105 protein-coding genes, 2 tRNA genes, 1 other RNA gene and 2 pseudogenes (1 of these 110 cut by a window edge) are annotated in these 115,343 nt (G+C 61.4%); 79 read left to right on the top strand and 31 right to left on the bottom strand.

Annotated features, from left to right (window positions below):
• The first annotated feature begins 286 nt into the window (after positions 1-286).
• The 19 genes from E0E00_RS06940 (at position 287) to E0E00_RS07030 (ending at position 20,202) form a co-directional block, all read left to right on the top strand.
• A complete protein-coding gene (locus E0E00_RS06940; protein ID WP_130811821.1) occupies positions 287-721 on the top strand; it encodes a division/cell wall cluster transcriptional repressor MraZ in 435 nt (144 codons plus the stop codon).
• 20 nt (positions 722-741) lie between these two features.
• Positions 742-1,746 (top strand): 16S rRNA (cytosine(1402)-N(4))-methyltransferase RsmH, encoded by a 1,005-nt coding sequence (gene rsmH / locus E0E00_RS06945; RefSeq protein WP_130811822.1) that lies wholly within the window; start codon positions 742-744, stop codon positions 1,744-1,746.
• 145 nt (positions 1,747-1,891) lie between these two features.
• Positions 1,892-2,404: a cell division protein FtsL gene (ftsL, locus tag E0E00_RS06950; protein ID WP_242622178.1), complete on the top strand. Its 513-nt coding sequence runs from the start codon at positions 1,892-1,894 to the stop codon at positions 2,402-2,404.
• Between the two features lie 23 nt (positions 2,405-2,427).
• A complete protein-coding gene (locus E0E00_RS06955) occupies positions 2,428-4,233 on the top strand; it encodes a penicillin-binding protein 2 (protein ID WP_130811824.1) in 1,806 nt (601 codons plus the stop codon).
• A gap of 13 nt (positions 4,234-4,246) precedes the next feature.
• On the top strand, positions 4,247-5,686 hold the full coding sequence (gene murF, locus E0E00_RS06960) for a UDP-N-acetylmuramoyl-tripeptide--D-alanyl-D-alanine ligase (protein WP_130811825.1): 1,440 nt from the start codon (positions 4,247-4,249) through the stop codon (positions 5,684-5,686).
• 5 nt (positions 5,687-5,691) lie between these two features.
• Positions 5,692-6,711 carry a phospho-N-acetylmuramoyl-pentapeptide-transferase gene (gene mraY / locus E0E00_RS06965; protein WP_130812628.1) on the top strand — a complete coding sequence of 340 codons (1,020 nt, stop codon included), beginning with the start codon at positions 5,692-5,694 and terminating at the stop codon, positions 6,709-6,711.
• 10 nt (positions 6,712-6,721) lie between these two features.
• Positions 6,722-8,143 carry a UDP-N-acetylmuramoyl-L-alanine--D-glutamate ligase gene (gene murD, locus E0E00_RS06970; RefSeq protein WP_130811826.1) on the top strand — a complete coding sequence of 474 codons (1,422 nt, stop codon included), beginning with the start codon at positions 6,722-6,724 and terminating at the stop codon, positions 8,141-8,143.
• Complete coding sequence (gene ftsW, locus E0E00_RS06975) at positions 8,143-9,696, top strand: putative lipid II flippase FtsW (RefSeq protein WP_242622179.1); 1,554 nt, start codon at positions 8,143-8,145, stop codon at positions 9,694-9,696. Before murD ends, ftsW begins: the two co-directional genes overlap by 1 nt.
• Positions 9,683-10,810, top strand: a complete 1,128-nt coding sequence (locus E0E00_RS06980) for a glycosyltransferase (protein WP_371683381.1) — start codon at positions 9,683-9,685, stop codon at positions 10,808-10,810. Before ftsW ends, E0E00_RS06980 begins: the two co-directional genes overlap by 14 nt.
• A 166-nt stretch (positions 10,811-10,976) precedes the next feature.
• On the top strand, positions 10,977-12,431 hold the full coding sequence (murC, locus tag E0E00_RS06985; protein ID WP_130811828.1) for a UDP-N-acetylmuramate--L-alanine ligase: 1,455 nt from the start codon (positions 10,977-10,979) through the stop codon (positions 12,429-12,431).
• A 5-nt stretch (positions 12,432-12,436) separates the two neighbouring features.
• On the top strand, positions 12,437-13,351 hold the full coding sequence (gene murB, locus E0E00_RS06990) for a UDP-N-acetylmuramate dehydrogenase (protein WP_130811829.1): 915 nt from the start codon (positions 12,437-12,439) through the stop codon (positions 13,349-13,351).
• Positions 13,352-13,654: 303 nt separating this feature from the next.
• Positions 13,655-14,596 (top strand): cell division protein FtsQ/DivIB, encoded by a 942-nt coding sequence (locus tag E0E00_RS06995; protein ID WP_165443599.1) that lies wholly within the window; start codon positions 13,655-13,657, stop codon positions 14,594-14,596.
• A gap of 276 nt (positions 14,597-14,872) precedes the next feature.
• Complete coding sequence (ftsZ, locus tag E0E00_RS07000; RefSeq protein ID WP_130811831.1) at positions 14,873-16,000, top strand: cell division protein FtsZ; 1,128 nt, start codon at positions 14,873-14,875, stop codon at positions 15,998-16,000.
• Positions 16,001-16,004: 4 nt separating this feature from the next.
• Complete coding sequence (locus E0E00_RS07005; protein ID WP_130811832.1) at positions 16,005-16,811, top strand: polyphenol oxidase family protein; 807 nt, start codon at positions 16,005-16,007, stop codon at positions 16,809-16,811.
• 58 nt (positions 16,812-16,869) lie between these two features.
• A complete protein-coding gene (locus E0E00_RS07010; RefSeq protein ID WP_130811833.1) occupies positions 16,870-17,601 on the top strand; it encodes a YggS family pyridoxal phosphate-dependent enzyme in 732 nt (243 codons plus the stop codon).
• A 49-nt stretch (positions 17,602-17,650) separates the two neighbouring features.
• Positions 17,651-18,322 carry a cell division protein SepF gene (gene sepF, locus E0E00_RS07015; protein WP_130811834.1) on the top strand — a complete coding sequence of 224 codons (672 nt, stop codon included), beginning with the start codon at positions 17,651-17,653 and terminating at the stop codon, positions 18,320-18,322.
• Between the two features lie 7 nt (positions 18,323-18,329).
• A complete protein-coding gene (gene proC, locus E0E00_RS07020) occupies positions 18,330-19,169 on the top strand; it encodes a pyrroline-5-carboxylate reductase (protein ID WP_130811835.1) in 840 nt (279 codons plus the stop codon).
• Between the two features lie 13 nt (positions 19,170-19,182).
• Positions 19,183-19,446, top strand: a complete 264-nt coding sequence (locus tag E0E00_RS07025) for a YggT family protein (protein WP_242622180.1) — start codon at positions 19,183-19,185, stop codon at positions 19,444-19,446.
• Positions 19,447-19,506: 60 nt separating this feature from the next.
• Positions 19,507-20,202, top strand: a complete 696-nt coding sequence (locus tag E0E00_RS07030; RefSeq protein ID WP_130811837.1) for a DivIVA domain-containing protein — start codon at positions 19,507-19,509, stop codon at positions 20,200-20,202.
• Positions 20,203-22,067: 1,865 nt separating this feature from the next.
• On the opposite strand, the gene E0E00_RS15370 is transcribed toward E0E00_RS07030, so the two are convergent.
• A complete protein-coding gene (locus tag E0E00_RS15370) occupies positions 22,068-22,550 on the bottom strand; it encodes a transposase (protein ID WP_371683382.1) in 483 nt (160 codons plus the stop codon).
• 242 nt (positions 22,551-22,792) lie between these two features.
• Here E0E00_RS15370 and E0E00_RS15375 point away from each other — a divergent pair, with 242 nt between their 5' ends.
• The 5 genes from E0E00_RS15375 to E0E00_RS07055 all read left to right on the top strand — a co-directional run bounded on the left by E0E00_RS15375 (position 22,793) and on the right by E0E00_RS07055 (position 26,892).
• A complete protein-coding gene (locus E0E00_RS15375; RefSeq protein WP_371683383.1) occupies positions 22,793-23,089 on the top strand; it encodes a hypothetical protein in 297 nt (98 codons plus the stop codon).
• A 353-nt stretch (positions 23,090-23,442) separates the two neighbouring features.
• Entirely contained in the window at positions 23,443-24,246 is an 804-nt protein-coding gene (locus E0E00_RS07040) for a transposase (RefSeq protein WP_130811838.1), read from the top strand.
• Positions 24,247-24,389: 143 nt separating this feature from the next.
• The gene (locus E0E00_RS07045; RefSeq protein WP_130811839.1) at positions 24,390-25,628 is read left to right on the top strand and encodes an IS21 family transposase; all 1,239 of its coding nucleotides are present in this window, start codon (positions 24,390-24,392) and stop codon (positions 25,626-25,628) included.
• Positions 25,625-26,425 (top strand): IS21-like element helper ATPase IstB, encoded by an 801-nt coding sequence (gene istB / locus E0E00_RS07050; RefSeq protein ID WP_242622182.1) that lies wholly within the window; start codon positions 25,625-25,627, stop codon positions 26,423-26,425. The genes E0E00_RS07045 and istB (E0E00_RS07050) overlap by 4 nt, the downstream gene beginning before the upstream one ends.
• A gap of 98 nt (positions 26,426-26,523) precedes the next feature.
• A complete protein-coding gene (locus E0E00_RS07055; protein ID WP_130811840.1) occupies positions 26,524-26,892 on the top strand; it encodes an integrase core domain-containing protein in 369 nt (122 codons plus the stop codon).
• Between the two features lie 89 nt (positions 26,893-26,981).
• Here E0E00_RS07055 and E0E00_RS07060 read toward each other — a convergent pair whose 3' ends face one another.
• The 6 genes and pseudogenes from E0E00_RS07060 to E0E00_RS15385 all read right to left on the bottom strand — a co-directional run.
• Positions 26,982-27,290 carry a hypothetical protein gene (locus E0E00_RS07060; protein ID WP_130811841.1) on the bottom strand — a complete coding sequence of 103 codons (309 nt, stop codon included), beginning with the start codon at positions 27,288-27,290 and terminating at the stop codon, positions 26,982-26,984.
• A gap of 299 nt (positions 27,291-27,589) precedes the next feature.
• Positions 27,590-28,525 carry a nucleotidyl transferase AbiEii/AbiGii toxin family protein gene (locus tag E0E00_RS07065; RefSeq protein WP_165443600.1) on the bottom strand — a complete coding sequence of 312 codons (936 nt, stop codon included), beginning with the start codon at positions 28,523-28,525 and terminating at the stop codon, positions 27,590-27,592.
• Positions 28,525-29,052: a type IV toxin-antitoxin system AbiEi family antitoxin gene (gene abiEi / locus E0E00_RS07070; protein ID WP_165443601.1), complete on the bottom strand. Its 528-nt coding sequence runs from the start codon at positions 29,050-29,052 to the stop codon at positions 28,525-28,527. Before abiEi ends, E0E00_RS07065 begins: the two co-directional genes overlap by 1 nt.
• Before the next feature lie 148 nt (positions 29,053-29,200).
• The gene (locus tag E0E00_RS07075) at positions 29,201-29,530 is read right to left on the bottom strand and encodes a hypothetical protein (RefSeq protein ID WP_130811844.1); all 330 of its coding nucleotides are present in this window, start codon (positions 29,528-29,530) and stop codon (positions 29,201-29,203) included.
• A gap of 414 nt (positions 29,531-29,944) precedes the next feature.
• Positions 29,945-30,487 carry a VaFE repeat-containing surface-anchored protein gene (locus E0E00_RS15380; RefSeq protein WP_242622250.1) on the bottom strand — a complete coding sequence of 181 codons (543 nt, stop codon included), beginning with the start codon at positions 30,485-30,487 and terminating at the stop codon, positions 29,945-29,947.
• A pseudogene (locus E0E00_RS15385) lies at positions 30,473-30,922 on the bottom strand (VaFE repeat-containing surface-anchored protein); the annotation flags it as partial. The pseudogene E0E00_RS15385 and the gene E0E00_RS15380, both read right to left, overlap by 15 nt.
• Before the next feature lie 896 nt (positions 30,923-31,818).
• Here E0E00_RS15385 and E0E00_RS07090 point away from each other — a divergent pair.
• Both E0E00_RS07090 and E0E00_RS07095 read left to right on the top strand, forming a co-directional pair.
• Positions 31,819-32,019: a hypothetical protein gene (locus E0E00_RS07090; protein WP_130811847.1), complete on the top strand. Its 201-nt coding sequence runs from the start codon at positions 31,819-31,821 to the stop codon at positions 32,017-32,019.
• The gene (locus tag E0E00_RS07095; protein ID WP_130811848.1) at positions 32,016-32,303 is read left to right on the top strand and encodes a hypothetical protein; all 288 of its coding nucleotides are present in this window, start codon (positions 32,016-32,018) and stop codon (positions 32,301-32,303) included. The genes E0E00_RS07090 and E0E00_RS07095 overlap by 4 nt, the downstream gene beginning before the upstream one ends.
• Before the next feature lie 274 nt (positions 32,304-32,577).
• On the opposite strand, the gene E0E00_RS07100 is transcribed toward E0E00_RS07095, so the two are convergent.
• Complete coding sequence (locus E0E00_RS07100; RefSeq protein ID WP_130811849.1) at positions 32,578-33,528, bottom strand: TIGR03915 family putative DNA repair protein; 951 nt, start codon at positions 33,526-33,528, stop codon at positions 32,578-32,580.
• Positions 33,464-34,849, bottom strand: a complete 1,386-nt coding sequence (locus E0E00_RS07105; RefSeq protein WP_130811850.1) for a putative DNA modification/repair radical SAM protein — start codon at positions 34,847-34,849, stop codon at positions 33,464-33,466. Before E0E00_RS07105 ends, E0E00_RS07100 begins: the two co-directional genes overlap by 65 nt.
• A gap of 330 nt (positions 34,850-35,179) precedes the next feature.
• Here E0E00_RS07105 and E0E00_RS15190 point away from each other — a divergent pair.
• The 3 genes and pseudogenes from E0E00_RS15190 to E0E00_RS07115 form a co-directional block, all read left to right on the top strand.
• Positions 35,180-35,296 (top strand): annotated as a pseudogene (locus E0E00_RS15190) (hypothetical protein); the annotation flags it as partial.
• Positions 35,297-35,532: 236 nt separating this feature from the next.
• A complete protein-coding gene (locus tag E0E00_RS07110; protein WP_371683384.1) occupies positions 35,533-36,366 on the top strand; it encodes an ammonium transporter in 834 nt (277 codons plus the stop codon).
• 9 nt (positions 36,367-36,375) lie between these two features.
• On the top strand, positions 36,376-36,630 hold the full coding sequence (locus tag E0E00_RS07115; protein ID WP_130811851.1) for a P-II family nitrogen regulator: 255 nt from the start codon (positions 36,376-36,378) through the stop codon (positions 36,628-36,630).
• Here E0E00_RS07115 and rnpB read toward each other — a convergent pair.
• Positions 36,631-36,992: RNase P RNA component class A (gene rnpB, locus E0E00_RS07120), an RNA gene on the bottom strand.
• A 612-nt stretch (positions 36,993-37,604) separates the two neighbouring features.
• Here rnpB and E0E00_RS07125 point away from each other — a divergent pair.
• Together E0E00_RS07125 and E0E00_RS07130 are read left to right on the top strand one after the other, a co-directional pair.
• Complete coding sequence (locus E0E00_RS07125; RefSeq protein ID WP_165443603.1) at positions 37,605-38,144, top strand: PTS glucose transporter subunit IIA; 540 nt, start codon at positions 37,605-37,607, stop codon at positions 38,142-38,144.
• Positions 38,144-38,797, top strand: a complete 654-nt coding sequence (locus tag E0E00_RS07130) for a YigZ family protein (protein ID WP_130811853.1) — start codon at positions 38,144-38,146, stop codon at positions 38,795-38,797. The genes E0E00_RS07125 and E0E00_RS07130 overlap by 1 nt, the downstream gene beginning before the upstream one ends.
• An 88-nt stretch (positions 38,798-38,885) precedes the next feature.
• Here the strand turns inward: E0E00_RS07130 and E0E00_RS07135 are convergent, their stop codons facing one another.
• From E0E00_RS07135 to E0E00_RS07145, 3 genes are read right to left on the bottom strand one after another with little or no spacing between them, the layout of a single operon-like run.
• The gene (locus E0E00_RS07135; RefSeq protein ID WP_130811854.1) at positions 38,886-39,533 is read right to left on the bottom strand and encodes an HAD family phosphatase; all 648 of its coding nucleotides are present in this window, start codon (positions 39,531-39,533) and stop codon (positions 38,886-38,888) included.
• 8 nt (positions 39,534-39,541) lie between these two features.
• Positions 39,542-41,017 (bottom strand): aminopeptidase C, encoded by a 1,476-nt coding sequence (locus E0E00_RS07140; RefSeq protein ID WP_130811855.1) that lies wholly within the window; start codon positions 41,015-41,017, stop codon positions 39,542-39,544.
• Between the two features lie 14 nt (positions 41,018-41,031).
• Complete coding sequence (locus E0E00_RS07145) at positions 41,032-42,381, bottom strand: aminopeptidase C (RefSeq protein ID WP_130811856.1); 1,350 nt, start codon at positions 42,379-42,381, stop codon at positions 41,032-41,034.
• Between the two features lie 162 nt (positions 42,382-42,543).
• On the opposite strand from E0E00_RS07145, the gene E0E00_RS07150 reads away from it, so the two are divergent.
• From E0E00_RS07150 to E0E00_RS07160, 3 genes are all read left to right on the top strand, one after another.
• The gene (locus E0E00_RS07150) at positions 42,544-43,977 is read left to right on the top strand and encodes a CCA tRNA nucleotidyltransferase (protein WP_130811857.1); all 1,434 of its coding nucleotides are present in this window, start codon (positions 42,544-42,546) and stop codon (positions 43,975-43,977) included.
• Between the two features lie 79 nt (positions 43,978-44,056).
• A tRNA-Gln gene (locus E0E00_RS07155) sits at positions 44,057-44,130 on the top strand.
• A gap of 22 nt (positions 44,131-44,152) precedes the next feature.
• Positions 44,153-44,229: transfer RNA gene (locus E0E00_RS07160), tRNA-Glu, on the top strand.
• A gap of 63 nt (positions 44,230-44,292) precedes the next feature.
• Here E0E00_RS07160 and sdaAA read toward each other — a convergent pair.
• The 4 genes from sdaAA to E0E00_RS07180 all read right to left on the bottom strand — a co-directional run bounded on the left by sdaAA (position 44,293) and on the right by E0E00_RS07180 (position 52,758).
• Positions 44,293-45,930 (bottom strand): L-serine ammonia-lyase, iron-sulfur-dependent, subunit alpha, encoded by a 1,638-nt coding sequence (gene sdaAA, locus E0E00_RS07165; RefSeq protein WP_130811858.1) that lies wholly within the window; start codon positions 45,928-45,930, stop codon positions 44,293-44,295.
• A 106-nt stretch (positions 45,931-46,036) separates the two neighbouring features.
• Positions 46,037-47,530, bottom strand: coding sequence for a glutamate--tRNA ligase (gltX, locus tag E0E00_RS07170; RefSeq protein WP_242622183.1), 1,494 nt, complete (start codon positions 47,528-47,530; stop codon positions 46,037-46,039).
• Positions 47,531-47,608: 78 nt separating this feature from the next.
• Complete coding sequence (locus E0E00_RS07175) at positions 47,609-49,789, bottom strand: YhgE/Pip domain-containing protein (RefSeq protein ID WP_165443604.1); 2,181 nt, start codon at positions 49,787-49,789, stop codon at positions 47,609-47,611.
• Positions 49,786-52,758 (bottom strand): YhgE/Pip domain-containing protein, encoded by a 2,973-nt coding sequence (locus E0E00_RS07180; RefSeq protein WP_130811861.1) that lies wholly within the window; start codon positions 52,756-52,758, stop codon positions 49,786-49,788. Before E0E00_RS07180 ends, E0E00_RS07175 begins: the two co-directional genes overlap by 4 nt.
• A 202-nt stretch (positions 52,759-52,960) precedes the next feature.
• Between E0E00_RS07180 and E0E00_RS07185 the strand changes: the two genes are divergently transcribed.
• From E0E00_RS07185 to E0E00_RS07235, 11 genes are all read left to right on the top strand, one after another.
• Positions 52,961-53,773, top strand: coding sequence for a TetR/AcrR family transcriptional regulator (locus E0E00_RS07185; protein WP_165443605.1), 813 nt, complete (start codon positions 52,961-52,963; stop codon positions 53,771-53,773).
• A gap of 140 nt (positions 53,774-53,913) precedes the next feature.
• Complete coding sequence (metK, locus tag E0E00_RS07190) at positions 53,914-55,167, top strand: methionine adenosyltransferase (protein WP_130811863.1); 1,254 nt, start codon at positions 53,914-53,916, stop codon at positions 55,165-55,167.
• 477 nt (positions 55,168-55,644) lie between these two features.
• On the top strand, positions 55,645-57,747 hold the full coding sequence (locus tag E0E00_RS07195) for a BglG family transcription antiterminator (protein WP_165443606.1): 2,103 nt from the start codon (positions 55,645-55,647) through the stop codon (positions 57,745-57,747).
• A 286-nt stretch (positions 57,748-58,033) separates the two neighbouring features.
• Positions 58,034-58,507, top strand: coding sequence for a PTS sugar transporter subunit IIA (locus E0E00_RS07200; RefSeq protein ID WP_130811865.1), 474 nt, complete (start codon positions 58,034-58,036; stop codon positions 58,505-58,507).
• Positions 58,508-58,566: 59 nt separating this feature from the next.
• A complete protein-coding gene (locus E0E00_RS07205) occupies positions 58,567-58,857 on the top strand; it encodes a PTS sugar transporter subunit IIB (protein WP_130811866.1) in 291 nt (96 codons plus the stop codon).
• 74 nt (positions 58,858-58,931) lie between these two features.
• Positions 58,932-60,338, top strand: coding sequence for a PTS galactitol transporter subunit IIC (locus E0E00_RS07210; protein ID WP_130811867.1), 1,407 nt, complete (start codon positions 58,932-58,934; stop codon positions 60,336-60,338).
• A 102-nt stretch (positions 60,339-60,440) separates the two neighbouring features.
• The gene (locus tag E0E00_RS07215; protein ID WP_130811868.1) at positions 60,441-61,112 is read left to right on the top strand and encodes a class II aldolase/adducin family protein; all 672 of its coding nucleotides are present in this window, start codon (positions 60,441-60,443) and stop codon (positions 61,110-61,112) included.
• 108 nt (positions 61,113-61,220) lie between these two features.
• On the top strand, positions 61,221-61,823 hold the full coding sequence (locus E0E00_RS07220; protein WP_130811869.1) for a hypothetical protein: 603 nt from the start codon (positions 61,221-61,223) through the stop codon (positions 61,821-61,823).
• Positions 61,824-61,834: 11 nt separating this feature from the next.
• On the top strand, positions 61,835-62,827 hold the full coding sequence (locus E0E00_RS07225) for a dihydroxyacetone kinase subunit DhaK (RefSeq protein ID WP_130811870.1): 993 nt from the start codon (positions 61,835-61,837) through the stop codon (positions 62,825-62,827).
• A 37-nt stretch (positions 62,828-62,864) separates the two neighbouring features.
• Complete coding sequence (locus E0E00_RS07230) at positions 62,865-63,515, top strand: dihydroxyacetone kinase subunit L (protein ID WP_130811871.1); 651 nt, start codon at positions 62,865-62,867, stop codon at positions 63,513-63,515.
• A gap of 98 nt (positions 63,516-63,613) precedes the next feature.
• The gene (locus tag E0E00_RS07235; protein WP_130812631.1) at positions 63,614-65,317 is read left to right on the top strand and encodes a dihydroxyacetone kinase family protein; all 1,704 of its coding nucleotides are present in this window, start codon (positions 63,614-63,616) and stop codon (positions 65,315-65,317) included.
• Between the two features lie 236 nt (positions 65,318-65,553).
• Here the strand turns inward: E0E00_RS07235 and E0E00_RS07240 are convergent, their stop codons facing one another.
• Positions 65,554-66,408: an alpha/beta fold hydrolase gene (locus tag E0E00_RS07240; RefSeq protein WP_165443607.1), complete on the bottom strand. Its 855-nt coding sequence runs from the start codon at positions 66,406-66,408 to the stop codon at positions 65,554-65,556.
• A gap of 164 nt (positions 66,409-66,572) precedes the next feature.
• Between E0E00_RS07240 and E0E00_RS07245 the strand changes: the two genes are divergently transcribed.
• The 8 genes from E0E00_RS07245 to E0E00_RS07275 all read left to right on the top strand — a co-directional run bounded on the left by E0E00_RS07245 (position 66,573) and on the right by E0E00_RS07275 (position 74,064).
• Entirely contained in the window at positions 66,573-67,484 is a 912-nt protein-coding gene (locus tag E0E00_RS07245; RefSeq protein ID WP_130812632.1) for an ABC transporter substrate-binding protein, read from the top strand.
• 2 nt (positions 67,485-67,486) lie between these two features.
• Positions 67,487-68,548, top strand: a complete 1,062-nt coding sequence (locus tag E0E00_RS07250) for an iron ABC transporter permease (protein WP_165443608.1) — start codon at positions 67,487-67,489, stop codon at positions 68,546-68,548.
• A complete protein-coding gene (locus E0E00_RS07255; protein ID WP_130811874.1) occupies positions 68,545-69,306 on the top strand; it encodes an ABC transporter ATP-binding protein in 762 nt (253 codons plus the stop codon). The genes E0E00_RS07250 and E0E00_RS07255 overlap by 4 nt, the downstream gene beginning before the upstream one ends.
• Positions 69,307-69,366: 60 nt before the next feature.
• Positions 69,367-70,443, top strand: coding sequence for an anaerobic sulfite reductase subunit AsrA (gene asrA / locus E0E00_RS07260; RefSeq protein WP_130811875.1), 1,077 nt, complete (start codon positions 69,367-69,369; stop codon positions 70,441-70,443).
• Positions 70,436-71,233 carry an anaerobic sulfite reductase subunit AsrB gene (gene asrB, locus E0E00_RS07265; protein ID WP_130811876.1) on the top strand — a complete coding sequence of 266 codons (798 nt, stop codon included), beginning with the start codon at positions 70,436-70,438 and terminating at the stop codon, positions 71,231-71,233. The genes asrA and asrB overlap by 8 nt, the downstream gene beginning before the upstream one ends.
• A 9-nt stretch (positions 71,234-71,242) precedes the next feature.
• Positions 71,243-72,232, top strand: coding sequence for a sulfite reductase subunit C (asrC, locus tag E0E00_RS07270; RefSeq protein WP_130811877.1), 990 nt, complete (start codon positions 71,243-71,245; stop codon positions 72,230-72,232).
• Between the two features lie 448 nt (positions 72,233-72,680).
• The gene (locus E0E00_RS14360; protein ID WP_165443609.1) at positions 72,681-73,394 is read left to right on the top strand and encodes a hypothetical protein; all 714 of its coding nucleotides are present in this window, start codon (positions 72,681-72,683) and stop codon (positions 73,392-73,394) included.
• A 40-nt stretch (positions 73,395-73,434) separates the two neighbouring features.
• Complete coding sequence (locus E0E00_RS07275; protein ID WP_165443610.1) at positions 73,435-74,064, top strand: PRD domain-containing protein; 630 nt, start codon at positions 73,435-73,437, stop codon at positions 74,062-74,064.
• A 72-nt stretch (positions 74,065-74,136) separates the two neighbouring features.
• On the opposite strand, the gene E0E00_RS07280 is transcribed toward E0E00_RS07275, so the two are convergent.
• Positions 74,137-75,645, bottom strand: coding sequence for a carboxylesterase family protein (locus E0E00_RS07280; protein ID WP_130811879.1), 1,509 nt, complete (start codon positions 75,643-75,645; stop codon positions 74,137-74,139).
• 277 nt (positions 75,646-75,922) lie between these two features.
• Between E0E00_RS07280 and E0E00_RS07285 the strand changes: the two genes are divergently transcribed.
• The 6 genes from E0E00_RS07285 to E0E00_RS07310 are packed head-to-tail and all read left to right on the top strand — an operon-like array spanning position 75,923 to position 83,190.
• Positions 75,923-76,513: an MptD family putative ECF transporter S component gene (locus tag E0E00_RS07285; protein ID WP_130811880.1), complete on the top strand. Its 591-nt coding sequence runs from the start codon at positions 75,923-75,925 to the stop codon at positions 76,511-76,513.
• Complete coding sequence (locus tag E0E00_RS07290; protein ID WP_130811881.1) at positions 76,514-77,260, top strand: energy-coupling factor transporter transmembrane component T; 747 nt, start codon at positions 76,514-76,516, stop codon at positions 77,258-77,260.
• Positions 77,257-78,768 (top strand): ABC transporter ATP-binding protein, encoded by a 1,512-nt coding sequence (locus E0E00_RS07295; RefSeq protein ID WP_207302697.1) that lies wholly within the window; start codon positions 77,257-77,259, stop codon positions 78,766-78,768. Before E0E00_RS07290 ends, E0E00_RS07295 begins: the two co-directional genes overlap by 4 nt.
• A gap of 26 nt (positions 78,769-78,794) precedes the next feature.
• Positions 78,795-79,796, top strand: a complete 1,002-nt coding sequence (locus tag E0E00_RS07300) for an AraC family transcriptional regulator (RefSeq protein WP_130811883.1) — start codon at positions 78,795-78,797, stop codon at positions 79,794-79,796.
• 53 nt (positions 79,797-79,849) lie between these two features.
• Positions 79,850-81,625 (top strand): ABC transporter ATP-binding protein, encoded by a 1,776-nt coding sequence (locus E0E00_RS07305; protein WP_130811884.1) that lies wholly within the window; start codon positions 79,850-79,852, stop codon positions 81,623-81,625.
• On the top strand, positions 81,622-83,190 hold the full coding sequence (locus tag E0E00_RS07310) for an ABC transporter ATP-binding protein (RefSeq protein ID WP_207302698.1): 1,569 nt from the start codon (positions 81,622-81,624) through the stop codon (positions 83,188-83,190). Before E0E00_RS07305 ends, E0E00_RS07310 begins: the two co-directional genes overlap by 4 nt.
• 308 nt (positions 83,191-83,498) lie before the next feature.
• On the opposite strand, the gene E0E00_RS07315 is transcribed toward E0E00_RS07310, so the two are convergent.
• Both E0E00_RS07315 and E0E00_RS07320 read right to left on the bottom strand, forming a co-directional pair.
• Entirely contained in the window at positions 83,499-84,248 is a 750-nt protein-coding gene (locus E0E00_RS07315) for an alpha/beta hydrolase (RefSeq protein WP_130811885.1), read from the bottom strand.
• 178 nt (positions 84,249-84,426) lie between these two features.
• Positions 84,427-84,999, bottom strand: coding sequence for a class I SAM-dependent methyltransferase (locus tag E0E00_RS07320; RefSeq protein ID WP_371683399.1), 573 nt, complete (start codon positions 84,997-84,999; stop codon positions 84,427-84,429).
• Between the two features lie 47 nt (positions 85,000-85,046).
• On the opposite strand from E0E00_RS07320, the gene E0E00_RS07325 reads away from it, so the two are divergent.
• The 4 genes from E0E00_RS07325 to E0E00_RS07340 all read left to right on the top strand — a co-directional run bounded on the left by E0E00_RS07325 (position 85,047) and on the right by E0E00_RS07340 (position 88,988).
• Positions 85,047-86,252, top strand: coding sequence for an ISL3 family transposase (locus tag E0E00_RS07325; protein WP_130811887.1), 1,206 nt, complete (start codon positions 85,047-85,049; stop codon positions 86,250-86,252).
• A gap of 144 nt (positions 86,253-86,396) precedes the next feature.
• Positions 86,397-87,905, top strand: a complete 1,509-nt coding sequence (istA, locus tag E0E00_RS07330; protein ID WP_207302699.1) for an IS21 family transposase — start codon at positions 86,397-86,399, stop codon at positions 87,903-87,905.
• Positions 87,895-88,665 (top strand): IS21-like element helper ATPase IstB, encoded by a 771-nt coding sequence (istB, locus tag E0E00_RS07335; RefSeq protein ID WP_130811889.1) that lies wholly within the window; start codon positions 87,895-87,897, stop codon positions 88,663-88,665. Before istA ends, istB (E0E00_RS07335) begins: the two co-directional genes overlap by 11 nt.
• Positions 88,662-88,988 (top strand): hypothetical protein, encoded by a 327-nt coding sequence (locus E0E00_RS07340; RefSeq protein ID WP_130811890.1) that lies wholly within the window; start codon positions 88,662-88,664, stop codon positions 88,986-88,988. Before istB (E0E00_RS07335) ends, E0E00_RS07340 begins: the two co-directional genes overlap by 4 nt.
• 325 nt (positions 88,989-89,313) lie before the next feature.
• Here the strand turns inward: E0E00_RS07340 and E0E00_RS14690 are convergent, their stop codons facing one another.
• The 8 genes from E0E00_RS14690 to E0E00_RS07380 all read right to left on the bottom strand — a co-directional run bounded on the left by E0E00_RS14690 (position 89,314) and on the right by E0E00_RS07380 (position 94,746).
• Positions 89,314-89,499, bottom strand: a complete 186-nt coding sequence (locus E0E00_RS14690; RefSeq protein WP_207302700.1) for a hypothetical protein — start codon at positions 89,497-89,499, stop codon at positions 89,314-89,316.
• 232 nt (positions 89,500-89,731) lie between these two features.
• The gene (locus E0E00_RS07350; RefSeq protein ID WP_130811891.1) at positions 89,732-90,493 is read right to left on the bottom strand and encodes a class I SAM-dependent methyltransferase; all 762 of its coding nucleotides are present in this window, start codon (positions 90,491-90,493) and stop codon (positions 89,732-89,734) included.
• A 98-nt stretch (positions 90,494-90,591) separates the two neighbouring features.
• A complete protein-coding gene (locus E0E00_RS07355) occupies positions 90,592-91,359 on the bottom strand; it encodes an alpha/beta fold hydrolase (protein ID WP_130811892.1) in 768 nt (255 codons plus the stop codon).
• A gap of 55 nt (positions 91,360-91,414) precedes the next feature.
• Complete coding sequence (locus E0E00_RS07360) at positions 91,415-92,251, bottom strand: acyl-CoA thioester hydrolase/BAAT C-terminal domain-containing protein (RefSeq protein WP_130811893.1); 837 nt, start codon at positions 92,249-92,251, stop codon at positions 91,415-91,417.
• A gap of 188 nt (positions 92,252-92,439) precedes the next feature.
• Positions 92,440-92,919 carry a hypothetical protein gene (locus E0E00_RS07365; RefSeq protein ID WP_130811894.1) on the bottom strand — a complete coding sequence of 160 codons (480 nt, stop codon included), beginning with the start codon at positions 92,917-92,919 and terminating at the stop codon, positions 92,440-92,442.
• 13 nt (positions 92,920-92,932) lie between these two features.
• Positions 92,933-93,478: an SRPBCC family protein gene (locus tag E0E00_RS07370; RefSeq protein WP_130811895.1), complete on the bottom strand. Its 546-nt coding sequence runs from the start codon at positions 93,476-93,478 to the stop codon at positions 92,933-92,935.
• Positions 93,475-94,365: an MBL fold metallo-hydrolase gene (locus E0E00_RS07375; protein WP_130811896.1), complete on the bottom strand. Its 891-nt coding sequence runs from the start codon at positions 94,363-94,365 to the stop codon at positions 93,475-93,477. Before E0E00_RS07375 ends, E0E00_RS07370 begins: the two co-directional genes overlap by 4 nt.
• 9 nt (positions 94,366-94,374) lie before the next feature.
• Entirely contained in the window at positions 94,375-94,746 is a 372-nt protein-coding gene (locus E0E00_RS07380; protein ID WP_371683385.1) for an L-2-amino-thiazoline-4-carboxylic acid hydrolase, read from the bottom strand.
• Positions 94,747-94,868: 122 nt separating this feature from the next.
• On the opposite strand from E0E00_RS07380, the gene E0E00_RS07385 reads away from it, so the two are divergent.
• The 5 genes from E0E00_RS07385 to E0E00_RS07405 are packed head-to-tail and all read left to right on the top strand — an operon-like array spanning position 94,869 to position 98,181.
• Positions 94,869-95,300, top strand: a complete 432-nt coding sequence (locus E0E00_RS07385; protein ID WP_165443611.1) for a PTS sugar transporter subunit IIA — start codon at positions 94,869-94,871, stop codon at positions 95,298-95,300.
• Between the two features lie 32 nt (positions 95,301-95,332).
• Positions 95,333-95,782, top strand: a complete 450-nt coding sequence (locus E0E00_RS15390; RefSeq protein ID WP_130811899.1) for a PTS sugar transporter subunit IIA — start codon at positions 95,333-95,335, stop codon at positions 95,780-95,782.
• A gap of 48 nt (positions 95,783-95,830) precedes the next feature.
• The gene (locus E0E00_RS07395; RefSeq protein WP_207302701.1) at positions 95,831-96,133 is read left to right on the top strand and encodes a PTS sugar transporter subunit IIB; all 303 of its coding nucleotides are present in this window, start codon (positions 95,831-95,833) and stop codon (positions 96,131-96,133) included.
• Between the two features lie 2 nt (positions 96,134-96,135).
• Positions 96,136-97,410: a PTS ascorbate transporter subunit IIC gene (locus tag E0E00_RS07400; protein WP_130811900.1), complete on the top strand. Its 1,275-nt coding sequence runs from the start codon at positions 96,136-96,138 to the stop codon at positions 97,408-97,410.
• Between the two features lie 27 nt (positions 97,411-97,437).
• Positions 97,438-98,181: an SIS domain-containing protein gene (locus E0E00_RS07405; protein ID WP_130811901.1), complete on the top strand. Its 744-nt coding sequence runs from the start codon at positions 97,438-97,440 to the stop codon at positions 98,179-98,181.
• Between the two features lie 130 nt (positions 98,182-98,311).
• Here the strand turns inward: E0E00_RS07405 and E0E00_RS07410 are convergent, their stop codons facing one another.
• Positions 98,312-100,357: a methionine--tRNA ligase gene (locus tag E0E00_RS07410; protein ID WP_130811902.1), complete on the bottom strand. Its 2,046-nt coding sequence runs from the start codon at positions 100,355-100,357 to the stop codon at positions 98,312-98,314.
• Between the two features lie 197 nt (positions 100,358-100,554).
• Here E0E00_RS07410 and E0E00_RS07415 point away from each other — a divergent pair, with 197 nt between their 5' ends.
• From E0E00_RS07415 to queA, 5 genes are all read left to right on the top strand, one after another.
• A complete protein-coding gene (locus E0E00_RS07415) occupies positions 100,555-101,331 on the top strand; it encodes a YwaF family protein (RefSeq protein WP_130811903.1) in 777 nt (258 codons plus the stop codon).
• Positions 101,328-101,879: a DUF3267 domain-containing protein gene (locus E0E00_RS07420; RefSeq protein WP_130811904.1), complete on the top strand. Its 552-nt coding sequence runs from the start codon at positions 101,328-101,330 to the stop codon at positions 101,877-101,879. Before E0E00_RS07415 ends, E0E00_RS07420 begins: the two co-directional genes overlap by 4 nt.
• A 61-nt stretch (positions 101,880-101,940) precedes the next feature.
• Positions 101,941-102,813, top strand: coding sequence for a PHP domain-containing protein (locus tag E0E00_RS07425; RefSeq protein ID WP_242622184.1), 873 nt, complete (start codon positions 101,941-101,943; stop codon positions 102,811-102,813).
• A 231-nt stretch (positions 102,814-103,044) separates the two neighbouring features.
• A complete protein-coding gene (locus E0E00_RS07430) occupies positions 103,045-103,758 on the top strand; it encodes an epoxyqueuosine reductase QueH (RefSeq protein ID WP_130811905.1) in 714 nt (237 codons plus the stop codon).
• Positions 103,759-103,772: 14 nt separating this feature from the next.
• On the top strand, positions 103,773-104,939 hold the full coding sequence (gene queA, locus E0E00_RS07435; protein WP_130811906.1) for a tRNA preQ1(34) S-adenosylmethionine ribosyltransferase-isomerase QueA: 1,167 nt from the start codon (positions 103,773-103,775) through the stop codon (positions 104,937-104,939).
• A 46-nt stretch (positions 104,940-104,985) separates the two neighbouring features.
• Here the strand turns inward: queA and E0E00_RS07440 are convergent, their stop codons facing one another.
• Positions 104,986-106,251, bottom strand: a complete 1,266-nt coding sequence (locus tag E0E00_RS07440) for a hypothetical protein (RefSeq protein WP_165443612.1) — start codon at positions 106,249-106,251, stop codon at positions 104,986-104,988.
• 257 nt (positions 106,252-106,508) lie between these two features.
• Here E0E00_RS07440 and E0E00_RS07450 point away from each other — a divergent pair, with 257 nt between their 5' ends.
• The 6 genes from E0E00_RS07450 to E0E00_RS07475 form a co-directional block, all read left to right on the top strand.
• Positions 106,509-106,781 carry an HPr family phosphocarrier protein gene (locus tag E0E00_RS07450; protein ID WP_130811909.1) on the top strand — a complete coding sequence of 91 codons (273 nt, stop codon included), beginning with the start codon at positions 106,509-106,511 and terminating at the stop codon, positions 106,779-106,781.
• A gap of 156 nt (positions 106,782-106,937) precedes the next feature.
• A complete protein-coding gene (tgt, locus tag E0E00_RS07455) occupies positions 106,938-108,077 on the top strand; it encodes a tRNA guanosine(34) transglycosylase Tgt (RefSeq protein WP_130811910.1) in 1,140 nt (379 codons plus the stop codon).
• A gap of 540 nt (positions 108,078-108,617) precedes the next feature.
• Positions 108,618-110,153, top strand: coding sequence for a protein translocase subunit SecD (secD, locus tag E0E00_RS07460; RefSeq protein ID WP_130811911.1), 1,536 nt, complete (start codon positions 108,618-108,620; stop codon positions 110,151-110,153).
• Complete coding sequence (secF, locus tag E0E00_RS07465) at positions 110,146-111,135, top strand: protein translocase subunit SecF (RefSeq protein ID WP_130811912.1); 990 nt, start codon at positions 110,146-110,148, stop codon at positions 111,133-111,135. Before secD ends, secF begins: the two co-directional genes overlap by 8 nt.
• Before the next feature lies 1 nt (position 111,136).
• On the top strand, positions 111,137-114,472 hold the full coding sequence (recJ, locus tag E0E00_RS07470) for a single-stranded-DNA-specific exonuclease RecJ (RefSeq protein WP_242622185.1): 3,336 nt from the start codon (positions 111,137-111,139) through the stop codon (positions 114,470-114,472).
• Between the two features lie 158 nt (positions 114,473-114,630).
• On the top strand, positions 114,631-115,343 hold the beginning of the coding sequence (locus tag E0E00_RS07475) for a bifunctional (p)ppGpp synthetase/guanosine-3',5'-bis(diphosphate) 3'-pyrophosphohydrolase (protein ID WP_130812635.1). 1,612 nt of this gene lie beyond the right edge of the window; 713 of the gene's 2,325 nt are visible here — the first part of the coding sequence; it begins with the start codon at positions 114,631-114,633; its stop codon lies off the right edge, out of view.

The following is a 115,343-nucleotide window of genomic DNA, read 5'->3' on the forward strand; positions in this document are numbered from 1 at the left end:
CACCCCCACACTTTGCCCCACCGCCCTCTACACCTCACCGACACAATTCGTTTCTCGGTGTTCGTGTCCCTTGTGCATTGCGTTGTGGTTGCGGTGTCCGCTACCACAACATCTGGGGTCGCTTGAGCCCTTCTCTGCTCGCCACCAGTCGCTCGGATAACCGCCTGGGGTAAAAAATCGTCCATGTGTGTCGCAAAGTGTTTTTAGGTGTGGCTTAGTGTCGATTTTGGGCTATAGTTTGTTCACGTTCAAACGTGGGTGTGGGCGGCAATGAGAGGAGGACGACATGCTGACTGGCCAGTACCAGCGCAGCCTCGACTCCAAGTCTCGTGTCACCCTCCCGGCCATCCTGCGCAAGCAGTTTGGCGAGTTCGTGCAGCTCATCCCGCGCAAGGACGCGCTCTTTGGCTACACCCCCGAGGCATTCGAAGCTTGGGTCAACAGCCTGAACCTCGATTCCAGGAGCCGCAACGACGCAGAGACCCTGCTTCGTCTCAATGCCATGGCCACCACGGTGGAGATCGATTCTGCCGGCCGTGTGGCCCTCGGCAAGATCGACGAGACGACCCGCGGTCAGCGCCAGCGCCTGGGCCTCAGCGGCGACCTCATGATCGTCGGTGCGGGTGACCACTTCGAGATATGGAACGCCGATCGTTGGAACGACAAGTTCGCCTCCGACGGCGCGGTCGACCGTCTCGAGTCGCTTCTCTTTGGCGAGTAGGCAAGGGGGAGAGGAGCGCCTTGACATCCGAATATCGGCACGTACCCGTGATGCTCGACGAAGTCCTTGCCGAGCTCGACCCCAAGCCGGGAGAGGTGGTCTGCGACTGCACTCTCGGCGGGGCCGGACACTCCATCGCGCTCGCGCAGAGGATTGCCCCTGACGGCCTCTCCATTGGAATCGACCAAGACGATATGGCCCTCTCGGCGGCAGCCGAGCGCTTCTCGCGGGAGGCGCCCCAGGCGGAGTTCCTTCCGCTCAAGGGCAACTTCGGGAATCTTGACCAGCTGCTCGTAAGTGCCAGGGTCCCCGGCGTTGATTGCCTCCTCTTCGACTTGGGCGTCTCCTCGCCCCAGCTCGACATTCCGGAACGGGGCTTCTCGTACAACGAGGACGCCCCCCTTGACATGCGCATGGATTCGGGGAAAAACACCCCAACCGCACAAGAGGTCATAAACACCTACAACGAAGCCGACCTCACCCGAATCCTCCGCGTATACGGCGACGAGAAGTACGCGGCGCGCATTGCCCGCGCCATCGCGGAGACGCGCGAGAAGGCGCCCATCGAGACGACCTTCCAGCTCGTCGACGTAATCAAGCGGGCGATACCTGCCGCCGCCCGCCGCCGCGGCGGACATCCTGCGCGCAAGACCTTCCAGGCCCTGCGCATCGAGGTGAACCACGAGCTCGACGCCCTCGACCAAGGCCTTCGCGCCGCCGTCCGCTGGGCAAACACCGGTGGCAGGATCTGCGTCATCTCCTACCACTCACTCGAGGACCGCATCGTAAAGCACGTCTTCTCGGAGCTCTCACAGGGTTGCGTCTGCCCGCCGGATCTTCCGGTGTGCGCGTGCGGTCACGTGCCGATAGTCGACGTCAAGACGAGAAAGCCGATCGTTGCAGGTGAGAAGGAGGTCTCTTCTAACCCACGGGCGAGAAGCGCTCTCATGCGCGTGGCGGTCAAGCTCGACGTCACGCACGAAGGCACCAAAACGTTGCACCCGACCGCAAGGTCGTCTGCATAGCACCACAGCAAACGAAGCACCACGCACCAAAAACGCAGCCTAAACGCACTACCAACGCGCTACCAACGCATCAGCACGTACAACGTCCGGCACAACCGGAAGACAAGGAACAACGATGAGGTATCAGGGGTCAGAAGCCGTCAGGATGGACGCAGCCGAGAGGAGCCGCGAGCGCCGCGACGAACGCGTTGAGCAGCGCTCATCGTTCTCGGTCGTCACCGGTGGCGGGCTTGACGCCCGCGCCCGCGCAGGCGTGAGCCCCCTGTTCCTTCAGCGTGTCCGCACGGTTGTCGTCTGCGCCCTCGTGTTCATCGCGCTCGGCGCCTGCCGCGTCGCGCTCTCCACGGCAACGGTCTCGGCGCTCCAGGCCAATGTGACGCTGCGTTCCCAGATCAAGGAGGCGCAGACGCTCAATGGGGACCTCCAAGTCGAGAAGTCCGTGCTCTCCTCATCGAGCCGCATCAGCCGTATCGCCACGCAGAACTACGGCATGTCCCTCTCGACCAATCGAGAGGTGCTTGACCTCTCGTCCGGCAGTGCGTCTGCTGATGTCACCTCGACCGAGGCCACCTCTGCAGGCGACGCCACTGCCACCATGGCGAATGGGGATGCTGCGCAGTCTGTGACGGACGCGGATGTCGCCTCTCCCGAGGCGTAGACTACTCCCTTGTGAGAGACAGCATGAGACAGAGCCGCCAAGGGCGGCGTGGGAAGCCGGAGGCCTCGTACGACGAGGCCTCTCGTGCCCGTTACCGTGCTCGCGCGTCGAGGCCGGGAGGCTCGGGGCCCGGTGGCTTTGACCAGGGCACGCGTGTGGTCTTCACAGTGCTCATGGTCATCTTTGCCATTGTGGCGGGACGCCTTATGTGGCTTCAGGTGATTGAGGGGCCGAGCCTCTCCGGGCAGGCCGAAACGCAGCGTACCAACGTGATCACGCTTCATGCCAAGCGCGGGACCATCTACGATCGCAACGGCAACGTGCTTGCCATGAGCGTCGACTGCAAGACCATCTACTGCAATCCCAAAGAGATTACCAACCCCTCGGGCGTGGCGCAGACCCTCGCCGCAAACCTGGGCGGCTCCGCAAGCGACTACACCGCGACGCTCACCACCGACTCGACCTTCGCCTACGTCAAGCGCCAGGTCGACACCGACGTTGCCAACACCATCAAGCAGCAGCTCTCCGACGCCAAGCTCAAGGGCGTCTACTACCTCGACGACAACAAGCGCGTCTATCCGTACGGCGACGTGGCAAGCCAGGTGTTGGGCGTCGTGGGTACCGAAGGCGAGGGCCTCACTGGCCTCGAGTACTACTACAACGACGAGCTCTCGGGCACCGACGGCCAGATGATCATCGAGACGGGCAGTACCGGCACGCCCATAGCCGGCGGCACTTCCCAGGTCACCGAGGCAAAGAACGGCGAGGACCTTATCCTCTCCATCGACATCGACGTCCAGGAGAAGGCCGAGGAGGTCATCTCTCAGGCCGTCCAAGACTACGACGCCGATTCTGGCTCGGTCATGGTGACAAACCCCAAGACGGGCGAGATATACGCCGCGTGCTCGACCCCGCTCGCCAGGCTCTCTGACCTGGCCAATACCAGCGCCGACGCCCTCACGCTCAAGCCTGCAACGGCCTCCTACGAGCCGGGCTCGATGTTCAAGATCCTGACCGTTGCCATCGGCGTCGAGAACGGCCTCTTCAACTCCGAGAGCGTCTACAACGTTCCCGTGCAGATCCTGGCCGGTGACGACTGGGTGACCGACGACGAGGCGCGCAGCGGTGCCGAGGACATGACAGTGAGAACCATGCTGGTGCGCTCCTCGAACGTGGGCGTCTCGCTTCTCGCCCAGGAGGTCATTGGTGCCCAGCGCTTTGCCGAGGGCGTCGACAGGTTTGGCATCGGCCACACTACGGGCATCGACTATCCGGGCGAGTCTGCAGGCATTGTGACCAGCTACGAGAGCTACACTGGCGCGACGCTTGGCGCCATGGCCTTTGGCCAGGCGCTTGCGGTGCCCATGGTGCAGATCGTGCGCGCGTTTGGCACCGTGGCCAACGATGGCATCCCCACCACGCCCCACTTCCTCATATCCAAGGACGGCGAGGAGGTCAGCTGGCCCACGGGCGAGCAGGTCATCTCGAAGTCTACGGCCGACGAGGTCGCCGACATGATGGTCTCGGTCATGACCGACGGCACCGGTAGGCGTGGCCAGGTAGATGGCTATACCATCGCAGGTAAGACGGGCACGGGCGAGCAGGCAAGCGAGTCCGGCGGATACGAGCAGGGCAAGTACGTGTCCTCTCTTTGCGGCTTTGCCAACGCTGACGACCCCGACGTTCTGGTCTACGTTGGCCTCAACGGAACGCCGCACTTGGCGCTCTCCTCGGCCGCGCCAACCTTCAAGGAGATAATGGAGGCTGCCGTCACGGACCTTGGCATCTCCCCGGACGTCTCTACAACCACCTCGTCGACAACCAACTAGGTGAGGGAGACCTATGCTTTCCATGGACATTGCAGACCTTGTGCTTGCCACGGGGTCGCAGCTGCTCGAGGGCACGCCCGCCGCGCGCGTTGAGGGCACGGTCGAGATTGACTCGCGCAAGGCTGGCCCGGGCTCTGTCTTCGTGGCGTTTCTCGGCGAGAGGGTCGATGGCAACGACTTTGCACCCTCGGCCGTCGAGGCCGGGGCTGCCTGCGTCGTGGTGACGCGCGAACCGCCCGCATCGCTTCTCGCCCTTGCGCGCGAGCACGACTGCGCAGTCGTACGCCCCGAGGACGATGACGCCGAGGAGTTCCTGCTCCGCCTGGCCCACGAGTGGCGTGTCCGTCACCCCAGCTGGCTCGTCGTAGGTGTCACGGGGTCTGTGGGCAAGACCACGACCAAGGACCTTCTCCGCGCGGGTATCGCAAGTGCGAAACGCGTCCATGCCACGCGGGGCAACCTCAACAACCTCATCGGCCTGCCGCTCACGGTGCTCTCGGCCCCCGACGATGCCGAAGTCCTTGTGTGCGAGATGGGCATGAACCATCCAAACGAGATTCGCCGCATGGCCGCATGCTGCGCACCCACGCTTGCCGTCATCACCAACGTGGGTACCAGTCACATTGGCCTTCTCGGCTCGCGCGAGAACATCGCCCGCGCCAAGGCCGAGGTGGTCTCGGGCATGGTGGCGTCGTGCGGCGTGGAACCCCTGCTTGCGCTCACGAGTGCCAACGACTACACGCCCTTCATCGCAGGCGGCTTTGCGCGCCCTCAAGGCGTGGCCGTGGCGTACGCGGGCGAGCGCGAGAGCGACGACGTCCGTGCGATCGGCGTCAAGCTTACCGGTGCCGGCGAGGCATCGTTTACGGTTGCCTGCAAGGACGGGTGGTCCAAGCGAGTCACGCCCTCGGTTCCCGGCCGGCAGGTGGTCCCGGACTTCCTTCTCGCCATGGTCGTCATCGAGGCTCTGGGCCTTGACCGAGATGCCGCGGCGGATGCCATGGCGGCAATGCCTGCGGCGAGCATGCGCCTTGCCGTCTTAGAGTCTCCCCGTGGGGTGCGCGTGATCGACGACTCGTACAACGCAAGCCCCACCTCCATGGCGGCTGCCCTCGATGTGCTTGCCGAGATGGATGCCAGCGGCATGCGCGTGGCCGTTTTGGGCGAGATGGGCGAGCTTGGAAGCGAGGAGCAACGCCTTCACGGCTATGTGGGTGCCTATGCCGCGGCCAAGGGTCTTGATATGCTTGTCTTCATTGGTGGCGAGCTTGCCGCCGGGATGGCCGAGGCGGCGCGCACCATGGGCGCCTCCGAGGACCGGCTGCAGCTCTTCCCCACGGTCGACGCTGCCGTGGAGACGCTTGCCCCCGTCTTCTCCAGGGGTGACCTCGTACTGGTCAAGGCGTCGCGTTCCTGCGGTCTGGATGCGTTCGCGAGGGGAGTGCTTCGCTGATGTTAATTGTGGGAAATCCCGCGTACCCGAGCTACCAGGTGCTTTTGTCGGCCGGCGGTGCCGCCGTCATCACGGCTGCCGTGATGCCCATCTTCATCAGGCTCATGCGCCACGAGGGGCTGGGCCAGCAGGTGAGGGCCGACGGCCCCAAGCGCCACCTCGTGAAGCAGGGTACCCCCACCATGGGCGGCATCGTGATGCTTCTCGGCGTGGTGGTGACAACGCTTCTCATGGCGCCCTGGTCACCCATGCTCTTCCTCGCGCTCTTCGCGATGCTCGCCACGGGCGCCTTGGGACTTCTCGACGATATCGAGTCCGTGGCGCACGAGCGCTCGTTGGGCCTTACGCCTTTGCAGAAGATGGTGGGCCTTACCATCGTGTGCGTCATCTTCTGCCTGGTGGCGGTGAACCAGTGCGGCATTGCCCCCACCATCGAGTTCCCCGGCGGCGCCTCCATTGACCTGGGCGCGCTGTCGACCAACATCAGCGGCGTGCGGGTGCCCTGGCTCTACATGCTCTTTGTCTTCCTGCTGTTGGCCGGCCTCTCGAACGCCGTCAACCTCACTGACGGCCTGGATGGCCTTGCCGGTGGCACGGTGCTTGTGGTCATGGTCGTGATGGCTATGGTCGCCTACAACGAGGACGAACTCGGCCTCTCGGTGCTTGCGGCGACCATCGTGGGTGCCTGCGTGGGCTTTCTCTGGTACAACTGCTATCCCGCCTCGATCTTCATGGGAGACACGGGCTCGCTTGCCTTGGGCGGCGTCTTCGCGGCGCTGGCCGTTCTCACCAAGACCGAGATCTGCTCGCTCGTGATGGGAGGCCTCTTCATTGCTGAGGCGCTCTCGGTGATCATCCAGGTCGTGAGCTTCAAGGTTACCGGCAAGCGCGTGTTCCTTATGGCCCCGCTTCACCACCACTTCGAAAAGAAGGGCTGGAGCGAGACAAAGGTCGTCATCCGCTTCTGGATCGTCTCTGCCGCCTTCGCGGTTCTGGGCTTTGCGTTGTACTTCCAGCTTGGCTAGGGGGCATCTCATGCAGGAAAGCAGTTCTGCGGCACGTCTTGGCGACGTCGCCGTACTGGGCATGGGCCACACGGGCGAGGCTGTCTGCCGCTACCTCGTGGGGCTAGGTGAGCAGGTGTCATCGGTCACGCTTTTTGGGGGCGCCTCATCGCATGGGGGAGACCTCACGCGCGAGCTCGAGGGCCTGGGCGTGCATTGCGTCCTTGGCACCGAGAAGGTCGAGGGCACCTTTGACCTTGCCATTGCCTCGCCCGGCATCCCCATCGGCTCTGCTTTCTTCCAGGCGGCTGCCGCGCACTCCAAAGAGATCGTCGGCGAGCCCGAGTTTGCCTGGCGCGAGAGTCCCCAAGACTGGGTCGGCATCACCGGCACCAATGGCAAGACCACCACGACCGCACTTGCTACGGCGCTTTTGCGTGCGGGCGGCTGCCCTGCCGAGGCTGTGGGAAACATTGGCACCATCATCACGAGCCGCATAGCCAATCGCGAGCGGGGCTCGTGGTTCGTGGCCGAGCTCTCGAGCTTCCAACTTGCCACCACGCGCCTGCTCCGCCCGCGCGTGGCCTGTCTCATGAACGTGACGCCCGACCACGTGGAGTGGCATGGCAGCATGGAGGCGTACGCCCAGGCAAAGGAGAGGGTCTTCGCCAACCTTGCGGCTGGTGACCTTGCCGTAGTCTCTGACGGTGACGAGTGGTGCCGCGCCATCATCGAGCGCCTCGATGCGCGTGGCCTGCGCGTGTGCCGCGTGGACGTGCGCCGGGACCCCGGCGTGCCGTGCGCTGCCTTTGTGCGCGACGGACGTCTCGTGGTGCGCCTCGATGGCACCGAGCATGTCCTCGTGTCCACGGACGACCTTCCCATCAGGGGCGAGCACAACGAGGAGGACGCCCTTGTCGCCTCGGCCGTGGCGCTTGAGCTGGGCGTGGCCGAAGGGGATGTCTGCCGCGGGCTTCTCGCCTTCTCGCCGCTTGAGCACCGCATCGAGCCCTGTGGGGAGGTTGCGGGCGTGCGCTTTGTGAACGATTCCAAGGCCACGAACACCGACTCTGTCGAGAAGGCCCTTACCGCATTCGAGCCGGGAAGCGTGTGCGTGCTTCTGGGTGGCCACGACAAGGGCACCGATCTCACCTCGCTTGCGCATGCGGTTGCCACTCGCTGCCGCGTTGCCGTGTGCTACGGCGCTGCTGGCGAGAGGATTGCCCGTGCCCTCAAGGACGCGATTGCGACCTCGGGCTCTGCGCTCGAGGTCGTGCGCGAGCCGCACATGCGCGAGGCCTTCTCGGCCGCCTGCGAGCGTGCCCAGGCCGGTGACGCGGTGCTGCTCTCGCCCGCGTGCTCGTCCTTTGACGAGTTCCACAACATGGAGGAGCGCGGCGAGCTCTTCAAGCGCCTCGCTGCCGAGCGCGTGACCGCAGGGAGGCTGTGCTAGTGGTCCAGGTGGCAACATACGGGAGCTCTGCCACGACGCGGCCCCGCTCCTCTTCCCGGCGCAGCTCGCGGGGGAGGGGCTCTGCCCGTTCGTCTGTCGAGAAGACCATCCTAGGCGTTCCCGAGAGGTTCATGAAGCCAAGGCTTGTGCTCATTGCCGTGGTGGTGATTCTCACCTGCTTTGGGTTTCTCATGGTCTACTCGGCCTCGTCCATCACGTCGCTCACCTCCGAGACACTTGGCAACGACCCCGCCTACTTCCTCAAGCGCCAGCTCATGTTTGCCGCCTTGGGTACTGCCGCTGCCGCGCTCATTGCGAGCAAGGACTACCACCTCTGGAGCAAGAGGCTCGTCCTCGTGATCTGGGGGTTCACGATCCTCTTACTCCTCTTGATCTTTCTGCCCTTTGCAGGAAGCGACGCCTATGGCGCCACCCGTTGGATTGCCATCGGTCCCTTCTCACTTCAGCCCTCGGAGTTTGCCAAGATCACGATCATACTCGTGGCGGCAAACCTCGCCGAGCGCTACTACGACGAGCAGACCATGACCTTCCAGGAGTTCGTGAAACAGCTTGCGGTCTTTGTGGGCGTCCCGCTCGTTCTCATCTTGCTGCAGCCCGACAAGGGGTCGACCCTCATCATTGCGGCAACGCTCATCGTGATGTCCTACCTTGCCGGCATGGATCGCCGCTGGATCCTCCTCGTGCTTGGCGTGGGTGCGGTCGGCGTTCTCGTCCTCTCGCTCAAGGACGATTACTCGCGTGCCCGCATCATCACCATGCTCAACCCGTGGAGTGATCCCACAGGCTCCGGCTACCAGCTCATCCAGGGCTTCTACGCCTTTGGCTCGGGCGGGCTCCTTGGCGTGGGGCTGGGCATGAGCAAGCAGAAGTACTCCTACCTGCCCATGGCATACAACGACTTCATCTTCGCCGTGGTGGGAGAGGAGCTTGGGCTCATGGGCACGCTGGGAGTGCTTGCCGCGTTTGCGGTGCTTGTCTGGGCAGGCTTCCGCATTGCGCGCTATGCCCCCGACATGTGCGGCAGGCTCATCGCTGCGGGCTGCACGTCGCTCATCATCATCCAGCTCCTGGTGAACGTCTGCGGCGTTCTTGGCATCATGCCGCTCTCGGGAAAGCCCGTCCCCTTTATCTCCTATGGCGGCTCCACCATCATGAGCTGCCTCATGCTCGTGGGCATGATCGTGTCGGTCTCCAACCACTCGGCACTGCCCGAGACCGTCCATGATCGCAGTAGGCAGTCCTGGCAGTTCGCCGCTGACGAAAGAGACGACGCGGGTGCGGCTCCCCCTGGCGCATCGGGCTTCTCGCTTGTGGGTACGCCAACGCCCAGGTATTCTCGTCCGCGCGAGGGTACGAGCTCTGGCCTACGCATGGTTGATGGCGGTGGTGAGGCCAGCAGGCAGGCAAGGCCGTCCAGCAGAGGTAAGAAGGCCAGGTACGAACGGGGAAGGATAGACCTCGGCCCCAACGCCACGGAAAGGCTCCGCGGTCGCGGGTCCGGAAGAGGGGATGGCGGACGTGGCAGGAACTAGTCTTGAGGTGGCAATCGCCGCGGGCGGCACCGCAGGTCACATCAATCCAGCGCTGGCGCTGGCAGAAGAGCTCTTCTCCCGCGGTCACCACGTGCGCTTCTTTGGGCAGAGCGCCAAGCTTGAGGGGACCCTTGTCCCCCAGGCAGGCTTCGTGCTCGAGCCCATCCACGTGACTGGCTTCGACCGCTCGAGACCATGGACGCTCGTCTCGGCCCTTGTGCGCGAGCGCAAGGCGTCCGCACGCGTGGGGGAGGTCTTTGCCGAGAAGGGCGCCCCAGACGTCGCCGTGGGCTTTGGCGCCTACGTCGAGCTGCCGCTCATGGACCGCTGCCGCAAGCGGCGCATCCCCTATGTGTTGCACGAGCAGAACTCGGTTCCCGGCCTTGCCAACAAGACGCTCGCATCCAACGCGCGCTACGTCTGCGTGTCGCTCCCACAGGCGCGCGCCGCCTTCGAGGGGCGCGTCCAGGGCGAGGATTCCATCGTGCTCACGGGAAACCCCGTGCGCAGGAGCGTGCTTTCCGCCTCGCGCAAGGCGGGCCGCGCGGCCTTCTCCATCCCCGGGGACGCAACGATGCTTCTCGTCTTTGGCGGAAGCCTTGGCGCCCAACACGTGAACGAGGCCATCGCGCGCCTCAAGGCGCGCCTTCTCGCGGACCCCAAGCTCTACGTGGTGCACTCCACCGGCAAGGAGCTCTACGACGGCGTGGTGGCTTCTCTCGCCTTGACCGATGCCGAGCGCGAGCGCTGGCAGGTCGTGCCCTACATCTCCAACATGGGAGAGGCCCTCGCGGCGGCAGACCTCGTGGTCTCGCGGGCCGGTGCCTCCTCCATCGCCGAGATTGCCGCCCTTGCCGTGCCGAGCGTGCTTGTGCCCTATCCGCTTGCCACGGGCGACCACCAGACCACCAATGCCCACTACCTGGCAGATGCCGGTGCCGCCACCCTCTTTGCCGACGGCGCAATTGACGGAGGCGCCTTTGCTGATGACCTTCTCGCCCTGGTGGGCGATGCCGGGCGCCGCGAGCGCATGCGTGCGTGCGCGCGAGGGCTTGGGCAGGACCAAGCTGCCGCGAAGCTGGCAGACGTCGTGGAGCGTGCCGCCGCCCGGTAGCGTGTGGCGGCCTGCATGCCGGCGCTAGTGCGGTCGGCGCCTGCGGAGTCCGTGATGGGTTTGGGCCGTGGGCAACCATGGGCCGTCCGTCGGCTAAAGTGAATGGGTTAGGCGAACCAGTTTCCGTGGCGGGCCCTCTCGCCGCGAACCCTTGGAAGGGGTAGCCATGACAGACATCCAAGAGGCCACCCGCGACGACGCGGCTGAGAAGGGCCACAAAATCGCGAGCGCCCACTTTGTGGGCATTGGTGGGGCAGGCATGAGCGGCATTGCGCTCGTGCTCAACAGGCGCGGCTGCAAGGTCACCGGCTCCGACCTCAAGAGCTCCCACTACGTGCGCGAGCTTGAGGACGCGGGCGTCTACGTGACCATCGGCCACGACGCCGCGACCATCGACCGCGTCTCGCCCGAGGTCGTTGTCACCTCGAGCGCCATCCCAGAGACCAACCCCGAGGTCGTGCGCGCCCGCGAGCTGGGCATTCCCATCTGGCCGCGCGCCAAGATGCTCTCGTACCTCTCGGACAACGCGACCACCGTGGCCGTCGCCGGCACGCATGGCAAGACCACCACATCATCCATGATTGCGACGATGCTCGACCGCATGGGCTGGGACCCGTCCTTCCTCATCGGCGGTGTGGTCGAGGGCTATAACACCAACGGCAGAAACGGCGAGGGCGGCTACTTCGTCTGCGAGGCAGACGAGTCCGACGGCTCCTTCCTCTACCTCAACCCCGACGTGGTGGTGGTCACCAACATCGAGGCCGACCACCTCGACCACTACGGCACCCTCGAGAACATCGAGAAGACCTTCTGCACCTTCATGGGCTTGGTGGGCGAGCGGGGCACGGTCATCGTGAACGGTGACAACCCCCACTACGTGGCGCTTGCCCGCTCGACCGGCCGCCATGTGGTGACCTACGGCTTTGATGCGAGCAACGACTACGTCTGCGTGCCCGAGGAGGGTGCGGTGGCGCACAGGCTTGCCATGCGCTTCTCGGTGAAGACCCCCTCTGGCGCCTCGGTCGAGGTGACCATCAAGTCAAACCCCGGCCGCCACAACATGGCAAACGCGACGGCGGCCATCGCCGTGGCAGACGTTTTGGGCGCAGACCTTGCCCAGGCGGCAGAGAAGCTCTCTGAGTTCAAGGGTGCACGCAGGCGCTTTACCCACGTGGGCGACATCGACGGCATCACCGTGGTCGATGACTACGGACACCATCCCACCGAGATTAAGGCCACGCTCGAGGCGGCCTCGCAGCTTGGCTTCGACCGCATCGTCTGCGTGTTCCAGCCTCACCGCTACAGCCGCACCAAGGCGCTCGAGCCGCTCTTTGCCCACGCCTTCGACCACGTGGGCGTCCTGCGCGTGATGGATGTCTTCTCGGCGGGCGAGATGCCCATACCAGGCATCTCGGGCAAGACCGTCTCGAACCAGGCCGAGGCTGCCGGCGTGGTGCCTGACGTGCGCTACATCCCCAACCGCCACGAGCTCATCCAGAACCTCTGTGACACCTGCCATCCGGGCGACCTGCTCATCACGCAGGGCGCGGGCGACGTCACCCAGATCGGCCCCACATTCATCGCCGCCATGCGCGAGCGTGACGAGAAGAAAGACGAGTAACGGGCGTGAGCGTCTTCAATGCATACATGAGCCTCTCAGGAGCCGTTGACGCGGACGTGATCCGTGGCGAGCGGCTCTCGCGCCGCACGACCTACCGCATCGGCGGCCCCGCAGCGCTCTTCGTGTGCGCAAACACCTATGAGGCGCTGCTCAAGGCCGTCGAGGTCCTGCGTGTCGAGCGCGTCCCCTGGGTGGTCATGGGCAAGGGCTCCAACATCCTTGCGGCAGACGCCGGCTACGACGGTTGCGTCATTACGTTGGGTCGCGAGTTTGCGCGCATGAGTCTTGCGGAGGACGGCCAGGTGACGGCAGGGGCGGCGCTTCCCCTCTCGAAGCTCGTCTCCGAGGCCATGAAGCGCTCGCTTGCGGGCCTTGAGTTTTGCGCGGGCATCCCCGGCAGCGTGGGCGGGGCCGTCTCGATGGACGCAGGCACCCGCCACGAGTGGGTGGGCAGCGTCATCGAGGGCGTGGTGAGCCTTGCCCCAGGCAAGGGCCTCGTGCGCCATGCCGCCTCCGAGGTGGAGTGGGGCTACCGTGTGACCTCGCTTCCCACCACCGAGATCATTCTCGAGGCAACCTTTAGGCTCGAGCCGGGCAACCATGACGCTATCGCACGCGACGTGGAGGAGAGACTGCGCCGCCGCAGCCAGTCCCAGCCCATGGGCAGGCCCTGCTGCGGCTCGGTCTTCAGGAATCCCGACTCGCGCTCTGCTGCCGTCCTGATTGAGGCGTGCGGCCTTAAGGGCTACCACGTGGGCGGGGCTGCAGTCTCGGACGTCCACGCCAACTTCATCGTGAACGACGGCGGCGCACGTGCCCGCGACGTGGTCGAGGTCATGCGCCACGTCCACGACACCGTGCGCGACAAGTACCAGCTTGACCTCCAGCCCGAGGTCAAGCTGCTTGGGTTTGGGGCATAGGGAGAGCGCGGCATGGCGTCAGACGACAGGAGAAAACCAACGGCGCGCAAGGCGACGAAGAGACCAGCACAGGGGAGCCCCACACGCCCCTCTCGGCCAGCCTCTACGCCGCGCACCCGCATGCCGCAGCCCTCTCAGCAGCCGTCTGCACGGCGCGCGAAGCGCGCGCCCAAACCAAAGCCGGCGGCGGTCAAGCCAACGCCTGCGTCCAGGATCCCCCAGATCAAGCCGCCTGCCCCACGCTCACAGCGCTCTCCTCGTCCCCAGAGCGGGAAAGAGGCCCGGGCAGCCCGGGCGCGTCAGGTGCGCACGGCAGACGCCATGGGTATCGCCCTGCGCGTCGCGGTGGTTGCGGCAATCGTCGCAGCCGTCTTCGGCGTGGTGCTTTTCGTCCTGAGCAACAGCTCGGCCTTCGAGATCGCCTCCATCGACGCCGTGGCCAGCGACCATGTGAGCGCCGACGATGTCCAGAAGCTCGCCGACATCGAGGAGGGAACCACCCTTCTCAACGTGGACACCAACGCCATCACACAGAACCTCATGAAGAATCCCTGGGTCGAGTCGGTGAGCGTGGAGCGCGAGTTTCCCGACAGGCTCAAGATCTCTGTGACCGAGCGCGCGGTCGAGGCCGTTGTGGTCATGAGCTCGAGAAGCGTTGCCTGGTATTTGGGTGAGGGGGAGGTTTGGCTCGAGCCCGTGAACCTCGACGTGTCGGAGGGACAGTCCGCGGACGATGTGGCGCTCGAGAAGGCCACCTCGGTGGGGGCCATCCTCATCACCGACGTTCCGGCAACTGTCAATCCGGTGGCAGGCTCCTCGGCCACCGACGATGTGATTGTCGCCGTCCGGAGCTACCTGGATGGCTTCTCATCCGACTTTGCCTCGCAGATCGTGAGCTTCACGGCACCGAGCGTGGCGAGCATCTCATGCACGCTTGCGAGTGGCGTTGAGGTATCGCTGGGATCGCCCTCGAGCATCTCCTCGAAGGAGGAGGTCATCAAGAGCCTTCTCTCCGAGTACCCTAACGAGCTTACCTACATCAATGTTCGGGTGCTGTCGAGCCCCTCGTACAGAAAGATCGACTCCACGAATGCGACGGCAGGAACGGGAGCCACGGGCGCTGTCCCGTCGACAGACTCGACGTCCTCCAGTGACACCACCTCGATGACTGGCACGGCAGATTCGACGGCTTCCACAGTGACGAATTCGGATGCCTCCACGACTACCACAGCGGATGCGAACTGACTATAAAAGTCTTACGCTCAAGCTCTGCTTGAGCGTTTTCATCGCTTTTGATGGCCTCGTTTACCTGCGCTTTTCACCATTTGTACAAAGTGTTTGACGAGGGCATGCCCGATGTGCAAATATACGTCGCTTCATGGATGGCATCTGGCTTAACCTGAGGTTTAGGGTTTCTACCAGCGCTTTTCAGGGGGCCGAACGGGAAAACGCCACACGAGTGAAGCACGAACGCACCAGCAATGGCGCTGGCACAGGGCCGCCGCCAACAAGGAGGAAACGATGAAGGACACCGAGGTCCCCAGCAACTATCTCGCCGTGATCAAGGTGGTTGGCGTGGGTGGCGGCGGTACCAACGCCGTGAATCGCATGATCGAGGAGGGCATCCGCGGCGTCGAGTTTGTCGCCATCAACACCGATGCGCAGGCGCTCGCCATCTCAGATGCCGACATCAAGGTCCACATTGGCACCGATATCACCAAGGGCCTAGGCGCTGGCGCCAACCCCGAGGTTGGCCAGGAGGCCGCCGAGGAGAGCCGCGATGAGATCAAGCAGGCCCTTGCCGGCTCTGACATGGTCTTCATCACCGCAGGCGAGGGTGGCGGCACGGGCACCGGTGCGGCGCCCATCGTTGCCGACATCGCCAAGAACGACGTGGGTGCCCTTACCGTGGGCGTTGTCACGAAGCCCTTCTCCTTCGAGGGCCGCAAGCGCTACAACTCCGCGGCCGAGGGCATCAAGACCCTCTCTGACAACGTCGACACGCTCATCGTGATCCCCAACGATCGCCTGCTCGACCTCTCTGAGAAGAAGACCACCATGCTCGAGGCCTTCCGCATGGCCGATGACGTGCTGTGCCAGGGCACCCAAGGCATCACGGACCTCATCACTGTGCCCGGCCTCATCAACCTCGACTTCGCCGACGTCTGCACCATCATGAAGGGTGCGGGCACGGCCATGATGGGCATTGGCACCGCATCCGGCGACTCCCGGGCTACCGACGCTGCCGCCGAGGCCATCTCCAGCCCGCTGCTCGAGACCTCTACCGATGGTGCCACGCGCGTGCTGCTCTCCATCGCCGGCAACAAGGACCTCGGCATCCAGGAGATTAACGATGCCGCCGACCTCGTCGCCAAGAACGTCGACCCCGAAGCAAACATCATCTTTGGTACCGTCGTCGACGAGTCCCTGGGCGATCAGGTGCGCGTCACCGTTATCGCCACCGGCTTCAATGACGCCAACATCCAGCAGACGCTACCCGCCATGCCCGTGGCTCGTCCGCAGGCTCCGGCGCCTAAGCAGCGCCCCTACAACGCCCCAGCCCCCGCGAACCGTCCCGCGGCGCCCGCTGCCGGCGGCGACAACAAGGAGTTCGACATCCCCGACTTCCTGAAGCGCAGCCGCATCTAGCGCCATGTCCGAGCCTACGCTCACAAGGTACCAGTCGCATGGCGTGGCCCTTCTGGGGGACGTCTCTGTCCCCCAGGGGGTCGCGTTCGCATTCACGGAGCGCACGGGTGGCGTATCAAGCGGGTGCTATTCCTCTCTCAACCTGGGGTGTGCCTGCGGAGACGATCCCTCGTGCGTGGCCGAGAACCGCCGTCGCGCGCTTGTCGCCTTGGGGGCCGAGGCATACGGCGACGCGCTGGTGAACCCGTGCCAGGTGCACGGGGACAGAGTCGTGTGCGTGCGCTCCTCGGATGCGGATGCCGTCCGCGCTGCACAGAGGAATGCCGCAGGCGGTGCCGACTCGATTGTCTGTACGGTGCCCAAGGTGCCCGTCCTTCTCTGCTTTGCCGACTGCGTTCCCGTGGTTCTCGTCTCGCCGGGCGGCTTTGCCGTGGTGCACTCTGGTTGGCGGGGGACCATCGCTCGCATCAGCGCGAAGGCCGCGCGCGTCCTCTCCGAGGAGACAGGGGTCGCTGTCTCCGAGGTCCTTGCCTACGTGGGTCCGCATATCGGTTGCGGGGACTACGAGGTTTCCCCCGAGCTTGGAGCGCGCTTCTCGGCAGAGTTTGGCCCTGGGGTCATCGCAGGGGGGCGAAACCTTGACCTTGGTTGCGCCGTGACGGCTGCGCTCGTCGATGCTGGGGTTCCTTCGTCATCCGTTGTCGTCTGCGACGTCTCTACCGCCTCGGCAACCGAGAGGTTCTTCTCGTACCGGGCCGAGCACGGCTCGTGCGGGCGGCATGGTGCCTTGGCCGTGATGGTGGGGGAGTAGCGTGTGAGCCCCTGGCGGGGTATTGAGTCTCGAACTTTCATGGGAGTTGGTCGCGTTGATGGACGGTACAGAGGAAGAGGGCTACGCGGCGTTTCTCGCGGAGCGCAGGGAGGAGATCCTCCAGCGCATTGCCGAGGCTGCCGCTCGTGCCGGGCGCGATCCGGCCGAGGTGTCGCTTCTCGCCGTCTCTAAGACCGTAGGCGTGCCACAGGTCGACCTCGCCTGGAGGGCGGGGTATAGGGCCTTTGGCGAGAACCGCCCCCAGGAGCTGGTGCGCAAGCTCAAAGGCATCGCGGCGTATCCCGAGATGGCAGGCGCGCGCTTTGACATGATCGGCCACCTGCAGACAAACAAGGTGCGCGAAGTCGTGGGCAACGTAGCGCTTGTCCACTCGGTGTCGTCGACCCACCTTGCCGAGGCCATCTCCAAGCGTGGCGTCTCGCATGGCGTGACCAGCGACGTGCTTCTCGAGGTGAACGTCTCGGGGGAGGAGTCCAAGTCTGGCTTCTCGCCTGACGAGGCTCGCACGGCGCTCGAAGGCATCCTCGCGCTGCCCGCCATGTGCGTGCGCGGCCTCATGACCATGGCGCCGGCACATGACACGGATGCGGCGAGAAGGGCCTTCTCGGGCCTGAGAGACCTGCGCGACGAGCTTGCCGAGCGCGGCGGGCTGGAGTTCCCAATCCTTTCGTGCGGGATGAGCGACGACTTCCCGATTGCGGTCGAGGAGGGCTCGACAATCGTGCGACTTGGTAGAACGGTGTTCGACCCCAGCTACGTCCTGGGTTAATCTGGAAAAGGCATGGGACGTTGGGTCCCGCAAAACGGATGGGGGAATCATGGGCTTCCTCGACAACATCAGAGATCGCTTCCGTAGGGACGACGACTACGACGACTACGAGGACGACTACTACGAGAGTGACGATGACCAGCGCGAGCGTGACCGTGAGCGCGGATATGGCGAGCGCCGCCCCACGGGTTCTGCGACTAAGCTTCTGGGCAACACCTCGCGCCCCGAGGCGGAGAGCGTCTCGGTCTACACGCGCTCGGGCCGTCCCGTGACGCAGAACCCCGCCGCCGGCTATGGCGAGCAGCGCGAGACGCGTCCGCGCCCATCGTACGCAGAGCCACCCGAGCCTACCTACCGGCCCACCTATGAGCCTTCGGCGCCGAGCGGCCCCTCCGCAACCGCGGAGCTTGGCCGTGGTAGCTCTTCTGCACGCGTGACCTCGGGCCAGCTGCCGCCCTACGTGCTGCGTCCCGTCTCCTACGACGACGTGCAGTCCGTGGTGAGGCGCGTCCGCACCAACCAGCCCGTCATCCTCGTCTTTAAGGGTACCAACATCGAGACTGCCAAGCGCATCCTCGACTTCTGCTATGGTCTGAGCTACGGCGTGGCCGGCTCCGTGGAGGCGCTCGGCGACCGCGTCTTCGCGGTGCTGCCTGCCGGCATCGAGCTCGCTCAGGGCGACATCGACAAGCTTGTCGCCGATGGTGACCTTGAGGCCTAGGCGTCTCATGGCCGAGAAGATCGAACAGACCATAGGCATCATCGGCGCAGGCTCCATGGGCGCTGCCATCGCGCGTGGGCTTGTGGTCTCGGGCACTGCGGCGCCGGAGCGCGTCCTTGTCGCCAATCCCTCAAAGGGCAAGCTTGAGCCTCTGGCAGAGCTTGGTATCAAGACCTTCACCAAGAACGACAAGCTTCTCGCCCAAGACCCCGATGTCGTGGTCTTGGCCGTGAAGCCCCAGATTCTCCCCGGCGTTCTTGCCGAGCACACCGAGGGGATGTCTGATCGCCTTGTGATCTCGATTGCGGCGGGCGTCTCGATGGTCTCGCTTGAGGCTGCGCTTAGGGGCTCTCGCGTGGTGCGCGCCATGCCCAACCTGCCCGTACAGGTGCTTTCGGGCGCGACGGCCGTCTGCCCGGGCTCTCGTGCAACCGAGAAGGACCTGGCGCTTGCACTGGCAGTCTTCTCGGCCTTGGGAAGCGCTGTGGTGCTGCGCGAAGACCAGCTTGACGCCGAGGGTGCCGTGGTGGGTTGCGGCCCTGCGTACGTGGCCCTGCTCGTCGACGACCTCACACGTGTTGGCGTGGAGCGCGGCCTTCCTGCGGCGGCTTGCCGAGAGCTTGTGCTGTCGACGATGCGTGGCGCGGCCGAGCAGCTCCTGGCCTCGGGCGAGCACCCGCGTGCATATATGGAGAAAGTGACATCTCCTGGTGGCACGACGGCTGCGGGTTTGCGCGCGATGGAGTCGGGTATGTTTGAGGTCGCCTGTGCGGGCGTCGATGCGGCATTGCGACGTACCCGTGAGCTCTCAGAGGCGGCAGGCACCACGGACACCACCGACAACTGACAGCGAGGACCACGTGAACTACACGATAGCCAACGTAATTGCCCAGCTCTTCCGCGTCTATAACATCCTGATCATAATCTGGTGCGTCCTGTCGTGGATTCCCCGTGGCTCCGGTGTGATCAACGACTTTCGCGCCGCGATTGGCGCGCTTGTGGCACCGTGGCTGGGCATCTTTCGTCGTCTCATTCCGCCACTCGGCGGTATAGACTTTTCGCCCATTGTGGCAATATTCGCTCTTGAGGCCATAGAGCGACTGCTTCTGGCTATACTTTTGTAGCGTCATTGCCGCTTGTCGGGCATGGGCCTCAGGCGACGAGTCGAAGTGAAAGGGACAAAGATGGCAATCACACCAGCAGATATCGAGCAGCAGACCTTCTCTCCCTCAAAGCACGGCTATGACCCCGAGGAGGTTGATGCCTTCCTCGAGCAGATCTCCGGCGAGGTCGATGCGATGCTGCAGAAGATCGCAGACCTCAAGGGTCGCCTGAACACCGCCGAGCAGCAGCTCTCCGCCTCCCAGGCGCAGGTTGCCAGCCTCGAGGACCAGCTCAACGCCGTTCCCGAGCGCATGGAGGTTACGCCCGCCGCACCCGTTCCCGCGGCGCAGGACGACTTGGCTGCCTCCGAGAGCCAGATCTCTCGCGTGCTCATCGTTGCTCAGCAGAGCGCTGACAAGCTCGTTGCCGATGCGCGCGATAACGCCGAGCGCATCCGCAACGAGGCCGACCAGAAGGCCCGTGAGGTCATTCGCCAGGCCCTTGCCGAGAAGCAGAACGAGTTGGACGAGATTGACCGCCTCAAGCAGTCCCGTGAGGACTTCCGCGGCGAGTACAAGAAGCTCCTGCAGCACTTCATGGACGATGCGGACTCTGTCTTCCCGCAGCAGACGCTCTCTACGACGCCCAACGGCTCTGGTGCAGTCTCTGCCTCGCCGCGTTCGGCGGTGAACGCCCCTGCGGTGCCGGCACCGTCTGCCGGTTCCACGGTTTCGTCGAATGCGTCGTTCCAGGCCGACTTCGGGGATTTGGACTAGCGCATAGCCAGCGTAACCTGTAGGAGGCAAGGGGAGTTTTCCCTTGCCTCCTTTTTGGTGGGTCGAGGTAGTCCTGCTGGTGCTGCAATAGATGGCTCGGCGCTAACGATGGGGCCTACCGGGACATCGATCTCGGTGGGCCTTGGTGGTCATTATGTGTGTATAGAATCTGCGTGCACTCTATGGAAGTGTGTTCTTGAGCATACGAGCGCAACATCCGAGACCGTGCGCTCGCGCCACGAGCGGTGAGAAGGGGCATGCGAGACGCGATGGCGGGGGACGCTAGCGCTCGGGTAGGGACGGGCGCAGGGTATGGCTCAACCGATGACGGAGGCCTCATCATCCCTCACGGCGGATATCGACTCGTTCGCCGAGCGAAACCGGCGGTGGAGTCCCAAGAAGGAGTAGGGTTTGCCCTGGAAGTAAGTTTTAACTTACTTCCAGGGCAACCCTCGAAAGGGACAGCCATGCAGAGGGCATCTTAGGCATGCGAATTCAGGTGCTGGCGCAGCGTGCGCCAGCACCCAGAATGGCAGGGGACATGAAGACGAAGTTGTCATCCTTGTTGTGCGATGCGCTGTGGCTGGCCTTCATAGCGTTAGCGTTCTTGCGGCAAAGCGTGCTGTCTTACGTCCTGGCGTCGGCCTTGGGCGTCGTCTACCTCCTTCGGGGCACCGCACAGTCCGACGGCAAGCCCGCAGAAGACTCCAGTGCAGCCAGGAGAAACCGGGCCCTTGGGGTACTGCTCATTGTCTGCTCGGTCATTCCCTTGGCCGTGATGGCCTGGAGGCAAGGGGCATGAGGAGGTGGGGGCTCATCGACGCCGGTCATCGCCCGCAGCAGGGACACCACGACGAATCGATTCGAGTCGACAAGAGGGCAACCCAAGGTCGCGCAACCCCTCTCATCGCATGCTGCACCGCTAGGGTAATATCGGGCCTATGGCACGGGCCTGCAGCGCATCAGGCGCGTCCGCGGCGAGCAGGACGTTCCCGTGGACATATTCAAGCGGAGTGGCAGTGCGCACGTGCTCTCGCCCGTCAGGAGGGCATCGTCGCCGCGTACGGGCAGAACGAGGCGGGCAGTGAGACGGTGCGGGGTCGCGCCCTCGTGTACGCTCGCGGGCACGGGCAGATTACGACCGCCGAGGCCTCTGCACTCCTGGGCGAGAAGGACTACACCGCGTGCAGGCTCCTTCGGCTCCATGGCTGGTTCGGGGCTTCTCGTGAAGGAGACTGGGGGCAGGCCGCGCGTCTTCCGTGTGGCGAGATAGGTTACCGAGCCAGGCGTTGACAGCCCGCTGTCAACGTCCGGACCCCATGGTCCGGGTGCCAGGGCAATCTCCCCTCTCGAAGCATCGCCAGGCAGGCGGCCAGTTCCCCTTTCGGCCCCTCCCTTGGGCTACGGGAAATACGGCAAACGGCCTACCTGGGATGCTACAGACCGGTACAGATTGGTGAACGATAGGTCGTCTACCCCGGAAGCTTCCCATGATGGACTCCCAATCCTGTCGCATGGTCATGACGGATGAGGCCTCACCACCTCGCGATATCGTGAGGCCCTGTCAGCCGGCATGCCCGTGCCTGTGGGTCGACCGGCTCCCTGATGCGGGGCCGAATCGCCACGGCGGCTGTTCCAGTGGCACCCGCCTGATGATGTGGCTGGCTAGCTCTGATATGTAGCTTACCCTGTCAAGAGGCAGAACGGCCCCGACTCCGAGTTTCTCGGAGCTGGGGTCGTTTCCCATATGGTCCTCCGGGCGCCTGCCGCCATCCGGCGTGTCTGGTTCGACGCACGACTGCGAGTCTGATATCCGCGCGTTGGGTAACGCATTCCGATGCCTTCGGCTGGGTAGTTCCGCGTGCCTAGGATCGCGCGTGGCCGGGAAGGCTGCGCATGGAGCCCTCGCGGGCTGTCCCACGCGCCATCGAAGCGGGAAGGCGCCCGGGGAACGTCTGCGTCAGGTCGCCACCCGCGCCAGCGCCCAGACGAAGCCGGCGAGCTCTCGGGCCACGGCGGTGCTCACGACGTTGGCGGGCTCTCCGCGTCCCCTGGGGTGCACGCGCCTCTCGTGGAGGCGCCGGCTTGCCCGGGTGGCCTCCCCGACAATCCGGGCGGGCGCGCCCCGCGCATCGGACGCCGCCGTCGGCGAGAGGGCCCCGTAGGGCCTCGCATGGTGCCGGAACGCCTCGACGAGGGGCGTCCTGGCGTGGCCGTTGCCCGTCCTGGTGATCCTGCCCCGGGAAGACGGTCTCGCCGCTGGAGGGCTCCGAGGGCACGAGCCCCACAAAGGACATGAACGAGCGGGCCGTCGGGAAGCGCGAGAAGCCGCCGACCTCGGCGGCCACCGAGAAGGCCGTGACGGTGGAGATGCCTCTTATGCACTTGAGGGCCCTGACGGCGGTGGCGAGGTCCCCCCTCCTCCGCGCGCTCCGATGTCGCCTCGTCGAGCCTGCCCCGCCTGAGCCCCAGCGACCTCACGCCCTCCAGGTACTCGGCGAAGGCGAGCTGCTCCGCGGCGTCCTCGAATGCGAGTCCCGAGAGCCACTCGCGGTGCGCCTTGGTCCAGGGGCTCTTCCCCGGATAGACGATGCCCTTCCTGAGCAGGAGCTTCGAGAGCAGGTGCCTGGCGCGCATCAGGCCGTACCTGCAGTCCTCGCGGGCCCTCGCCAGGTCGCGGGCCGCCTCCATGGCCTCCGTCGGCACCGAGACCTCGACGATGTTCCCCACTGCGAGCATGCGCGCAAGGAACACGGCATCGCGCCTGTCGGCCCTCACCCTGTCCCCTGCCGGGCGCAGCATCTTGGAAACGGCCCCCATGACGCACTCGACGACCGCCGCCCCAAGCTTCCTCTTGAGGCCGAAGCCCGTCGGTCCCGACTCGTAGACGCACCTGGCGGGCTGCGGCAGCCCCCTGGCCCACTCGGTGGCGGTCGCCGGGTCGTAGGCAAAGCCCCTCTCGATGACCTCCCCCGTCTCCGGGACGAAGGCGGCTGAGGCGATGGAGCGCGCGTGTACGTCGAGTCCGATGCTGGTACGATAGATCATGGCCGGGACCTTCTGTGAATGTGGTAAGCCTGCCGAGACAGCTGAAAGCCTAGCCCACGTTGCCCCGAAGAGGGCCCTTGCTTCACGAGCGAGGTTCCGGCTGCCCCGCTACATATCGTCTAGACACGCTTGAGCCAAGGCTACCGAAAGCCCGACAATGTGCCAGGAGGCACGGAAGGGGGCTTTCGGGACATGGGCAGGACGACCAAGAGGAGGTACGACCCGCAGTTCAAGATGCGGGTCGCCCTCGACGTGATCAGAGGCGACAAGACGCTCTCGGAGGTGGCGAGCGAGAACGGGATAGCGCCGTCGCTGGCGGCCGAGTGGAGGGACCAGCTGCTGAGCGAGGGCGCCGCCGACGTCTTCGGGAAGACCAAGCAGGAGCGCGAGAGAGGGGCCAGGGGGAAGCCGCTGCCAAGGAGCACGACGAGCTGCCGGGGAACATCGGGCAGCCCGCCGTCGAGCGCGACTTCCTCCGCCGGTCTTGCGACGAGTACGGCTACGACCCGGGAGAGGTCCCTGGCGGCCGCGGGTGGGCATGCCGGCGTCACCAGGAAGCGCGCCTCGGAGCCCCTGGGCGTCGCCCGCTCCAGCACCCACTACCGGCACCGGGGCGGGTCCGGGACGCCCTCGGCGGACGACGAGCACCTGATGGCCGAGATCGACCGCATCCACCTCGAGAACCCCGCCTACGGTGCCCGCAAGATCGCCCGGCAGCCCTCGACGGGCGGCGAGCGCGTCACCCGCCACCGCGCCACCGGGCTGATGCGCGAGACGAACGTGAGGCCGTGCTGCCCGCTGCCCTCGCTCTCTAGGCCGTCCAAGGCCTCGAGGAGGTTCCCGTACCTGCTCGGGGGGAAGAGGATGGACTTCCCCGACCAGGTGTGGTCGACCGACATCGCCTACGTCCAGATAGGGGGACGCCACGCGCGCCTCACCGCCGTGATCGACTGGCACGGCCGCTGCATAGTGGGCTGGATGATAGCGCTAGCTTAGGTTTCACCAGATTGACCAACACGCGCCCCAATCCGACCAGCGCGAATGCGCCAGCCAAACCAGCGTGGTTTCACCACCTTTACCAACTAGGCTCAGCCCCGAACCGACGACGGAGAGGGGTGGGGGCCTTGGAGAGGAACCTCATGGCTGGGCTGAACGCGGACAGGGAGTGCGGCGTCAAGCCGAACTTCTCGGAGGTCGCTAGGAGGTACGGCGCGGACGGGCACACCGTCTCGAAGTACTGGAACGGGGGCGGGCCCTCGCCGGACGACGGCAGGCACGGGCGGCAAAGCGGGTTCGACCGCTGCCGCGACGAGATCGAGGAGAAGGCGGCGCTGCCGGGAGCCACGGCCAAGGGCACCCACGAGCTGCTGCTCGAGCGTCACGCGGGCGACGAGCCGCCGGTCCCGGGCCACAACGCCTTCACGAGCCACCTGAGGGGGCGCGGCATAGCCGTCGGGCGCGGCGGCGCGCCGGACGCGCACCCCAGGTTCGGGACGGCGCCCGGCGAGCAGCTGCAGTCCGACTGGAAGGAGGGCGTCACCATGCGCGACCGCTCCGGCCGCGGGTACCGCTTCGACGCGTACGCCTCGACGCTCGGATGGTCCCGGATGCACCACTTCGTGCGGTCCCCGACCAGGGCCAGGGACGACCTGCTGGCCTGCATGGCGGACGACATCCGCTGGCTGGGCGGCGTGCCGCGGCAGCGGCTCGCGGACAACGTGCCGGCCGTCGCGGCGGTCGGCGGCGACGGGGGGCGCCCGCGGGACGGGCGCGGCGCCGCCTTCGCGCGGGAGGCGGGGCGCGGGCTCGCGCTCTGCCGGGCCGGGACGCCGCAGGCCGAGGGCAGGGACGAGGGCGCGAGCCGCCTCCTGTCGCGCCTCGGGGCCTGCGAGGGCGACTTCGAGGGCTGGGAGGGGCTCGACCGCGCGATGGCGCGCGTGCGCGCGAGGAGCAACGAGGAGCCGAACCGCACGACCGGCCTGCCGCCGGAGCCGCTCTTCCGGAGGGAGAGGGGGGCCCTGGGGCCCATGCCCCGCGAGTCGGTGCCCTCGGCGCTGGTGGGCGGCGTGCCGTGGCAGGTGGTGCCCGCCACCATGCTCGTCAGGTGCGCCGGGCGCGAGTTCCCGGTGCCGAGGGGGTGCATGGGGCGCCGCGTGAGGCTGCTGCTCGAGCCGGGCGGGCGCCTCAGGGCCTACGACGGCGGGGGGCTCGTGGCGGCGCACGACGCCGCCGCCCCGGGAGGGCCGGTAGCCTACCGCGAGGGCGACTGCGCCGAGGCGGTGGCGGACGAGCGCTGGGGCGGCGACGCGGACATAGAGGCGCAGGCCAGGCGCAACCTCGAGCTGCTGGGCGGGCCCGGAGGGGGCGAGGGGTCGTGACCGGCCCGGAGGGCAGCGTGCCGGAGCGCATGCGCGGCAACCTGGAGGAGCTCGGCCTCGACGCGATGGCCTCCTCCGCCCCGGAGTACTCGAGGCTGGTCGCGACGGGCGCGAAGCCGTTCCCCGAGGCCCTGCTCGAGATGACCGGCGCGCAGGTCGCCGCCGTGAGGGAGCGCGACCTGGACAGGAGAGTCGAGAAGGCGAGCCTCCCCCACGTGAAGGCTCTCAGGGACTTCGACCTCTCGTTCCAGCCGTCGGTCCCCAGGGGTGTGGTCGAGGACCTCGCGACGCTGGGGCTCCTCGACCGCCACGAGAACGTCGTGCTCGTCGGCAGCCCCGGCGTGGGCAAGACCCACATCGCCGTGGCGCTGGGGGTCGAGGCGATCCGCGCCCGCAAGCCCACCTACTTCACCGACTGCCGGCGCCTCGTCTCGGACCTCGCGCACGCCGCGGGCAAGGGCCAGCTGGAGAGGCGGCTGCGCCTCTACGCCCACCCGTCGCTGCCTATCGTCGACGAGGGGGGCTGCCTGGACGTGGACAAGCAGGGCGCGGACCTGCTGTTCCAGCTGACCTCGAGGAGGTACGAGAGGAGGTCGGCCATCGTGACGGCCAACGTGGGGATGGGGTCGTGGGCGAAGGTCTTCGGGGACCCGGTCGTGGCGTCGGCGATAGCGGACAGGCTCTGCCGCCACTGCCACCTGGTACGCATGACGGGGAGGTCCTACGGGACCAAGGACCTCGCGCCGCAGGACAGGGCCTCGCCGGCAGTGGTCGCCGATTCCGGCGCCCCGCGGTGACGGGACTGGCGAATGTGCGTTGGTGCGGATGGGGGCGGTTCGCTGTCTAGTCTGGTGAAATCTATCTTGACTTCAACAGCTGGAGGCTCTCCGACACCATGCGCGCCGAGGAGGTCGTCAGGTGCGTGGAGGACGCCTTCCGCGAGCACGGCACCCCCTCGGTCATGAACTCCGACCAGGGCTCGGTCTTCGGGTCCGACGCCTACGTGGGGCTCTTGGAGGGCAACCACGTCACGCAGAGCATGGACGGCAGGGCCCGCTGGAGGGGCAACGTGCTGATGGAAAGGTGGTTCAGAAGCCTGAAGTCGGAGTGGCTCAGGGTCCACGAGTGCTCCACGCCCAGGGGGCTGGAGCGCCTCGTGGCCGAGTTCGTGGGCTACTACAACGACCGCAGGATTCACCAGTCGCTGGGGTACGACACGCCCGCGGACTGGTACTACGAGGGAATCGGGGAAAGGGCGGCCTAGTGGGAGACAAGGGCGGCTAAGCTTGGGACACCATCAGGCAGGGGCTTTCGGTAGCAAACGCCAATCCGTGTCGGACGAACCCAGCCAGTTCACAGCTCGATCGCCTCCAGCGTGAGCTCCGGCCGGGGCACGTAGACCCCGTAGTCAAGATTCCACACGAGCGAGTCGTCATCGAGCGTAATCCCTGAGACGTGGGCCCACACCCGCAGGGGGACGCCCTCGAACGACCCCGAGGGCCTGCCGCTGCCCTCGTCACCGACGAGCACGTCGACGGCAGCTGGGACGGCGGCGGCGCCGAGGCCGTATGCCATGGCTGTGGCCTCGTGGATTAGGGCGTAGCGTCCGGCCAGCGTGCCGCCCAGGTACGCCACGACTTCCCTCAGGAACGCCGACTGCATCGCTTGCTCCTGCCAGCAGACGTCATGTCATGTAACCTCTCGATTTCGATGGCATCCTGCACTCTCGGCGTCGGTACGGGCGATGCTGCTCGGGCCAGTCATCGGCACGACCTCCCGGACTCGATTGCCGCTCGCATCTTGTCGAAGGCGTGCCCGCGCGCGCTCGGGGCATCTGCCCACCTTCGCGACAAGGTGGCACTCGTCACGTATGGGCTCCAGGTATCTCATCGGACTATAGCGTGCGCCTGTCTCCGGCTACCGCAGCCCAAGTGCGACCGAGCCCCGAGGTGGCGGCGAGGTCATCGTATCCGCGCACCGCCGCGCCTGGTGTGCTGCTGGCTATGGGAGGCAAGGGAGTCGTAGATGCCGCCAATCACACCCACGGCAGCGCGGACCCAGGCCCGCCTGCCTGCGGTTCGCGCCACTTCGCACCTCGGTAGGAACCGCGAAATCTCGTCGACGAAGCCTTCCGCCTCGAGAGCATCCGAGAGCTTCCCGCGTGCAGTGGCGACGCATGCGCGCCAGGTCTCCCCGATGCCGTAGTCCTCGACCTTCAGGCCTACGAGGCTCTCCGCAAGCCCCCTGTCCAGCCCCGGCCGGGTGGCGAGCCACTTGAGGTCCCAGATGTCCCTGTACCTGAGGTAGCTCGAGGCCGCGAACGAGACTACCTTATCCGCAAATATCTCCTCCGGCGACTCGGCCCTGATGACGATGTCCCCGAGCGATTCAGGAAGCTGCTCGTAGTTCACGAGCAGGAAGCGGTCGAGCACGTCGTGGGCCGGGACCTTCGCGACCCCGAGTTTGATCCTCTGGAGTGGCAGGGAGCTGTCCTGCGGGTCGGTTTCGATAGAGACGACCCATTTGGCGATTGGGATTCCCGAGGCGGGGCCCATGCGGCGCACACTCGGCTCCTTCACGCGCACGCGCAGCTCGAACGCGTCTCCGAGCGACCGTGCCAAGCCATTGCCCATCTCGGCGAGCGACGCGAGGTCGAACTCCGGGGGGACGTTGAAGTCGAGGTCCTCGCTGAGCCTGGGGGAGCCGTAGCAGTCCCTAAGGCAGGTGCCGCCCTGGAAGACGAGGTCGTCGAGGTACCCCAGCTCGTCGAGGTAGTCGAAGACCGCATAGTGGACGACCTCCTTCCCTATTGCCGGGCCCATGAGTCCCATGTCTGGCCGGGACGTGACGGAGGCCACGATGGATGCCAGCCCGTCGCCCCCTATGCGCAAGCTCATCAGGGTTGCCTCGCTTCCCGTAGAAGGTCGGCGCCGCGGCCGCAGCGCCTCAGGTTCCGCACGACGTAGTCCTCGGTGGCGACGCGGACGGGGCATCGGGGACGCGCGACGGTGTTCGCAAGGATCTCGGGGACCGACGCTTTGGTGTGCACGAACTCGATGGTCCCGCAGGCCGTGTCGAACGTGCCCTCCCTGCCGGTGGTCATGAGCGTCAGAGCACCGAGGGGGACCTGCGAGATTAGCCCGTACTCGGACGCCGCGGTCTCGAGACTCTCGAACACGTACTGTCCTCGGCGAAGCGCGGAGGCGACGAGGTAGACGTCGGCCACGCCCGGCACTGGCGGCGCCAGCGGGAACCTGTATACGCCGCGGCAGACCCGCTCGAGCAGTCCCGACGAGACGAGCCTCGAGACGGTCTTGTCCGTCGCGACGTCCCCTCCATGACCCAGCAGACGCGCCAGGTCACGCTTCAAGAACACCCTCCGTCCGGTCCCCGCGAGGACTTTAACGCACTCAGTCTGCTTCAAAGGCGACATCCTTCATACATGCCTACTGTTTTTGTATGATTACTGTACACCATTGGCCACCGGGTGGCAACTGCCTAGGGTTGCCGGGCGGTGGCGCGCCGCCCATGCTGGCGCCGATGGCGACGGGGGCGCCCCTAGGGGTTAGGGCTCACCCCGCCACCAACACCGTGACCGTCCGCGTGTCCGGGTGGAAGGGCCGCCCGTTGCAGATGACGAGGACGAGCGTGCGGGTGGCCGACGAGGCGAGCCCTTGGTACCCCTCTGCCCGCGCCGTCGAGTTGTCGCAGGCCCAGGCGAGCCAGTCGCGCATCCCCTCGGGCCCCGCGAAGGACGTGTGTTGCCAGTCGGGGTCGTCCTGGTGGACCGAGGCGGAGCACGGGGGGCGGAAGCTTGTCGCTCCCGCGGGCGTCGCCCAGGATGCGTCGCCGATGGCGTCGAAGGCACCCTGCTCGTAGGCATCCGAGAGGTCGTGGAACATATAGGACAGGCGTTCCAGAAGTCGCGGTAGAGGTAGCGGTCAGGGTCGTCCGGGCTTGACTGCACGACGGGGACATCCACCGAGGTGCCCGAGACGGCGAGCCACGCGATGGCGTCAGAGTTCTCCGCTTCGAGCGAGGCCCAGCCGATGCCGCCTGCACCCACGTTGACCTGGCTGGCATTCCCGGCCATCCCGTTGGGCCCGTACTCCTCGGCGAGCGCACGGACGCCCTCGCCTGCCCCCGCGTCACGAGCGAGCATCCAGGCACCCGCACCTACGAGCAATGCCGCCATGACGGCGAGCGCGACGGATGCAGGGGAGGTCCTCTTTCCCATTTCGTATCCCCTTGGGAACGAGGGGGAGGCGACGCTCGCGTCGCCTCCCCCAGACCTTGGACGGCTGTCTTACGCGCACCTACTCGGCATTGTCGTGGCGGCGCACCCTGCGGAGGGCGTAGGCCCCGGTGGAGAGGCCGGCTGCGACGAGGCCGAGGGCGATGGGGTCCTGGCCCGTGTTGGGCAGGCGCTCGCCCGTGGCCGGTGGGGTCTTGACCTCGACGGTCTGGTCCTCGTCGGTGATGTCGGCGTGCGTGGCCACGCGGACGCCTGCGGTCGAGAGTTCCTCGAAGGCGACGACCTTGCGGCCGACGAGACCTGAGGCGTCGAACGTGAACTCGAGGTCCACGTAGCCGTCGGCGGCCTCGGGGGTGAAGGTCTTGGATGCTGCCACCTTGTTGCCGCTGGCGTCGGAGAGGACACCTGCATCGGTGCCGTCATCTGCGACCAGGCGGAGCGTACCGTCGACGGTGTACTCCTTGCCGGGCACGAGGTTCGTGCACTCGACCTGGTCGACGACGGTCTGGGTCTTGGCGGCCTCGACCTGGTGGTCGCCGTCCGCCTTGTCGGAGGCCGTGGTCTCGACCTTGGGGAAGGTGACGGTCTGGTCCTCGTCGGCCACGTCGGCGTGGACCGCCACGCGGCGGCCGCCCTGGATGCCCTCCTCGAAGGCCACGACCTTTCTGCCAGCTAGGCCTTCGGGGGGTGGGGAACGTGAAGGTCACGTCCACGGTGCCCTCGGACGCCTCGAGGGTGAAGGTCGCGGTGGCTGTGCCCCCCTTGCCGTCGGCGCGTCGGTCGCGATGCCGGCATCGGTGACGTCCGCGGAGACGTAGTGGAGCGTGCCCGTGGCAGCGTAGGTGGTGCCGGCCTTGAGGCCCTTGTAGGAAATCGTGTCGGTGAGCGTCACGGTCTCGGGGGTGGCGTCGGACTCGTGGCCCGCGTCTCCCTGGAGCGTGGTGCGGACCTCGGGGACCTCGACGGTCTGGCCCACGTCGGTCAGGTCCTCGTGCGAGGCGAGGAGGTCCTCGCTGTCATAGAGCCTCTCGAAGGCGACGAGCCTCTTGCCCCGAGGGCGGTGGTGTCGACGACGAAGGAGACGTCGGTGGCTCCTGTGGAGAGGCCGGCCGTCCGCTAAAGGTCTGTCCCACCCTCGGGGTGGCGAGAGCCTCGTCGGCGCAGTAGGTGACTACGCCGTTGGCGTCGACGAACCTGTGCGAGGGTGTCATGCCCGTGCCTGAGGAGTATGCCTCGACGTCCGCGACCGTCACCGAGCCGGGCACGGGGGTGGCGGCGTATGCCGAGACCGGCGCGAGTGCGGTCCCGAGGAGGTCGAGTACCTGGCTCACGACGAGGAGCGCCGAGAGGGCGAATGCCCTGAGGCGGCCGATGAGGCCTCCCGTGCCTTCCGTTCCTTATACGGGGGCCACGCAGCTCCACTGGTCTTCTTCATCCAAGGCTCCTTTCAAGGTGGAAGCTGAAACATGCCTTGGATTCTGTTTTGGAGCAGTGTCAATCTGACTGGTAATCAAACGGCTCCAGGATGCCTTTGCTGCGGTGCAGGAGACGGCCAAGGTCGCGCAGGTGCTGTACGCCTAGGAGCGCAGCAAGGCGATTGGGTCTGCCGAGCAGAAGAGCCGGTGGCGGAGGCTGCGGGAGGTCTGGCGCAGCTGACCCTCGGTGACGTGTCGTCACGTCATAATCCCCGTCGCCGGGGCAAGATGTAGGAAGCGTACGTACAAACTCCACTTCAGTGGAGTTTGTACGTACGCTTCCTACATCTTGCATACCGTTGGGGGTGGTGCGACGCCGCGCTGCTCCCGATGGGCTTTGCTTGTCGTGGTTTTGTATCCTTAAAATGGTATACTTTCGATATGACGAAAGGGGTGTGATGGAGCCGGAGATTCACCCGAACGCCCTGAAGCACCTGAGCCGCGGGGAGGTGCTTCAGGCATGGGGGTCGGTGACGAAGAGCATCATGCGCCAGAGCCCTCAGGAGCCTCCCAGATGGCTCATGGTCGGCTGGCTGACGGGAGGGACGTTGAGCTGATAGCGGTCGAGACGGTCTCTGGTTGGCTCGTGATACACGCCATGACGCCCGTGCAGAGGAAGTCTGCGATGGAGATAGAGGCTACCGAAAGGAGGTTGCGATGAGCGGGAGGAAGTGGGCCGCGGCCAACGGCCAGGAGATAACCGAAGAGATGATTGACGGCTGGTGCGACGCCTACGAGCGTGGGGAGTTCCCGGAGGGCGAGCGCACCATGGGCGGCGTCGTGCACGGGCGCCCCCCGCTCTCGACCGAGGGGACGGCGGTCATCTCGATCAAGGTTCCGGTCGGTATGAAGCGGGCGGTCGAGCGTGAGGCCAAGAGCGCGGGCATGAGCACGAGCGCGTACGCCCGCGCCGCCCTGGCCGACAAGCTGCTTGGGGTCGGATAGGGAAGAGGTGCGGGCGCATGGCGCGTGATGACGGGGCCGTGATGGTCTCTGTGGAGCTGTCTGGGGAGACGGCACGGGTGGCGTCCGAGCAGGCAGCGAGGGCGGGGTGAGCCTCGGTGAGTACGTGTGCGGCCTCGTGGCCGAGGAGGTCGAGCGCAGGAGGCCGTGGCGCTTCGAGAGAGTCCTTCGGGATCAGCGAGAGGAGCCATGACGGACTTGGACAGGCGAGGGCCACACCGTGACGGCCTACGTGTCAAGATCACCAGGCAGCTACTCAAGGCTTGGGGTTAAGCTCCGGCAGGCCGTGCCAGAAGCGCTTGGGCATCCAGGCGGCTTGCAGGTCATAACCACGACTGGCAGCTCCCCGGCCAGGAAGTTCCATTGCCCGGTAGAAGCGCTGCCAGAGCGCTTGGACAAGCTGCTCGCGCTCGTCGGCCTCGTTCACGCGCGATGCGAGGGTGGCCGCAGTGTCTTCATCGAGCCCCACTACGGCGCAGGCAGTGGCTTCCGGCTCATGGAAGATGGCCACCAGGTGCCTGGGATCCACAATCACAAAGCGATCCTCTCGCATGCGACGAGAAAAGTGAACCCCCACGAGCGGCAACGTGTTCTCGGCGGGCTCGAAGACAGAGACAAAGGTGCCGTCGGGAATCTTGACGAAGCGGACAAACTGCCGCGTGTGCTCGCACTCCGTCGAGACGCGCTGTACCAGGCTGGCAAATGCAATCGCCTCAGGTGCAGCGACGTCCTCATAGAGGCGCTTGCCCATCGAGAAGCCCAGTCTCATGTAGCGATGGACCACTTCCGGCATGCCGGGCTCGTCCGCGGCGCAGGCGAGAACAACTCGCCTTGAGCAGGACCTGCCACACTTCTCCTCGAAGCCGGCAAACACCCGCCGTGCCAGCGCGACCACGGTCCCATCCCTATCGTCCCCAAGGGTCACGACCTTCTCGCCAAGCCGTGGCTGCGCTTCATTGACGGCAACCAACCGAATGCGGCATGGATCAGCGTGCGCGAGGTAGGTCACGCCCACAGCGGCAAGTACTGACTCTGTGGTGCGCTCGCAACATACGACAACGGCCTGCCCTTGCCCCAGCGCTGCCGAGACCTCGCGTGCCGCGCAATCTGTGACATTGGGGGCAATCTCTGGAACACATGACCTAGAAGAGGCTGAGCTGCCCCTCTGCCTGACGTCTGGTTGTGTTGTACTTGCTTCCTGCGGCATCGCTCACCACCTTCTGGCGAATGAGTTCCGGATCGAGAGGCGCGGTTAGATCGCGCTTGCCTCTGCAGGTCACAAAGAATCGCGCCCGCTTGAGCGCAACTCCAAGCCCGCGTAGGTCATCGAAGGAGAGGTGTCGCGCTCGCCGTGCCGCAAGGATGCGCCGTGACCCAACCGGACCAATGCCGGGAACGCGCAGCAGCGTTTCAAGCGAGGCATCCATGATCTCAATGGGGAAGGCGTTCATGTGGGCGAGTGCCCAGGCAAGCTTTGGGTCAACGTCGAGGTCGAGCCACGGATGGCTGGGCGTTGCAAGCTCATCAGGCGCGAAGGCGTAATAGCGCATGAGCCAGTCTGCCTGGTAGAGCCGATGCTCCCTGCGCAGTGGCACAGGCGTCTCACGGTCTGGCAGACGGCTGTCTTCGACCATGGGCATGTATGCCGAGAAGAAAATGCGCTTGAGCCCGTAGTGGTCGTACAGGGACTTCGAGAGCTGCAGGATGTGGTTGTCGTCCTCGGGAGATGCCCCTACGATGATCTGTGTGGACTGTCCGGCGGGTGCAAATGTGCGAAGGGCGTTGGGCACGGCGCTCGCGGGCCTGCCAAGTGTGTAACGGGAACCAGCCGAAGTGACGCGCATGCCCTCGGAAGCCGGACCCGAGATTCCCCTTCGCCTCCTCGCGAGTGCCTTTTTCCCGGCAGGGGAGTCGAGCAGTGCCTGCTCTTCCGTATGACGCGTAGTGGCAATCTGAGCCATGGGTGCCATGACGGAGTGCGCGTCCTTGTCAGGACAAAGCGTTGCAAGCGACGTCCTGCTGGGAAGCTCCAGGTTCACAGAAAGCCTGTCGGCAAAGCGTCCCAGACGGTCGACAAGCTCGGTAGACGTACCGGGTATCACCTTGGCATGGACATAGCCGTTAAAGCGCAGCTCTCCGCGAAGTGCCTCCAGGCAGGCAATCATGCGCTCTGTGGTGTTGTCTGGGTTGCCTAGGACCGCCGATGAGAGGAACAGCCCCTCAATGTAGTTGCGCTTGTAGAAGTCGACCGTGAGCTCCGCAAGCTCGCGTGGCTCAAACGTGGCTCTAGGGCAGCTGGCCCCGCGACGGTTGACGCAGTAGGCACAGTCATAGCTGCAGGCATTTGACATGAGCACCTTGAGCAGGGTGATGCAACGTCCGTCTGCCGAGAAGGAATGGCAGAGCCCGCTCGCACACGCATCGCCCACCATACCCTCACGTGGTCCGCGCGTAACGCCAGAGGAGGTGCAGGCGGCATCAAAGCGTGCGGCCTCAGCGAGAATTCCGAGCTTGGTGAGCCTGTCCATCGCATCCTCCTCACGTGCCGTAATATGAGAACTAATGTTCTGTCAAGTCTATACCACATGTCTAAACAGTACAAGTGTTCTTATATCTGTCCCTTTAACGTGTCCTCGCTGTTTTAGGCTTTCCGTCATCACTCGTAACCCATCTGGGTCTACAAGGCAACTCGTCTGACACAAGATGACAAAGCCCATATTGGATGCTGACAAGCGGCGGCCCTCGCGGGGCGGGTTGCCACCAGACATCCGCGCCTCCGCCGTTTGTTGCCGACTGGGGGAGACATGAGTGGCGCAGACACCTCTTTCGTGCTGATCTGCTCAGCATTTGTTCTGTTCATGACGCCTGGCCTCGCGTTTTTCTATGGCGGCCTCGGCCGCAGGAAGAACGTTGTCAACAACATCTTGGCGTCCCTCTTCATTGTAGGGCTCGAGATTGTGCTCTGGTTGACCGTGGGGTTCTCGCTTTCGTTTGGTCCGGACCACGCGGGCATCGTTGGTGGCTTGGACTACCTCTTCATGGGAGGCGTGAGCGAGACCGTGGCTGGCCCCCTATGCGTCGACCATCCCATTTTTGGTGTTCGCTCTCTTCCAGATGATGTTTGCCATCATTACGCCTGCCCTCATTACGGGTGCGGTGGCCGGTCGCATGCGCCTCAAGGCGCTCCCTCTTCGTGCTGGTCTGGAGCTTCTTGGTCTACTATCCAATTGCCCACATGGTGTGGGGTCAGGAAGGACTTCTCGCCGCGCTGGGCTCCGTCGACTTTGCTGGAGGCAACGTTGTGCACATTAGCTCGGGAGTCTCGGCACTTGTTCTCTGCCTGGCTCTCGGCCGTCGCAGCGGATTTGCAAACGTTAACTATCGCGTCCACAACATCCCACTCGTGGCGATAGGGGCAACGGTACTGCTCTTTGGGTGGTTTGGGTTCAACACCGGGTCCGCCCTCGCTGCCGACGGGCTTGCCGTGCACGCCTTTGCCACCACCGCGCTTGCCGCCGCCTCTGCCGAGCTGGGATGGATGCTCATGGACGTGATTTTCGATCGCAAGCCTACGCTTGTGGGCGCCTGCACAGGGCTTGTCGTTGGTCTTGTGGCCATCACCCCAGGATGCGGCTACGTACCCTTGGGGGCCGCGATGCCCATCGGGCTTGTCGGCAGCGTCATATGCTATTTCACCTGCTCAAGGATGAAGGCGCGCTTTGGATGCGATGACGCGCTTGATGCTTTTGGATGTCACGGAATCGGCGGCGTATGGGGAGGCATTGCCACGGGGATCTTTGCGAGCAAGGCCGTCAACCCCAACCTAAGCTGGGACGGCCTTATCTATGGTGACGTAAGGCTCCTTGGGGTGCAGCTTGCCTCCACCGTGCTTGTTGCCGTTGTGGGTACGCTTGCTTGCATCCTCATCGTCCGCGCGCTTTGCGGTGGGGCCATCCGCGTGAGCGAGCGTGAGGAGCGAGAGGGACTTAATCTCACCCAACACGGCGAGAGGGCATACCCCTCCTTTATGGGCCTTGACGATTAGGGAGACAGCATGTTCAAAGTAGAAGCAATCGTGCGCGAGGAACGCATGGAGGACGTGAAGGACGCTCTGCGCGAGATTGACGTACGTGGCATTACGGTGAGTCAGGTCATGGGGTGCGGTACGCAGCTTGGGTTTAAGCACCACGTGCGCGGCAGCGAGACAACCATGAACATGCTGCCCAAGGCTAAGTTCGAGATTGTCGTGTCCAATAAGGACTGGGCTGAGAAGACCGTGGATGCCATTGTTCGCGCCGACCGAGCATAGGTGCGAAGTGGGCCTATGAGCCGGGTTCTGTCGAGGACGATCATTTATCTACGAGTGTCGTTACCGACACCCTCTAGCGCGCAACCCGAGCGCGGTGCGGGCCACACCATAGCGCTCCTATTTGCGTTTGCTCCGGAAGGGGCTTGCCAAGCCGCCGTGTTGCCACGACGCTGGTGGTCTCTTACACTACCGTTTCAGCTTTTCTCTCACCCGCCAAGGCGGGCAGCGGGAGTCTTCTTTTCTGCGGCGCTTTCCGTCGGGTCACCCCGCCTGGCCGTTAGCCAGCTTCCTGCCCTGTGGAGCCCGGACTTTCCTCATGGCTTGCGGTATACCGCAGGCCCCGCGATCGTCTGGCCCACTTCGCAGGGGAGATTCTAGCACGACGATGGCTGTGCTGGCACGCTTGCGCTTGGCGCGGCGGGACTGGTACACGAAGCGGCTACAATCCTGGGTCGCTTTCACGAATTGACGGTTGGTGGCAGTTTGCGGCGAATCCTTTATATGAAACCGCTGCAGTCGTAAATCCCTGACCTGCGGCTGATCAATGTTCAAACCGGTTGATACTTGGGGCAACCCTGTAAAACTGCCACCAACCGCAAGAACGCGCCATCCGGCGCCCCCATGCGCAGCAAGGCCCCATCCAGACGGCACCTAGGAGCCTCCGGTTCCCGCCGAATGGCACAGATTTGCGGTTGGTGGCAGTTTTTGGTGGCATCCCCGAGTAGCAAGTCATTCGAGTTTTGATGGTTCGCAGGTCAGCGAATTGGCACCAGGCAAACCACACATCAAGAATTTGCCACAAACTGCCACCAACCGTCAATTCGTGACGGGGCCAATCCCGAGGGACGTCTCGGGCTACAATCTGGTGTATGTGACGACGCTGGATGGGCCGAGCTTGCTACCACTACAATGACTGGGTATGTCTGCGCTCGGTACTTCTGCTTGATGGGCTTATGCCCAAGGGGGTCATTTACATGGGAATCTTTGACAGACTCTCGCGCGGGAGGTGCGCCTCGGCAGAGGATTTACCTCGCGCGGTGGTGTGCATGGCGGAGCCTGGCTGCGTCCTTTCTCCCGTTGATGGCGTGGCGGTACCGCTCTTGGAGGTCCCAGACCCCGTCTTTGCGCAGGGGATGCTTGGACCTGGCATGGCAGTCAAGCCCTCCGGGAATGTCATATATGCACCGGTCACGGGAACCGTTACGGCAGCTGTTGACACGGGGCATGCACTTGGCATTACGTCTGACGAGGGCATGGAGGTCCTAGTTCACGCAGGCATCGACACCGTCGAGATGCGCGGCGAAGGATTTCACGTGCTGGTCGAGAAAGGCAACCATGTTTCGGCAGGTATGCCGCTCATCACCTTCGATTACGAGAAGATTCGTGCCGCTGGGCATGATGACATCGTTATGGTCTCTGTGACCAATGCCTCTGGCGATGTCCTGCCAGCAGCCGTGTCTGGCGCTGACGTTCGTGCGGGCGAACCCCTCTTTAGATTTGGGGCGAAGGCGTGATGCCGGGGGAGTCTTCTCGGCCTGGCTATTTCACTCTTGCAAAGGGCATCGAGGTTACAGGCGAGTTTGAGGACCGTCGGAGCCGTTTCATCGCACAACTTGCACACGTGTCCGGCGAGGCCGAGGCAAACGCCTTTATCAAAAAGGCCCGCTCGCGCCACCATGACGCACGCCATAACGTGCCAGCATGGGTACTCGAGGACGGGCGGGAGCGATGCTCCGACGACGGCGAGCCAAGCCGTACGGCTGGCATGCCCACGCTTGAGGTGCTTCATGGTGCCGGCCTCAAGGACGTCTGCTGTGTGGTGACTCGCTACTTTGGCGGTACGCTTTTGGGCCCCGGTGGACTGGTGCGTGCCTACACGGCAGCAACGCAGGAAGCGGTTGAGGCGGCCCATGCCTTGGGCAGCGTGGTTGAGATGACGCTCGTAACGAGCGTGGTGGTGCAAATTCCCTATTCTGCCTATGACCGCATCACGTGCATGGTGGCAGATGCCGGCGGGCGTGTGCGCGATTCCGTCTTTGCCGAGGACGTGCAGCTTACCTGCACGTTTCATGCGGGGGACGAGGAGGCGTTTGTGGCTGCGGCAACCGACTTCGCCAACGGGGACGACATCTGCAGCGTGGGAGAGCCTCGTTTCGCTGAGTTCTAGGACAAACCACGACCCCCACATGCAATTGCACATGTGGGGTCGTGAGGTCGAGCATGGGGTTGCCCTTGCGTTGTCGTGGTTGCTGTTGCTAGAAGTTCATGCCAAGGTCTTCGAGGTAGCCTACCAGTCCGGCTGCACCCTGGAAGAGGTGGGCATGCATGCCCGCTGCCTCTGCCCCACGGGTGTTGTCGGCATTGTCATCCACAAAAACGCAGCCTGCGGGGTCAAGTCCATAACGCTCGCAGAGCAGGAGATAGATGGCGGGATCGGGCTTCATAAGGTGCTCGAAGGCCGAGACTACCCAGCCGTCCATAACGGGGAAGGAAGGGATGCGCTCCTTGGCGCGCCAGAATCTGAGACCGGCATTGGAAAGGAGGTAGCAGCCATAGCCTGCGGCATGCAGACGCCCCACAACTTCATTTGTCTCCACAATGGCGGGCTGATGCTCCTGCCAATGGCCGAGGGCCTCGTGGAGGTTGGTCCACAGACGCTCAGGCAGGCGCGCCTGCGCCATGCGCTCTATCGTTGGCTCGCTAATCACGCCGGCATCGAGCAGAGGCCAGGCAGAACTCGAGAAGAGTGCCGCATTGAGCGCTGCGGCATCCTCTTCGCTCGAGGTGTAGAAGCGAGAGAAGAGCAGGCCATCAAAGCGGAGAAGCACGCCGCCCATGTCGAAGATGACGTTTCTCACGGGTGTGTCTACCTGGTGCGCAGTGGTGTCGAGAGTGGCTCCCATGAGGCCTCCTACCTGCAGGTGCATACGCCAAGTGCGACGGCGACGCCGTCCCACGGCTCCACGTCGACAGCTTTGGCCTTGTCCCAAAGCTCGAGTACGTCTTCTGGTACGAACTTGCGCATGACCGTCACGGCGCCACCGTAGGTGCGGAACCAGTCGGCACTCATGTAGAGGTAGCCGTCCTTGCAGGAGTCCTTGCCCCAGCTGTTCTCGACACGCCATGCCACGGGCTTGCCAGCCTCGTCGAACTCCACGCCCTGGAAGGTCATGGCGTGGGTGAGGGATGTCTCGCGCACGTCGAGCATGTCCTCGCGGTCCATCTTGAGGTCCATGCCAAAGAGCCCCTCGAGGTCGAGGCCATCGGTCGCCAACACGCCAGGGAAGTCGGCGATGTGACGCGGGAACTCCTGCATGACGTCGGCATCCATGCCGACGGGCACGCCAGCCCTGAGGCTTGCGATGGCCGCCTGCTCGAGCACCTCTTGGGGCATGTTGAGGAAGCGGTTGGGGGTGCCGCCCACCATGGGCTCCTCGAGGAGCACGTGCCATGCCGTCTTCCAGGGGCGCGAAGCTCCCGGCATGCAGACCAGCTGCACGTAGTCGTTAGGGTCGAAGGGCACGTAGCGCTCGGCAAACTCGCGAGGGGTGATGCCGGCGTCGCGAAGGAGCATGCGGGCCTCCTTCTCGGCGTCCTTGGTGTCTGCGGCGTCGGCGTCGTTGGCGCTCTTGGAGGCGTCCTCGGGCAGGATTGGCGTGAGCTTTGCGGTGTCTGCCTTGGCCTTCTTGCCCACCTTGACCTCAAGGTCAAAGGTCGCGGGTGGCTCGCCCAGGCATATGGAGAGCATGCGGTAGACGCCTGCCATGCAGGCGTCCTTCTTGGCCGCAAGCCCTTCGGCGCTGGCGCCCTTACGGTGTGCGCGGCGAATCTCAGCGGCCGTACGACGCAGCAGGCGGTTAAGCTGGGCATCCATCTCGGCGGAGCTCTTGGAGCAGGCCGTCTCGGGCATCACGTCCTTGGGCACGAGGCCCCACTTGGCGATAAGGTCCATGGCCTCAAAGTAGTAGCCGCCGTCGCTCATGCCCCATTCGAGCACGTGGTCAAGCTCACGGTCGTTGTCGGGGCGGTCGACCAGCGCAATCACGTGGTCGAGCATGGCGTTGGCCTTCTCGAGCTTGTCATAGAACATGCCAAATGCCTGCGAGAACTCGAAGGAGTCCACGTCGAGCAGGTCCATGGTTGCCGCGCGGGCAACGTTGTAGGCCGAGAACATCCAGCAGCGGCCGCTCTGGCGCTGGTTGGTAACGTCACCGGTACGCTTGATCGAGACGCCGTAGGTGTCGTGGTAGGCGCGCATGCGTGTGTAGTCACGTGCAGCGGCCATCACGTTCATGGAAGTGACGGCGTTTCTCGCCACGCGGTTGGCCCGCTCGGTCGAGAAGGCCGCGCCCTGTTCGCACGCCCAATCAATGCCAACGCTTCCCATATCGTCTCCTTGTCTCACGCCAGCGAGCCCATGGGGTCCCAGGGGGCAAGCACCGTGGGCTCCTCGGTCTCGTAGGTGTGGCGCTCGTCCTCGGTGAGATACTTCTTGTCAACGACGACCTGGTAGACATACTCGTCAAACCACGCATCGGAGAGCGTGTCAAAGCCGTCGCGGCCGTGATCCTTGCCCCAGGAGTTCTCGACCTTCCAAAGTTCGGGCTTGCCGTCGGCATCCAGGCGCACGCCCTCGAGCACCATGGCGTGGGTCATGAGGCTCTCGCCATAGTCGAGACGCTCGGCCTTGTCCATGTTGCCCTCAACGGGGAAGCCAAAGAGCGCATCCACGTCGAGTGCGGCGGTGTCCATGATGCCCTCGTCACGCAGGTAGCTCTGGGCAACGTCGCAACCAAACCACACGGGCAGGTTGTCCTTGAGCTGGGCGATAGCCACGCGCTTGAGCTCCTCCGGCGGGAGGTTGAGGTAGCGCACGCCGTGGTCTTCCCACACGTTGCCCAGGCGGCTCACCGCATAGGTGTGGCCAAAGGGCTTGTCGGCCGTGGGGGCGCTGATCAAAGAGACGTAGGCGTCCACGTCCATGTCAACGGCAGTCGCGAAGAACTCCTTGGGTGTGAACGTGCCCGCAAGCGCAAGCCCGCCATCCTTGTCGCGCAGGCGCACGGGGAAGCTTGCGGGAGGCTCGCCCAGGCAGGTGACCAAGAGACGGTAGACCTCGTCCATCATCTCCTTCTTCATGGCGTGCAGGTCGTTGGCCCCGACGCCGGCCTCGTGGCTCTGACGCAGGCGCTTGGCGGCGCCACGCAGGTAGCGGGTGAGGTAGCGGTCCATATCAGCGGTGTTCCTCGAACAGGCGGTCTCGGGCATGGCCTCCTTGGGCACCACACCGTACTTCTTCACGAGGCTCCTGAACATGTCCCACTGCCCGCCGTCACCGATGGGGTCGGTGAGCAGGAACGACACCAGGCGGCCGTCGAGCGGCTCGTCAAGCGTGTCGAGAATGTTCTCGAGGAGCCAGTTGCTCTTCTCGAGCTTGTCCCAGAAGAGGGGATAGGCCTGCGAGAACTCGAAGGTCTTGAGGTTGTACTTCTTGATGACGCGATAGCGCATGGTATTGAGGCTCGCGAACATCCAGCAGCGCCCGGAGTGCTCCTGGTCGCATCTTTCGCCCTGGGTGACCTCAATGTCAAAGCCCAGCGCGTTGGCGGCGACGCCCTCGGGGCGGCGTGCTGCCGAGCGGATGCCATTGGCAGTGACGGCGTTCTTTGCAACAGCGTTCACACGCTCGGCCGAGAAGCTCTCGTGCGAGGCGGCAAGGTCGTCAGCAGTGATGCTGGTCAAATCGTCCATGTTTTCCTCCCTGTTCCGATTGGGTTTCCTAATTGATACCGTTTGGAAGCATACCACGTGGTACCCGGGCGGCCTTGTGGCAGGTCCGGTGCATCCCTCCTGCACGAGCGCGCTATACTTCGGTTCACGGGAAGAGCGGCGCTTGGAGCAGGGAGGGTGTGCATGCCGGTAGTGCGAGACGTGCCTGCATACCCCGTGCCCGGCTACGGCCTGCGCGTCCTTGGCGCTCTCGAAGATGCGGGCTTCGAGGCGTGGGTGGTTGGCGGCTGGGTGCGTGACGCCCTTCTCGACGTGCCCATGCACGACGTGGACGTGACGACCTCTGCCCCCTGGCAGGAAACCGAGCACATCCTAGCCGCTGCAGGCATGGAGGTGCACGAGACGGGCACTGCTCACGGCACCGTGACCGCCGTGGTCGAGGGGCTGCCCGTCGAGGTGACCACCTATCGTGTCGAGAGTGCCTACTCCGACCGCCGCCACCCCGATGAGGTGCGCTTTGTTCACGACGTGCGAGAGGACCTTGCCCGTCGTGACTTTACGGTGAATGCCATGGCATATCACCCGGAGCGTGGGCTTCTCGACCTCTTTGGCGGGCGAGAGGACCTTGCATGTGGCGTGGTGCGCGCGGTGGGAGACCCGTACCGGCGCTTCGACGAGGACGCCCTGCGCGTTCTGCGCGCGGTGCGCTTTGCCTGCAGGCTGGGGTTTGACGTTGAGCCCCGCACGCAGGCGGCGCTTGTGGCGTGCGCCCCAGAGCTCGAAGGCATCGCACGCGAGCGCGTGGGCCAGGAGATGGACGGTGTTGTGTCGTCCGGTCGCGTGTCTTGGGCGCTTCGGCACGAGTTCGACGTGGTGGCGCGTGCCGTGCCAGCACTCATGCCCATGAGGGGTCTAAACCAGCACAGCTCCTATCACGCGTATGACCTTTTGGAGCATACCGCTAGGGTGTGCGCGGGAGTCGAGGCGTTTGCCGGCGGCGTGCCCACGCAGGCGCTGCGGTGGGCTGCGCTCCTGCATGATGCAGGCAAGCCCATGTGCGTGTCCATTGACGAGAATGGCCACGGGCACTTTCGCGGCCATCAGCGCGTGGGGGCGGACATCTGTCGGGACGTCCTTCTCGGCCTGGCGCTTCCCCATGAGGTGGCCAACAGGGCGACGGCTCTTGTGAGGTATCACGACCGGCATCTCTCGGCAACGTCTGCGGGAGTGCGCCGGCTGCTGAGAAGGCTTGACCGGGCGTGCCCTGGCGAGGCACCCTCTCTGGCATTCCAGCTTTTGGATTTGCAGCGGGGTGACGCTTTGGGCAAGACGCGCGCCTGTGCCCAACGTGCGGTGGAACTCGATACGTTTGAGGCGGCGCTTGCGGCCGAGCTTGCGAGAGGGATGACGTTTCGTGTGCGCGACCTTGCCGTTGGCGGGGGAGATGTCATGCGTGCGCTTGGGATTGGGCCGGGGCCGGAAGTGGGTCATGCCCTCACGACGCTTCTCGACGATGTCGTGCACGACAGGGTGGAAAACGACCGTGACGCCCTGCTCGCATGGCTCGTTGCACACCCCTGCGACACATCCGCACTGCACCCCTCCAATCCCGCCTAAAAAATTGAGATTGATGCTTGCAATGGCTGGGGGTATGCCGTAAAGTATCTTCTCGCGTTGAGACAGGACAGACATTAATTGGGATGTCGTCTAGCGGTAGGACAGCGGATTCTGGTTCCGTCAACGGGAGTTCGATTCTCTCCATCCCAGCCACTGTCCCCGTACAACCGAATACGGCCCGTTCGTCTAGCGGCCTAGGACGCCGCCCTCTCAAGGCGGAGATCAGCAGTTCGAATCTGCTACGGGCTACCAAGGATCCGCAGGTCCTCGGCATAGCCGGTGGCCTGCTTTTGTGTGCGCATCTCGTGCGTCTCGTCACCCCTGCCCGCAGCCGCCGCCGCAGCCGCAGCGCCCGCCACGTGCGGTGGGTGTCGCCGCAAGTCCGCCTTCGGCGGTCTCGCGCAGCGTAGGCGGAAGCGCCGCCCCAACGGCCGCCATGGCGTCAACGACCTCGTCAAAGGGGATGGGGCACGCCACGCCCGAGAGCGCCAGCTGTGCGGAGCTCATGGCGCACGCCACGCCCATCGCGTTTCTCACCTGGCAGGGGAACTCGACCATGCCGCCCACGGGGTCACAGACCAACCCCAGCGTGTTCGAGATGGCCAGCGACGCCGCATCCAGGCACTGGGCTGGCGTCCCGCCGAGAAGCTCCACCAGCGCGCTTGCGGCCATGGCCGCCGCCGTGCCCACCTCCGCCTGGCATCCGCCCTCGGCACCCGCTACCGTCGCGTTGGTCGAGACAATCGCGCCCACGGCTGCGGAGTTCCAGAGTGCGCGCCTCACGGCGGCGTCCTCGGCACCCGTCGCCTCTGCGCAGGCGAGAAGGGCCCCGGGCACGACCCCGGCGCTTCCGGCTGTGGGAGCTGCCACGATGACGCCCATCGTGGACGAGCGCTCCAGCGTTGCCATCGCGAACGCCGTCGCCCGCGTGAGCGTCGTTCCCATGAGCGCATCCGCGAGGGCTCTGCCGTCCGCGAGGCTCTCGCCTCTCGCAAGGCCCGCACCGCCGTTCGCCACGCGCGCGGCCTGGCCGCCGAGGAGGCCTCCCAGCGACGGCTTTGGCTTCGTGAGGGCCTCGGTCGTCTCGCTACGCATGACCTCGAGCACGTGCGCCATGGCAGCATCGGTCGCCGCCGTGCCATCGGCACCGCCCTCCAGCTCCACCTCTCGGGCGCGCATGAGCTCGCCTATCGAGAGCTGCCGAGCACCGCAGGCGGCAAGGAGCTGCTCGCCGCTCGCAAACGAGAGGCCCGGCTCCACCGGAGCGTTCGTGCTGGCCGTACCAGGGATGTCTACCTGTGAGGCAAACCTCACGCTCTCGGTTGCGCCCAGCAGCTCGAGAAGGTGCGCTTCCACAGGCTCGTCGACCTCGAAGATGGTGTATGCCTTGCCGCCGCGCTCCTGCCTAAACGTGCTCATGGTGGCGATATTCACGTTTGCCGAGGAAAGCGCCTGCGTGAGGGCCGCAAGCACGCCGGGGAGGTCCCTGTGCTCCACGAAGACGGTGGGCATGTCGCCTGCGATGCTTACCTGGACGCCCTCGATGCTGCTCACGCGAGCGCGTCCGCCCCCAAGCGACTCGCCCGTGACCGAGATGGACGCACCACCTTCGCACGCCATGTGGATCTCAACGGTGTTGGGGTGAAGGCCCTCGTCCCTGCCGCCTTCGGTGATGGAGAACTCAAGCCCTGCCTCACGGGCAAGCTCGAAGGATCGCCGCACACGGATGTCGCTCGGGCCAAGGCCGAGGATGCCCGCGACAAGCGCCCGGTCGGTCCCGTGGCCAGCGTGCGTGCGCGAGAACGAGTTGTACAGGACAAAGTCCACACGCTCGATGGATGCGGGCGCAAGCGAGCGAGCCACGAGGGCAATCCTCAGGGCGCCAGCGGTGTGCGAGGAGGAAGGGCCCACCATAATGGGGCCGAGCACCTCAAACGCCGACATCGTGACCATCTCTGCCCCTCTCGTCCGCATACAACGTCTGCTACAGAACCTCCGCCGCAAAGGCAGCGAGAAACGCGCACCTCGGGACGAGCCTCCACTCCCGGGCGCACCGGTCCTACTCTGCTGCAATGCCCTCCGCACGCGCGAGTCGCGCAAGCGTGCGGTCACGGCCGAGGAGCGCGAGGGACTCTCCCATGGGAGGGGAGACCTGGTTGCCGCAGGCCGCCACGCGCACGGCACCGAAGAACTTCCGCTTGGAGGCGCCGAGCTTCTCGGGCAGGGCCTCAAGGGCAGCGTTGACGGCATCGACGTGCCAAGAGCCTCCATCAAGTGCGGAAAGCGCCTCTCTCGCCGCTGCCACGAAGCCGCGTGCACCAGCCTTGGCCAGGTTCTTCTCGACAGACTTCTCGTCGAGCGTGACATCGTCGCCCTCGTAGAGGAAGTGCGCCTTTGCCACAACGTCCGGTGCCACCACGGTGCGGGGCTTGAGCACCGAGGAGAGCAGGTCATACCAGCCGTCGTCGTGCGCAAGCGGACCCTCGGCGGGCTCGAGGCCGGCGGAGCGAAGCTCCGGCACAAGCACGCGCTCGGAGAACTCTCGGTCACTCATTGCCAGGTAGTAGGCCTGGTTAATGGCGTCGAGCTTCTTGGGGTCGAAGGTCGACGGGTTCTTGGAGACGTGATCGAGCGAGAACTCGCGTGCGAGCACGCCGCGCGGCACGATTGTGGTATCGCCGTCAAGCGACCAGCCGAGAAGCGCGAGATAGTTCACAAAGGCGTCCGAGAGGTACCCGGCATCGCGGTACTCCTCGACCGATGTGGCACCGTGGCGCTTGGAGAGCTTCTTGCCGTCCGGACCCAAGATCATCGAGATGTGCGCGAAGGTGGGCACGGGGGCACCCAGGGCCTCGTAGACCATGACCTGGCGTGGGGTGTTGGAGAGGTGGTCGTCACCGCGAATCACGTGGGTGATGCCCATCGTGGCGTCATCCACTACCGTGGCAAAGTTGTAGGTGGGGGTGCCGTCGGAGCGGAAGATGATGAAGTCGTCCAGCTCGCGGGCGTTAAACGTCACGTCCCCGTGGACGGCGTCGCGTACCACCACGTCGCCTCGGTCGAGCGGCACCTTGATGCGCAGCGTGTACGGCTCGCCCGCGTCGATGCGGCGCTTGGCCTCGGCGGGGTCGAGGTTGCGGCAGGTGCGCTGGTAGCCCTGGAACGGGTCGCGGCGCGCCTCTGCCGCGACCTTGTCGGCAGCGAGCCTCTCGGACGTGCAGAAGCAGGGGTAGGCCTTGCCCTCATCCCAGAGGCGCTGCGCCGCGTCGCGGTAGAGCTGCATGCGCTCGGCCTGGCGGTAGGGGCCATAGCCGCCGCCTACCTCCGGACCCTCGTCCCAATCCAAGCCCAGCCACCTCATGGCACGCAGGATGACCTGGGTGTTCTCCTCTGTGGAACGCGTGGGGTCGGTGTCGTCGACGCGCAGGATGAATGTGCCGTGGTTTGCGCGGGCGAAGGCCCAGTTGTAGATCGCGGTGCGCGCGCCGCCCACGTGGAGCTTGCCGGTGGGGGAGGGTGCAAAGCGAACGCGCACGTGCTTCTCGTCTGCCAAGGTGGTGCCTCTCGTTCCTCTCATCGTTCGTGTGTCCAGCCCATCAGTATAGACTCGGCCGCGAAGCCAGAGAAACGCCTACATGATCTTCGTCGACTCGAGCTTCTCGATGACCCAGTTGTTGAGGCGTACGACCGGCTTTCTCAAGAGTAGCCCCAAAGTGAGCGAGAGCACCACATAGACGCCGAGGATGGCCATCTCGATGAGCCAGGTGTACCCATAGAAGCCCCCGATGCACTCGTGCATGACCGCAATGGAGTGCACGAACGGCAACGTGGGGTAGAGGGTCTGGAACGCCTTGGGGAGCATCTCCACCGGGAAGGTGCCGCCAGATCCCGCCACCTGGATTACGAGGAGAAACACGCAGACGGCCTTGCCCACGTCTCCAAACGAGACCGTGAACGCGTACATGATGTTCACGAAGACAACCGAGACGAGGCAGCACGAGAGCACAAAGACCACGGGGCTTACGCACTGGATTCCCAGGTAGAAGAGGTCCCCCAGCGAGACGAGCAACGCCTGGAGAACGCCCAGGAGGCCAAAGAGGAGCAGGCGTCCCAGGTATGCATGGCGCGGGCGGGCGTCTGCCTCGGCAAGCTCGGCATCCGAGACCTGGACCTTCATCATGGCGACAAGGACAACTGCGCCAACCCAGATGGCAAGCGTCGTGTAGAAGCCGGCCATGGCCGATCCCGTGTTGGCGATGGGATAGATGGCCACGCGGCTGAGCCCCACAGGCTCGGAGAGGAACTTCGCTAGGTCGGTTGGGTCGGCCGAAAGAATTTGGCGGACCTGCTGGGCGTCTCCCGACCCGAGGGCGTCCGTGAGCTTCTGGGACAGCTGGTCGAGGTCGTCTGCCATGTTGTCGACCTGTGTCGCGGAGGAGTCGAGCATCTCCTTCATGTCAGAGAGGTCGCCAGACGTGAGCGATGCCGCGTCGCTCACGTCGCTCACGGTCTCCTCGAGCTTGGTCGAGACCGCGCTTGATGCGGTCGAGGCGTTGTCGATGGAGCTCGCAAGGTCCAAGAGCTCGGTTTGCAGGTCGCTCTCGAAGGTTCCCCGTGCGTCAGAGATCTCCTGGGCGTCCTGCGTGATGAGGGACGAGATCTCCTCGTGGTCCTCCTTGGCGCTCGAGACGCCGTCCTCGAGGTTCTGCGCGGAGGTACGCAGGTGCTCTGCGATGGACTGCTGGGTGGAAATCACGCCTTCGACCCGTGCAATCGTGGGGTCGAGCAGGGATTTGGCGTCTTCCGGCAGAAGGTCGCGCAGGTCCTTCAGGCTTTGGTCGAACTCCTGGTAGGCGGCGACGTGGGTGTCGATCTTCGTCGCGATGTCACGCAGCTTAGCTGCGCCGTCTGAGGCATCGGTCTCCGCGGCGTCAAACGCCTCGTCGACCGCCGAAGACACGGAGTCAAAGCTCTGCTGGCTCGTGGTGAGCGCCTCATCGATGGCCGCCGAGGCGGAGTCCACTGAGTCGCCCACCTCGCGTACGCCCTCGGCAGACTCCGAGAGCGCGTCGCGTACCGCCTCGGTCGAGGAGCCCGTGCCCTCGAGAAGCGACGAGGAGGAGTCGATGATCGAGCCCGCAGACGAGAGCAGGCTGGAGTAGATGCCCATGTGCGACGAGACCGTGCGCAGGTCGCCCGACGCCTTCGAGATGGCGTCGGAGAGGTTCTGGCTAATGTCCATGAGGTCGTCGTCGCTCACGTGGCCAGAGATCTCCGAAAGCGCACCTGCACCCACCTCGCCCAGGCTCTCGGCGAAGTCGGCCTGGATGTTGTTCTTCACAGCCGTCGCGGCCTTGTCCGTGACAATGGGGGCGATGGCGTTTTCCTTCTCGTTGCTGTAGTAGACGATGGTCGCCTGCTGGATGTCATCCGAGAAGACCGTGAGCATGTCCTTCGTGAAGTCCTCGGGGATGACGATGGCGGCGTAGTACTTCCCGCTGCGCACGCCCTCAACTGCGTCGTCCTCGCTCGTGACCACGTAGCCGATCGTGGTCTTCTGCGAGAGGTCACTGGCTACCCGCTCGCCGAGGTTGATCTTTACCGGGATGATGTCGCTCTGGTAACCCTCGTCCGTGTTGGCAACGGCGACCTTGAGGTTGCCCGTGTTGCCATAGGGGTCCCAGCTTCCCGCGATGTTGAACCACGCATAGAGCGACGGTATGACCACAAGGCCCACGCACACGATGAGGGCGATGACGTTTTTCGTGGCATGCTTCACGTCAAGGCAGAAGATGCGCCATATCCTTCTCATTTGCGGCCCCTCTTCCCACCCTTGTTGTGCCTCTCGTGCTTGTTGGACCTGCCGTGGCCCTTGTTCTTTCCCTTCCCGTGCTTCCTGGACGCACGCCTGTCCTTGCATCCGCGTTTGGTGACATCTTCTGGTTCGCCCTGCGTGGCCGGTGCCGCGGAGGTGGTCAGAGGGGTCTCTGCCTCTTCGACCTCGGGCTCAAGCGGTCGCTCCTCAAGCGGCTGGGTTGCCGAGGGCGCCCCGCCGCGCACGATGGTGGGTGCCTCGGCGTCGTCTGGGCTACCGCTGTGGGTGTCGATGAACTTGCGCAGCGCGAGTGTCGTCTGCGCGGCGTCGTTGCTCGCCGACTGTGCAGTCTCGGCATGCTTTGCCTGGACGCCCTGGACCGCGGCGCTCACGCGACGGTGCAGGCGCTCGAGGGGAGAGGCAAAGTACTCGTTGTCGAGCTGGTCTCCCAAGAGCCTGTACATTTCGTCCTTCGAGAGGCTAACCACGGCGGTCTTCCTGTGCATGGACTCGTGGAGGTACTCGACGATGATGAGCGCCGTGCAGAGAAGCACCAGGCAGACAATCCACACGATGAACCAGGGCAGCTTGTTGCCCACCGAGAACATGATGAGGGAAAGCCCTAGGGGCAGTGCCAGGAGCAGCACGAACCCAACACGGATGAGGTGCGGATAGGCAGCGTCGAACTGCGCCGCGCGGCGCGTGATCTGCGTGCGGTACTCGTCGGTATGCATAAGGGCCTTGATGAGCGAGGAGATGCGGTAGTGCTCGACCTCGATGCCGTCTCGCTCGCAGATCATGAGGTCCGTCTCGGCAAGCTTCTTGTCAAAGAGCGAGTTGATGTTCAAGAGGTGCCTGCGCCAGCCCACGCCAATGAGCAGGGCAGGGACAAGGTAGAGCAGAAGCATCCAGATGTCCTGCGCAAAGTAGTTGCCATAGTAGCCCGCAATGGTCTCGCGCATGGCGCGGATACCGTACGTGAAGGGCAGCCAGGGGTTTATCGCCCGGTAGAAGCCAGGCATCATTTCGATGGGGTAGGTGCCCGAGGAGCCGGGAATCTGCAGGATGACGAGAAGCACGCAGAGGGCCTTGCCGATGTGCTTGAACGCAACGGCGAAGGCGAAGATGATGTTCACGTAGACGATCGACTCGATGACGCCCGTGAAGACAAAGGCGACGGGATCGATGCACTGGATGCCCAGCATGAGGTCACCCACGGTACAGATGACGCCCTGAAGGGTGCCGAGCACGAGGAAGAGCAGAAGCCTGCCAAAGTAGCCCTGCCAGGGGGCAAAGCCACCTTCGATGTCCTCCTCGTCCACCTCGGCCTTGTAGATGGCGATAAGGACAAAGCCGCCAACCCACAGGGCGAGGTTCGTGTAGAAGGGCGCCACGCCCGAGCCATAGTTGGCAACGGGGAAGACGGCCTCGGAGTCAAGCTGCACGGGCGACGACATGAACGACGCAATACCGGAGGCGTCGAGGCCCAACAGCTGGTCCACACGCGAGAGGGCCTCGGAGCTCTGGATGGCTGAGAGGTCCGTGGCCACGTCACCAAGGGTCGAGCCCATCTCGTCGAGCGACTGCTTGGTGACGGTGAGCGTGTTCGAGGCCTCGGCGAGCGTGCTGTCGAGCTGCTCCAGCACGCTCTTCGTCTCGGAGATGGTGGGCGAGAGCGCACCAAGCGAGCCGGACAGGCTCTGCGCGGCGCTCGAGAAGCTGTCGAGGGCGCCGTTGAGTTGGGGGAGCGTATTCTGGCCGAAGCTTGAGTTCACGTCTACGAGCGTGGAGGTGCCTGTCTGGATCGACTCGTTCATCGCGTCGGAGAGGTCGGATACTGCATCGTTGGTGTCTCCGATGTCCTCGGCCGCGCGGGAGAGTTCGTCAACCGTCTCCTGCTCCTTGTCGACCTGCGCGCTAATCTTGTCCACCGCCTCGTCAAACCTGGGGCGGAGGTCCTCGGGAACCGAGGACGAGAGCGACTCGAGATCGGACACGAGGCGGCGGTTCTCGTCCACGAGGGACTGCGCCGTGGTAAGGGCGCCCTCCGCCGTGCCCTGGGCCTGGCCAATCTTGCCAGAGATCTTGCCGATTGCCTGGTTTGCGTCGCCCGAGATGCTTGCGATGCGCGTCGATCCGTCGAGCGCAGCATTGGTGACCGCCGTGGCAAGTGAGGTCGCATCGTCGCGGGATGTGAAGAGGATGCCCGTTGCCTCGGCGAGGCTGTCGCTTGCCTCGGACGAAGTGGAGTCGAGTTCGTCGAGGGTCGTCTCGGCGTCCTCTATGGCCTCGCGGGCAGCGCTCACGGTGTTCTGCGCATCGTCCATGTTCGACGAGAGCTCGCCTACGGTGTCCTCGACGCCACGGATGCGCGAGACGATGCTCGCTGACGCCTCCCCGGCGTCTCCCTTCGCGTCGGTGGCGAGCCCCTGGAGCCTCTCTACCACCACGTTGGTCACGGTTTGGACGAACGTCTCGTTAATCTGCGTCTCCACGGTTGAGGCGCCGGTGTCCGTGACCTTGGGGGCAATGGGGTTGACCTTCTCATTTACGTAGTAGGTGAGGTCTGGCGAGGCAAGGTCGCCCGTGAGGACCGACGTGAGGTCTTTGGTGAAGTCGGCGGGAATCACGATGGCGGCATACGAGCGGCCCGAGCTCACTTCCTCGAGTGCGGACTCCTCGTCCATGAAGACCCACTTGAGCTGGGAGTTTTTGCCCAGCTCCTCTACGACCATGTCACCGGCGTTGATAAAGCCAAGGTCGTCACCAGCGTCTGCACCTTGGTCCTTGTTTACCACGGCGATGCGAATGTCCTGCGTGTTCTCGTAGGGGTCCCAGTTCGCCATGATGTTGAACCAAGCGTAGAGAGAGGGAATCACGCATACGCCCAGAGTGACGATAACTGCCACGGGGTTGCGCAATATCCTCTTGAGGTCGCGCCATAGAATCTGAAATGACTTGCCCATGCTCCTCCGCTGCGTGTTGCCCGCCAGAATGCCAGGAACGTATTGATTTCCATCGTATATTTCTACACCTGTTGGTATCCCGAACGGCAGCGCATGAGACGTTATAGGCAAATTTTTTGAAAACTGCTCAAAAATTCTGACCCAGATGGTAGAATTCCGCGTTGTACATGAGCCTGCAAGGTGCGAAGTGGGGCGCAGTTGCATGAGTCTGCTTGACGAGAAGATGACGTCTGAGCTTGCCGACAGTTTGAAAAGGGCAAGTGATGCGGCGCGCGCGTCGCTCGAGGAGACTGTTACCAGGCAGACCACGAGGCTGCGCAGCAGCACGAAGACGCGCAAGAGCGCCGCAACCCGCGAGCGCATCATGGCGGCTGCTACGTCTCTTATGGTCGAGCGCGGCAACACCGACTTCCAGATGAGCGAGGTCTCTGCTCGCTGCAGGATGTCCAAAGGTGCCCTCTACTATTACTTTGCCGATAAGGATGCCCTGGTCGAGGCCATCTTCGACAGGTCCATTGACGAGCTTGTGGACTCCGTTGAGGCGGTAGTTGCCGGTGCCTCCTCTGCGCTTGAGTCGCTTGTGAGTCTCACGCGCGAGCTTACATGCCACATGAGCGCCGGAAGCCCGCTTGCGCTTGCCATGGCGCGCGAGGTCATCGACGCCAACAATAATGTCCTGCCGTCCATGGAGACGCACTTCGCGCGCATCATCTCCATCGTGAGCGCCCAGCTCGAGCGCGCCAAGGGAGAGGGCATGGTGCGCGAGGGCGTAAACAGCCGCCTCGGTGCCGTTGCCATCTCTGGTGCCTTCATCTTTGCAGCGCTCGAGGTGGCAAGCCTCGGCGATGATGCCCCTACCGGTGACAGGCTCGCGCACTCTCTTATCGACATAGTGCTCAACGGCATGGGGACCGAGACCGCGCATACGGCGCTTGTCTCCGTGGAATCCGCCGTCGATGCTGGCGGGGCCGCGACGCGGCCGCCCATCACAGCACAACCGTCCGTCTCGGGGTGACGAGACGCGGCCGGCGCGCTACCGTTGTGCGGGCGCGCATCTCGCCCAGGGGTTGAGACGCCGCATCTTTCAGTCATAATCGAGCGCCGATGCGGCGGTCGTTGTTGGCACGGGCCCGCCCGTGCGGAAAGGATACTGGAATGGCCCACAAGAACTACTACTTCACCTCGGAGAGCGTAACCGAGGGTCACCCTGACAAAATGTGCGACCAGATCTCCGATGCCATTGTCGACGCCATTCTCGCCAAGGAGGCAAAGCTCCAGGCAGCGGGCTATGTGGACGCGGACGGCAATCCCGCCAACGTCGACAACGTGCGCTGTGCCGTCGAGACCTTTGCCACCACCGGTACCGTTGTGGTGATGGGCGAGGTTCGCACCGAGGCCTACGTCGATGTTCAGAAGGTCGTGCGCGAAACGGTGCGTAGCATTGGCTACGACCGCGCCAAGTATGGCTTTGACTGCGATACCTGCGGAGTCATCAACATGATCCACGAGCAGAGCCCCGATATTGCGCAGGGTGTCGACGGCACCTACGCACGCGCCAACAACACCGACCCGCTGGACAAGATTGGCGCCGGCGACCAGGGCATGATGTTTGGCTATGCCTCCGACGAGACCGACGTTCTCATGCCCATGCCCATCTACCTTGCGCAGCGCATGGCCGAGCGCCTGGCGGCCGTCCGCAAGTCTGGCGAGGTTGGCTACCTGCGTCCCGACGGCAAGACCCAGGTCACGGTGCGCTACGAGGATGACAGGCCTGTCGAGGTCACGGCCATCGTGGTCTCCACGCAGCACGGCGCCAAGGCCGAGCATGGCCAGATTGAGCACGACATGGTCGAGCGCGTGATTGCCCCCGTCCTGGATGAGGTTGGTATCAAGTGGCGTGACGCCGACATCTACGTGAATCCCACCGGTCGCTTTGTGGTGGGTGGCCCCATGGGCGACACAGGCCTTACCGGCCGCAAGGTCATCGTTGACACCTACGGTGGCATGGGCCGCCACGGCGGCGGCTGCTTCTCCGGCAAGGATTGCACCAAGGTCGACCGTTCGGCTGCCTACGCTGCGCGTTGGGTTGCCAAGAACGTGGTTGCCGCGGGTCTCGCCCATAAGTGCGAGGTCGAGCTCGCCTATGCCATCGGCGTCTCTCATCCGTTGTCCATCATGGTCGACACCTTTGGTACCGGCGCGTATGACGACTCCGATATCGAGAAGGCTGTCGAGAAGGTCTTCGACCTGCGTCCCGGCGCCATCATCCGCGACCTCGACCTTCGCCGCCCGATCTTCCAGAAGACGGCTGCCTATGGTCACTTTGGTCGCAAGGACCCTGACTTCACCTGGGAGGCTACGAACCGCGTGGACGAGCTCAAGGCCGCCATCGCCGAGGTTGCCGAGTAGGGATTGCTTGGCCGGTTGTCAGTTTTTTCTCGCGTGTTTTGGTTGCCCCTCCGGTCGCAGCGAGCTGCGACCGGAGGGGCTTTTTGGTGGGGCGTGATGCGTTTGCCGCTCCCCAGCCTATCGTACGGCTCATCGACGTGAATGCGGTGGCCGATGCCCTCGGCCAGGTTGTGGACGCAGCAAACAGGGGAGAGAGAGGATCCTGCTTTCGCGTTTGCTGTCTCTCTGCTCGGAACTTCTTCGTTTGCAAGGTCCTGCAGCCTGCGAGCAATTCAGGGTTCAATCATATGTGGCAAACTTTGCTAGCATGTATGAAGTAGCTTCAAAGGGCTTTGAAAGCCTTTCCACTTTTTGAGATTTTCCCATGGGGCTAGGGTGAATTATCACCATGGGGCCATTTGCAAGCTCTTGTGTGTTTCTCCGCAACTCTGGTCGCATGTTCCTCGCCAAAATCGCATCGAGGGGATGTGTGCACACGTGAATGAGCGTACCGTCCAAATCGTACACAGGCTTTCTCAGTCATCTGATGACTGCACGCTGAGAGGCCTTGCCGAGGAGTTCGGCGTATCTGAGCGTACGATTCGCAATGACATCAAGTCCCTCAATCGTTTTCTTGGCGAGACCTCGATTGACGAAATCCATTTTGGTTCTGGTGGCGTGGTAGTCCTTCCCGAGGACTTCCAGCGCGTAGAGGGCTTGCTGCCCGTAAGAGATAACGTTACCTACAAGATGTCAAGCGACGAGCGCAAGGCCCTGGGTGCTGCGATGCTTGTCGGTTCAACTACGTACGTGACGCTTGCTGACATCGCAGAGCGCTTCTCGGTGAGCCGTGCCTCAATTCTCAATGACCTCGATGGGATCAAGCAGCTTGTGAGCGGGGCGGGACTTGAGGTTGAGTCCAAGCCAAGCCGCGGTCTCAAAGTCTCTGGCCCCGAGAGCTTGAGGCGCGACTTCCTGGTTGAGTTTCTTGATGCGAAGACTCCCATCGTCGAGCAATGGCTTCATTTTCCCGAGAACGCGTCCATGCGCGACGACGCCATCGTCGTGAAGAAGATCCTCAACGAGCAGTGTCACGCCTTTGGTCTCTTCATGCCTGACTCGACCTTTAGAAAAGCAACCAATGCCCTTTGCATTGCGGTGATGAGGAACAGGAAGGGAAAGGCGCTCGACCCGTCTGGGGCCAGATATCGCTCTCGGGAGGTGCAGTGTCCTGGGGACTTTGAGAAGAACGTAGTTGCCTACGTATCCCAATACTGTTGCATTGATATGGACAGCGGAGAGGTCTCGTATTTCTCAAACCTCCTAAGAGCCCTTCGCTTTCATGGAGACCAGCAGTTCAGTCTTGATGACCTTCAAGTGCAAAAGATCACAAGGGTCTTCATTCGCTGTATCTCCGAAGAGATATCAGTCGACTTGAATGGTGACTACGATCTCTTCGAGTACCTCTCTAATCACCTGGAATCGATGTTCACTACCGAACCCTCCCACTTTCCGGAGAATCCTGTGTTGCGGGAAGTGGTCGAGGATCAACCGACTGTCCTTGCTTCGGTGCGCAAGAACCTTGACATCCTCGAGGAGTTCGCCGGGCGGGAGATTACCCCTGTCGAGACGATGTACGTAGCCCTTCACATCTGCGCAGCGTTAGAGCGTCGTAAGAATCGGGGCGTACGTCCTCGCGTGGTTGTGGTTTGTGATGGGGGCATAGGAACCTCGCAGCTGCTGGCTGAGGAGCTGAGGGGACGGTTTGACATCAGGATCGTTAAGGTCATGCCTGCTCACGATGTCCCCTACATCGACACCTATCGCACGGATCTCGTGATTTCGACGGTGCCACTGGAGAACTGCCACGTTGACTCCGTCGTCATTCGACTTCCCATGAACGATCGGGAGTACCAACGAATACGCGAGAAGCTCGGGGGCATCGTGTCGTCATCCGACAGGGTGCTTGATGACAGCCCGGAGAGCCTCACCGCCCAAGGGCTTCTGGAGAGAATTGAGCCGATTATTCGGAGGGCGGTTCCGGATAACGAAGAAGTGCTCAAGGAGGTTCGCCTGGAAGTTCGACGTTATTTCAGGGAGGCACAGCAGCTTGAGGATCAGATTATTGCTCCGTATCTGCATCAGCTGCTCCCGCCAAGTCACATCAGGCTGGACGTTGAGGCTTCCGATTGGAGAGAGGCCATACGGGAATCCGCACGCCCCCTACTCGAGATGGGATATATAGAGGTGAGATACGCTGACGCCATGGTCGAGGATATGGAGCAGTACGGTCCGTATATGGCCCTCTCGCCTGGCGTGGCAATACCTCATAGCTCGCCTGACAATGGGACCATCAAGATGGGGATGAGCATGGTGCGCTTGGCCCATCCGGTGGAGTTTGGCAGCGAAGTGAACGATCCGATAGAGTTCGTGTTTACGCTGAGCGCAGTTGACCGGAAAACTCATCTCCGTGCTTTCGCAAATCTCATTGACATGGTTTCGCGGCCAGGAATCCCGCTCTTGAGTGAGTTGAGGAATGCCAGGAATCCAGAAGAGGCTTCGAAGGTGATTGAACGCTGTGAATTCCAGCTCATAAGCTGAGGGATTAAACATCAAAAAGTGAAGTAAGATACATGCTTCGGTGTGTGGCTTAATTTTATCGGTGAGCGTAATAATTAGGCCACTTTGCAATAGAAGGACCTACAACCTGCGCAAACAAGTTAGAAGAACATCCTGCAAACATCGTGAAAAAAGCTAAACAGACTACAAGGCTGCAGGGAATCGTGAAGAACCTTTCACTAGTGTGCAAGGCTTGTGCCCCATAGAATCTACGTCGACAGGGGGAAGCAAGGCATTTGGTGCCTTAGGGCATTCGAGGGGAGGATAGATGCTAGGAAAAGAGATTATCATGCGCGAGCTTGCCGAGATTGGCCTGGACGTAGACGGCTACGAACAGGTCTTCGACATTATGGGCGCACGCTTTCTCGAGAAGGGCTATGTCAACGACCGGTACCTTCCCACAATCAAAGAGCGTGAGGCACAGTATCCCACTGCATTGCCGGTCGAACCGTATCCCATTGCCATCCCGCACACGATGGCGCAGGCGATCATCAAGCCCTTCATCGCGCCGGTACGTCTTCTGCATACCGTTCCATGGGGTGACATGTCTGACCCCGAGAACAAGTTCGACGTAAAGCTCGTCTGCATGTTGGGCTTCAAGGATCCTGGCGAGCACATCGAGCTCCTCCAGATTCTGATGCATAACTTCCGGAAGCCCGAGTGGGTCAACCCTCTGTTCGAGGCGGAGACCGTGGACGAGTTCTACGACGACTTCGTAAAGATGGAGTGGACGCACGACTGAGAGCTTTGCGCAGTGCGGGAAAACAGTCGTTTCTTGGCCGTAGAGAGCAGGAGGAAACCATGACAGCAAAGATAATCGTTGCCTGCGGGAGTGGTGTTGCCACGTCTCAGACCGTGGCATCCAAAGTCAACCGCATGCTTGACAAAGACAGGATTGACGCACACGTTGAAGCCGTCGATCTCAAGAGTGTCGACCGCTATCTCAAGGACGCTGCCGCCTACATCACCATCGTGCGCGACAAGAAGACCTACGACCTTCCCGTCATCGATGGAATTGCATTCCTCACGGGGGTTGGCCAGAAGCAGCAGTACGAAAAGCTGCTCAAGGCGATTAGGGACCACAAGGGCTGAGAGGCCTGCGTATGACCCCCCGCCTGAGGGCGGGGGCTCGAAGAAACAGAACCCATACTGAGAGGTGAGAGCATATGGATCTTGCTGCCGCAAGCTCGTGGATTAACGGCTTCCTTAGCTCGGTAGGTGCAGCCGTCTTCGTGCCAATCATCATGATTGTCATGGGCCTCATCGTGAGGATGAAGCCCAAGGAGGCAGTCTCCGCCGGCATCCTTCTGGGCGTGGCCTTCACGGGCATGTCGATGCTCATCAGCTATATGGGCAACATCATCCAGCCCGTCGGCGAGGCAATGCTCAATAACTTGGGAATTGACCTCCCGATTCTCGACTGTGGCTGGACTACCATGGCGGCAATCGCCTGGTCGTGGCCTTATGCCATCCTCATGTTCCCGCTGATGATCGTCATCAACATCATCATGCTCGTTGCCAACAAGACCGACACCTTCAACGCCGACCTTTGGAACGTGTGGGGCAAGATCTTCACAGCCGTGGGCGTGGTTGGCCTTACCGGAAACGTGTTGCTCGCTTTCGTGATTGCTGCTATCCAGATCGTGTTCGAGCTCAAGACCGCCGACCTCTTCAAGGACGAGATTTTCGAGCTCACGGGCATTCCTGGCGTCACCTGCACCCACAAGATGGTCTTCCTGGCTGCCATCTTCTATCCCATCGACAAGGTTCTTCGTAAGATTCCCATCCTCAACCACAAGGCTGACGCAGAGGCCCTGCACGAGAAGATCGGCATCTTCGCCGAGAACCATGTGCTCGGCTTCATCCTCGGATGCCTCTTTGGCCTGCTGGGCGGCTATGACCTTGGCGCCCTCCTTACGCTCGGTGTCGAGTGCGCAATGTGCCTGACCCTCTTCCCCGTCATCTCCAAGTACTTCATGGAGGCCCTGTCGCCTATTTCCGAGGCCGTGTCCGACTACATGCACGGCAAGTTCGAGGGCCGCACTCTGGTCGTCGGCTTGGACTGGCCGTTCCTCGGCGGCTCCAACGAGATTTGGATCTCGGTCATCATCAGCATCCCCATCACGGTGCTCTTCGCCTTTATCCTGCCTGACAACAGGCTCCTTCCGTTCGCCGGTATCGTGAACACCGCTCTTGCCGTTCCCGCGTACCTGGTCACGAAGGGCAACCTGCCTCGCATGATCATCCTGAGCATCATTGGTATCCCCATCTTCTTGCTCGTTGGCACCGCATTTGCCCCGTTTGTCTCCCAGCTTGCCCTCTCCACGGGTGCTGTCGTGAAGGATGCACTTGGTGCCTCCGGCCTCATCTCCAACTCTGCGATCGATGGTCCCTGGTTCACCTATGCGTTCTCTCAGTTCCTCGACTGCATGAACGGCAACTACATCCCGCTTGGAATGCTGATCGTCTGGCTGGCTGGTTACTTCTTCATGTACCACGACACGAAGAAGGCCGCCAAGGAGAAGGCTGCCGCTGAGCCTGGCGAGGCTTCTGCCGAGGTTGCTGCCGAGTAACGGCTTCAACGCGAATCATGCCGGCGATGTCCTAGGCAGTTTTCAAATGGCCGACGGGCGCCAGTTGGTCCGTCGGCCATTCACTAGAGAAAGGAAAGCAACATGCTCGAAGATCTTAAGCTCAAGGTCATGAACGTTGCAAAGCAGGCTCAGCGCGAGGGAATGTGCAAGCACAAGTCTGGTAACTTCTCCGCTCGTGACGAAGAGACCGGCCTTGTGGTCATCACCCCCACGAGCGTTGACCGTGAGGCCCTGGTGGTCCCAGACATGATTGTGATGGACTTCGACGCAAATGTGGTCGAGAACCAGACGGGCCTACGTCCCACATCGGAATCCCTTATGCACCTCAAGATCTACCAGACGCGTCCGGACGTTAAGGCAATCGCACACACCCACTCGCAGTATGCGACTACCTTCGCCATCCTGGAGAAGCCCATCCCTGCCGTAGTGTACGAGCTCGCCACCCTCAACTGCTCCAAAGCCCGCATCCCGGTTGCGCCTTACGGTCGTCCTGGTACCCCGGCGCTGGCAGACTCCGTCGTCGAGCCCGTCAAGGAAGCTGACGTATTCCTGCTTCAAGGCCATGGTTCAGTTGCCGTTGACGAGGACAACATCGATGAGGCATACCTCAAGGTCTGCTACATCGAGGAGCTCGCCGAGCTGTACTACCATGCGCTGACCGTCAATGGCGGCAGGGAGCCTAAGTCCTTCCCGCCCGAGGAGCTCCAGAGCTGGGAGTATCCCAAGGAGATCAAGTTCCCCAACGCGAAGTAACGCCTTGCGCCTGGGGCTCTTCCTTTCCCAGCTGCCCGTCCACGCCTCTTGTGCGGGGCGGGCGGCTCTCTCGGCAGGGCCTACGTTGGCATGTCATGGAGGCAGAGCGTGAGTAAGAAGAGGACAAAGAAACGGAACGTTGCACCCTCCGGCGTCACGGGTTCCAAAAAGGCTCAAGATAGGCGCTCGTTCGAGCTCCCCAAAGTCAGCGAGACGAGGCATCCTGCCCCCATCACTGTCGGGGCGCGTATGGTGACCTTCGTAGAGCTGCTCGCCATCTGCGCAGTCTGGCTCTTCGTCGCCTTTAGGTTCTTTGCCAGCAAGGATATTTTTGGGACGTTCGTGATAGGCCTCGTCTATTTTCTCGGCGCCTTCTCCATGTACCTGGTAAGGGCTGCCCTGGAGGCCAAGCGTCGCTACGGGAAGGCTGACGGCAAGAGGCTCTTCTACTATAGCCAGATGGTGAAGGGAGACCAGAAGTGGTCCCTCTACATCGGGCTTTCCTTCTTTGCCGTTTCGATGGTGCTTCGTTGGCTGGCTCCGTCTCCCAACTTCGACATGGTGGGTATCGACATCGCCACGTCCTTCTACCTGGGATATATCTGGACGGCAAAGTACAAAGGGGAGGAAGCGCTTCCCTTCGCGTACATGGAAACCATCTTCCTCCTGCTCACCATGTTCACGAATTACATCGTCTACTTCTTTGGATGAGAGGATAAGCAATGAAGAAGATCATCAACGCTCCCGAGGATTACGTCGACGAGATGCTTCAGGGCATCTACGCCTCCCACCCAGACCAAGTGAAGTGTGTCGCAGATGACCTGCGCTGCTATTGCACCGCTCGCAAGAAGCCGGGCAAGGTTGCGATCATCACAGGTGGCGGCACCGGTCACCTGCCCCTGTTCTTGGGCTATGTGGGCGATGGTCTGATTGACGGTTGCGGCGTTGGCGGAGTGTTCCAGTCTCCCTCTGCCGAGCAGATCTACAACATCGCCAAGGAAGTCGAGGCTGGAGCGGGGGTTCTCTGCCTCTACGGCAACTACACCGGCGACATCATGAACTTTGACATGGCGTCCGAGATGCTCGAGATGGATGACATTGAGTGCAAGTCGCTCGTAGGAGCTGATGACGTTCTCTCGAACGAGAATCCCGAGGCTCGTCGTGGAGTTGCGGGCATATTCTTCATGTACAAGGCTGCTGGTGCTAAGGCCGACCAGGGCGGTGCGCTCGATGAGGTGTATGCAGCTGCAAAGAAGGCCGGGGACAATGTGAGGACGGTGGGTTTTGCTCTCACGCCTTGCATCGTTCCCGAGGTTGGCCATTCCAACTTCGAGCTCAAGGACGATGAGATGGCCTTCGGCATGGGCATTCACGGCGAGCCCGGCGTTTGGAATGGTCCTATCAAGACCGCAGACGAGCTTGCAGAGGAATCGGTGGGGGAGATTTTGAAGGACATGCCCGTTGCCTCGGGAGAAGAGGTTGCCCTTCTCGTTAACGGGCTTGGCGCCACTTCCGTCGAGGAGCTCTACATCCTTAGTAACTCCGTGAGGAAGCGGCTCAAGGCCAAGGGAATCAAGGTGTGGCGCTCTTGGACGGGGGAGTACGCGACCTCTATGGAGATGGCAGGTGCCTCCATCTCCGTCTGCAAGGTCGACGAGGAGCTCAGGGGATACTTCGAACACCCTGTAAACACCCCCTTCATCTGCCAGAGGTAGGCACCTTGGCCCATTCGATGCTTGGAGGCATCTAGGGATGGAAAAGATCACAGCAAACGATGTTCCGGCAATGTTCGATTGTGTCAGCAAACTATTTGCCGAGAAGAAGGACGAGCTCTGCCAGATGGACGCGGTAATGGGAGACGGTGACCTAGGCCTCACCATGAGCAAGGGCTATGGCGCACTCCCTGGGTTCCTTCGCGACTTCACCGGCGAGGGAGACATCGGCAAGATGCTTTTCAAAGGCGCAATGAAGATGCAGAACACCGTCCCGTCGACGATGGGAACCCTCATGTCGTCAGGTGTCATGCAAGCCGGGAAGTCCTTCAAGGGAAAGACCGAGCTGGTTCCCCCTGATATGGCTACCTACATAGAATCGTTTGCCGAGGGAATCAAGAAGCGCGGCAAGTGTGAGCTTGGGGACAGGACGATTCTCGATTCCGTCGATGCCGCAGCAAAGAGTGCACGCGCCCTCGTCGACCAGAATCCTGAGGCAAGCTTCCGCCAAGTCATGGATGCGGCTGTCGAGGGAGCAAAGGCAGGCTGCGAGGCGACGAAGGACATGCTGCCCAGGTTTGGGAAGGCTGCCGTTCATGCTGCAAAGGCGAAGGGCGTGATTGACCAAGGCGCGCTTGCCGGACAGTATATGCTTCAAGGGCTCCGCAATTACTTTGCAGATAACCAATAACAGCGACATGAGGACGGGACACTCCGCCCAATAGGGGGAGCGGGCGGAGAGGGAATCCATCTTCCCGCCCGTCTTTTTTGAAGGGATGCGTGAGATCCATGCTCTGCAACGATCCAAAGAGCTTTCGCGAGGACATGCTGAGGGGCTACGTGGCCGCATATCCGAAGTATGTTGCCCAGGTGCCCGGGGGAGTCGCCCGTGCGACGAGGATGCCCGCCGACAAGGTCGCAGTCATCAACGGAGGCGGCTCCGGTCACTACCCGGCCTTCTGCGGAATCGTGGGCGACGGGTTCATGGACGGGACCGTGGTCGGCAACGTGTTCACGTCGCCCTCGGCCGAAGACGTCCTCGGGGTCGCCCATGCGGTCGAGCAGGGGACGGGGCTCCTCATCGTCGGCGGCAACTATGCCGGTGACAAGATGAACTTCGACATCGCCCGCGACCGCCTGCGCGGAGGCGGCGTCGACTGCCGCACCGCCTACGTCACCGACGACGTGAGCTCCGCCGCACCGGAGGAGGCGTGCAAGCGCCGTGGGAACGTGGGGACGTTCATGGTCTTCAAGGCCGTGGGCGCCGCGGCCGCGGCGGGGCTGCCCCTCGACGAGGTGGAGAGGGTGGCGAGGGAGGCGAACGACTCCACCAGGACCATGTCCGTGGGGTTCCGCGGGTGCACGCTCCCGGGCGAGGACGCTCCGCTCTTCCACGTCCCGCACGGGCGCATGGAGGTCGGGCAGGGCATCCACGGGGAGCCCGGCGTCGGGGAGGCCGACCTCGAGAGCGCCGACGGGATAGCCGGCCTGCTCGTCGACCGCGTCCTCGCGGAGGCGCCCGAGGGCGGCAGCAAGAGGGTCGCAGCTATTCTGGACGGGCTCGGCTCCACCAAGTACGAGGAGCTCTTCGTGGTCTGGGGCACGGTGAGGAGGCTCCTCGAGGACAGGGGCTACACCCTCGTCCACCCGTTGGTCGGGGAGTACGTGACGTCGCTCGACATGGAGGGGATAGCGCTCGCCGTGGAGTTCCTGGACGACGAGCTGGAAGGGTACTGGCTCGCCCCGTGCGACACGGCGTCGTACCGCCTTGGTGGAGGGACGATGGCCTCGCAATCGCGTGCGACCTACGAGACGGGGCCAGGGGTGGAGGAGTCCTTTGGGCGCGGCTCCGCCGCGTCCGAGGCTGCCGCAGGGTATGTGGTGGGCGCGCTTGCCCGCATGCGCGACGCGGTAGCCGCCGCCGAGCAGGACCTCGCCAGGATCGACGGGGTGGCCGGCGACGGCGACCACGGACGCGGGATGGTGAAGGGGGCCACCTTCGCCGCCGAGGCTGCCGTGGCCGCGCACGCGCGCGGCGCTGCGCTCGGCTCCACCCTCCGCGAGGCGGGCCGAGCCTGGGCGGCCAAGGCCGGCGGTACCTCCGGGGTGCTCTGGGGCTCGGCGCTCGAGGCCGCTGGTGGTGCGCTGGGCGATGACGCGGATGCTTATGGCACGACTGACGCGGCAAGGGCGGCGAGGGCTGCACTTGCCAAGATGGAGGAGCTCGGCGGTGCACGCCCCGGCGACAAGACCATGCTCGACGCCCTCGGCCCGTTCGCTGACGAGCTTGGGCGCCAGGCGGAGGCAGGGGCCTCCCTCGGGAACGCCTGGGCCGCGGCCGCGGCGGTCGCCCAGAAGGCTGCCGAGGCGACCAAGGGCCTCGTCCCAAAGGTCGGGCGCGCCCGCCCGGCGGCAGAGCGCAGCCTTGGGACACCCGATGCGGGTGCCATCTCGATGGCGCTGTGCATGAAGGCGGTGCTTCCAAAGAAGTAGCGAGCTTCCTGTGGGAAACGGCCGGGAACGAATTGTGAAATGGTTCCCGTAGCTTCTTGGGACAATGCGTTGCGTTGCCGGGATGACACCGTCCCGGCAACGGCCCCGACATTGCTGGGAAACAGTCACCAAGTCGTGAATTCTCGACAGTCAAACACGCTTAACCTTCAAAATATCACGACTTGGTGACTGTCTCGTATAAATTCGCCGGTTAGCCGGTCTTAAACGGCGAAATACTACGGGACGAGAAGGGAGAGGAGCTCGCGGCTCACGTCATCGGGGGCGCACTTGGGCAGCACGTGGTCGGCCCCGGGCACCACGACCTTGCGCGCGTAGGGAATTGCGTCGACAATCCGCTGCGTCTCGGCGGGATTGATGCAGTCGAACTCACCTACCATCACGGTAACGGGGCAGCCAATCGAGCCAAGCGACTCCGCCGGAATGTGGGGTTCGTCCAACATGAGGCGCATAAGCTGGGCGGTCATTCTCGCCTCCTCGATACTGGGGGTCATGATAGAGGGGTCAATGCCCTCAGGTCCGTCTTCCAGCCATGCCGCCCATGCCTCGCTCTGCTCGGCGGTGCCTTCTATGTCCCAGTCGTCTTCCGCAAGCACGCCCTCGGGCGTGAGGTTTGCGCCCATCGAGAGCACCGAGGCCACGCGCTCTGGATGGTCACGGGCCATGAGTAGGGCTTCTATGGCACCGTCCGAGAAGCCCACTACGTGCGCACGCTGCACCCCCAATGCACCGAGCACGAGAAGCGCGTCGTCTGCCATGAGCTCATAGGTGAGGGGGGAGCTTCCGCGCGTGGACGCACCCTGTGCGCGCGAGTCCACGCCAATGGCGCAGCGCCCTTTATCGACGAGGGCGTCTATCTGCGCGCCAAAGATGCCGTGCTCCTCTCCGTTGCCGTGGAGGAAGAGGACCGGATCCGCTTCCACCCGCCCCTCGACCGGGCCATACACGAATGTGGCAATCTGGGCCCCATCGCCAGTCTCGACCTTGCGCGCCACACGGGGCGCGACGGTGGGGCGCAGATAGTAGCTGGGGAAATGCGGCTGAGGCGGAATGGGCGCTACGGTGCTCGGCATGGGCTTCCTCTCTATGACGACGAGAACGACGGCATGGCTGCCCAAGTTCTTCATTTCGTTGCTATGCCAACAGAAACACGAGCGTTTGAGCAGATATCATTAAGCCATCTGCGTGGCTACAGGACAAGGCGACTCTGATATCACACTACCATGTGGGAGGGCCCATGCTCGAGAGAAGAGATTTCCTGCGCTTGTCAGCGCTTCTGGGTTGCGGGCTTCTCACCGGGTGTGCTACGCAGCCAAGTGCGGACACCGCACCGCCACCGGACTCGACTGGGACCGCAGATGCCGTCGACGAAATGCGCATCATTGCCACCTCTCGCTCGCTTGCCCAGATGGCGGTCCTTGCCGGCATGCCGCCCGTGGGCGTCACCGAAGATGCCACCGGTCTCGACGGCCTACCCGAAGACGTGGAATCTGTGGGCACCATCGCGCAGCCGAGCCTCGAGAAGATCGTTGCGCTCAAGCCCACGCTCGTGCTGCTCACTGCCGAGATCCCCGCGCAGAAGGAGCTCGAGTCCGGCCTGGACGGTGCGGGCATTGCGTGGCGCGACGTCGACGTGAACAGCTTCGACGACTACGCAAGCAACATGGCCGCACTTACCGAGACGAGCGGGCGAGACGACCTCTACCAGGCCAACGTCACGGACGTCTCGAATGCCATAAGCGGGGTCGAGGCAAGCGCGGCAGGCCTGCCCCAGGTGAGCTACCTGGCGCTTCTCATCTCGTCTACCAAGGCAAAGGTCGCCAAGAGCGGCTACTTTGCCTGCGAGATCTTCGACAACCTGCAGATGGCGAACATCGCCGAGGACGACTCCTCGTTGGATGACCTCTCGGTCGAGGCAATCGTTGCCGCCGACCCCTACTACGTCTTTGTCATCCCTCGCGGGGACGAGGATGAGGCCAAGGGGGTCTTCGAACAGGATTTCCAGGCTCAGCCGGCATGGTCGTCCCTCTCGGCGGCTCAGGCGGGCAGGGTCAACGTCCTGCCCAAGGACCTCTTTGAGTACAAGCCAAACGAGCGCTGGGCAGAGGCCTACTCCTACATCCTCAGCGTGCGAGAGCAACAGGGGTAGTCGTGTCCAACGGTGAAGAGGGGCGATACGAGAGGAGCCACTGGGCGTGCGTTCTGGGTGCCGTCGCGCTCGCGCTCGCCTCGCTCGCCTCGCTACTCAAGGGCACCTCGGCGCTCGGCTCGTCCGAGGCGTTTCAGACGCTTGGCCTCCTCGTCACCGGCCGCGCTGCAGATCCCACGGCAACGCTCGTCCTTATGGGTGTCCGCCTGCCTCGTGTGGTTGCGGGGGCGTTCTGCGGCGCGGCGCTGGCATCATCGGGCCTCCTCCTGCAGGCGTCGCTCGACAACGACCTTGCCTCGCCGGGTGTGATGGGCGTCAATGCCGGGGCGGGCCTGCTCTGGCTTGTCGCAGCCCTCTGGCTGCCAGGACACCCTATCCTGAGACAGGCCATGGCCTTTGCCGGCGCGCTTCTCGCCACGCTTCTGGTGTACCTGGTCTCGCGTCGAGCGGGGAGCGGCCGCAGCACTGTGGTCCTTGCCGGCGTTGCGGTCTCGAGCCTTATGGCGGCAGCCATCGACGTGATTGTGGTCGTGTGGCCGGAATCGGTCACGGACCGCGTGTCCTTTACGCTTGGCGGGCTTTCCGGGGTGACCTACCAGAGCCTTGCGGTGAGCCTTCCTGCCATGGCGGTGGCGCTTGTGGCCGGGGCCTGCCTCGGCCGTGGCATAGACCTGCTTGCACTGGGTGACGAGGCCGCGCACGGCCTTGGTCTTAATGTGCGCGCCTGCAGGCTGGGAGCCATTGTCTGCGCCGCGCTTCTCGCCGCCTCGGCCGTATCCATCTGCGGCCTACTCAGCTTTGTTGGCCTTATCGTTCCCAATCTCATCCGCATGTGGGCGAGACCCACGACCCGCCAGGGGCTCGCACTTTGCGTCGTGTGGGGCTCGGCCCTGCTGGTTGCATGCGACCTCGTGGCACGGACCATCGCATTTCCCTACGAGCTTCCGGTCGGCCTGGTGCTCGCACTTCTCGGCGCGCCGTTCTTCCTAGGGCTTCTGTCGCGGCGCAGGTGCAGGCATGGCTCACATTCTGTCACGGCGCGTCGCAGGGGTGATGCCGCATGATTGACGTGCGGGGCCTCTCGTTTGTGCGCGAAAGCGGCTTCTCCCTTGCCGTTGACTCCCTCGAGCTCAACGACGGCCAGGTGAGCACCCTCGTGGGCAAGAACGGCTGTGGCAAGTCCACGCTTTTGCGCTGCCTTGCCGGCGTGCTCCCGCACGAGGGGAGCGTGGTCGTGGACGGACTTGACTTGGGGAAGCTCAGCCACCGGGAGCGGGCACGCCACCTTGCCTATCTACCCCAGAAGCTCGGCGCTCCGCGTATGGATGTCTACACCCTGGTGTGCCACGGTCGTTTTGCCACGCTCGGTGCTGTAAGGACGCTGGGCGAGAAGGACCGTAGCCTGGTGCGTCACGCCATGGAGCTCACGGGCGTGTGGAAGCTTCGTGACCGGCTCCTCGGGGATGTATCGGGCGGCGAGTTGCAATGCGCCTATCTTGCTATGGTTGTCGCCCAGGACGCAGGGACACTCCTTCTCGACGAGCCGTCCGCGCACCTTGACGCCCACAGGCGCTGGGAGCTCGCCACGCTCTTCCGCCGCCTTGCAGGAGAGGGTCTGGCGGTGGTGGTTGCGACCCACGACGTGGAGTCGGCCTTCTCGTATGCTGACAAGGTCTGCCTCATGGCCGAGGGGCGCGTGGTTGCCCAAGGACCGCCAGGCCTTGTCGTCATGAGTGGAGCCGTGCCGACGGCGCTGGGCGTTGGCATGGCAGAGCAGGACGACCCGCAACTCCTGTGGAGGTATGTGCTCACGCACGCGTGAGCGCCGCACTCACAAGAAAGAGGATGCGTCCCGGCCGGGACGCGGAAGAGAGGGGAGACCATGGGATACGTGCTTGATGGGGAGGGGCTTGACGGGCTGGTTCGCGAGCTTGCCCGTGACCACCTCGTCTTTGCTCCGGTGAGAAGGGTGGGTGCAGGGCGCTTCACCGACGTTGACCAGGTAATCTACGATTTCGTGGATGACGCCTCGCAGGTCGAGCTCGACGCGAAGAGCGACTACTCGTTCAAGGAACTGCTCACACCGCTCTCGCAGACGCTCTTCTACTACACCGAGGACCAGGTGAGAGAGGCTAGCGACGTTGGTGCAGCCAACGACTCCGCCGTGCGCGGTGACGCCCGCGAGGTTCTCGTGCTCATGCGCGCCTGCGATCTCCATGGCGTGAAGCGCCTTGACGCGATGTATCTGCACAACGGCCCCGAGGATAGCTTCTACCGTCGCATCCGCGACCGCGTTCGCTTTGTGCTTCTCGGCTGCCCACAGACCTTCGAGCACTGCTTCTGCGCAGACATGGGCACAAGCGTCGCACCCGACTGCTGGGAGTTCTCGCTCGAGCGCTTGGGCGACGGCTACGCCTGTGCCGTGGCAAACAAGTCCTTCCGACCGCTCTTCGAGCGTCATGCCGCACGCAGCCAAGACGTTGTTCCCGCGCACGTCAGCACAAACGAGGTGCACGTGCGCGTCCCCAAGTCCGTGCCCTTGGAGCTTCGCTCCAGTGACGTGTGGGACGAGTACAACCACCGCTGCATCGGCTGCGGCAGGTGCACCATCGTGTGCCCCACCTGTACGTGCTTCACCATGCAAGACGTGGCCTACACCGAGAATGGTAGGGTTGGCGAGAGGCGCCGTGTGCAGGCCAGCTGCATGATTGACGGCTACTCGACGGTTGCCGGCGGGGCAAGCTACCGCAAGCAGCACGGCGAGCGCATGCGCTTCAAGGTGCTCCACAAGGTGTGCGACTTCCGCCAGCGCTTTGGCTACGACATGTGCGTGGGCTGCGGGCGCTGCGACGACGTATGCCCCGAGTACATCAGCTTTGCCGCGTGCGTCAACAAGCTCACCGACGCCGTTGACGAGTGGGACGCCCAGCACGAGGGGAGCGTGGCCTGCGATGCCTAGCAACAATCCATACCTACCCTTTGCCTCGAAGGTGATCGAGATCATCAAGCACACCGAGAAGGAATACACCTTTCGCATGGGCTTTGGCGGAGAGGTTTGCCCCGGCCAGTTCTTCGAGGTCTCCGTCCCTAAGTACGGTGAGGCGCCCATCAGCGTGAGCGGCATTGTGCCCGGCGAGTCGGTCGACCTCACCATTCGCCGCGTGGGCGTGGTGACCAGCGAGGTCTTCGAGGCCTACGAGGGCTCGACGCTGCTTTTGCGTGGGCCCTACGGAAACGGCTTCGAAGTCGAGCGCTACCTAGACGGGGAGTGCGTTGTTGTGGCCGGTGGCACGGGTGTGAGCCCCGTGAGGGGAGTCGTCGAAGCCTTGGCCGCAAGCGCCACACCCAAGGACAAGCACGTGATCGTGGGCTTTCGCAGTCCCTCCGACATGCTCTTCCGCGATGACCTTGCACGCTGGGATGGTCTTCTGGACCTCACCCTTACCGTGGACGGCGCACCTGACGGCTACGAGGGCAACGTTGGCTTGGTAACCAAGTACATCCCCGGGCTCCCTCTGCGTGACCCCTCAATGGCGCAGGCAATTGTCGTAGGCCCGCCGCCCATGATGCGCTTCTCCGTGAAGGGCCTTCTCGAGCTGGGCCTTGCAGAGGAGAACATCTGGGTGAGCCAGGAGCGAAAGATGTGCTGTGGCCTGGGCAAATGCGGTCATTGCCGCATAGGTGAGAAGTACGTGTGCCTGGATGGGCCCGTCTTCAACTACACCCAGAGCAAGCAGTTGCTGGACTAGGAGGCCGTCATGATTCAGGACATCGACGTCAAGGCCATGAAGAAGAACGCGTTCCGCGTGAGCAAGGAGCGCGGCATGGCCGCCAGCCGCGTGCGCGTGCCAGGCGGCCTTGTGAGCGCCAAGAGCATGGCGCGCATCGTCGAGATTGCCGAGGAGTACGGCAGGGGGGAGATATTCCTCACCAACCGCCAGGGGGTGGAGATCCCGGGCATCCACATGGAAGACATGCCCAAGGTAAACGAGAAGCTCAGGGCCATCATCGAGGACACAAAGATCAACCAGGAGGACACCTCCCAGGGCTATCTGGCCAGCGGCACGCGCAACGTCGTCGCCTGCCCGGGCAAGCGCCTGTGCCCGTTTGGCTGCTACGACACCACCGCATTCGCGCAGCGCATGGACCACGAGATCTTTCCCAACAACCGGCACGTGAAGGTGGCCTTCACCGGCTGCTCAAACGACTGTGCGCACGTGGCTCTCAACGACTTTGGCATCATCGGCATGACCGAGCCCCAGTACGACCCTAACCGCTGCATCGGCTGTGGGCAGTGCGTCGACTGGTGCCAGCGGCGCTCGGTGAGCGCCTTGAGGCTTGAGAAGGGCAAGGTCGTGCGCGACGAGGACCGCTGCATAGGATGCGGCGTGTGCGTGGTCTACTGCCCCACGCGCGCCTGGACCAGGAGTCCCGAGCACTATTTCCGTCTCAAGATCATGGGACGCACGGGCAAGCAAAACCCGCGCCTCGCGCAGGACTGGCTGCGCTGGGTGGACGAGGGCTCCATCGTGAAGATTGTGAAGAACACCTACGCCTTCATCGAGGAGTACATCGACCCCAATGCGCCCGAGGGCAAGGAGCACATCGGCTACATCGTTGACCGTGTGGGCTTTGACGAGTTCTGCGCATGGGCGCTCAAAGACGTCGGACTGCCCGAGAAGTGCCAGCGTGCAACACGCGTCTACTGGGACGGCAAGCACTACGACCGCGACAACAGCCTGCGATGAGACAAAGGGAGTTTCCCTTTGTCTCATGGAAGGGGGCCGCCGCACAGGCGCCCTTCTTTTATCGTCTTACTTCTTGTCGGCAATATCTTTGGTGATAGCTCCGGTCTTGCTTTTTAGAGCCTCCTTTTCACGTGAGTTGAATTCTGACAACAGCGTTGTCAGAAACCCCTCTTTTCTTCTGCACTTGTCGGCACCACTCGAAAAGAACGACGGAGTCTTATTCCTACGTGTTCTCGACGGATGCAACATTATTTCCTTTGGATTGCCTCTTAGTTTAATTGTCTAACCAAGAGATCATTAGAATGAACGGAGAACTTGGTATTTACGCAGGTTAGACCCTAAGCATCATCTATTAAAGCTCATCTTTGCCATTTCCTCTGCTCCGATTGGTCATTGTTGCCATATTGAATGGCACGTACATTCTAATCAGGAAGCGGGGTGATGAATTATGTTCGACTTGACGAATCGACAGGTTAGCGAACTCAAATGGTTTTGTCGGCAAGATGAACCGGTGCTCGTTGGTGACGTTGCATACCGCTTCCATGTGAGTGTCCGTTCAGTGAGAAATGACTTGTCTCAGCTTGAGCAGTTCGCTCATATTCATAACGTGATCCTCGAGCGCAAGCGCGGTAAGGGAATCGTGCTGGTTGGCACTCCAAGCAGCATGCAGTCGCTTCTCCGGACGCTTGAAACGTATGGCCGACGAATCCTTGATTCCGAAGAGAGATTGTCAGTAATGACCGCGTCTCTTCTGCTTCGTGACTCAGCGACGTTTCAGCTTCTTGCAAATGATTGTGGAGTGAGTAGACAAACTGCAATCCGTGATTTCCCCGAAGTGGAAGCGGTGCTCAAGAATGAGTGCATTTCGGTAGTTCGCTGCCAAGGAAAAGGCTTGGCTTTAGAGGCAGACGAATTAAACATACGTCATGCATTTGTTCAGCTTCTTGCTGATAACCCCTGCCCGGACTGCATTAGTGATTTGGTCTCTCACTATGAGGACATGTGTTTGTGCATGCCCTTCGCAAAGGAAATTGTCCAGCATGCGAAAGCCATCTTGGGCATGGGGGTTTCTCAACGAGGACTATATCGAAACTCTTGTTTGCTATATTTTGTGCCGCATCCAGCGCCGGCACACCATTCAGTCGGTAAGCTACGAATTTGAACAATCGTCAAACGCAGAGACGTTAGATTCGCTCCGTATAATGCTCGAGAAGTACGTTTCCCAGCGGGATGAGAGAACCTATCTGGCAACCCTGATTCTCTCGCAGAGAATAGGTCCGCTGCCATCCCAAAGAGAACGCACAGAGGCTGACGCCATGAACGGAGAGGCGGAGAAGCTCTCGAGACAACTGGTTGACGCACTCAGTAAGTATCAGCAAATTGATGGCGTCGCAGTCAAGGATGTCATCTCGATGCTTACGGAACACATTCGAGCGGCGCTCTATCGAAAGCATAACAATATTCAGTTGCATGATGAGAAGATGGAGTCCTATCTTCGCCTCACCTCTCCACTCATTCTTGAGTTCACATCAAGCACTCTTGAAGAATGCGGAGTTGAATTTCCTCCAAGCGAAATAGCCTACATAGCGATGTATCTTACGTCCATTTTTGAGGCAAGCGGAGGAGAGGATCTTGTCCCAACTATCCTCTTTGTCTGCTCTTTCGGCCTTGCAACTAGCGTGTTACTGAAGTCACGTTTGGAAAGACTGCTATTTGGATGCCGGCTTATTGGCCCAAAATCTCTTGAAGAGGCAAAAGAATACCTGCAGCGTAATGATGTCGATTTGATAATTGCCACCTGGGAGTGTTCTTCTTATGTAAATACTTTTTGAGCCTTATACAAAGCAAAAGCCACCTTGGATGGAGTGGCTTTCGTTCGTATCTTATATCCTTGCACCTGTTGACTATACTTTGCCGGTAGGCTCAGACATATTCATAATGTAGCTGTGGCGATTTTGTTCTGGCAGATCTGTTTTCAGCAGTTCCTGTATGAATTCTTTGTGTGGAAAGTCGATGCTTTTTATCTTTTTGTCATAAAAGGTGATGAGTCCATGCTCGTTATATTTCTCTCTATTCGGGATTTCGCCGTTTTTGATAAATGAGATCCAGTCGTTTTGTATGATGGAAGCCTGCCTCTTGTTTTCCTCCGTGACAGGGATTCGCATTTTATCAAAATTATTGAAAAAGTACACCAGTTCCGCTCCATGATAGGCTCCGCGAAGCCCCTTGTATAAGGCGGGAACATAACTTAGCCGATAGCCGTATACAGGGCATTTCCGGCTGATCTGTTCCATCATCTGAAAAGCGGATGTATGAAAGACGAGCAGCTCCATGATTTTGACCTGTAAATCAATTCCACTCTGTGCCTCTGACCATATCTCGTCTTTCAACTCTTTTCCGTATTCCTTGTACTTTTTCTCCAGTGCGGCATCAAGATCCTTCTCTTTTGTGGTGATCCCAAGGAAGCGGTAGTACATTGGCAACTCAATCATGGAGAATTCATCCGCATTGGTTCCGATCAGAACCGGCATGTTCGGAAATCTTTCCTCTTTCAGGAGAGTATTCGGATCGTCAATGAAAAACGCATCGTCAAACACATCACTCTGCCCAATTCGGCTGTGTCCCAAGAAAGCTTTCGCAGGGAGGTTTTGTAGCTCGCTAAGGCTGCTGACCTTATAGTGCTGCAGAGAACTTTGGTACATTTCCTTTGCAGTCTTACGGTCAATCAGGGAGGGGAGGTTGCCGCAAAGCATCATGAGCTTGTGGAAGCATTGGCTGCTTGTTGGATTAAGAAATTGATAGAGAGCCGCAAGCCCCCCTCCGCAATGTCCGACCAAAGTGATGTTGTCAGGATCACCGCCAAAATATTGGATATTATCCCGTATCCAAAGAAGCGCCGCCTGCTGATCCAGATAAGCCAGATCCGCGTTCATGAGGTTCCCGTCAAATGTCGGCATGTATCCAAAGCTTCCGATGCGGTACGTAACCGTAACCGCCACAACGCCTTTCTTTGCAAGATTATCCCCTTTGTACATGGGGACGGTGCCGCTCCCCTCTCCACCGCCGTGCAAAAAAACAGTGACCGGTTTGTTTCCCTTTAAATCATCCGTCCAGATGTTAACAACAAAGGCGTCTTCCGTCTGCGCATCCTTAGTAGGAAGAAATTCAGGGCGCATCATGTGGTGCTTCATGAACACATTCATCCATAGCGGGTACCCATGCTGTGGGAAGCAAACCGTTTCTTCCCGGTTTATGATTCCCCCTTTTGGATATTGGGTAATCCGTTCCGGCTTTTCGAAGCGTTTGGCCCTGGCATAAGGAATGCTGTGAATTTCGTAAACTGTTTTTCCGTCATCAGATGTTCCACATGGTTTCCCATAAACGGATCCCAGCTTTGTTGTAAGCGTGATCATCTGCCCACCTGCTTTCTATTGTCCCAAAATATACTTCAGGCTTGTTGTACAAATCTGAAGTTTCTCCTATAACGCACAAAAAATATTTTCCTTTGCGATGGAGGAATCTCAACATAGTTTGTTGAGACTAACAACGGTCGTGGAGAAAGTCGATGCTATATGGAACAAAAATAACAAAATGGGATATAAACCAGAGTTAGACTATGCTAACTTAGAAGAGCTCCGAATGATCGGTTGCAAAAGATACACTGCATTAGCCAATAGGAGGGATCGTTTCATGAATCAAAATAAGCTTCAGGTAAGAGATTTTATCACAATCGGTATTTTCACAGCAATCCTCTGGGTCGTCCAGATGGTTATCATGTACCTGGGTTTTCTTTCCCCGTTTATTGTGGCAGGGTATGCGGTTCTGATTCCCATTGTCACCGGTATTCCCATGATGCTCTACTATGCAAAGATTGAGAAATTCGGCATGATTACTATCACCTCTGTCATTGTTGCCATTCTTCTCTTTATCTTCGGAATGGGACTGACCGGAGCTCCTATCTGCATCGCGGCGGGTTTGATTGCTGATCTGATTGCTAAATCCGGAAATTATAAGAGCTGGAAGAAGACTTTCGTGAGTTATGGCGTATTCAGCTTGTGGGTAGTGGCCAGTTATCTGCCGCTGGTGCTTACGGCGGACTCTTATAAGCAGAGCCTGCTTGAAGGCGGCTATGATGCTTCCTTTGTAGATACGCTGTTTACCCTGGTCACTCCGAAGACCTATCCAGTTATTATTGTGATCTGCTTTATCTCTGGCATGGTCGGCGCAGTGATCGGTAAGGCTGTCGTGCGGAAGAATTTTGAAAAAGCTGGGATCGTGTAAATGGATGAAGGAAAGAAGAGAAAAGAAATAACCGGCTGGCTCTACCTGGATCCGAGAAGCAAGCTTCTTATCCTAGTCTTATTTTCTGTCGTGGTGATGATTGATGTTGTGGATGGCCCGGCCTATATTGTCCGGGCCATCATGACATTTGTCCCGGTTTTTCTGGTTTGTTTGGAAGGCAAGCTTCACATCGGAGCACGTTTTACCGTTCTGTTTATTGCAGCGTCCGTTCTGCAGAATTATGCACAGCGCCACTTCGGCGGGGCGCTTGGCATGCTGGTTCTCTTCCTGTGTTATATGGTCACACAGTTTGCGCCGACTATGATCACCGTCTGGTACTGCATTTCCACGACGAAAATCAATGAGTTTATGGCAGCGATGAACCGCATGCACGCACCGCAGGGATTATCCATATCGATTGCCGTGATGATGCGCTTCTTCCCGACTCTGGCAGAGGAATACCGCTCGATCCGCGATGCCATGAAGATGAGAGGGATCCAATTTGGCGGTGGCAAGGTGACGAAGATGGTGGCCTACCGGCTGATCCCGCTTCTGTTTTCCAGTGTGAACATTGGCGACGAGCTGTCCGCCGCAGCGGTTACCAGAGGTCTTGGGGCACCGGTGAAACGGACCAATGTCTGTGACATCGGCTTTCATGCGTGCGATTTTCTGATTGTGTCCGTTATGAGCATACTGACCATTTTCTATGTATGGCTCTCGTTGCAAAGTGGGGTGAAACTGCTGTGATCAAAATTCAAAATGTGAACTTCCACTACAACGGCCTGGAACGGGGCGGACTAAAAAATATCAATCTGACCATAAAGGACGGGGAATGTGTTCTTCTGTGCGGAGCTTCCGGATGCGGAAAGACAACACTGACACGGCTGATCAACGGCCTGATCCCCCATTTTTATAAAGGCGAACTGACAGGAAGAGTGGTCGTAAATGGTAAGGCAATTCGAGAACAGGAACTGTACTCCCTCGCAGGGCTGGTTGGAAGCGTTTTCCAGAACCCCAGAAGCCAATTCTTCTCTGTAGATACCGACGGGGAAATCACCTTTGGCCCGGAAAACATCGGACTCCCCGAAAGGGAAATCCTGGCAAGGAAGGGGCGCATCGTCGCGGAGCTGAACCTTCAGTCCCTCATGAACCGGAGCCTGTTCCGGCTTTCCGGGGGAGAAAAGCAGAAAATCGCCTGTGGTTCTGTCGCAGCGCTTCTGCCGGAGATCATCCTGCTGGATGAGCCGTCCTCCAATCTGGACTGGAGCGCGATCCGTGACCTCCGGGACATGCTGAAGCTATGGAAGGCCCAAGGAAAGACCATTGTGATTTCCGAGCATCGGCTATGGTACTTGAAGGAAGTGATCGACCGCGCAGTTTATATGGAAAAAGGGGAGATCGTTCGGGAGTGGGATCGTGAAGAATTCGCGTCCTTATCCGAAAGTGAACTTGCGGCATATGAGCTTCGTCCGGTGAATCTGGAAGAACGGTACATCAGGGAATATTCCGGTACAGAGTCGGCATATGAACATTTTCCATATCAGGTCAATGAAGCGCCCCGTGATGAACCGTACAAAAACAACGACATCCTGCTCAAGAACTTCTATTTTACCTATCACCCGCAGAAATACCTTTTCTTTAAGAAAAAACTATCTCCGAAAGACGCACCTATATGCACGATACGAATTCCCTCCCTGCAGGTAAAGCCGGGAGAAATCGTGGGCATCACAGGTGGCAACGGCTCCGGGAAATCTACCTTTCTCCGTTGTCTCTGTGGGCTTGAGAAAACCTGTATCGGGAGCGTCTGGATGGACGGGCAGCAGTATGCAGGCAAGAAGCTGACAAAACTATGTTACATGGTCATGCAGGACGTGAACCATCAGCTTTTCACGGACAGTGTCCTCTCGGAAGTGCTTCTGTCGATGGAAAAGCCGGATGAAACCCAAGCAAAGGAGATTTTGGCAAGCCTTGATCTGCTGGAATACAGGGAGAAGCATCCGATGGCACTATCCGGCGGGCAGAAGCAGCGTGTGGCGATCGCGTCGGCCATAGCTGCCAATGCCAAAATCCTTCTTTTTGATGAGCCCACCTCCGGCTTGGATTACCGGCACATGAAGGAGGTGTCTCTATTGCTGAAAGAATTGGCGAAACGGGGAAAAACGATATTTGTATCCACGCATGACCCGGAGCTTGCGGCAGAGTGCTGTGACCGGACAATCCGGATCAAGGATGGACGCATAGCTCAAATCAGTTGAATCATATAAGGAAGGTCGGTGAGAAGATGAAGGATGCTGTCACAAAACGATTCGCAAAGGCTGGAGCACTGATCTCTAAAGATGGCAGCCGGATGGAAGTGCCTCTCCCTTCCAATATCGGGAAGGCGGAGGGGAAACTAACGACCGTTTTTCTGGATGACAACTGTCTTTTTATCCTGATTAGAATCTGTTCCACGAAGATCCCGGAGCGTATAGAAGAATCCACAAAAGGCCTAAGAAAACTAAAAATCAATTATTGCTCCGGGGGAAGATGTGAGCTGCGCCTAAAAAGCGGCGAACGTACCTTCCTGGCCGCTGGGGAGATTGCTGTGGATACCGGACAGGCTGAAAGCTCCTTTTTCTATCCGGATGGCGAATACACTGGCTTTGAGGTGATTTTCCATGTGGAGGAAGCAAAGCAATTGCCGGAAGGTGGCAAAACGGTAAGCCTTCCATCTGCTGCGTCCTTTCTCTACCACCATCTCGAAGGGCAAACGAAACCATGGATCAGGACTGCCGGGAAATTTCTATCCGACTTTTATGATGTATTTCAGTATTATGCGGAAGCACCGTTCGGAAATGAACTGCTCTACATAAAGTGCACGGAGCTGCTGACCTACCTGGCGCATCTGGACTTTGGGCAGGTGCAGGTGAAAAGAACCTATTATTCCGAGTCACAGGTAGAAATTGCCAAAAGAGCAAAGGATTTGATCTGCTCTGACCTATCCCGCCGCCATACAGCACGGGAGCTGGCGGAACGGTTCGGTGTCAGCGAGACAAGCCTTAAGAACTACTTCCGAAGCGTCTATGGCTGCGGATATGCTGAGTTTCAGCAGAGTGCAAGGATGGAAAAGGCTGCAGAGATGCTGCGGTCTACGGAAAATAAGCTTGCGGATATCGGGCTGAAGGTCGGGTTTTCCACACAGGCAAAATTCGGCGCTGCCTTCAAGGCCTGTTTCGGAGTTACCCCGCTGGAATATCGCAGGAAATGCAAGCTGCAGAGAGCGTCTGATGCACTCGATGGATAAAGGGAAAGTAAAAGGTTCCTGATGTATTGGATAGATAAAGGAGAAATTTGATTATGGATGCGAAAACGAGAAAACAAAAAGGCATACTCACCTACATTCTCCAATTTGCCGGCGAATACAAAAGCTCTTATATCAAAAGCGTTGTCATTGCCGTGATTGGAGTAGCCTTTTCCCTGGCTCCCTATGTTTTGATGGGAGACATGGTGAGAAAGCTTTTATCCGGAGAACGGAAGTTCAACGTATACCTTGTAGAAGGGCTGCTCATGGCTTTGTTTTGGATTCTGCGGGTGAGCTTTCACACCCAGTCTACAAAGACCTCTCACAAGGCGACCTTTCAGGTGATTGGGAATGTGCGGATTGCTCTGGTGGATAAGCTCTCCCGACTGCCTCTCGGTACGGTGCAGGAAATGCCGTCCGGAGCACTGAAAAATATCATCTGCGAGCGGACGGATTCCATGGAGCCGACACTGGCTCATGTAGTGCCGGAGTTTACCGCCAACCTCTGCGCGCCGGTCCTGCTGTTTGTCTACATCCTGACCATTGACTGGCGAGTCGCGCTCCTCTCTCTTACTACGCTTCCTGTCGCCGCTATCGCAATGATGTGGATGATGAAGGACAGCGGCGAAAGATTTCAGAAAACACAGGACACCACGAAGGAGCTGAATGATACGGCCGTAGAATACATCGGCGGCATTGAGGTTATCAAGGCCTTCGGGAAAGCAGAGAGCTCCTACCAACGCTTCGCAGATGCCGCTGAGGAAAATGCCAAAAGCTTCATCGACTGGATGCAGGCCTGTATCATTCCTTTTTCTCTCGGCATGGTGATTGCCCCGGCCACGCTCCTCTCTGTCCTGCCTGTCAGTGCACTATTTACCATGCATGGGACGCTGTCGCTGCCGGATTTCATCATGGTGGTCATCCTCGCCTGCGGACTCATCACGCCGTTAATTACGGTGATGAGCTATAACGACGACATCTCAAAGGCGACTTCCATCTTCGGAGAGATCGATGAGGTTCTGGGGCTGCCGGAGCTGAAACGTCCTGAGGCCAGCAAGTATATACCAAAGAACCATGACATCGCTTTGAATCATGTCCGCTTCGGCTATGAAGAGAAGGAGGTCCTACATGGCATTGATCTGAAGATTCCAGAGGGCAGTGTGACCGCCCTGGTGGGCCCCAGCGGCAGCGGCAAATCCACCATCGCAAGACTGATTGCCTCTCTGTGGGATGTACAGGAAGGAAGTATCACCATTGGAGATGTAGATATCAAGGACATGTCCCTTACCGATTACAATTCGCAGATCGCGTATGTCTCCCAGGACAGCTTCCTGTTTGACACCTCGGTACGGGAAAATATCCGTATGGGTCATCCTTCTGCCTCTGATAGGGAGGTGGAGGAGATTGCCAGAAAGAGCGGCTATTATGACTTTATCATGAAACTGGAGAATGGCTTTGATACGATCGTGGGTGGCAGCGGTGCCCACCTTTCTGGAGGAGAGCGGCAGCGGATCTCCATCGCAAGAGCAATGATGAAAAACGCGCCGATCCTGATCCTTGATGAAGCAACGGCCTACACGGATCCAGAAAATGAAGCGATGATCCAAAAATCGGTTTCCGCGCTTTCCAAGGGAAAGACTCTCATTGTCATTGCGCATAGACTGTCTACGATCACCGATTCTGAACAGATCGTGGTGATCAAGGGAGGAAATATTGAGGCAAGAGGAACGCATACAGAGCTTCTTACCTCCTGTGCGCTCTACCGGAATATGTGGGAGACCCATGTGTACGCAAAGGATACCGATGACACGGAAGGAGGCGTATTCGCATGATTGCTACACTGAAGAAATTCTTTGATTTCTGCGCGGGAGACAACCGCCGGATGTTCTACCAGTCACTGGGGATCGGCGTGCTGATCGCCCTCTGCGAAGCCGCAAAATTTCCGGCGATCTATCTGGTGCTTGGCGGATTCCTCTCTGATTCCATATCCGACAGCCGGGTGCTTGTGGGATTTATGATTCTGCTTGTTTCGGTTCTCCTGGAGTCACTCTTCCGCAGCAAGTCGACCATGCTGCAGTGCAGGGCAGGCTATCAGGAGTGTGCGGGGAAGCGGATCGAGATTGCAGAGCATCTGCGCTATCTTCCCATGGGCTATTTCAATCAAAACAGCCTGGGAGAAATCACTACTGTCACAACCAATGTCATGGAGCAGCTTGGGGATGTGGCTACGCGTGTAGTCATGCTGACGACGCAGGGGATCTTGAACACAGCCATTATTGTCCTGTTCATCCTCCTCTTTGACTGGAGGATCGGACTCATCTGCCTTGCCGGAGTGATCGTATTTGCCCTCATCAATCACAGCATGCGAAAAGCCAATGTGGAAACAGCCGCAGCGAAGATTGCCGTTGATACCAAGGTGATCGAACGGGTGTTGGAATACATTCAGGGCATTTCCGAGGTTAAGGCTTATAACATGACCGGGAAGTCCAGGAAAAAGCTGGACGACGCCATCAAAGAAGCTGCTGCCACAAATACAAAACTGGAAATGATTTCCAACAAGTACATTCCGTATCAGAATATCGCACTAAAGCTGACGGGTGTGGCTGTGATTCTTGCGTCCATCGGATTTTATCTACATGGCTCCATGGAGCTACTCATGACCATCATGATGATGATCATGGCCTTCTTTGTTTTCACCGGACTGGAATCCATGGGCTCCTACTCCGCGCTGCTTAGAGTCGTGGGATTGTGCGTAGATCGTGGGAAAGAGGTACTAAGCCTTTCCCCGATGGATATTTCGGGGAAAAATGTGACTCCGCTGACACACAACATTAAAGTGTCCGGCATTGATTTTGCCTATGGAAAAAAGAAGATCATCGACGATGTATCGCTTTCCGTGCCGGAGAAAGGAACTGTAGCTTTTGTAGGACCATCCGGCGGAGGCAAGACTACGCTCTGCCACCTGATCGCACGGTTCTGGGATGTGGATAAAGGAGTAATCACTCTGGATGAGAGAAATGTAAAGGCCTACTCCATGGACTCCCTGATGGAGAACTTCAGTTTCGTGTTTCAAAACGTCTACCTCTTCCACGATACGATAGCCAATAATATCCGCTTCGGGCGGCCAGATGCATCCATGGATGAAGTAATTGCCGCTGCGCAGAAAGCCTGCTGCCACGATTTCATCATGGCTCTGCCGGATGGATATGATACGGTCATCGGGGAACACGGCGCTTCGCTGTCCGGCGGGGAGCGGCAGCGGATCTCCATTGCAAGAGCTATCATGAAGGATGCTCCGGTCATTATTCTCGATGAAGCCACTGCCAATGTCGATCCGGAAAATGAGAAGGAGCTCATGGAGGCGATCGAGGCATTGACGAAGAAAAAACAATTCTGATGATTGCCCACCGCTTGAAGACGGTGCGAAATGCAGATCAGATCTTTGTCGTAGACAGAGGGCGTATCGTGCAGCGCGGAACGCACGAGGAACTGATGATGCAAGAGGGTGTTTACAGACGCTTTGTCAATTCCAGAAGACAGGCCATTGGCTGGAAGATCGGATAAAATAATTCGCCCCCAAAAACAAGCCGTACCGATTCTCAAGAAAGAGTTGGTGCGGCTTGTTCTTATCTGATCTTTGAATCTTTTGTCTGGAAACTGTTCCCTTTTCTGTCTTATAAACAGCATCTTCCTGATTTCTCATGACTAACGGCACATGTCCTGTTTCAGTATATCCGCATAGACTTCCGGCTCTTTGATGAGTTTTTCACAATGCCCATATCCAGGCCAAACCATGGTGCCTGCAAACGGGTATACTTCTGGGATTATCTTCATGGCTTTTTTATAGTCGAAGTCCTTTTCGCCGTAAGTGAAGGTGCATTTCTTCTGTGTTTTCTCCTCCAGCCTCGGCAGATCCACAAAGCCGCAGTCGTGCACGATATTGACTATGCTTTCCTTCTTCATTCGGATCAGATTGTTTGTCATCTCCTCCGCACATTCCGCCCCATACAGTGACGTCATCTTCTTCATTGCCAAAGCCGGATTCTTCACGGCGTTTCTGTGCGCAAACAAAAAGGCTAACCTGAAAATCCGGTACATGAATGTTGCGTCTGTAAAGAAGCTCATTCCCTCAAAGAATAGGTGGTCAATATCAAGATCTTTATACTCCAGAAGTTCCAGCAGGACAACACCGCCCAAGGATGCCCCATAGGCCAGCTTCAGATGCGTTACATCTTCTGAGATAAGGTACGAATGGATCGCCTTCGCCTCGTCAGCAGCACTTCGATAGGTTTCGTTTCCTGCTGCTCCATGGGCGGACAGGTCCGGCACAAGATATCGGTGGCAATCTCCCAGATAGTCCGTAAGGCAGCTCCTGACCAGTGCCGCCGATGCGAGCATGGGATGAATCAGCAGGATTGCCTCTGGATTTTCGGTATTCCAGTCATGCATGATCATAGGCTTGTCGCCTCGTCCCTATATGGCTTTCGCGCCACTAGGTGCATCCTCATACCGTTCTGGATCTCGTTCGTCAAAATAATCATGCCTTCTTTTTCCAATCCCGCTTGTACTTCTTCGCGATGTAAAACATCCACATCCCCGTGTCCTAAGAAATGCGCTGCGGGCATTTCTATTTTCATCTGTTTTTTCCTCTCATACACTCCGTATATATCATCACCATCCGTGCGGTCATCTCATGCTTTATGGTCACCTTCCATCCATTTGCTTCCAGGAAATGCAGGTACTCATCTGCTGTCCATCGGTGTTCAAACCGCACACCCGCTATGTGTAAAATTCCCGCCCAGATGCGGCTGGGCAAGGTCCCTTTGTGTTCTACAAAGTTCGGCGCAATCAGGATGCCGCCCGGGCGCAGCACACGGGCGATTTCCTGAAGCACCTTTTCCGGGTCAGGCACGATGTGCAATGCATTGGCAATTAACACTACATCGAAGGAGTTGTCTGCGTAAGGCAGGCTCATAGCGTCCGCAACTTCGAAAGTGAGGTTAGCTGGATATTCACCTTTCTTTGCTTCTGCGATTATCCCTACAGAATAATCTGTTGCTATCATTCTCTTTGCAGCAAAAGCTATATTTTTTGGCTCTTCGGTAGTTCCTGTGGGCGGGATTTCGGTCCGGCCCCAGGCAGCGGCGGCAAAGCACGCGATATGAAGGAGAACGGCCCCTTTCGGGGCCGTCTCCGTGCCGGGCAGGGTAGGATTGCGTCTGCTACAACAACCTACGAGAAGGGCCCTGGCACATGGACAGGATACTACGCCACGCGCTCGCGCTGGCGCATGCGGTCATCGAATGTGCACGCATCGAAGGGGACGCGGTGGTCGTCGGGGCGAGGCCCTGGAAGAGCCATGCGCAGCGGTGCCCGGCCTGCGGCGGGAAGTGCGCATGCTACGACGGGCCGCCGTCTCCCGGAAGGCGGCGTGCCATGGACCTGGCCAGGTCGGAATGCTTCCTCGAATACAGGCCCAGCCGCGTCTCCTGCCCGGAGCACGGCGTGCTGGTCGAAGCGGTGCCATGGGCGCGGCGCGGATCGCGCCTCACGCGCGGTTTCGAGGACTGGGCGGCATGCCTCGCGGTACGGTGCACCGCAAGCGCCGTCGCCGGGCCCGCGCGCGTCGAATGGCGTGCCGCCGGGGGCATCTGCACGCGCGTCTATGCAGGGCTGGAGGCCGCACGCGGATGCGGGCGGTTCGACGGAGTGAGGCGCATAGGGATAGACGAGGCCTCCTGCAAGAAGGGGCACAAGTGCCTGGCCGTCGTCGCCGGCCACGACCGCGGGTGCCTCATATGGGCCCACGAGGGATGCGGGAGGGAAGTGCCGGGCCTATCCTTCGGCGGGCTCACGCGGGAGCAGAGGCGCGCCATCGAGGCCGTGACGGCCGACGGCGCGAAATGGATCAGGGCGCCGGCGAGGCGCAGATGCCCGAACGCCCGGTGGGTGATGGATCCGTTCCATGTCGTGCAGTGGATGAACGACGCGCCCGACGGCGTGAGGCGCGAGGGGTGGCAGGCGGCGAAGGGGGCTGCCCGCGATGCCATGCCCAGGCGCAGCAGGCCAGGCAGGCCGAAGAAGGGCGAGGAGGCCCCTACGGAGGCGAAGGCGCCGAAGGAGGCCGCGGACTCCATCAAGGGGAGCCGCTTCGCCCTGGCGAAGAATCCGGAGAGCCTCACCGACGCCCAGCGCGCCAGGCTCGAGTCCCTGAAGCGGAAGGCCGGCTCGCGCCTGTTCAGGGCATGGGGGCTCAAGGAGGACCTCAGGGCCGTGTCCAGGACGGAGACGGCCGGAGAGGCGGAAGCGCTGCCGGATGCATGGCTCCATGATGCCGCCTACTGCAGGATCGCGCCTGTCGTCGCCGTCGAGGAGAAGGCCCGCGGGCGCAGGGCCGGCATCGTGGCCGCGGTCGAGCCCGGCATCGGGAACGGGCGCGTCGAGGCGTGTGTTTGTTAACGTCGTGATTGCGGGTTTGAGCACGTAGGTCTTTAGCTTTCGAGCACGAAAACTTTTGGGGTTTAAGCAAGGCCACGTCGACCGGCCCAATTGCCTCTAACGTTGTCGGTGCCGTTGTATCCGACACGAGAAAGGCAGAAAGGAATGATCGACGTGGACAAGATAGAGGATATACGCAAGAGGGTGAGGCATGGCCAGCCCGTCGCCCAGATCGCGCGGGAGCTGCATGTCTCCGAGCCGACGGTGCGCAAGTACCGCGACATGGAGGACCTATCCGTGCAGCCGAAGCCCAAGCAGAATCCGCAGTTCCCGACCCTCGAGGGGTTCAGGGAGACGATCGACGCATGGCTCATCTCCGACACCAAGCAGTGGCGCAAGCAGCGCCACACCGCAACCAGGGTCTACGTGCGTCTGCGCGAGGAGGAGCACTACGAGGGCAGCTACTCCACCGTGCAACGCTACGTGCGCTGGAAGAGGGAGCAGATGGCCATTGAGCGCGACCAGCGCGACGCCTCAGGGTACCTGCTGCTCAGGTGGCTGCCCGGTGAGTGCCAGGTGGACTTCGGCGAGGCGGACTTCAAGGTGCGTGGCGTCACCATTCGCGGCAAGTACCTCACCGTCAGCTTCCCCCATTCGAACGTCGGCCTCACGCAGGTCTTCTGGGGCGAAACCTCGGAGTGCGTGTGCCAGGGCCTGCGCAACGTGTTCGAGTTCGTCGGCGGCGTTCCCGTGCGCGCGGTCTTCGACAATGCCACGGAGGTCGGCCGCCGCTTCGGCGCCGAGATCCGCGTCAGCAAGATGTTCAAGCTCTTCGCCTCCCACTACGGTCTCGACTACAGCTTCACCAACCCCCACTCCGGAAACGAGAAGGGCAACTGCGAGAACATGGTGGGCGCCCATCGCCGCGCCCTGTTCGTTCCCGTACCGAGCTTCCACGACGTCGTGAAGTTCAACGAGCGCCTGCTCAAGGACAGCCTCGACCTCTCCGACAAGCGCCACTACCGCCTCGGCGTGCCCCAGCTCGAGCTCTTCGAGGGCGACCGCGAGGCCCTGCTCCCACTTCCGGCGGCGCCGTTCTCCTGCGTGAGGTGGGAGGCGATGGCGCGCCGCGCCAACAAGCAGGGCGAGGTGGTGCTCGGCGGCATACACCGCTACAACGTGGGGCCCGCGATGGCCGGGCGCGAGGTGACGGTCGGCCTCGGCGCCTTTGACGTCACGTTCGTCGACGCGATGACCGGGGAGGTCCTTGCCGCCTACGAGCGCGAGTGGGGCCCCGTGCCCACCAGCAGCGCCGACCCGACCCTGCAGCTCAAGCTGCTGTGCATGCGCCCCGGCGGCTGGCGCGACTCGGTGGTGCGCGACTCCCTGCCGGACGAGCTCGTGGCGTTCCTCGACGCGGAGGACGCCGCAGGCCTCTCCGCCGATCTCAGGACACTGCGCGACGCCGCCGAGAGGAGCGGCTTTCGCGCGGCCGTGGAAGGCATGGTTCGCTCCCTCTCGGCCACCGGCTCCCTCGGCGCAGCGAACGTGGAGCTCTCCGCCGCCGTTGCGGCCTCGGGGGACGAGGCAATCGTCTACGACAAGCCCGTCGACCTCAGCGTCTACGACGAGGCCTGGCGGGTGCTCGGCGGGGGTGGTCACGATGTCGCTTAGCAGCGCGGAGCGCGATGCCGTCTTTGCCGCCACGAGGGCCGCTGCCCGCGCCCTCTACATCTCGAACGACGTGATCGACCAGTTCCTGGAGACCTCGACCCCGACCCAGATCGCCGGGTGCAGGGCCATGCTGGAGGCCGAGATCGCCCACCGCGACGCGAGCAGGCGGGCAAGGCTGCTCAGACAGGCGAGGCTTCCCGTCCACCAGTCGGTGGAGGACTTCGACTGGACCCACGTGCGCTTCCCGGACGGCTGGGGCAGGGACGACATGCTGTCCCTGGCCTTCGTCGGATCCTGCGAGAACCTCGTGTTCTTCGGCCAGACTGGCAGGGGAAAGTCGCACATGGCCATAGCGCTCTCCATGCGCGCCGCGGCAGCCGGCATCCCCGTGAGGTTCTGGCAGACGGCCCAGCTGGTGCTCGAACTCGGCAATGCCAAGCGCGACGGCACCCTCGCCAAGGTGCTGGGCGACATATCGCGCTCGAGGCTCCTGGTGCTGGACGAGTTCGGGTACGTGCCCTTCGACGTGGACGGAGCGCGACTGCTCTACCAGGTCATCTCCGAGAGCTACGAGCGCCGCGCGATCATATTCACCACAAACATCGAGTTCTCCAAGTGGGGCACCGTCTTCGCGGACGACAAGCTGGCCCAGGCCATCGTCGACCGGGTGGTGCACCACGGCCGCCTGGTCGAGTTCGCGGGCCCCAGCCATCGCCTCGAGAACTCGCTGATGCTGGGCAAGGGAGGTGCCGTCGCATGATCGCGCTGGACGGGGACGCGCTGGGGGCGATCGTCCGGCTCATGGGCGACGAGGTGCCGGTCGGCTTCGAGGAGCTCGCGATGCTCAGCTACGGGCCGGGCTCCGCGTGGGCCCGGACGGAGCCCTACGACGGGCCGTGCCTGCACGATGCGCACTGGGGCATTCAGTGTGGCTCGTGTCCGCACGAAGGGGAGTGCGGGCCGTTTCCCTCGACCTTCGAGCTGCTGGTACTGGACTACCTGGCGGCAACCGGCAGGCAGCCTGCCAAACTCGAGCCGCATGCCCGCGACGAAGGGGGTGAGCCGGAGAAGCTTCCGTTCTGATGGCAATGGGCGCCATGCTGCGATGGCCGCGGAGCGGCGTGGCGCCGTCACGATTGTCTGCCGCGGATAGGTACTGCCGTGTCGGCGTGACGAAACCCCAAAAAGTTTCGTGCTCACACTCTAAAGAAGTCTTTGCACATTTCCGAAAAGGGGACTTGACTAAACACACGAGGCGATCGACAACAAGGTAAAGGTCACCGTGAGGATGGGCTACGGCTTCCGGAACACGGACAATCTCGTCTCCCTGCCGATGCTGCGCTGCTCCGACTGCAGGCCCCGGCTTCCCGGAAGGCAGGCGGCGAAGAAGGCGGCCTAGCCGGAACCCCTACCCACAGGAACCAACGAAGGCTCTGTTTTTTGCCAAAAGTCCGGGTCCCGCGGCAATTTCCAACACCTCCTTGCCGCGGATCACCTCTGGGATGCGGGCGTACATGTATTCATAGGTTGTGCGGTCTGCCTGCATGGCACGCTTGTAGATCGGTGCATACAGATCCCAGATTTTCTCCTTCATGAAGACTCCACCTCATCGTTTTTTCGTGCGGGCGATGCGTTTTTCCTCTATTGCATATTCCTCGGTCCAAGGTCGTCCGCATGGGAGGGCAGCTTTCTGTACTCCTGTCTGCCACGGCGAATAGAGCGTTCTGCCAGTTCCTTTCCAAACCGATTTGTTATGCTTTTCTTCATGATTGATGCAAACAGCGTCCGGTAGATTCATTTCATGCTTTCCTCCGCCCGCCAATCACTTACTTCTTTCCTGTCAGGATGGCGGATCCCTTCAACTGCATCCAAACTGCTTCGCGAGACGACATAAACATGCCATTGCAGGTCGTGATTAGCTTTACTTCCTGATAGCCCCTTTCCTTTAGTTTTTGTACAAACCGGGTCATATCGCCATACTTTATGGACGAGAAGATATCATGTATCGCAAAGGTTCCGCCTTTCTTTAAAACCCGTAGCGTTTCCAAGATGATTTCCTGCCTGTCCTTGGAAGGAATGTTGTGATAGACATAATTGCTTGTGACCGCATCGAAGCTCTCATCCGGAAAATCCAGCGAAACCGCATCTCCCTGCACGAAACGGACATTTGCCACGCCTTCGGCCACTGCATTTCGCTCACAAAGCTTCTGGCTGAAGGAGGCGTATTCCTTGCCCCAGCGGTCCAGTCCTGTGATCTGCGCCTTGGGATTTCTCTTTGCACAGGCAATGGAAAGTGCCCCGCTGCCGCAGCCGATATCCAGGCATTTTCCTCCCTCAGGCACGTTGACGTATCCGGCAACGCCTTCAATGATCTGCCTCGACATCTGGCGCTTTCCATGGTAATCAAATGCACGGTACATTGCGAACATCCACCCCGCAGCGGCGAATAGAAGCACACAGAGAATGCCGGAAGCAATCCGCACCGGCCTAAAAGGCACAAGCAGACAAAGGAGCGCAGCGGCTGCCCCCGCCACCGCAGTCCCCAGAATCATTCCCTTTGGCATCCAGTTTTTGTAATCTACAACCATTCGTTTTTCTCCTTTCTGGTCCCCGGGCTCAGAATCTGCAATCTTTATTTCAGCAAGCAGGATCTTTCGTTAAAGTTCGGTGAAATCAGGGAAGGGCATCATTCATCCACTCGGCAGCAGGCCACAAACATCTCGCAAAAGCGATCCGGAAAAAGTGTAAACGACTCGCCATGTCCCATCCCCGCATTTTCCTGTATCCTCGCCCAGGGAAGGTTCTTCCTGATATAAGCAAGATCCCATCTGCGGTCTTTTTTCTCCTCTTCCCCGTACCAGTAAAATACTTTTCCTGCCGGCTTTTGTATGGGAAGAGCGACATTGTAATTGTTGGTTTGGTAAAAGCCCCGCCATATCGTGCGGTTACTCATGCCACGCAGGCAATCCTTCACATAGGCAATGTCCTTTTCCGTATATTTGTCCGGGTTCATCACCTCTCGTAGGGACTTGAGACTCATGTGCTTTGCGGTCCAGATCATCAGGAAATCACGGATCCCAATGAGATAGGTCAGCGGTTTCCAGATTTGATAAGGCGTAATTCCGCCGTCTATGATCCAGACATCCGCGGAGATCCTCCTGTCAGACAACAGCCGGATGGCAATGGCTCCACCCATGGAGCATCCGTAGATTCCCTTCACATGGCTGCCGCCATGTTCACACCCCCAGTCTTCTATATTCGCCGCAATCTCTTCAATGGATGTAAAGTCCTGCCCCGGCTCCTTGGGGTCAAGGCCGGGGATGGTGGGGACAATGAGGTGATAGCTCTGGCTTAAAATGGGTACCACCAAATCAAAAGCATCGGGGCCAAGCCCCATTGGCTGCAGCAGCAGGACCGCCTGCAGCTCTTTTGAACCAAATTCCTGAAACCGCATTCTTGCTTCCTCCTGCATCAATCGTGAGCTGTTATATCCGATGACACATACGCTTTTACCATTTTCGGATTTCATCCGCTAACAGGGAGTCAAGCTGCTTCCTGGCATCTTTGCATTCGTTACCATTCCTTCTGCCTGAGCGGAACAGCTTAACAACGAAGGCAGCAATATCAAAAGGTCCGATCCTGCCAGCGTTGTATGGGAGCAGCAGGTGTGTGCCGTATGAATATATCATTGTCTCGGCTTCAGATGGATGGGGCAGAGATGCAAGCCTTCGCTCCATGCGCTTCGCATATTTCTCCGATTCCCACATGGAATCATCCGCTGCCGCGATAATAAGCAGCCTGCCGTGAATCCGTTCAACCGGGATGAAGCAGTTCTCCGGAATCTCCCGTTTTTCTGCATTCTGAAACAACTCCCTGGAGCGTAGTTCATGGTGTTCCTTACAGCTTTTCACAATCCTGTCATAATACTCGTGTTCTGAAAGCCCGTAAGGCAGATATGGCAGGGCCTCTCCGCGGAAAGTAAATGTGGATTTACCGCAGCACCATTCACTCATGCCTTCCTTTTTCCCTTCTTCAAAGCCTTCCATAACGATATCAATTGCTTCGCAGGCAATGGTTAACGTAATATCCGGATACAGGGAGGCGGCCATCAGTGCCATGTTGCCGCCAAAAGAGATGCCGTAAAGGCCGAATTTTTTAATCCCATGCCCCTTAAGCCATTCCATCGCTTTTCCAAAATATTCGAGCGGCCATTCGTGCAGCCCGTCTCTCTGCGTATGGTCCTGCCATTTCCCGAGGCCAAGAGAACAGCAGCCATGTTGATTGAACCAGCGTGCCAGCCCCTTGTTGGCTATATTATTGCCTTTTGATTCGACCAGTGTGATCACACAGCGGTCAGACTCCCTAGATGGGAAAAACCAGCCTTCAAAACCTTCTTTTTTTCAATTCAGTATGGATTGATTTCATATTGTTTTGCTCCTGTTCCTGACTGTCATCCTCTCTCCATCGGGAGGATGACTTCCTGTTCAAAACGCACGCCAGTGCATCGGACGGCTTGAACTCTGTTTTTCTTTTATCAGAAAAGCAGGACCACTAATCCGGCTACAACCGCTGCGCCGATAATCCAGACCAGTGTCAGGATCCCGCGCTTTTTGATAACCTGCGCCCACGTCTGTACAAAAGGAAGATCCTCCGTTCCGGGAAGAACCCAAAATCTGCTGTGTCCGACCCAAAGCTTGTCGATCACGATGCCGTCGTACCGGTTCATGACCTCCAGGAACAAGAGCGCCTGCAGATAGGCTGTCCGAAAATCACTTACGCCATTCAAGCATCCAATGATCAGAAGGAGGGAGGCAAGCATGACAATCATAAAGGGGAGCATGAAGCATTTTCGTTTCCGCTGCATTGTCTCCCGACTCATCAGCCCAAGGGAAATTGCGCGCTCCTGCACCGGCTTGGGATAAAAGTACAGTCCATTCACGGCCCCGCCTAAGACGTCAATCCGCACCATTCCTGTAAACAGAAGGCAAAATAGTAGCAGCTCCAAAACAATCATCCTGCACCTCCCATCATTGAAGGTTTTTTAATTCCTCTGCCGGCGTATGGTTTTTCAATTCACCCTCCGGAAAGCGCTCAGGATACCTGCCTTCTGCTAATATCCTTTTCAGATACAGATTGTCCAGTTTCATGTCATCCTGTATCAGGCCAAAGTCTGCCTTCTTTCTGTACAACACCTTGAAAATGAGGAAATTCATGACTGACCCGATGACGGGCGTCGTCAGGCCAAAGGATTCCGTATGGGAGAAGCGGCATCCGTTTTCCGTACGCATTCCTTCAAAAGTGATGAAGGCTGTCTTCTTGTCGCTTTGAAATTCAATCAGAAAATGGTCTTTCTCCAGATTGCTTTGGATCAGCGCCCCGGTCACGTCATAGTCAAGCCCCATAACAATCTCGTAGAAGCGGACCTTGCTGCCAGCTGCGATCGAATGGTCAAGCAGCTGGCATTCCAGATGGAAAGGGCTCCATTTGACGAATTCTGTCTCAAAATTGTGAAGCCAGTTTTCCAGCTTTTCATAGGAAGCCGGGATATCAATTTGTTCCCTGAGCGTAATCATGATGCGTCTCCCCTTTGCGCCTCATAGGCTTTTGGAAGTCGGTTTACCCGCGCTTTTTCTTCGGTGTCGTCTGCTTCGTTATATCCGTCAAGTGGGGCGGTTGGATCAACAGGTGTCTGTATTTTCTTCCATGCATTGCAGACCTGGTCGATATGCCGGAAGGCAAATTCGAAATGATCTGTCCAGCCGGTATGCCCGGTACAGATGATCGGGCGGATGTTCCGTTCTACAAGCAGATCACGCAGTTTTGCCAGCGACCGGCTTTGTTCCTTAATATTGTCCGCAAGCCCATTGATGAAGCCGTACCCGCCATCCGCGCCGAGCCAGAGGGCGTCTCCGGTAAAGAGATACTGGTTATCAATCAGGTAGACCATGTGGCCTCTGGTATGTCCCGGGCAGAGAATCGCTTCCACCTGGATCCCGCCGATCTGGAAGGTTTCCCCATCTCTTAACAGGACCTTCTCGTTGTCAATTCTGACCCGGGGCAGGGTATACAGATGAAAAAACACCTTGCGTTTTGCTTCCCCGGTCAGGTACCGGTTCTCAATCTCGCCAATGTACAACTTTGTCTGCCGGAACAGCCCCGGGCTGTCCCGCTCTACAGCCCCGACATGATCGGTATCCTGGTGGGTAATGAGGATGTGTTGAATGGACGAAGGCTCAATATCCAGCCAGCACATTTTCTCCGCCAGGCGGTCATAATTGTATCCGGCGTCGATCATGATAACCATGCCACCTTTTTTGTAAAAATAGACATTGGCAATCCACTCGCGCACGGACGCTACGTGCTCGTCAATCCATCCGGTACCAAGTGGTTTGAAAATTCCTTTTCCGCGATAGGTCTTTGCCATAACCTTCCGCTGAAATTCCGTTGCACACTTCGACATATTCTCCTCCTACTGCGGATTGTCCGTCCTATCGCCCACGACCCAGTAGTCGCAGACCGCATCGCCGCCTGCAATCGTATGCTCCCGGTGTAATTTTCCGTGCTGATATCCAAACATTACTGGATCCGTTGCACACAGGGCAGTCATGATCTCGCCCAGCCCCTTGCCGGTCAGATAGCTGCAAATCGGGCAGACAGAAAAGTAATAAAAGCTGCCGTCCCGGTGCAGGCTCTCATCGAAATGAACCTTCCAGGTCGTGGGGTATTTTTCGCCGTTTCCGGCGTCATACCACTTCTCGTATTTTTTCATGCCGCGATACCACTTGTCAGGCGTCCTGCGAGTTCTCGACGTCGGTGGCGCCTGTATTACGTGTAAATCCAATGCTTACACAAGTCGATATCGATTGAGTGAAGGGGTACGTTAACCAACTTCCCTACACCAAAATGAGCTCTCAGTTTGTCAAACACTACACTGAGCAGAAACATGAGAAAACGTTTCATCGTGTGACGGACTACGTCTTCGATGATGATATTCAGGTAATAGACGCATGTGAATCTTGGCAGGATGCAATTCGGTTGGCAGCCATGCCATTAGTCCAGCGTGGACTAATGGAGCCTCGCTATGTCGACACAATGATTCGCGCTGTATGCGAACTTGGCACATATATGGTGCTAACCCCGGGTACCGCATATGTGCATGCCGGTGTAAATGACGGCATCTCAGATGACTGCGCAGCAATTCTTGTATCCCGCTCGCCAATTAAATTCGGAAGCGAGAACGCAAAAAATGTCCGCGTGATTGTTGTTCTTGGAATAAAGCACCAAGACAAGAGCGATTTGTTGGCGCTTGCCTCGATATTTGGGGCCTCGAGCAATCTGGAGAGTCTCGCGAGGCCAGATATCACCACCAAGACCATTACACTAATGCATGACTAAAAGCAACGAAGAGACTGAAGAAAGAGTTGCTGATGCAATCGCAATCTCCCGTGAGTGTCGGAATTGACAATATCCGTATCGGCCTCAAAGCAAACGATTGGGAAGACGCTATCAGGCAAGCGTCAGAGCCGCTCGTTGGGTCAGGGGCAATTCGCAGCAGATACGTTGACTCCATGGTCAATAGCGTCAAGGAACTCGGCCCTTACATTGTCTTAATGCCAGGATTCGCGCTTGCCCATACCGCCCCATCTTCTGAGGTATTGCGCACGGACATCTCAATCGCCGTATTCGATTCTCCCATTTTCTTCAATTCTGAAAATGACCCAGTGTTTGTGGTGATGTGTCTTGCATGCAAGGACAAGGCATCTCACCTCGAGAGACTGCAGCACGTCGCACGCAAATTCCTCGATGACGCTCATCTTGTGAGGCGTATTCGAGAGTGCAAGACCTGTGACGAGCTCTCCACTCTGCTCAATGAGTAGGGAGTTGGAATACAACGAGGGGCCATTGCCCCGGAAGGAGGCAGTACGGTGAGACGCGTTCCCAAGATTCAAGCGGTGTGTGGTTTTGGGTGTGGTTCTTCTCTCATGCTGCGCATGAGCATAGAAGAAATCGCCAAAAAGCACGGGGTGGAAGTCGTGGTGTTTTGCGGTGACGTTTCCACGTGCTCCGCAAATACGTGCGATGTCATCTTTTGCTCGGTTGACCTTTCCGATCGGGTCCGCCAGCACGCGAAGGTGCCGGTTGTTGCCATCAATCGTCTTATGGACAAGCAGGAGGTCGAAGAAAAGTTTCTGAAGTTTATTGATGAATTCGAGGGAAAGGGTGAGTAGCAATGGCCGTACTCAGTTTCATCGTTAACGACATCTTTGGGCAGGGCGCGATCTTCATTGCTCTTATCGCAATGATTGGCCTGATATTGCAGAAAAAGCCTTTTGGTGAGATTGTCCGCGGAACGGCGATGACCGCAATTGGCTTTTTCATTCTGACAACAGGAACGGGGATTATCACCGGAAAGTCAATTGATGGCATTTCTGCTGCATTCAATGCAGTCATGCCCCAAGCCGTTCCCTCGACGACGGTGGATATCAGCGCCGAGTATGGCACGCAAATCGGTATCGTCATGATATTGGCCTTTGCGATTAACCTGCTTGTTGCGCGCTTCACAAAGTGGAAGAGCGTGTTCCTCACTGGCCACATGCTGTATTGGTTCCCCTTTGTCTTCATCGCTGCCGGTGTCGATGCGGGCCTCTCCGGCGTGAAGCTCATCGTGCTTGCGACTGTGTTCACTGCTCTGTACATGGTTGTCTCGCCCAACCTCATGCGTCCGTTTGTGAAGGGCGTAACCGGGAGCGATGACTTCACGATTGGCCACCCCACGACATGTCTTTCGGTGATCTCGGGGCTCCTCGGAAAGGCGTTGGGGGATAGATCTCGCTCGACTGAGGATCTTAACGTTCCCAAGTCGCTGAGCTTCCTGCGCGAGATTTCGATCACTGGCTCCATTGCGATCGCTATCACCTATCTCATCATGTACTTCCTGCTTCTGTCCAACGGTATGGATCCCGCAGCCGTTTGGGGATATGCTGACACGACCACCGATGCGTTTGTGTACATATTCCAGCATTCGATCATGTTTGGCGTAGGCATCACTGTCATGCTTCAAGGTGTGCGCATGCTCATCGCGGAAATCGTTCCCGCATTCAAGGGAATTGCCGACAAGGTCGTCCCCGATGCTATTCCAGCTCTCGATTGCCCTGTCGTTTTCCCGTACGCACCCAATGCGCTGACCATTGGCTTCCTTGTTGCAATGGTTACGAGTGTCATTACCATTCTTCTTACGAACGGAATATTCCCCACCGTGGTCATTCCACTCATCTCCACATGCTTCTTTGAGATTGGCACTGCCGCAATTATTGGAAATAGCACCGGTGGAGTTCGTGGCGCAGTCATCGGATCCGCCGTTGCGGGAGTCCTCGCCGTCTTCTTGGTTGGTTTTGGAGCCTACTTCTTCAACAACACGATTCAGCAGTGGATGCTGGTTTACGGTGGCCAGGACTTTGACCTCTGGGGTATTGTTTGCGGCTCTATTGCTCGACTCATTGCTTAGAGACGGGTTCTCATGGGAGAGGCAACGATGGAGTTTGAGTACTTCGACCACGTCGAGGCAATTCTAAAGAAGGTCAGGTCTAGTGAGACGGCAAACATGCGTGCCGGCGTTGACCTGTTGGAGAAATGCGTGGTGGGTCATGGTTCGATTTACATCTTCGGCGCATCCCATGCGGGAATCCTTAGTCAAGAGATGTTTTACCGTGCCGGCGGTTTGATGCTAATCAATCCAATCTTTGGCAAGGAGGTGTCGGTCGAAGCGAGTCCGATTACCCTAACCAGTGATATGGAACGCCTCGTCGGATATGGAACCGCACTTGCCAGGCACCGTGCGGATTTTCGGAGGGGTGATGTGCTCATCGCGCATTCGGTATCAGGGCGCAATCCGGTCACGGTCGAGGTTGCCCAGGCTGCAAAGGACGCAGGGGCAAGCGTGATCGCTTTGACCAACCTCTCCTACTCCAAGACGGTCTCCTCGCGTCACCCCTCTGGAAAGCGACTCTTTGAGCTTGCCGACGTGGTGATAGATAACCACGGTGATGTGGGAGACGCGACAGTTCCAATCACCGGACTTGAACAGAAAGTTGGACCGACGTCGACCGTTGTGGGCGCTGCGGTTCTGAATGCGATGATCGCCGAGCTCGTTCAGCGCCTTGTCGATGGGGGAATGAAGACGCCGCCAGTCTTCTACAGCGCGAATATCGATGGAGGCGATGAGCTCAACCGTTCGCTCTACGAGAAGTATCGGGATAACATCAAATACGCATTCTAGGGAGCTTTGCAGTAATTCCTCGACAATGTCGCTCTATCGGAGCGGCCAAAAGAGGAGCCGCTGCCAAGCATTGCTCTGGGTACCACGCACAAGAAGAGGGGCGCCTTGCTGGTGTCCCTCTTCTCTCGTCTTACTTCTGGCTTGGGTGCCTCTCGAAGAAGTCGAAGCGAGGCGGCAGCTCGGGCAGCGCGTGCTCGGCAGGGTTCTCGCCAAGCGCCTGTGCCAGCTGCGCGGGGGTCTCGAACGCGTGGTCCCACGAGAAGAACGCGTCTGCCGAGAAGCCCAGGTGCTCGCAGATCTTCTCGCAGCCAGCCGGCACCGCAGGGTGCATGAGCAGGGTCACCGTGCGTAGCGCGGCAAAGGCGTTTGCCAGCGCGTGCTCGTAGGCGGCATCGTCACCCTTGGCGGCCTTGGACTCGTCGCCCCAGCGGCGGTTGGCGTCACGGCAGAAGCCCTCGGCGACAGCAAGCGCACCGTGGGCGTCGAAGGCGTGAGTGTGGCGCTCGTAGGCAAGCGCCGCCTCTCGGCAGGCATCAAGGACATCAGCGTCTGCCTCGACTGTGGGCAGGTGTCCTCCACAGACGTTCTGCGCGCCGTAGATGCAGCTTCTGGCCAGGCGGTTGAAGATGTTGGTGAGAAACGCGCTCTCCTTGAGGGCGGGGTCGACCACGCGCGGGTCGTCCTTCACCAGGACCTCCTCGCCGGTTGCCTTGTCCTTGTGGCTCACGGAGGTGTCGTAGGGCTTGGGCGAGAAGCTCACGGCCTTCTGGTCGAGGCCAAGGCTCAGCCAGTGGCAGCGCAGCTGCTCGGCGGTGTAGTGGTCGAGGAGCTCGGCTGCCATGGGCGGGCGGATCTTGCCCGAGCTCGAGGCCTTCTTGTTCATGAACAGGATGTGGTAGTTGGCCACGGGAATGTCCTGCGTGAGGCCCCAGTCCAGGGCCTTCCACATGGCGGGCTGCGCCACACAGTAGAAGTAGATGTTGTCCTGGCCAATGAACTGATACACCTTGGCGTTGTCTGCGCACCACCAGTCGTGCCAGTCGTCAGACGAGAAGCGCGTGCCGCCATTCTCCTCGTCCAGCGCAAGCGCGGTCTGCGTGAAGCTGATGGGTGCCCAGAGGCTCTCGGGCCAGCACCACACGGTGAGCCCGGTCGTGTCCTCAAGCTCCGGCGCGGGCACGCCCCACCCGATGTTGCCGGTGATGCGGAAGGGCAGAAGCGTCTTGCCGGTGCGGAAGCGCACGCCAGCCGTCTCAAGAACGTTGCGGGCCCCATCACGGTCGCGCCAGTTGGCAAACTCTACGGAGAAGGATTGCTGGCCCCTCTCGGCCTCGTGGAGCTTGTGGGCGGGGAGCCTGTCCTCCACAGCGTTGAAGCCCTCACGGAACTTGCCCTGGATGTAGACGACGGGCGGCACGAGAGACTCGCGTACTGTCTTGGTCACGATGGGCCTCACCTGCGGGTCCACGTCCCATTCGTCCATGAGCTCCTTGAGCTGCGACTCAAACGCCGGCAGGTCAAAGTACCAGTTGTCAACAGGGCGCAGCTCAGGCGTGGTGCCGGTGAGTGCCGAGACGGGATTGATGAGCTCCTCGGGGTCAAACTGGTGGCCCATGTCGCACTCGTCGGCGTAGGCCTTCTCAGACTTGCAGCCACGTACGGGGCAGCGGCCTATGACCTGGCGTCCGTTCAAGAACTGGCCGACCTTGACATCGTAGAACTGACGGGTGCCCATCTTGTGCAGAAGGCCGCGGCCATGGAGGCGGCGCAGGACCTCGGTGGTGAAGCGGGCGTGGAAGTCGCGTGCCGGCTCAAGGCCAGAGCCTGCGAAGAGGTCGAGCGAGATTCCGTAGGCGTCAAGCGCCTCCTTCTGGGCGTCGTGGTTGGCCTGGACGTAGTCGGTGATGGTGCCCTGGTAGCCTTCCTGCTCCACCTTCTTGCGGTAGCCCTCCATGATGGGTGAGCCGTAGCAGTCCGTACCCGAGACAAAGATTACGTTCTTGCTCCCGATGCGGTCGCGAAGGAATCGCGCGAAGAAGTCCGCGGGCACAAAGACACCGCCGATGTGGCCAAAGTGCAGGTTCTTGTTGCCATACGGCATGCCCCCGGTGATGACGGCACGAGCGGGAAAGCTCGGGCGCTCGACGGTTGGGGCGTTCTGGGAATTGTGTGCCATGTGGGACGTGCTTCCTCTTGGTCGTGTGTGGTGCAGGTGATGCCCGTCGTCATGCCGTGCATGCCGCAGGCCACGTGATTATCCCACAACGGACGTATGCACGCGTGGTCTGGAACGGCATTGGTTGGGTACGTTGGAGGGTATGCGGGTGCGATTCTGGCGCTCGTCGCATCCTGGGTGCATCGAAGGGGGGCAGCATGTCCATCGATAAGGTCATTGTCGCGGAGCCTCTGCTCTGGGGCGGCAAGGGCTTTGACATGTTTGGCCCGTGGCACCTGCTCTGGCTTGTCATCTGCGCAACGGTCATTGGGCTTCTCGTGCACGGGTACCGCAGCCTTCCCGCAGACGGTTTGCGGCATGGAGGGAGGCGCCGGCTCGTCCTCATCACCGCTATCGTTCCCAATGCGCTGCTGCTCTTGGGAGACATTCTCAAGGTGCAGACCGGGACCTTCTCGCCTGACTGGTGGCCGCTTCACGTGTGCAACATCGTCGAGTACATCTGTCTGTGGCATGCGCTTGCGCCATCGCGCGTGACCCGCGAGCTGCTGCTCTGCTTTGGGCTTACGGGTGGGCTGTGCGCCATGCTGTTTCCGGGATGGACGTACTGTCCGCCGTATACCCTGCCCTGCATCAGCGGCTTCATGGAGCATGCATTCTCATTCGCCGTGTCGCTCATGGCGCTCGACGACCCACGCGAGGTTCCCCGGTGGCGTGATGCCTGGATATCTCTGGTGGCCTCTGTGGTCTACCTGGTGTCTTTCCGTTGGTTCAACGGCGTGTTCGATACGAACTTCGGCTTCGTGACCAGTCCCGCTGCAGGCTCGCCGCTCGAGTGGTGGGAAAGCGCCTTGGGCAATCCCGGCTACCTCGTCCCATACATGGCCGCGTTTGTCGTTACCGTGGTGCTACTCCATGCCTGGCAGGGCGCCCGCCGCCGTGCCCTTGGGGTGTCACCGAGGAGAGGCGCCTCGTGAGGGGCGTAGGGACTCTCGACATCCTGGGCGACACGCCGCTTGCTCGCCACATGCTGTATCTCTCGGCGGCACTTCTCGCCGCGGGCTTTGTGGGCGTCATCTTCATGCTTGTGGCCTGGGGCTGGGGCGTGGGCATTGACGCGTGGCTGGTGGTCTATGCGGTGGCAACGCTCGTCGCGCTGCCCGTTCACGAGCTGGTACACGCGGCTACGTTCCTGCTGCTCGGGCGTGGACGGGTGCACATTGGCTTTGGCTTTACGGGCGGGATGCTCTACACCAGGGCCGAGGGCGCCACTCTTGCACGGAGTCGCTTCGTGGCGGTGCTTCTGGCGCCATCCGTGGTGGTGACGGCAGCGTTGGCCGTGGTGGGCAGCCTTGTCGCCGGGCCAGCGCTTGCCTGGGCGCTCGCGTGGACGCACCTCTCGGGGTGCGCCGGTGACCTGGCCATGGTTGCGGGGATTCTCCGCACGCCCGGCTGCACACACGTGCGCGATACGGACGCGGGCGTGGAGCTGCTTGCCGCCGATCCTGGCGATGCCTTGCGCTAGAGTGTCTGTGGTCCACGTATCCCCTATGGTCTCCTTGTGTGCTTCTCATGCAGGAATTGCTTTGGCTGCAGTATCTTATGCAGGCAAGGCTGGCGACAAGGACACGGGTAACCGCATGATCAAAGCTAACTTCCACACGCACACGACGCTCTGCGACGGGAGAAACACACCGCAGGAGATGGCGCAGGCGGCATTTGGCGCGGGCCTTTTCGCCCTTGGGTTCTCTGGCCACATGGACCATGACGTCCATATGGATTGGGATGCCTACCTAGCTGCGATTCGAGGGCTTCAGGAAGAGTACCGCGGGCGCATGGACATCCTTCTCGGCGTGGAGCTGGACGCCCTGTACGACCCCTCGTGCTGCCCCGGGGCAGAGTTCAGGATTGGCTCGACGCACTTCGTGGACGTCGATGTGCCATGCAACACGTCGGTCGATTGGTCGCCCGAGAAGCTCGAGGCCCTTTGCCAGGAGGCGTTTGGCGGCAACTGGACAGCGCTTGTCCGCGCCTATTACGAGCTCGAGGCCACAGCCTACGATCGCACGGAGTGCACCTTCGTGGGCCACTTCGATCTGGTGAGCAAGTTCAACGAGGGCGGCAAGTACTTTGACGAGACGTCTGAGGAGTACCTCTCGCCTGCGCTTGAGGCCATGGAATACCTGGTGGGGGAAGGCGTGCCCTTCGAAGTCAACTGTGGCGCCCTGGCACGCGGGCTTAGGAGCCAGCCCTACCCCAGGCGCGAGCTTTTGAGTGCGCTGCACAAGATGGGAGGCCGCATCCTCGTGAACTCCGATGCCCACAGCACAGGCCTTCTCTGCGGCTGCCTGGACGAGGGCGCATGCTTTGCGGCGTCGTGTGGGTTCACGTCAGCGCTTGTCTTGGGACATGACGAGCGTGGCGAGGTCGTTATGCGGGAGGCGCCGCTCGGGGGATAGCGGGGCTGGCGGGCGCAGGCCTCATCGCTCCTCGAGCGTCCCGGGGGTAACATCGTGCTGCGTGACCCTGCTGACATAAACAAGCGTGTGCCTGCACATTCTCGGGCAGATTGCATGCTTGAGGAGGACGCTGCCGGTCGCATCCGCCTGCTCTCCGCGCTATCATGATGGCCGCAGACAGCGGTGCCAAGAAGAGTGGCGTCACGTCAGGGGCAGAACACGGAGGTGCTTGTGAACACGGAAGAGACGCGTGACGTTCGTACGCCGCTCCTCCTGCACGCGTGCTGCGGCCCCTGCTCGATAGAGCCTGTGGAGCTCCTGCGTCGCGAGGGCTTCGAGCCCACAATCTGCTGGACCAACCCAAACATCCAGCCCGTGACCGAGCATGACCGCCGACTTGCCACACTGCGCACCTGGGCGGCAGACGTCGCGCACGTCGACGTTGTTGTTGCCGCAGACAACCGTGCCGCGTGGGAGGCGGGTGTCGCCCCGCACGGCTTCGACCGCGCCGCCCGCTGCCGCGCCTGCTACGCCCTGCGCCTGGCCGAGGCCTGCCGCACCGCGCGCAACCTTGGCTTTACTTACGTCTCCACCACGCTTGCTGTCTCGCCGTACCAGCTCTTCGAGACCTGCGGAGACGCGCTTGCCAAAATCGCTGCCGCCTACGGCCTCACGCCGGTCTGGCGCGACTTCAGGCCCTACTACCCCGAGGCCACCGAGGCTTCTCGCGATCTGGGCATGTATCGCCAGAACTACTGTGGCTGCCGCTTCTCGGCCGCAGAGGCCGCCATCGAGCGCCACGAGGACCGTGACCGTCGCAAGGCCGGGCGTGAGCCGCCCGGGCCGCTGCCTGCGCTGGCTGCGAACTTCCCGCCGCGCGCTAGAATGGGCAGCCGGCGCACAACGCGCCGCACGTCACCTCACCACAGCAGCCCTAGGGCATGAGGAGAGCCACACACATGCGCACCGACGACTTTGATTACCCGCTACCAGACGGGCTCATCGCACAGGCACCGGCAGACCCTCGCGACTCCTGCCGCCTCCTCGTGCTCAACCGCGAGGACGGCTCGCTCGAGCATCGCCGCTTCACCGACGTGATCGACTACCTGGGTTCGGGAGACCTTCTCGTTGCCAACAAGACGCGCGTCATGCCGGCCCGCCTCGTGGGCCACAAGCGCGGAACCGGTGGCGTGGCCGAGACGCTTTTGCTCAAGCGCCGAGAAGACCTGGACCCCTTGGGACACGTGTGGGAGTGCCTCGTGAACCCCGGCAAGCGCCTCCGTCAGCCCGGGACCATCATCGAGTACCGCGCGGGCGGCTTGCATGCGCCCCTCTCCGCCGGGGTCGTGCTTACGGGAGAGATCGCCGACTTTCTCGAGGGCAACCGTGGCGGGCGCCTGGTTCGCTTCGAGCCGCAGGGCGACCGTACGCTGGACGCTGCCATCCACGAGGCGGGGCACGTGCCGCTTCCGCCCTACATCACCAAATACGAGGGCGACCCCGAGAAGTACCAGACCGTCTACGCCATGCACGAGGAGCACTCCGCGGCGGCGCCTACGGCAGGCCTCCACTTCACGTCTGAGCTCATCAAGAGGATCGAGGACAAGGGCGTTGGATGGAAGACGGTAGAGCTCGAGGTGGGAATCGACACTTTCCGCCTGGTGACCGAGGACGACCCCACCAAGCACGTGATGCACACCGAGCGCTACCACGTCCCGCAGGATGTGGTCGATGCCGTTCACGCGACAAAGGCCGCTGGGCATCGCGTGGTTGCCGTTGGCACCACGGCCGTGCGCTCGCTCGAAAGCGCCTGGGACCCCGAGGCGCCTGCGTCGAGGCCCGCCGTCACGGCTCGTCGCTTCGAGGACGCACCCGATTCCGCGTCCGCCACGGGCTGCGGTGACATCGTCGAGCGCCGCGATGCAACCACGAGCCTCTACCTCATGCCGGGTTCCACCTACCACGTGGTGGACGCCCTTATCACCAACTTCCACGTGCCCCGCTCGACGCTCATGATGCTTGTCTCGGCGCTTGCCACGCGCGAGCAGATCATGGCTGCCTACCAGGCAGCCATTGACGAGGGGTACCGATTCCTCTCGTTTGGCGACGCCATGCTCATCAGGTAGGGCGCCGGATTCGCGAACATGCGACACGGCGTGGCCGCCGGCGCCGCTACTGCCCAGCGAACATCGAGACGGCAAGAACCACCACGATCGCCACGATGACGAGAAGTATCGCCATGACGGCAATGCGCACGGTGCGGGTGCGCTGGCGCAGGTCGCGCTCGGCATGGCCCAGTTTCTCCACCTGCGCGCGCTTGGTCGCAAGCTCCCGCTCTCGCTCCGCTATCGAGCCGCGCAGCTGCTCGGTTGCCTGCGGCGTGTCGTGGATGCTTCTTGCCTCGGCGAGAAGGTCGCTTGCCTTGGTGGCATCCGTTCGGGCGCTGTCGCGCAGGCGGTTCGAGCGCTCGATTTCTGCCTTGTGGCGCTCGATGTCGTCGGAGACCTTCTTCTGCCGCGCGTCCGCCTTGGCGCAGAGGTCGTCGTACTCGTCCCTGCGCTCCTTGGCCTCTGCCTGTATGGACTCGGACTCGCGCTGGGCGGTCTCGAGGGACTGCTTCTGGGTCCAGAGGTGCGTCTGGGCATTATCGACCGAGGACTGTGCCTCTGAGGTTGACCTGGTCACGGCCGACTCGGCGGCGCTTACGTGCGAGGCCTCGGCCGCAAGCTCCTGGCGCACCTGCGCGATTGCGTCGCTCTTGGCGGACGGATTGCCGAGCAGCTTGTCCAGCTCGCCTTGGACCTTGCGCTGGCGCTCCTTCGAGTTGTCGAGTGTGCGGTTTGCCGACGCTATGGCCTGCTCGCGGCGGTCTGTCGCATCCTTCACCTGGCCCTCTGCCGTACGCACCGCGCGCTTCGCTTCGGCAACCGTGCGCGTGGCATCGTCCGCGCGACCCTTTGCCGACTCGGCGAGCTGCTTGTAGGGGCGTAGTGCCTGCTCGTCGTCGGCGCGCATCTTAGTGAGCTGGGCCTCGAGGTCTTGCAGCTCATGCGAGAGCTGAGCGGAGCGGCGCACTGCGTCGGCTGCGTGCTTCTGGGCATCGGCGAGCGCTGCGGACTGCGTGGACACAATGCTGTCATAACCACTCTCGATGCCCTCGCGGTGCTTGAGTGCCGCACGCCGTGCCTCGAGGTCCTTCTCTATGGATTCCTGCTGTGCTTTTGCGGAGGAGTATTGGCGTGACGCATCCCGTACGTCGCGAAGGGCCGTGAAGCCCGCGGCAATGCCCCTACCGGCTCCGCGTGCAGCTCCGGCAGCGGCACTTGCCGCTCCGCGTGTGGCACCTGCTGCAGCTCCGGCAGCCGTGTTCGCGGTGCCCGCCGCCTTGCCCTTCTCGACAGTGCCCTGCTCGTCTGTCTTGTCTTTGCCCCAAGCCATGAAGGCTCCTCTCGAAGGCGCACCTTGACGTTGCGCGCTATCTGCTGTGGATGCGATGGCGCTGTGGCCTTGCGGGCCACGCGCCTCTCCATTTTGCCGCAAGAGTCCGCACGTGGTGCCAATCGAGTCGCTTCAGAAGAGTTTGTTCGTCGGCTGTCCATTAAGTGTGTAAACTATACGGACGTTTGGTACGATATAGGCAATTCGGGGAATCACTCCCCGAGCTTAGTCAGGGAGTCTAGAAGGGGAGTTCTACTATGGTTTCCAAGCAGACTACGATCATCAACGCTACCGGTCTCCACGCCCGTCCCGCATCCGTCTTTGTGACCGAGGCCAAGAAGTACCAGTCCAACGTCACCATCAAGAATGTCGACAAGGACACCGCTCCCGTCAACGCTAAGTCCATCATGATGATTCTTGCTGCCGGTCTTGGCACTGGCACCAAGATCGAGATCTCTTGCGACGGCTCCGACGAGCAGGAGGCCCTCGACGCCCTCATCGCCCTCGTCGACTCCGGCTTTGGCGAGTAGGCGCACATAAATACGCATGTGTGAGCAGGCGGTCCGGGTCTCCCGGGCCGTTTTTCATGAGGCGAGGGGGGGCACGGCCGTTCGCGGTCGTGGCAACCGCACTGGCCTGGCGTCCGAAGGCCGAGAAGCCCGAGTCTCGCGAGAGGAGCAAAAGACATGGAGCCCGAGTGGTTCTCCTACGACATCGTCGCCGAGGATTCCGCTACGCATGCGCGCACGGGCGTCCTGCACACCCCGCACGGTGACGTGCCCACGCCCATCTTCATGCCCGTGGGCACAAAGGGTACGGTGAAGGGGGTTCTCGCCCCGCAGCTTTCCGAGCTGGGGGCAAAGATCGTCCTTGCCAATACCTACCACCTCGCCATGCGTCCTGGCGCCGACCTTGTCGCTGAAATGGGCGGCCTTCACGCCTTTACGCGCTGGGAGGGCCCCATCCTCACGGATTCCGGCGGCTTTCAGGTCTTTAGCCACGAGGAGTTCTGCAAGCTCTCCGCGGACGGCGTGCGTTTTCGCGCGGTTGACTACGACGGGCGCTGGTTTATGTGGACGCCCGAGGAGAACATGGACATCGCCCAGAAGCTGGGTGCTGACATCGTGATGCAGCTCGACCAGTGCGTGGGCTATCCCGCGCCGCGCTCAAAGGTCGAGCGCGCGGTTGAGCTCTCTGCGATGTGGGCCGAGCGTTGCTGGAAGGCGCATACTCGCTCTGACCAGGCTCTCTTTGGCATCGTACAGGGTGGCATGGACCTCGCGCTGCGTCGGCGCTCGCTTGAGCACCTGCTTGACGTGGGAGACTTCCCGGGCTTTGGCATCGGCGGCTACTCGGTGGGAGAGGACCACGAGACCATGTTCGAGAGCCTCGAGCCGCTGGCCTCGCAGTATATGCCGCGCGAGAAGCCCCGTTACCTCATGGGCGTGGGCAATCCCACCACACTCGTTCGCGGCGTGGCGTGCGGCGTCGACATGTTCGACTGCGTGCTTCCCACCAGAACCGCCCGTATGGGAACAGCCTTCTCGAGCGAGGGGAGGCTCAACTTGCGCCACGCACGCTTCGCCCACGATGCCGGGCGGCTCGACCCCGCCTGCACCTGCCCTGTTTGCCAAGGCGGATATTCTCGCGCCTATCTGCATCACCTGGTGCGTCAGAAGGAGATGGCCGGCTCGATTCTGCTGTCGCTGCACAACCTGCACTTCCTGCTCGACCTTATGCGTCGAGCGCGCGAGTCGATCGTTGCGGGTACGTACGGCGGGTTTGTCTCGCGCTGGATGGACTCGCCGGCAGCGAGCGACTGGTAGGGGGCGGCAGGCATGCGGGCGGCTGGCGAGAAATCCCGCTCGTGCGTACGCACCATCCGCATCCGTTGGCAGGACCTTCTCGCCCAACTGGGGAAACGCTGGCATGCCGTCAGAAAACGGGGTTGGTGCGCACGCACCTTGGCTCATTTCTGCCCGAAAGGCCCCTCAGCGGGGCCGTTTTGTCAGAAAACCCGAGTGGTGCGCACGCACAACGCAGGATTTCTGACAAGGGCGTCTTGCGACCGGACGGCATGCCGTGATTTCTCGCCGGTTAGACCTCTCTAAGCGTTCGTCTTTTCCAAGACCGTTACCCATTCTGCGGATCATGCCCGCCCATGAATCCGGCGCGCGCCTGAATGTGCCAAATGATGTCATGTCGATCATGAGCCCGGCATGCAGGCCCCATGCCGTCCCCGCCCGGGCCCCCGCAGCGGCAACCATCGGCAAACCTCTATAATGGCCTTCGGAAAAGAAAACAACCACAGTCAGGCGTCTCCCTCGCCTGGACGGCATGTCTGCCGCAAAACGGAAGGTTTGCACATGACCCAGAAGCAAGACCACGAGGCTCCTAAAACGGGCCTCGGCCGGTGGAACGCTACCGAGTCGAAGCCGCGTGGCTCAAAGGATGCCCGCGCTGCTCGTCCCGGTCGCACCAAGCGACGTCGCATGAATCCCACCGTGCGTCACTACGTGTCAACGCTCGTGGTGACGGTCGCCGTCTGCGTGGCGTGCATCTTCTGCTTCACGCCGCTCAGCGAGCGCATCACCACCGGCCTTGACATCCAGGGCGGCGTCTCGGTAATCCTCACCGCGTCGAAGCAGGACGGCTCCACGCCCACCGTAGACGAGATGAACACCGCCAAGACTATCGTCGAGAAGCGCGTGAACACGCTTGGTGCCTCCGAGGCAACGGTGCAGATCCAGGGGAGCAACTCGATTCTGGTCCAGATTCCCGGTGCCACGGACGCCGACTCCGCAGTCCAGACCATCGGACAGACCGGACACCTCGAGTTTGTCCGCCTCGATGACATCGGCGACGCCGATGCGCTCGCAAAGATCGAGGCCGGTGCCTCCAACGCGACGCTGGAGCAGGGTACCTACACTGCCTTTCTCGACGGCTCCTACATCGAGTCCACCTCCGTCGCGCAGTCCTCGACCTCCGTTGGCACCTACGCCGTGAACATCACGTTCAATTCCGAGGGCGCCGACATCTTCGGCCAGGTCACCAAGGAGCTTGCCCCCACCAATGGCCAGATCTGCATCGTCCTCGACGGTGTCGTGCAGTCTGCGCCTGCCGTCCAGGAGGAGATTTCGGGCGGCAAGGTTTCCATCACAGGCAACTTTACCAGTGCCGAGGCCCAGGAGCTCAAGACCGTGCTCGACTCTGGCTCGCTGCCTGTTACCCTTAACTACTCCGAGAGCCGTGTGGTCGGTCCCACGCTTGGTCAGGACTCGCTCAACCAGGGCATTCTCGCCCTGGTCATTGGTGTGGCCTTTGTTATCGTCTACCTGTTTGTCTTCTATCGTGGCCTGGGCTTGCTCACGCTTGGGTCCCTTGCGGTATTCGCAGTCCTTTACCTGGGACTTCTCGCCATTCTTTCTCACTACGGCATGTTCTCGCTGTCGCTTCCTGGCCTTGCGGGCATGGTCCTCACCACGGGTTCGGCCGCAGACTCCTCGATTCTGGTGCTCGAGCGCTTCCGCGAGGAGGTCCGCATGGGCCGCACCGTCAAGAACGCCTCGGTCTCGGGCGCGCGCCACGGCATCATGACCTCGCTCGACGCTGACATCGTGACGCTCGTCACCGCACTTGCCCTCTTCTTTGTGGGGGCCGGTACCGTCAAGGGCTTTGGTCTCACGCTGGCGCTCGGCGTTGCCTGCGACATCGTGACCATGTTCGGCTTTAAGGCGCCCGCGCTGAGGCTCCTTGCCACCCATGCGATTCCCTCTCACCCAGGCTTCTGGGGCGTTGACCAGGACATCGCCGAGGCAGAGCGCAAGTCCCAGGAGGCCCAGAAGGCGAGAGGTGCCAAGGCGCCCTCCTCGTCCGCGAAGGGGGGTGAGGCTCGTGCGTAGCCACTTCTCCCACGAGATTTCGTTCATCGGTCACCGCAGGCAGTTCCTCACGCTCTCGTGCGTCCTTGTGATCCTCTCGGTTGTGGGCCTTGTCGCGCGCGGCTTGGTCTTTGGCATCGAGTTCACAGGCGGCACCGAGATAGACTTCTACGAGACGAACACCATCACCATCGAGCAGATGCGTGGCGCCCTCGAGTCAGCAGGGGAGGGCGCGGCCACCGTCCAGACAACCGCCACGCAGGGCGAGGCGGGCTTCCTCGTGCGTTCCGACACCACCGACCCCACCACCGCCAATGCGCACGCGCAGGCGGCGGCCGAGTCGCTCGGCCTCACGACCGATAACTACACCGTGACAACTATCGGCCCCGACTGGGGCGCCGACACCACGCGCTCCTCGCTCATGGCCTTTGGCGTGGCAATCCTTCTCATCATCGCCTACGTCTCGTTCCGCTACGAGTTCAAGATGTCCATCACGGCCGTCATCGCGCTCCTGCATGACCTCATCATCACGCTGGGCGTCTACGCATGGTTCCAGATTGACATCTCGCCCAACGTGATTGCGGCCCTGCTCACCATCATGGGCTACTCGCTCTACGACACCGTGGTCGAGTTCAACCGCATGAACGAGAACGCCAAGCAGCTCCGTGATGGCGTGCATCACACCTACTATGAGATTTGCAACTACTCGATCAACGAGGTCATCATCCGTACGATCAACACCACGGTCGTGACGCTCGTGCCGGTCATCTGCATGCTGGCCATCGGTGGGGCGACGCTCAAGGACTTCGCCTTCGCCATCCTGGTCGGCGAGATTCTGGGCACCTATTCCAGCTTCGCCGTGGCGTCGCCGCTCCTGGCCATCTGGAAGACGCGCGAGCCCAAGTGGGCCAAGCTCGAGGCCAAGTACGGCAACGTCGAGGCGGCCTCGGCTGCGCCTGCCACGGGTAATCATGCCGAGAAGAACGAGCCCAGGGAGAGCTAGGGTGCCCGGGCTTCTCGATAGCCGCCGTTGGGACGTCCTTGACGCGGACCCCCGCGCCGAGGCGTCCCTTGCCGATGCGCTGGGCGTTTCCCGCCTGGTGGCCCGGGTCCTCGTGGCCCGCGGCATCACCGGCGTCGAGGAGGCCCGCGCCTTCCTCACCCCCTCGCTGGATCGCGACTGGGCAGACCCGCTGCTCATTCCTGGCATGCCGGAGGCCGCAGATCGTGTTGAGCGTGCCGTGCGGACAGGGGAGGGCATCGCCGTCTTTGGCGACTTCGACGTCGACGGCATGAGCTCCACCTGCATCCTTGCACTTGGCCTGCGTAAGCTGGGCGGGCATGCCCGTGCCTACATCCCGCACCGCTTTGGCGAGGGCTACGGCCTTACGAGGGCCGCGCTCAACCGTGTGCTGGCAGACGGCAAGCCTGACCTCATCGTGACCGTCGACAACGGCATTGCTGCCCAGCACGAGGTTGATTGGCTGCTCGAGCAGGGGGTGGACGTCGTGGTGACCGACCACCACGAGCCCGCGGATCTGGTACCCCAGGGCGTTCCCGTGACGGATCCAAAGCTCGCGGCCGACGGCCCCTCTCGCGACCTTGCTGGCGCAGGCGTGTCGCTCAAGCTCCTGGCTGTGTTGGGCGAGCGTCTTGGCAAGCCCAACGTCTGGCGCTCCTACACCGACGTTGCCGCCCTGGGCACCCTCTCGGACATGATGCAGCTCTCGCGCGAGAACCGCGCCCTGGTCGCCGATGGCGTAGGGCGGCTGAGAAGAACCTCTCGTCCCGGCCTTGTGGCCCTTGCGGCCTGTGCCGGTCAGGACATATCCGAGGCCACCGCGGACTCGCTGCCCTTCTCGATCATCCCGCGCCTCAACGCCGCCGGTCGCATGGGCACCACTGACATCGCCATCGACCTGCTCATGACCAACGATCCCGCCCAGGCGCCAGTCCTTGCGGGGCAGCTCGAGGACATCAATAGGCAGCGCCGCGATATCGAGTCGGCCCTCACCGAGGAGGCGCTCGCGAAGGTCGCGGCCACATGGCGCGGCGGGCGCGTCATCGTTGTCGACGGCGAGGGCTGGCACGAGGGCGTCAAGGGCATCGTGGCAAGCCGCATCGTGAATCGCTACCACGTGCCTGCCATTCTCTTCACCATCCAGGATGGGATTGCACGCGGGTCTGGCCGCTCGGTTGGCTCGGTCGATCTGTTCCGCGCCGTCGAGCAGTGCTCCGACATGCTCGTCCGCTTTGGCGGGCATGCGGGTGCTGTGGGAGTGACCTGCGAGGCGTCGCGCCTCGACGAGTTCCGCGGTCGTCTGGAGGCTGTGCTCGACGCACTGCCTGCCGAGCAGTTTGAATCGCGCGGCGAGGTCGCCGCGGTTGTGCGCCTCTCCGAACTCACCATCTCCTCCATTGCGTCGCTCGAGACGCTGCAGCCCTTTGGACAGGGCAACAAAAGGCCCCTCCTCGCCGTGCGTGGCGTCACCATGAGAAATCGCTCTCGTGTTGGTGCCGATGGTGCCCACCTGCGCTTTATTGCCACAGACGGCACCTCCTCGGTGCCCGCCATCATGTTTCGCGTGCCAGACTGCTCGCACGCCTGCGCTACGGACAGCGTGGTCGACCTGGTCTTTGAGGCCGTGGACGAGACCTGGCAGGGGCGTACGAAGCCAAAGCTCATGGTCAAGGACATCCTCTACCGCGACGGCGAGGATGAGGCGCCCGCCGGTCCGGGCTTCGTGGACGGCCTCTTCGCGCGCGAGGAGGGCGAGAAGGACGCGGTCGCGGGCCCCGCGGCACTCAGCGCGCCCGGAGAGCCCGCTGTGCCAGCACCCGAGGTTTTGCCCCAGGACTACGACGCCCTTACGAACAGCCTGGTACGTGCCCTCATCGGAGAGAAGGCGCTGCTGCCTGCGCAGCGCGAGGCGCTCTCGCGCCTTGCCAACGGCCGCTCGACGCTCTGTGTGATGGCAACGGGTCGCGGCAAATCGCTCGTCTTCCACGTCCATGCGGCTCGCACCGCCCTTTCGCGGCATCGTGCGAGTATCTTCGTGTATCCGCTGCGCGCCCTTGTCGCAGACCAGGCGCACCACCTCTCCGACGAGCTTGCGCCTCTTGGTGTGGGCGTGGCTGTGCTCACGGGCGAGACGTCCGTCGAGGAGCGCGCCCGCGTCTATGCGGGCCTGGCCTCCGGCCTGGTTGACATCGTTCTCACCACACCTGAGTACCTGGCCCTCCACGCCGATGACCTTGCGCGCTCCGGCCGCGTGGGCTTTCTCGTGGTCGATGAGGCGCACCACAGCTCGCCCTCTGGCTCTGGCTCGCGCGACGCCTACCGCGACCTGCCTCGCGTTCGCGCTCTTCTCGGCGAGCCCGTCGTTTTGGCCGTCACGGCCACGGCCTCGGCTGAGGTGGCTCGCGACATCTGCGACCTCTGCGGCATTGCCGCCCAGGACGCGATTGTAGACCCTGCTGTACGTGACAACCTCAGCCTCGACGACTGCCGCGACCTGCGCGACCGCGACGCGGCGCTTGCCTCGATTGTGGCCGAGGGCGAGAAATGCATCGCCTACGTGAACTCCCGCGCCCGCTCGGTGACGCTCGCGCGCCTGCTTCGCCACCAGGTGCCAGAGCTTGCGCCCCGGGTCGCCTTCTACAACGCGGGGCTCCCGCGTGCCGACCGCATGCGCGTCGAGCGGGCGTTCCGTATGGGCGAGCTTTCGTGCATCGTCTCCACCAGCGCCTTTGGTGAGGGAGTGAACATCCCCGACGTGCGCAGCGTCGTGCTCTACGACATGCCGCTGGGACGCGTCGAGTTCAACCAGATGAGCGGGCGGGCCGGTCGCGACGGAGGCGATGCCCGCGTGCACCTGCTCTTCGGCCGGCGCGACCTTGCCTCCACGCAGCGCATCCTGAGCCAGGTGGCACCCACGCGAGACGAGCTCGTCGCGCTCTACTGCGCACTGCGGGGCGTCTCCCGGAGCGCCGCTCAGGTGGGGAAGGCGTCATTCTCGGCGTGTGACTCCCAACTCGCGGCCATGGCCACGGTGAGGGGCCGTCCGCTTTCGGAAGCTACGGTCACCTGCGGTATACAGGTCTTCGAAGAGCTGGGACTTCTTTCGCTTGTGGGCTTTGGAGACGCACGTCTCATTACCATGACGGAGAGTCCCGCGCGCGTCAATCTTGAGGCCTCTGCCCGCTACCTCGAGGGCATTCGCGAGCGTCAGGCGTGCGGCGAGTTTGGCGAATGGGTACTCTCATGTACTGAGGAAGAGTTGCTCTCTGCGATTAACAGGCCCATTGCGCCAAACTTTGGCGTGTGTGTGGGCGAGTAGGAGGAGGGGCCATGGGCGATGACGGCATGATGGCCGAGAAGGCCCAGGATACATTGGCTGCGGCGTCTGTGGGGGGAGCTGCCGTACCGGCTCCCGTCGATGGGGCGACTGCGGCCCCGGCCGCCCCGCTCGCACCGGCGACCGCGGCCGCGACCCCCATGCCCGCCAAGAAGCCGACCGTTCCCGATGCGGCAAACTTCCGCGTCCTCGAGGAGGCTGCGCGCTCCTACCTCAACGACAAGGAGTGGGCAAAGATTGACCGCGCCTACCACTTTGCGGCCAACTACCACCGCAATCAGCGCCGGCGTTCGGGTGAGCCCTACATCAACCACCCTGTCGAGGTGGCTCTCATCCTCTGCAAGGACCTCCACATGGACGAGGACACCATCTGCGCCGCGCTTCTGCACGACACGGTGGAGGACACGCCCGCCACGCTCTCGCAGATCTCGTCGCTCTTTGGCGAGACGACGGCCGAGCTGGTGGATGGCGTCACCAAGCTCACGTCCATCAAGGTCACCTCGATGGACGAGAAGCAGGCCCTCAACCTGCGCAAGATGTTTCTCGCCATGTCCAAGGACATCCGCGTGGTCATTATCAAGCTGGCCGACCGCCTGCACAACATGCGCACCCTGGCGGCACTGCCTCCTGATCGCCGCCTCTTCAAGGCGCGCGAGACCATGGACGTGTACGCGCCTCTCGCCGATCGCCTTGGCATCTCCTCCATCAAGTGGGAGCTTGAGGACTTGGCCTTCTTCTGGCTCGAGCCCGAGGAGTACCAGCGCGTGGCCCGTATGGTCCAGGACTCGCGCGCACAGCGCGAGGACGACACCGAGGCAGCCATCAAGACCCTGGATGACGAGCTCAAGCGCGT

It is taken from the genome of Olsenella sp. Marseille-P4559 (assembly GCF_900605015.1).
Classification (GTDB): domain Bacteria; phylum Actinomycetota; class Coriobacteriia; order Coriobacteriales; family Atopobiaceae; genus Tractidigestivibacter.

Excerpts from the sequence above, each read along its gene's own strand:
- E0E00_RS06940 (WP_130811821.1), top strand. The coding sequence starts at position 287 with ATGCTGACTGGCCAGTACCAGCGCAGCCTCGACTCCAAGTCTCGTGTC.
- ftsL (WP_242622178.1), top strand. The coding sequence starts at position 1,892 with ATGGACGCAGCCGAGAGGAGCCGCGAGCGCCGCGACGAACGCGTTGAG.
- E0E00_RS06955 (WP_130811824.1), top strand. The coding sequence starts at position 2,428 with ATGAGACAGAGCCGCCAAGGGCGGCGTGGGAAGCCGGAGGCCTCGTAC.
- murF (WP_130811825.1), top strand. The coding sequence starts at position 4,247 with ATGCTTTCCATGGACATTGCAGACCTTGTGCTTGCCACGGGGTCGCAG.
- murD (WP_130811826.1), top strand. The coding sequence starts at position 6,722 with ATGCAGGAAAGCAGTTCTGCGGCACGTCTTGGCGACGTCGCCGTACTG.
- murC (WP_130811828.1), top strand. The coding sequence starts at position 10,977 with ATGACAGACATCCAAGAGGCCACCCGCGACGACGCGGCTGAGAAGGGC.
- ftsZ (WP_130811831.1), top strand. The coding sequence starts at position 14,873 with ATGAAGGACACCGAGGTCCCCAGCAACTATCTCGCCGTGATCAAGGTG.
- E0E00_RS07005 (WP_130811832.1), top strand. The coding sequence starts at position 16,005 with ATGTCCGAGCCTACGCTCACAAGGTACCAGTCGCATGGCGTGGCCCTT.
- E0E00_RS07010 (WP_130811833.1), top strand. The coding sequence starts at position 16,870 with ATGGACGGTACAGAGGAAGAGGGCTACGCGGCGTTTCTCGCGGAGCGC.
- sepF (WP_130811834.1), top strand. The coding sequence starts at position 17,651 with ATGGGCTTCCTCGACAACATCAGAGATCGCTTCCGTAGGGACGACGAC.
- proC (WP_130811835.1), top strand. The coding sequence starts at position 18,330 with ATGGCCGAGAAGATCGAACAGACCATAGGCATCATCGGCGCAGGCTCC.
- E0E00_RS07030 (WP_130811837.1), top strand. The coding sequence starts at position 19,507 with ATGGCAATCACACCAGCAGATATCGAGCAGCAGACCTTCTCTCCCTCA.
- E0E00_RS15375 (WP_371683383.1), top strand. The coding sequence starts at position 22,793 with ATGCCCTTCCTGAGCAGGAGCTTCGAGAGCAGGTGCCTGGCGCGCATC.
- E0E00_RS07040 (WP_130811838.1), top strand. The coding sequence starts at position 23,443 with ATGGGCAGGACGACCAAGAGGAGGTACGACCCGCAGTTCAAGATGCGG.
- E0E00_RS07045 (WP_130811839.1), top strand. The coding sequence starts at position 24,390 with ATGGCTGGGCTGAACGCGGACAGGGAGTGCGGCGTCAAGCCGAACTTC.
- E0E00_RS07055 (WP_130811840.1), top strand. The coding sequence starts at position 26,524 with ATGCGCGCCGAGGAGGTCGTCAGGTGCGTGGAGGACGCCTTCCGCGAG.
- E0E00_RS07060 (WP_130811841.1), bottom strand. The coding sequence starts at position 27,290 with ATGCAGTCGGCGTTCCTGAGGGAAGTCGTGGCGTACCTGGGCGGCACG.
- E0E00_RS07065 (WP_165443600.1), bottom strand. The coding sequence starts at position 28,525 with ATGAGCTTGCGCATAGGGGGCGACGGGCTGGCATCCATCGTGGCCTCC.
- E0E00_RS07075 (WP_130811844.1), bottom strand. The coding sequence starts at position 29,530 with ATGTTCCACGACCTCTCGGATGCCTACGAGCAGGGTGCCTTCGACGCC.
- E0E00_RS07090 (WP_130811847.1), top strand. The coding sequence starts at position 31,819 with ATGGGGGTCGGTGACGAAGAGCATCATGCGCCAGAGCCCTCAGGAGCC.
- E0E00_RS07095 (WP_130811848.1), top strand. The coding sequence starts at position 32,016 with ATGAGCGGGAGGAAGTGGGCCGCGGCCAACGGCCAGGAGATAACCGAA.
- E0E00_RS07100 (WP_130811849.1), bottom strand. The coding sequence starts at position 33,528 with ATGCCGCAGGAAGCAAGTACAACACAACCAGACGTCAGGCAGAGGGGC.
- E0E00_RS07105 (WP_130811850.1), bottom strand. The coding sequence starts at position 34,849 with ATGGACAGGCTCACCAAGCTCGGAATTCTCGCTGAGGCCGCACGCTTT.
- E0E00_RS07115 (WP_130811851.1), top strand. The coding sequence starts at position 36,376 with ATGTTCAAAGTAGAAGCAATCGTGCGCGAGGAACGCATGGAGGACGTG.
- E0E00_RS07125 (WP_165443603.1), top strand. The coding sequence starts at position 37,605 with ATGGGAATCTTTGACAGACTCTCGCGCGGGAGGTGCGCCTCGGCAGAG.
- E0E00_RS07130 (WP_130811853.1), top strand. The coding sequence starts at position 38,144 with ATGCCGGGGGAGTCTTCTCGGCCTGGCTATTTCACTCTTGCAAAGGGC.
- E0E00_RS07135 (WP_130811854.1), bottom strand. The coding sequence starts at position 39,533 with ATGGGAGCCACTCTCGACACCACTGCGCACCAGGTAGACACACCCGTG.
- E0E00_RS07140 (WP_130811855.1), bottom strand. The coding sequence starts at position 41,017 with ATGGGAAGCGTTGGCATTGATTGGGCGTGCGAACAGGGCGCGGCCTTC.
- E0E00_RS07145 (WP_130811856.1), bottom strand. The coding sequence starts at position 42,381 with ATGGACGATTTGACCAGCATCACTGCTGACGACCTTGCCGCCTCGCAC.
- E0E00_RS07150 (WP_130811857.1), top strand. The coding sequence starts at position 42,544 with ATGCCGGTAGTGCGAGACGTGCCTGCATACCCCGTGCCCGGCTACGGC.
- sdaAA (WP_130811858.1), bottom strand. The coding sequence starts at position 45,930 with ATGGTCACGATGTCGGCGTTTGAGGTGCTCGGCCCCATTATGGTGGGC.
- E0E00_RS07175 (WP_165443604.1), bottom strand. The coding sequence starts at position 49,789 with ATGAGAAGGATATGGCGCATCTTCTGCCTTGACGTGAAGCATGCCACG.
- E0E00_RS07180 (WP_130811861.1), bottom strand. The coding sequence starts at position 52,758 with ATGGGCAAGTCATTTCAGATTCTATGGCGCGACCTCAAGAGGATATTG.
- E0E00_RS07185 (WP_165443605.1), top strand. The coding sequence starts at position 52,961 with ATGAGTCTGCTTGACGAGAAGATGACGTCTGAGCTTGCCGACAGTTTG.
- metK (WP_130811863.1), top strand. The coding sequence starts at position 53,914 with ATGGCCCACAAGAACTACTACTTCACCTCGGAGAGCGTAACCGAGGGT.
- E0E00_RS07200 (WP_130811865.1), top strand. The coding sequence starts at position 58,034 with ATGCTAGGAAAAGAGATTATCATGCGCGAGCTTGCCGAGATTGGCCTG.
- E0E00_RS07205 (WP_130811866.1), top strand. The coding sequence starts at position 58,567 with ATGACAGCAAAGATAATCGTTGCCTGCGGGAGTGGTGTTGCCACGTCT.
- E0E00_RS07210 (WP_130811867.1), top strand. The coding sequence starts at position 58,932 with ATGGATCTTGCTGCCGCAAGCTCGTGGATTAACGGCTTCCTTAGCTCG.
- E0E00_RS07215 (WP_130811868.1), top strand. The coding sequence starts at position 60,441 with ATGCTCGAAGATCTTAAGCTCAAGGTCATGAACGTTGCAAAGCAGGCT.
- E0E00_RS07225 (WP_130811870.1), top strand. The coding sequence starts at position 61,835 with ATGAAGAAGATCATCAACGCTCCCGAGGATTACGTCGACGAGATGCTT.
- E0E00_RS07230 (WP_130811871.1), top strand. The coding sequence starts at position 62,865 with ATGGAAAAGATCACAGCAAACGATGTTCCGGCAATGTTCGATTGTGTC.
- E0E00_RS07235 (WP_130812631.1), top strand. The coding sequence starts at position 63,614 with ATGCTCTGCAACGATCCAAAGAGCTTTCGCGAGGACATGCTGAGGGGC.
- E0E00_RS07240 (WP_165443607.1), bottom strand. The coding sequence starts at position 66,408 with ATGCCGAGCACCGTAGCGCCCATTCCGCCTCAGCCGCATTTCCCCAGC.
- E0E00_RS07245 (WP_130812632.1), top strand. The coding sequence starts at position 66,573 with ATGCTCGAGAGAAGAGATTTCCTGCGCTTGTCAGCGCTTCTGGGTTGC.
- E0E00_RS07255 (WP_130811874.1), top strand. The coding sequence starts at position 68,545 with ATGATTGACGTGCGGGGCCTCTCGTTTGTGCGCGAAAGCGGCTTCTCC.
- asrA (WP_130811875.1), top strand. The coding sequence starts at position 69,367 with ATGGGATACGTGCTTGATGGGGAGGGGCTTGACGGGCTGGTTCGCGAG.
- asrB (WP_130811876.1), top strand. The coding sequence starts at position 70,436 with ATGCCTAGCAACAATCCATACCTACCCTTTGCCTCGAAGGTGATCGAG.
- asrC (WP_130811877.1), top strand. The coding sequence starts at position 71,243 with ATGATTCAGGACATCGACGTCAAGGCCATGAAGAAGAACGCGTTCCGC.
- E0E00_RS14360 (WP_165443609.1), top strand. The coding sequence starts at position 72,681 with ATGTTCGACTTGACGAATCGACAGGTTAGCGAACTCAAATGGTTTTGT.
- E0E00_RS07275 (WP_165443610.1), top strand. The coding sequence starts at position 73,435 with ATGCTCGAGAAGTACGTTTCCCAGCGGGATGAGAGAACCTATCTGGCA.
- E0E00_RS07280 (WP_130811879.1), bottom strand. The coding sequence starts at position 75,645 with ATGATCACGCTTACAACAAAGCTGGGATCCGTTTATGGGAAACCATGT.
- E0E00_RS07285 (WP_130811880.1), top strand. The coding sequence starts at position 75,923 with ATGAATCAAAATAAGCTTCAGGTAAGAGATTTTATCACAATCGGTATT.
- E0E00_RS07290 (WP_130811881.1), top strand. The coding sequence starts at position 76,514 with ATGGATGAAGGAAAGAAGAGAAAAGAAATAACCGGCTGGCTCTACCTG.
- E0E00_RS07300 (WP_130811883.1), top strand. The coding sequence starts at position 78,795 with ATGAAGGATGCTGTCACAAAACGATTCGCAAAGGCTGGAGCACTGATC.
- E0E00_RS07305 (WP_130811884.1), top strand. The coding sequence starts at position 79,850 with ATGGATGCGAAAACGAGAAAACAAAAAGGCATACTCACCTACATTCTC.
- E0E00_RS07310 (WP_207302698.1), top strand. The coding sequence starts at position 81,622 with ATGATTGCTACACTGAAGAAATTCTTTGATTTCTGCGCGGGAGACAAC.
- E0E00_RS07315 (WP_130811885.1), bottom strand. The coding sequence starts at position 84,248 with ATGATCATGCATGACTGGAATACCGAAAATCCAGAGGCAATCCTGCTG.
- E0E00_RS07325 (WP_130811887.1), top strand. The coding sequence starts at position 85,047 with ATGGACAGGATACTACGCCACGCGCTCGCGCTGGCGCATGCGGTCATC.
- istA (WP_207302699.1), top strand. The coding sequence starts at position 86,397 with ATGATCGACGTGGACAAGATAGAGGATATACGCAAGAGGGTGAGGCAT.
- istB (WP_130811889.1), top strand. The coding sequence starts at position 87,895 with ATGTCGCTTAGCAGCGCGGAGCGCGATGCCGTCTTTGCCGCCACGAGG.
- E0E00_RS07340 (WP_130811890.1), top strand. The coding sequence starts at position 88,662 with ATGATCGCGCTGGACGGGGACGCGCTGGGGGCGATCGTCCGGCTCATG.
- E0E00_RS14690 (WP_207302700.1), bottom strand. The coding sequence starts at position 89,499 with ATGAAGGAGAAAATCTGGGATCTGTATGCACCGATCTACAAGCGTGCC.
- E0E00_RS07350 (WP_130811891.1), bottom strand. The coding sequence starts at position 90,493 with ATGGTTGTAGATTACAAAAACTGGATGCCAAAGGGAATGATTCTGGGG.
- E0E00_RS07355 (WP_130811892.1), bottom strand. The coding sequence starts at position 91,359 with ATGCGGTTTCAGGAATTTGGTTCAAAAGAGCTGCAGGCGGTCCTGCTG.
- E0E00_RS07365 (WP_130811894.1), bottom strand. The coding sequence starts at position 92,919 with ATGATTGTTTTGGAGCTGCTACTATTTTGCCTTCTGTTTACAGGAATG.
- E0E00_RS07370 (WP_130811895.1), bottom strand. The coding sequence starts at position 93,478 with ATGATTACGCTCAGGGAACAAATTGATATCCCGGCTTCCTATGAAAAG.
- E0E00_RS07375 (WP_130811896.1), bottom strand. The coding sequence starts at position 94,365 with ATGTCGAAGTGTGCAACGGAATTTCAGCGGAAGGTTATGGCAAAGACC.
- E0E00_RS15390 (WP_130811899.1), top strand. The coding sequence starts at position 95,333 with ATGCAATCGCAATCTCCCGTGAGTGTCGGAATTGACAATATCCGTATC.
- E0E00_RS07400 (WP_130811900.1), top strand. The coding sequence starts at position 96,136 with ATGGCCGTACTCAGTTTCATCGTTAACGACATCTTTGGGCAGGGCGCG.
- E0E00_RS07405 (WP_130811901.1), top strand. The coding sequence starts at position 97,438 with ATGGAGTTTGAGTACTTCGACCACGTCGAGGCAATTCTAAAGAAGGTC.
- E0E00_RS07410 (WP_130811902.1), bottom strand. The coding sequence starts at position 100,357 with ATGGCACACAATTCCCAGAACGCCCCAACCGTCGAGCGCCCGAGCTTT.
- E0E00_RS07415 (WP_130811903.1), top strand. The coding sequence starts at position 100,555 with ATGTCCATCGATAAGGTCATTGTCGCGGAGCCTCTGCTCTGGGGCGGC.
- queA (WP_130811906.1), top strand. The coding sequence starts at position 103,773 with ATGCGCACCGACGACTTTGATTACCCGCTACCAGACGGGCTCATCGCA.
- E0E00_RS07440 (WP_165443612.1), bottom strand. The coding sequence starts at position 106,251 with ATGGCTTGGGGCAAAGACAAGACAGACGAGCAGGGCACTGTCGAGAAG.
- E0E00_RS07450 (WP_130811909.1), top strand. The coding sequence starts at position 106,509 with ATGGTTTCCAAGCAGACTACGATCATCAACGCTACCGGTCTCCACGCC.
- tgt (WP_130811910.1), top strand. The coding sequence starts at position 106,938 with ATGGAGCCCGAGTGGTTCTCCTACGACATCGTCGCCGAGGATTCCGCT.
- secD (WP_130811911.1), top strand. The coding sequence starts at position 108,618 with ATGACCCAGAAGCAAGACCACGAGGCTCCTAAAACGGGCCTCGGCCGG.